Below are 114,751 nucleotides of genomic sequence, written 5' to 3' on the forward strand. Positions count from 1 at the left end.
GCATCAGGTTCCACGAACTTGACACCCATGCCTCGGGGTGTCGCGGCGTCTTCGGCGCCATAGCGATTGGTCCACACCACCTCGGCATCCAGGTCAATGGGATTCTTGAGCCCGGGAAACAAAAGGCTCATACGCAGACGGGCCTGCAACGGCGCAGGCTCCTCACACAGCACCAGCATGCCCACTTCATTGAAATGAAAGGAACGGCCCATTCCCTTTCGAGATTCATGAACAAAGATCACCTGACACGGTTTGGGGCGATCCTTTTCGCCTTGGTCCTGCACGAGGCCGTTTCCAAACATGGGTCTTTCTCGCGAGAACGCTCGAGGCGTTCCGGCAGGCACCACTCCTAGCGGTCTATATCACCGCAGGGTGGCCTGAAACCGATCCAAGACCTGTGCCGTTATGCGCTCATGCACGGCATTGACCTCTTCATCGGTAAGGTTGCGATCCGCGGCACGATACACCACCCGGTATCCCACCCCCTTTTGATGCTCGGCCAGAGGCTTGCCGCGGTAGAGATCAAAAATGGAGACGGATTCCATGAGCGGCTCCGGCAGGGATCGAATGAAGGCCAAGGGATCGGCCACAGGCAGGCTGGCATCCACGATGAGGGCCATATCCCGAACCACGGAAGGAAACTTGGGCAGCGCAGTAAAGCCGGGATGCGGATTTTTCAGGGCAAACAGGGCTTCAAAATCCAGTTCGAAGTAGTAAGCTTCTCGCTTGAGGTCAAAGGCTTCCTGCACATCGGGGTGAATGCGCCCAAGCGAGCCCACTCCTCGACCCTTCACTTCCAGGGTTGCGCAGCATCGCGTATCCCCGTAAGGGGGCAGTGCATTCCGCGTAAAGCTGTACTGAGATTCCTCCAGATGCAGCGCCGCAAGGATCTCTTCCACCACCCCCTTGACATCCGTGTAGTCCACGGCGTCTTCGGCCCCGTAAATCGGTTGAGAATCTCGGCGTCCAACCACAATACCGGCCAAGTGATGGTCTTCCCGAGGCAGCAATTCGCCTTGTTGAGGCAGAAAGACTTTGCTCAGTTCAAAGAGCCGAACATCGAGGTTGCCGCGATCCAGGTTGAGGCGAGTCGCCTGCAGCAGTCCCGGAAGCAAGGTGGTGCGCATGACGGCCTGTTCCTCGCTCAGGGGATTGAGCAGCCGCACCGGCTGCAGCCTCGCATCGTCCTCGGCCAGCCGCAGGGATCGCAGCGCTTTTTCCGACGTGAAGGAAAAAGTGAGCACTTCGTAGTAGCCGGCGGCTTCCAGAAGTCTTTTGAGTTCCCCGCGGGTCTGGGCATGAGGGTCCACGGGATCGCTGTAAAGAGGCACCTGCGCATGGGTCACCGGAACCTTGTCGTATCCCGTCAAGCGGGCCACTTCCTCGGCCAGATCCACTTCTCGGGTCACATCCGGCCGAAAGGATGGCGGAAGGACCTGCAAGGTTTCGGCATCCACAGGTGTCACGTCCATTTCCAGCGACCGAAGCACGTCAGCCATCTGTTGCGCGGAAAGGTTCATGCCGAGAAAGCGATTCACCTTGGAGACACGCAGACGAATGCGGGGCCGCGGCACGGGCACCGGATAGGCATCCAGGCGACCCTGCGCAATGGACCCTCCGGCAAGCTCCAACATGAGTTGCGCTGCGCGGTCGGCGGCCCGTAGGACTCCTTCGGGATCCACGCCGCGTTCAAAACGGTAGCTGGACTCCGTTCGCAACCCCAGTTTTCGACTGCTTCGTCGAATGCATTCCGGTTGAAAATACGCGCTTTCGATGAGAACCCGCGTGGTGGATTCGGTAATTCCCGACTCCAGTCCGCCCATGATCCCCGCAATGGCCACAGGGCCTTGCCCATCGCAGATGAGCAGCGTATCGTCAAAGAGGGTCCGTTCCACGCCGTCCAGCGTGATGAATTTTTCTCCGGCCACGGCGCGGCGCACCACGATGCGCCCTTCTCGCAGCCGGTCGTAATCAAAGGCGTGCAAAGGCTGCCCCAGTTCCAGCAGCACGTAGTTGGTCACATCCACGATGTTGTTGATGGAACGAATCCCGGCGAATTCCAGTCGACGCCTCATCCATGAAGGGGACGCTCCGACGGTGACCCCTTCGATGAGGCGCGCCGCATAGCGAGGGCACCCCATGGGGTCTTCCAAGGTCACGGAAGCCAGGGTCTCGATGCGTGGACCCGTTTCCTTCACATCAATGATGGGATAGCGCACGGAGGTGCCGCAGATGGCCGCCACTTCGCGAGCGATGCCCACCATGGACAAGCAGTCGCCTCGGTTGGGGGTGATGGACACATCCAGTCGCACATCGTTCAGATCCAAAACTTCCGCCAGTGAAAGACCCACCTGGGTGTCCTCGGGTAAAACCCATATGCCGGAAGCGTCGTCGCCCAGCTGCAGTTCCTTTTGAGAACACAGCATGCCCCGAGACAGTTCGCCGCGAATGGTCGCTTCTTGAATCTCCATACCCGACGGCAACACCGTTCCGGGCAAGGCCAGAGGAACATGTTGCCCTACCGCCACGTTGGGCGCCCCACACACCACGCGCCGTTCCTCGCGGCCATCCTGGACGCGACAAATCTTGAGCCTGTCGGCTTTGGGGTGCGCTTCCACGGCGGTGATGCGCCCCACCACCACCGTTTCCAGGTAGGCGTACGGCTTTTCCACGGCTTCCACTTCGAGCCCCACCATGGTGAGCCGCTCCGCCAGTTGTTCCATGTCCATGGTGGGGGTCACGTAATCGCGAAGCCACGCACCGCTGACAATCATGGATTATCCCCTTTGCATGAACCTATGAGGGTCGGGCCGTTGCGGTCTCGCGAAGTCAAAGGGCACGACCGTGCGCTGTCGTGCCCTTTGTGTGTTCCGTCCAGCCCGCCGACCTCGTGTGCTTGTCATCCCCTCAGAACTGGCGCAGGAATCTCAGATCGTTTTCAAAAAAGAGCCTGAGGTCGTTGATGCCGTATTTGAGCATGGCAATGCGCTCAATGCCCATACCAAAGGCAAACCCGCTGACTTCATCGGGATCGTAGCCCACCATCTTAAATACTTCCGGATCCACCATGCCTGAGCCGAGGATTTCCAGCCAGCCGCTGTGGGAGCACACCCGGCATCCCGCCCCTTTGCATATGACACACTGAATGTCCACTTCGGCGCTGGGTTCCGTAAAAGGAAAAAAACTCGGCCGAAACCGAAGGCCCACATGAGGGCCGAACATCTGATGCACAAAGACCGTGAGGACCCCCTTGAGGTCGCCGAATGAGACGCCCTGGCCCACCATGAGACCCTCCACCTGATGGAACATGGGAGAGTGGGTCACGTCGGAATCGCACCGGTAAGCCTTTCCCGGCGCGATGATCTTGATGGGCGGCTTCTTGCGTTCCATGGTACGCACCTGAAGCGGTGACGTGTGGGTCCGCAGCACCACGTCCTCGGAAACGTAAAACGTGTCTTGCATGTCCCGAGCCGGGTGGTCCTTGGGAATGTTCAAGGCTTCAAAGTTGTAATAGTCGAGCTCGACCTCGGGCCCTTCCACCGTTTCAAAGCCCAGCCGATTAAAGATGGTGGCAATTTCCATGGCCGTCTGCGTGATGGGGTGCAACCGTCCTCGAAGCGGGCGCCGGCCGGGCGCCGTGATGTCCAGAAGATCCCCTTCGCGAGCCGCCCGTTCCTTGGCCCGTTGCATGGCTTCATCCAGAATCGTCTCCAAGCGGGCCTTGACCTCATTGAGAACTTTTCCCACAGCGGGGCGCCGGTCGGGGTCCACGCGACCGAGGGTCTTAAACAGGGCCGTCAGTTCCCCTTTGCGTCCCAAATAACGCACGCGCAGCGCCTCCAGCGCCTTGAGGTCATCTGCGCAGGCAGCCACGGCCTGTTCCGCCTGATCAAGCAGGGCTCGTGCTGTGGCTTCCATGGGCTCTACGCCGCTTCTTTGGCCAGGGCCACCAGTTTGGCAAAGGCATTGGGATCATGCACGGCGAGACTCGCAAGAATCTTGCGGTCCAAAGCCACCTGAGCCTTTTTCAGTCCGTTCATGAAACGCCCGTAGCTCATGCCGTGCTGACGGGCGGCGGCATTGATGCGCATGATCCACAGGCTTCGAAAATCGCGCTTTCGAGCTTTTCGATCCCGATAGGCATAGACCAAGGCCCGTTGTACCGTTTCCTTGGCCGTGCGCAGCAGCTTGCTTCGGCCTCCTCGATACCCCTTGGCCATATGGAGAATCTTCTTGCGCCGCTGGCGCGACTTGACCGCTTTTTTCACTCGAGGCATGGTACCGGCTCCTTCAGTCTCTTTTCGTGCGCGCCGTGCAAAAGACGGCGTGTGGGTTCTCGGCGTGTTCTAGGCATAGGGAAGCATGCGCGAGACAGCCCTGAAATTCGCGCAGTCCACAAGGGTAGATTGGCGCAGGGCTCGTTTTCGCTTCGCCGTTTTCTTAGTCAGGATATGGCTCTTGCCCGCCTTGGCTCGCGCAAATAGACCGCCGCCCGTGCGATGAAAGCGCTTGGCGGCTCCACGTTTGGTTTTCAGCTTGGGCATGAATTCCTCCAGAATTCGTTCATCGGTGGTCACAACACATCGCGTTCGTCACACGTCCCACGTACCGAGGCCTTCCGGCAATCGAAACGTGTAATCTATTGACAGCCCCTAAAGGTGTCAAGCGTTTTGTCCGACGGCACCGGACCTTAATGGCGCTCAAAGGCCTCAAGACTTGGGGGCAAGGATCATGACCAGATTGCGCCCTTCCATCTTGGGCGGCACTTCCACCACCACCTCGTCCTTAAGTTCATCTAGCACCCTTTGCAGTACCATCTCGCCTCGATCCTTGAAGGCGATTTCGCGGCCTCGAAAGATCACCGTCACCTTGGCTTTGTCTTTTTGTGCCAAAAAGCGACGAATATGGCGCAGCTTGGTCTGAATGTCATGTTCGTCCGTCTTGGGCCTGAGCTTGATTTCTTTAACCTGAATAACGGTTTGCTTCTTTTTGGCTTCTTGCGAACGCTTGCTCTGCTGGTAGCGGAACTTTCCGTAATCCATGATCTTGCAGACCGGAGGGTCGGCATTGGGAGCCACCTCCACCAGGTCCAGACCTTCTTCTCGAGCTGCGTTCAGAGCCTCATCCAAGGGCAGAATGCCCAACTGGTTTCCGTCCGCACCAATGACGCGCACATGTCGCGCGCGGATTTTTTCATTGATGTTTCCTTGTTCCCTTTTCAGAGTCCGGTCCTCCCTTCGTTTAAGGTTACGCTCGACACCGCGGCCACCTTACACCGCGCCTAAACCAATCCGTCCACCGGAACCTTCCAGGCATTCCTTTTGCAAAAGATCGATCACCGCCTCAGGGCGCATGAGTTCCAACTGCTGCCCGTCCCTTTTTCTCGGGCGCACCGCTTGGGCTTCCACCTCGCTGTCGCCGATGACCAGCATGTAAGGGACCTTTTGCAGCTGCGCTTCTCGAATCTTGAAGCTCAGCTTTTCACTGCGTTCGTCGATTTCCACTCGCACCCCCGCTTCCTTGAGCCGCTCATACACGGTGCGGGCAAAGGGAAGCTGTTTGTCCGTGACCGTCACAATCACGGCCTGGACCGGAGCCAGCCACGTGGGAAAGGCGCCGGCATAATGCTCGATGAGCACTCCCAGAAACCGTTCAATGGCCCCAAGAATCACGCGGTGCAGCATGACCGGGCGGTGCCGTTGGCCGTCCGGGCCCACGTAGGTGAGGTCAAAGCGTTCAGGCAGCGTAAAATCGCATTGAATGGTGGCGCATTGCCATTTGCGTTCTAATGCATCCCGAAGCTTCACATCGATCTTAGGCCCGTAAAAGGCCCCTTCCCCTTCGCAGATGTGATAGGGAATTCCCTTATCTTCCAGAGCCGCCATGAGCGCTCTGGTGGCTCGCTCCCAATCTTCATCGGTACCGATGGACTTTTCAGGCCGCGTGCTGATTTCCATCTCGTAGGAAAACCCGAAGAGTCCCATGACCTCGATGACAAAATCCACAATGCCTTGAATTTCCGAGTGCAACTGTTCGGGCGTGCATAAAATGTGCGCATCATCCTGCGTGAACTGGCGCACGCGCAACAGTCCGTGAAGCACCCCGGACTTTTCGTGGCGATGCACCGTGCCCAGTTCAAAGTAGCGAATGGGCAAATCCCGGTAACTGCGCACCCTGGACTTGTAGATGAGCATGTGCGAGAGGCAGTTCATCGGCTTGATCCCGTAGGATTGGCCCTCGATTTCCGTAAAGTACATGTTTTCTCGATAATTGTCGAAGTGGCCCGACCGCTTCCATAAATCGGTTTTGAGAAGCGTCGGTCCCATGACGATTTGGTACCCTCGACGCAGATGCTCTTTCTTTTCAAAGGTTTCCAGAATATGCCGCAAGATGGCTCCCTTGGGATGGTAGATGACCATGCCGGCGCCCACTTCGTCGGAAAAACTGAAAAGATCCAGTTCCCTTCCCAGTCGACGATGATCCCGGCGCTGGGCTTCGGCCAGGAAGTCCAAATATTTTTTAAGCCCTTTTTTATCGGGAAAAACGGTGCCATAGATCCGCTGGAGCATGGGATTGCGTTCATCCCCGCGCCAGTAGGCTCCGGCTAAGGAGAGCAATTTGTACGCCTTCACATAGCTGGTGTCGGGAATGTGGGGGCCTCGGCACAAGTCCACAAACGTTCCCTGGCGGTACACGGACACGATGGGTTCCGTGAGTTCTTCCAGGAGCTGCACCTTGTAGATTTCTCCGCGTTCTCGAAACAGCTCGATGGCCTTTTCTCGAGGCATTTCCTGGCGCTCAAAAGGCAGTGCCGCCGCAATGATTTCCGCCATTTTGGCTTCAATCTTTTCCAAATCCTCAGGGCTGAAGGATTGGGACGAGTCAAAATCGTAGTAAAAGCCACTTTCAGTGGCCGGCCCGATGGCGATCTTCGTTCCGGGAAACAATTCCTGGACCGCCTGCGCCATGATGTGGGACGTGCTGTGGCGAAGAATTTCCAAACCTTCCGGAGTCTCCGCCGCGAGAGGTTCCAGGATGCCTTCCTCTTCAATGGGCGCTCGAAGATCCAGCAGTTTGCCGTTCAGTCGAGCCGCCACCCAAGCGTTCTTGGTTTTTTTCCACTGGGCCAGAGCATCCTTGACGGCCGCTCCTTTGGGCAGTTCCACGAATGTTCCATCCGAAAAGGTCACACGAACGCTTTCTGCCTGTTCCGCCATGGCTGTTTTCTTCCTCTTCTCCCACATCACCCTTTGAGGGCTGAGGGCTGCGCATCGGGCCGTATTCATAAAAAAAGCATCAGCCGCCTCAAGACGGACCTGATGCTTTACACTCCATTCAACCTGTCTGGGCGCTGGAAGGGAAAACCCGTACCGCGTGCTGTTCCACCCGCGAGCCTTAAACCATCCTTTGATGCGTTAGTCTGAGTCCAATCTTGGTTTTGTGAACCTTGCCAAGAGGTTCCTTATGGTAGGCACGGGCGGGATTGAACCGCCGACTTCTACCGCGTCAAGGTAGCGCTCTCCCACTGAGCTACGTGCCTACAAAGTTGAGCTACCTATTAGCCAATTCGTCCCAACTGTGTCAAGGGAAATGCTGCACACACTCATGGGCGTTACGCCAATTCGTCCGTTCCGGCGGGTCGGCCTTTGTCCCAGAGGCGAATGCCTACAAGTGTGTAATGCAGTCCACTCACCACGGTAATGAGTCCGGTGGCGACATAGAGCAGCCTGCGCAGATCCACGGACCAGGCCATCAAAGGCTGCGACAGTGTCACCAAAACAGTCAGGATTTGGGCCAGCGTCGTCAACTTGCTCACAAGGCTCGGACGAATTTCCAAAGGAATTTGAAAGAACCAAAAGGTCACGACCCCGGTGAGAATGAGAAGGTCCCGGCTGACGGCCACGATTACCAAGGCATTGGGCACAAGGTGCAAATGCCCCAACAAAATGAAGCTGCTCACCAGAAGAATCTTGTCCGCCAACGGGTCCAAATAGGCCCCCAGTTGACTCTTCTGATGAAACACTCGCGCAATAAAGCCGTCCAGGCCGTCGGTGATTCCGGCCAAGAAAAAGACCGCAAGAGCACCCGTGAGCCTCTCGCTCAGCAATAGCCAGACAAGCAGGGGGGTGAGCAAAATACGCAGGAGCGTCAAAATGTTGGGTATGGTCATGGAGTTTTCGATTCCTGGGCCGGCGCTATTTCGGATTCCACGGCAAGGGACTCCACCGCAAAGGTGACCATGCGGGCCGAAGGGTCCATTCCTTCCACGCGCAGAACCATGGTCGGGCCAACCCGCAGACCGTCCAGAACCATCACTGCTTCAGGATTGACGTTCTTGGTTCGCACCTTGACGCCATTGGTTTCCAAAACCATCGAATCTACGGCAAATGCCTTGGACCTTTCTAAAAGCTTTTCTTCCATGGCCAACCATGCCGCATAGGAAGCATCGCCTTTAACAGCAATTTCCCAAACGCCCTCCTGAAGATTCGGCGTGGCCGTCCCAAGCGCCGTGGACGCCGGTTTAGCGAAGACGCGCCCCGGGAGGCTCCCTTGGGTGAACATCGCTTCCATTTTGGAAACCGTCATCTCCGCTAAAAGGAGCAGACCTTCCATGAAGTCCTCCCCAAAAGCCGAAACCTGTTCTTCCACGGTCCCCATCACCCGCCCCGACACTACGTCCATCACCTTGAGCCAAACCGCCAAGGCATTCCCCGTTTTCTGCCCCGTCCCCACCACCAGGTGAGACGCTCCTTGCCGGCGAGCTTCTTCCATCCACGGTTGAATCTGTTCCTCCGTCAAAGGAAGCTCCCTGGGCATCTCGGCGGGAAATTCCATCTGCCATCCATAGTCCGAGGCTTCGTCGGCCACCCACTGGCCCAGGCCGCCTTCTGCCGAAAACGTGTCCTTGGAAACCCCAGACCACAATCCATTCCAGTTTTCCGCCACCACCCACAGAATCCGCTTTTGAAGCGACTTCTGGCGGGCCGGGCCTAAGGCCGCGTCCTCGCTCTTGAAGGGCGCCGCCGGGCCGGATTCTTCACGGAATGCCGCCTCTTTTGAGGCGCTTTGACCGCCTTCTTTGGCAGAAAGTGGGACTTGATCGATCATGCCCAATTTTTCGAGATCCGCGCGCAGCGTTTCCAAGGCCACGCCCACGGACCCTTGCACGCGGTAGAGATCCCCGTCCACATATTCATCGAGAATTTTAAAACTCTGCGCGTACCGTTCCGCTTGAGACAAAACGTCCTTTCGAATCTCTTGGCTCTTTTGCGACAGCTCCTGCCCCGAAACCAGGGTGCCGACGGCTTGCCACACCGCTTGGCGAAGAAGATCTTCCAGCGCCTGAGCGCGGGACTGGGCGCGATTGTTCGGTTGCAAAGGGGCAGCCCCTTGCGCCACGAAGCTCTGGGACCCTTCGTGTGCGGCCCATGCCCACGGCTCGGTCCCGCAGCCAAACCCCACCAGGAGACTGAAAAGCCCAAGAACCCATCGGCTGCCAAGAAGTCTGATCATGGGTCCCTCACCCCGTGTGCGCCCCACTCCCTGGAAACACCACTAAATGTCTTCTCCTCCAAACATCCTCTCTTTCCCCCACAGTGCGTTCATTGCTATCATAAGCTGATTCATAACTCAAAGTTCAAAGTGGCGGGGTGTGATGCCATGAGCATGGATCGATGTAGGGTCTTTGGGGTGTGGATGGAGCCGCGAAACATCCATTTGCTCACCTCCATCATCGAAGCCTACGAAGGACTGGGCGTGGTCACCACGGAAGATCCTCGCCTGGCTCACGTGCGCATTGCGGTAGCTCCGGGCTGTGAAGCGGAACTCATGACGGTCCTCGATCATGAAAAACAACGCCTGGGCATTCGATCCTTTGCGCAAAGCGTTCCTTGAAATCGTCAACGGGTTGGACTAAGACGAAAGGGGCGGTGAAAATGGCCGGAGGTGCTCAAAGTTTTTGCCGGCACGAAACGTTTGATGCCAAAGAGGCAACATGTCATGAGTGAGAGTCTTTCTCGGCCCGCAAACCAAGCCTCAAGCAGTCCAGGGGAACCTCGACCCTTCGCGGCCCAAGCCCGCACCTACCAAGAAGGTGAGCTCATTGTGGTGCAGGATGAGCCTCTTCAGGGTTTTTTTGTTATTCTTGACGGCCATGTGCGAATTTCCAGAGAGGATCGAAGAGTCCGCGTGTTGAAACAAAAGGACGTTTTCGGCATGGAGGCGATGGTCCATCGGGGAAAGTGCCCTTACAGTGCCAGAGCGATGACACCATGCCGTGTCTTGTTCTATGAGATGGAAGCCTTTGACGACTTTTTGTACGCGCGTCCTCAAGCCGTTCGAGACCTGGTGCGGTCGCTGCTTCGGCAACTCACAGACACCTCCCTCGCCGTCAGTGGAGAAGAATCGTTTGTTCTTTCCAGTGAAGTGGAAGTTCGCCATTACCGGGATGGGGAAACCATCATCTCGGAAGGGGAAGAGAGCGATGAATTTTACCGCTTGATTTCGTCGACCACGGGCCTTCGCGTCACGCTTCGAGGAATAGAAATCGGCCGCATCGATCAGCCGGGGGAATTTTTCGGGGAAATGGCCTGCCTTCTCAAGGCCCCTCGCCAAGCCACGGTCACGAGCATGGGCGATAGCCTTGTGCAGGTCTATCGGCCTCAGCGGTTGGAGTCCATCGTCGGTGAAGATCCTCAACTGGCCATGAAGCTGATCGGTACGCTCGCTCGACGGCTTTCTTCCGCCAATATCCGATTGACCGAAAAGGAGATCAAGTCGAGAGAATGGAAGGACTTTGTGTAGCTCAGTCCGCTCAGCCGCTGGGGCTCTACGTCCACACCTTCGGCTGCCAGATGAATACCTACGACTCTCTTCGCGTGCAACGGCTGCTCGCCCAAGACGGCTATGCGCTCACTACCAATGCAACCGATGCGGATGTGATTTTCATCAACACCTGTTCCGTGCGGGAAAAAGCTGAACAAAAGGTCTTTTCCCTTTTGGGGCGGCTGCGGCGTCTGAAATCGCGCAAGCCTTCTTTGGTCATTGTGGTTGGTGGCTGTGTGGCCCAACAACTGGGAAGCACCCTTTTGGAACGCTTTCCTCACGTTGACGTGGTGGTGGGCACCCGCGCTTTGGGATCTCTTCCCCACATTCTTCGTTCCGTTCGGCGCGGCGCTTCACGGGTTGCGCATGTGCCAGACCAGGATGAAGAAGGCTGGCGGGAACTGTTCGGGCAAACTGAGGCGTGGGTCACGGACGTGGTGGCCCCGGTGACGGTCATGCAGGGTTGTGACAACTTTTGCACCTATTGCATTGTGCCTTATGTGCGCGGCCGGGAACGCAGCCGTCCCAGTCGCGAAATTCTTCGAGAGGTGCAATTGCTGGTGGAAAAAGGAGCCCGAGAAGTCCTTCTTTTAGGTCAAAATGTCAACAGCTACGGTAAGGGACTGGAGGAAAAAACGCGCTTTTCCGATCTTCTGCGCCTTCTTGCACGAGAAACCGATGTGGTTCGCCTCCGCTTCACCACGTCCCATCCCAAAGACCTGACCGACGACTTGATTCAGTGCTTTGTGGATCTTTCTCCGCTCTGCCCCCACATTCACCTGCCCTTTCAGTCCGGTTCCGACCGCATACTCAAGAGAATGCATCGAGGCTACAGCGCGGAAGAGTATTTCAGGAAAGTGGAACGCCTTCGAGCCGCCTGCCCAGAGATCAGCATTTCCGCCGATGTCATGGTAGGGTTTCCCGGAGAAACTCGAGAAGATTTTGAACGAACACTGGATCTGCTGCGCACCGTGGAATTCGATTCCCTCTTCTCCTTTCGCTATTCGGATCGACCCCATACGGCGGCCCGCCTCTTCCCCGATAAGGTGAGTGAGGAAGAAAAGGCGCACCGCCTCACCGAACTGCAGGCGCTTCAGGCAGCCATCACCCTGAAGAAGAATCTCATGGAAGTTGGCCAAGTCCGCGAAGTGCTGGTGGAATCCACCAGCAAATCTGGACAAGGACAGATGAGCGGGCGAACGCCTCACAACCGCATTGTCAATTTTGAAGGCTCGCAGGCATTGAAAGGCCGGCTAATCCCGGTCACAATTACAGAAGCCTATGCGCATTCGCTCAAAGGACGGCCGGTTTTCCCGCTTGAGGATTTGAGTGGCCAAAGGCCCTGAGGATCGGAAAGCCCTGAGGTCGGCACAGCACCGCCCCTGCTTGTTGCACAAAAGGAGATATCATGTATCGATTGATGAAGGTCGCCGGTTTGGTCATGGACCCGCAGACCAATACGCCCATCGTCATCTTGAACGACCCCCAAGGGGACCACCACCTGCCCATTTGGATTGGTCTGCTGGAAGCCACCTCGATCGCCACGGAACTGGAAAAGATCAAGTTTCCGCGCCCCATGACCCATGATCTGGTGAAAAACCTTTTGGACCACCTGCATGTGCAGGTGGAAAAGATCGAGGTTTGCGACCTGAGGGAAAACACCTACTATGCCTTGATCTATTTGCGGACCGAAATGGGCGTGAGTCCCATCGATTCGAGGCCCAGTGACGCCATTGCCATCGCCTTGCGCACCAATGCCCCCATTTACGTCAAAGAGGATGTGTTGCGGCGTTCCCAAAAGGTGACGGAAAAGAAGACCCACCCCGTGTTTCGGCAGGAAGACAAGCACAATCTGGAAGATCTGCTGGAAAAGCTCAACCCAGAAGATTTCGGCAAATACAAGATGTGAGCCATCACGATGCCTGCTGAGCGCCATGCCACCATGATCGATGGGGAGACTCTGGCGGATCTCATCGCCGTGGCCCGCGGCAGAAAACCCGCCGAACTGTGCCTGAAAAACGCGCGCCTCATTAATGTGTGGACCGGGGACGTGCTGTGCCGGGATCTCGCCGTGCATCGAGGCCGGTTTGCGGGCTGGGGAACATACCAAGGCCTGCAGGAAATGGCGCTCAACGGGGCCTATGTCGCCCCGGGATTCATCGACGCGCACCTTCACTTGGAAAGCACTTTGTTGTGTGCCGAGGAGTTTGCCGCCGCCGTGGTCCCTCACGGCACCACGGCCGTGGTGCTGGATCCTCACGAAATCGCCAACGTCTTAGGGCTTCGCGGTGTGCGCGCCTTGATGCAGTCCTGTGAAGGGCTTCCTGTGGATTTTTTCTTCACGCTTCCCAGTTGTGTGCCAGCAGCATCTCTGGACCCTTCCGGAGCGGTGCTTCGCGGATCCGATCTGCAGACGCTGCGCGGTCATGCCAGAGTGCTTGGCTTGGCAGAAATGATGAATTTTCCCGGCGTGCTGGCCATGGATGCCGAGGTGTTGGATAAGATCGTGCTTTTTCAGGACACGTCTATGGACGGCCACTGCCCTGGACTTCAGGGCCTGGACCTCAACGCCTATATCGCCTGCGGCCTGCATTCCGACCACGAAACGACGGCCCTTGAGGAAGCTCGAGAAAAACTGGCCAAGGGCCTCGCCCTCATGATTCGAGAAGGCAGCCAGTCCAAGGACCTGGCCGCGCTGTTGGATGCCGTGACGGACACCACATGGCCCCGCTGCCTGTTCGTTTCCGACGATCGCCATCCCACAGATCTTCTTCGCGAAGGGCACATGGATGCCATTGTGAACCGTGCGATGGCTTTGGGCATGGATCCCGTGCGGGCCTTGACTTTGGCGTCATGGAACCCGGCTCAGCTTTTCGGGCTTCGACGCCGAGGCGCCCTGGCGCCTGGGTACATGGCCGATTTTTCCGTGAGCCCAACCCTCAGGCCTTGGAATCCCGTGATGGTTTTCAAAGACGGGCGTCTCGTGGCCCGCGACGGGCGTCTGTGTACACCCATAGCCACACGGAAAGACCAGCTGATGAAAACACTTGAAAGCCCTATGGCCGTCCAGCATGTGGACCCACACCGGTTTCGCGTTCCCGCTGCAGGAAGAGAGCTGCGCGTCATCGGCCTGCGAGAAGGTTCCTTGATCACGGATCATTTGATTCTTCCCGCCACGGTTCAAGACGGGTGGGCCGTCTGTGATCCTTCGCGGGATCTATTGAAAATGGTCGTCTTTAACCGCTACGCCGATCCCGATGCATTCAATCAACCGGCGGTGGGATTTGTGCAGGGCTTTGGATTGAAAGAAGGGGCTTTGGCCAGCACGGTGGCCCACGATGCACATCATCTCGTGGCCGTCGGCGCCAGCGATGACGCTATTGGATATGCCGTGCGGGCCGTGGTGGAAAGCCGAGGGGGGTTGAGCGTCAGTGATTCCAAGGGAATCATCGCTCACATGCCCCTACCCCTTGCCGGGCTCATGAGCGTGGAGCCTTTGGATCGGGTGTGCGGGGCGCTGGAAGAAGTCACCCGAGCGGCCCACGCCCTCGGTTCGACCCTGCAGCATCCTTTCATGGCCCTGTCTTTTCTTGCCTTGCCGGTCATTCCGGCCCTCAAGATGAGTTCGCGAGGTCTGGTGGATGTGGAACGGTTTGAAATTGTACCTCTATTTGTGTGAGCCCGACGCCAAGTCCAGTCGGTTCGCGGGAGGGCTCCAATAGAAGTGCGACGAGGGAAACCGATTGCTTCGAGCGGGGCAGTTCTGTTATGAGGATTCAAGCTGGCGGCTCACCGCTCATGGGAAATTTTCCAACAACTGACCGTAAGAGGAGGCCATCATGTCCGTCTTGACCTGTCGATCCTTTGATGACGTGGTGAATTTCGCCATTAAGAAAGAAGAACTGGCCATGGATTTCTACCAGAAGTGCGCCGATAAGGCTAAGAACCCCGGTATCAAAGAATTCTTTCTTGAAATGGTCGAGGAAGAAAAGAAACATCGCGAGCTGCTTAAGGGACTTGATCCCGCCGGGTTGGAAAGCTTCAAACTGGACACGGTCCAGGATCTCAAAATCAGCGATTATCTCATGGACGTCCCTTTTCGAGATGACATGACGTACCAGGAAGCACTCACGCTGGCCATGAAAAAGGAAGAAAAGGCTCACGCCTTTTACAGTGCCTGGAAAGAAAAGTGCATGCACGAAAAGACGGCCAAGATTTTTGAGATGCTTGCGCAGGAAGAGATCAAACACAAGCGCAAGATCGAAGAAATCTATGACGACCAGATCCTCACTTGGGATTGATGGCGGCTTGAACGGCTCATTTCACGAGAGAACCCGCCGGCTTCTCAAGCGGGTTCTTTCTTTTTTGGCGCTTCGAGAAACCCATGCATCCAACCGCAAAAGGTTACTTTGCCGCCTCGGCGGCGTGTCTGATCTGGGGAGGTTCCTTTGTGGCCACCAAGGTGGCCCTGCTCAGTTTCACGCCCCACATGCTGCTCGCACTGCGCTTTGCCATGGCGTGCGCCATTCTGGTGCCCGCATTCCTGGTTTTCCAAAGGGAGGCTCTGCGCCTGCGGGATCTTGGGCTCTTTTGCCTTTTGGGCCTCATGGAACCGGGTTTGTATTTTTTGTGCGAAACCCGAGGTCTGCAGTACACGAGCGCTTCCGTGGCGTCGCTCATTATCGGGTCCATTCCCGTATTCGTGATGCTTTTGGCTTCCATTTTTCTCAAGGAACCCTTGCACGCCAGGACCGGCCTGGGCACGGCCATGACCCTGGTGGGCATCGCCTTTCTCGTGCACAAGGACATGGCCGCCGCCCCGGTGGGCCCATCCCCTCTCAAGGGCAATCTGCTTATCGTGGGGGCAGCTCTGTGTGCTTCGGTCTATACCATCGTCAGCCGGTCCCTGAGCGCTCGATATCGCCCCATGACCTTGACGACCATTCAGGCGACCTTTGCCACGGTGTTTTTCACTCTGTTGGCCGTGGCAGACGGATCTCTCACCGTGATGGGTCCTTTGTCGGCATCAGCCCTGAGCAGTCTGGTCTTTCTCGGCCTGCTGGCCACGCTGGGGGCGTTTTGGCTATACAACTTTTCCTTGAGCGTCCTCCCGGCATCCCAGGTAGCCGTTCTGATCAACCTCATTCCTCTGGTGACCGTGCTGAGCGCGCGCGTGTTCCTGAACGAGACCTTGTCCTGGGCTCAGCTGATCGGCGCGCTTCTCATTCTGGCGGGTGTGCGCGTGAGCACCACCTCCACCCAAGGGTCGTGGCTCTATAGCGACTCTAAGATCCTGCAGATTCTGCGATCAAAGGGCCGGAGTGCATACGGGAGTTTTCCCCTTGCGGCGTCGCAGCAACACATAGACGGCTCCAGCCCCACCATCCCACGTTCTCGCACTGGCAAAGGCAAGTACTAGCCTTTTGAGAGGGGCTCGCGTCAGCCAGCCCACCAGTTCCCGCTTCAAAATGGGTTCTTTGCCCTTGGAATTGAGTCCACGGCCACAGATGACCAGCACGCAGCGCAGACCTCGGGTGTGGCTGCGCACAATGAAATCCGTCAGGGCCTTTTGCGCTTCCGGCCGTGTGAGCCCGTGCAGGTCCACGTGGGCCTGATAGCTGAAGTCGCCGTTGCGCAGACTCTTGACAATGTTCGGCGCCAGGCCGATTACCGCGCCGTCCATGTATTCATCGGAAAAATGCACGGAAAACCGACTTTCTCCGCTCACCAATTCGGCCAAGTGCGCCAGAACTCCCGCATCCTCGTGCCTGGCAAACTTTGGAAAACTGCGCGTGGGGGCTTTGGGGGCAATACGCTGCCTATGGCCTTCGGGTAAAGGGGTCACGTCGGCCATAGCCTTCAAGAAAAGACTCGATTCCGTCTCGGGCGACTCCGTCGCCACAGCGTCCCTGGACGGCGTATTGGAAAGACTTTCCTGGCTGTTCCCCCGTTTTCTCTTGGGTTTCACATATTGATTCAAGCAGGAGAAAGGAGTATAGAAGCCGTGCTCTTTGACGGGCGGCGAACTGTCGTGAACTGACGGTGCGCTCTTTTTTCTTCTTCTTCGAGTCATGACCGCACTCCATGGGTTTAATCCTCTCACTAGAGGGGCTGAAGCCGGGATATCTTTTCATGCGTCCTTACATCCTCATTGATTCGGACCAAAGACTGCAAGAGACGATCTCGACGGTTCTCACATGCTCTCGCATTGCCGTGGACACGGAATCCAACGGCTACTACGCCTACTACGAACGGGTCTGCCTAATTCAGCTGTCCACGGAACAGGACGACTACATCATTGACATGCTAAACATCGCCCACCCGGAGTGTTTGTCAAACATTTTTGAAAATTCGAGCATAGAAAAAATTTTTCATGCCGCATCCAACGATATCGGAGCTCTTAAAAGGGATTTTCAGTTCACCTTCCGCCATGTCTTTGATACAGCCATCGCATGCAAACTGCTTGGCCAAAAGCGCCTCGGCCTCTCCCATGTCTTGGAAGCCCACTTTCAGGTGCAGCTGGACAAGAAATGGCAGCGCTGCGACTGGGGCGCGCGCCCCTTGAACGATTCCCAACTCCACTACGCGCGCCTGGACACCCATTACCTCATTCCCTTGCGGAATAAACTCCATGAAGCCCTGGTGCGGCGCGGATTGTGGCCACAGGCCCAAGAAGCCTTTGCCAAAGTGTGCGCCCAGGCGCCCCCTCGAGAACGGTTTCCCGCCAACGGCTATGAGCGGCTTTCAGGCACGCGTACCCTTTCTCGACGCGCCAAAGCCGTCCTTCGCGATCTCTACACCTATCGAGATCAGATGGCCAGACGGCTGGATCGAGCCCCGTTTCGGGTGCTTTCCAACGAAGCCCTCATTCGGCTGGCGCAACGCCTGCCCAAGACCCCGGAGGAACTGCGTGCCATCAAGGGACTGCCGCAAACCTTTAAGACCGGCACCCAGGCTCGGCAACTTTTGACCGTGATTCTTGATGCTCTAGAAGCGCACAAGAGCGCCAAAGCACGAAGCATGTCTTCGTGACAACGGTCCGCCGCATGATACGGCACGTTTTTCACGGCCGCATTCGTTAAATATTTAAAGACTTATGGAGTGAGCCATGCTTCTTGATGCTCGCATCACCTTGCAAGACTGTTTCAAAACCTTTCGGCATGACCAGGAAAAGGCCAGGAATCCTCAAGACACGGTACGGTGGGTTCGCCAGCGCTTGGAAAATCTGCAAATGGATATTCTGGCCAAGACCCTGCGCATTGACTCCGGGCGGCTAGACATTCCCGTCTACCTTAGCCTGTGCGGTTCCGATGCCTCGCCTCTGACCGGCACCAAAAAACAGATGGGCAAAGGAGCGACGCCGGCCCAGGCTGAAGCCAGCGCCCTTATGGAACTCATGGAACGGTTCAGCTTTTTTTCCTTCATCCATGCCCAAAGGTTCCTGAGGGCTTCCATGAAAACCCTGCACGGCCCCTTTACGCCACCTGAGCGGCTTCTTCAGGCTGTCCATGATCAGGCGACTCCTCTCACTCGTGTGCGCACTTTTCTCGAAACCTGCCCTCTGCGCTGGGTTCCCGCCCGAAACTTTACGGAGGAGCAGGATGAATGGGTCCCCATCGATTGGTTCTATCTCATCAACGAATACAACGGCCCCGCGGCAGGAAACACTCTGGAAGAGGCCTTATTGCAGGGCTTGTGCGAAGTAGTGGAACGGCATGTGGGGTCGGTGATATCCCATGAGCGCCGCGTCACACCCGCTATTGATCTTCAGAGTGTCCAGGATGAGGCAGCCGTGGAATTGCTGCAAAAGTTTCAGCGGTGCGGCATTCGTCTGTTCGTTCACGATTTTTCCTTGGACACGGGCATTCCCACAGTGGGGGTTTTGGCCTATGATCCCAAAACATTTCCCCAACGCAGTGAAATCATCTTTACCGCCGGCACCACGTCCCATCCCGCAAAATCCCTGTGCCGCGCTCTAACAGAAGTGGCTCAGCTGGCCGGAGATTTTGAAAACCGCACCACTTACAGGCCCACTTTGCCCAAGTACGCCTCCCTTCAAGAAGCCAGATATCTTATGGAATCCGACCGCACGGTGCCCCTGAAAGCCCTGCCCGATGTGAGTCACGATAACCTTCGGGTGGAAATTGAGCAGGCCGTGCAGAGCTTATCCCGGCTGGGCTTGCCCGTCCTGGCGGTCAATGTGACCCATGAAGCTCTGCAGATTCCCTGCGTGTACGTGATCATTCCTGGAGCGCACTTCTTGGAGCACACGCGCCAGACGGATTTTGCGCAACACATGGCCCGAACGATCCTTCGAAGCCTTGAACCCAAAGAGGCGCTGTCACACCTGCGCCGTCTCGCAGAACTTTTTGGGCCGCGCTTCGACCTCACCTTTTTTACGGCCCATGCCCTGGAACGATTGGAACAGTTTGAAGAAGCTCTGGCTCTCTTTCAACGCTCCCTCACCGAGAAGCCCGACCCGAAGGAAGTCGCCAGCATCCATGTCCATATCGCTTCGTGCCACAAGGAACTCGGCCGCTACGAGAAGGCGCTGGACGCTTTGAACGAAGCGGAAAAATGGAATCCCACGCTTAAGGAGATTTACAATCTCAAAGGGTTTTGTTTCTATCGACTCAAGAAACACATGCAGGCTATTGAAGCCTTTGAAAAAGCCATCGACATCGACCCGGGATCCGCCATCGATTACGCCAACATCGGATCCAACTTAAGAGAGCTGGGGCATTTTCAGGAAGCTCTGCGCCTGTACGAAATGGCTTTGGAACTGGATCCCACCCTGGATTTTGCCCGAGACAATGTGCACCGATTGCGTGCAAAGCTTGCCGTCGAAGTTCAATAACAAAGGCGATGCCCTGCCAAGGGCCGTGAATTTGTGTGCAACCCAATGGGCTGGGTCGCTGCGAGATTCTCGTGGTTTCTTTTCTAACGAACATGCTGCCGAAAGGGCAGCGGCTTCGAGAGCACTTCCACGGGCTTTTCGGGAACCGTGCGGACCACAAGCCGGTCTTTGAGCAGTTCCTGGGCGAGTGCTCGCACGTCGTGTGCCGTCACCGAACGCACCAGGTCCGGGTATCGCAGGGCATAGTCGTATCCTAAGCCGAGCACTTCGTTGACCGCGGCGCTTCGCGCTTGGGCTTCCAAACTTTCCAATTCCAGCACGTGCATGGTGATGACCATGTCCTTGGCCCGCTGCAACTCTTCTTCAGAAATGGGTTCCCGCATGATGCGGTCCAAATGTTCGTGTATAATGGATTCCACCTGCCGTGCGTTTTTCAGCGTGGTTTGCGTGATCACGCCGAAGTATCCCGCACGATACCCACTGAAGGGAAAAGCGTGCACCACATACACCAGGTCCTTGTCGCCACCGCGTAAGGCGCTGTGCAACCGCCCGCCGGGATACCCAATGCCGGACAATACGGCATCCAGAACATCCAGAACCACAACACGAGGATCATGAAGATCGAGCCCTCGAGCACCCACAAAAAGCCCCAGGGACGTCTTGTCGCTGGTTTTTTCCACCACGCGCATTTCTTCAACAGCCAAAGTCTCCGCATCCACCGCGGGCATGGCAAAAGGTCCGGTGGAAGGCCATGGCCCAAAAGCCTTTTTGATCAGCGGAATCACTTGATCCGTCCGAAAATCCCCGTAGATTGCCAAAACCGCCCGCTGCGGTACGACCATTTTGGCGTAGAAACGTTGCAAAATGTCCCGGGTGATGCCCTGGACGGAAGCTTCCGTCCCGAGAATATCGTGGCGATAGGGATGGTTTTGAAAATAGTTTTTCTTAAACAGGCGCATCAGTTCCGTTTGCCAGTTTTCATCCTGCTTCTTGATGGCCAGGAGCGTTTCCTGCTTTTTTTTCTCCACTTCCGTCGAAGGAAACACGGGATGGAGAACCACATCCGACATGACATCCACGGCCAGGGCAAGGTCTTCCTTCAGCACCTTGGCGGCCACGAAGTAGGTGTTGTATTGGGATCCACTGGCAAGGCTTCCCCCTACCGATTCCAAGGCCTGGGCAATTTCCAGCTTGCTGCGCTTTTGGGTTCCGGCCGTGAGCAAAGAGGCCGTCATGGCGGCATAGCCTTCTTCTTCGGGGCTTTCCAGAAGCACGCCCCCAATACCGTAGAGTTGCAGTGTAACGAAGGGAAATCGGTGATCTTCCTTGAGAATCACGCGAAGACCGTTGTCCAACCTGATGCGCTGGGCGGCCGAGGGAATGGCCGCCGTGGCGGCCGCACTGCTGGCCTCCGTTGCCGCCTCGGTTCCGCTCGACGCACCCTGCGGGACGACGGCGGCAACCGTCATGGCGGATTCCACCAAATAACGGCGCGCCACACGGAGCACGTCTTCCTTGCGCACGCGCCGAATCCTTTCTGCATACCGGTCCTCGAAGTAGGGATCGCCCGTGTCCAGGTAGGACGAACCCAACGAGGCGGCCATTTTTTCGGTGGTTTCCTTGCCAAAGACGTGGGAGGCGATCACTTTCTTTTTGGCCTTTTCCAATTCCGTCTCACTTACCCCGCCCTCCTGCACTTTACGAATCTCGTCCTTGAGCCCCTCAAGGACCTCGGGCCAATGCTGCGGGGCAAGGGTCATGGACACCACGAACTGACCAGGCACAAAGGCCGGCGTCCAATTGAAGGCTTGCACATAAAGCACGCTTTGGTCCCGCTCCTTGAGCCTCTGGTACAAGCGGCTCGTGCGACCTTCGCCCAAAACAATGGCCAGTACATCCAAAGCGTAAAGGTCATCGTGACTCAAGGCCACCGAACGAAATCCCACCATGGCTTGCACCATGCGCGCCAGGGGGAGGCTTTTTTCCGCCCATCGGGATCCCGTGGGAGGGGGTTCCAGCGGCAGGACGTTCAAGTTCCAGCGAGTGCGCCCTGCGTGCGCCGTCTTTTCTCCCACAAAAGCGATCACTTCTTGAGGATCCACGCGCCCGGCCACTGCCAGCACCATGTTTTGGGGCTGGTATCGGGACGAGTAGTACTGAATCAGGTCTTCGCGGGTGGTTTGCACGAAAAGGTCTTCATACCCGATGACCGGATGCCTGGCAGGATGCACGGCGTAGGCCGTTTTCATGAAGAGCTTCCAAAGCTCTCTTTGCGGGTTGTTTTCCCCCATCTTGAATTCTTGCTGAATGACGGCCTTTTCGCGGGCTACCTGCGACGCGTCCACCGTGCATTCGGTCACGTAAGACAAAAGCAAATCCAGAGCGTCGCGCCAGTGAGGCGCTCCGGTGGTGATGTAATAGACCGTTCGATCGTGGCTCGTATAAGCGTTGGTCGCCCCTCCGAGCTTCTCCAAGCGGTCTCGAGCCTCTTCCTCCGTAAACGACGCGGTGGACCCCCCGGACACCACATGTTCCAAATAATGGGACAGACCGGCACCCATTTTGTCGCCTTCGTAAATGGATCCGGCTCGAACAAAGACCTTGGCCGCCACCACATCGGTGTCGTCACGAGGGCGAATCAGCACGGTTAGGCCGTTGCGCAAGACGACAAAGACGTCTTTGTCCTTCGATGGAAGCCTTTGTTCCACAAAGGATTCCGGCGTCGATGACGCCACGACCGTGTGGGGAGACGTCCATACCCCCAGGCCCAAAAGCCACAGTGCGAACAGAAAGCGCATTCCAAGAGCGGAACATCTTTGGGCGATTGGATGAACACTTTTTTCCCAGCACCATGGGCCTTTGAGGCGCCCTTCAGCACGCCATGGCGTCGCGGCTCGTATCCATGACGCCCCGGAGACCATGTCTTTTCGGCCCGGCACGTCGGAGCCTCGGGGGCAGCCACAGGGCCCAACCATGCTCTTTTCGGGCGCGCGTGTCACGGTTTTGTTTTCAAATTCCCTTCTCTCGTGGACGTCCGTTTGTTCGGAATCCCGGGCGTCTCGCACGTTGGTCCTGCGGGGTAAATCTTCACGGTTTGTAGTCATAAGCCCTGCGGACCCGTCTCTCGATGGATTGCTTAAAAATTGCCGCCTCACGTCACACCTCTGCGCATGCGGGCCGGTCATGGAGTCATGGATGGAACAGGGATCATGGGGTTGCAAGAGTCCACGAAGGCAGGCGGGCATTTTTTCAAGGACTATGGCCCTTGATCGAGTTATCCATCGCTGTTTTGCAGCTCTTCAAGGATCCAGCGAATCTTTGCCTCGTCTCGCATATCTTCGGGTTTTTCCTGCTCGATGCGCAAAAGGTCTTCCAGTTCTAAACGCCTTCTTTCACGAAACCCGGAAACGTCCTTTCGAAAATGGCGTTGAGCCATTTGCGCCGATTTTTCGTATTCTTTTTCCCAGTCATTCATGTTCAGTTTCTACCTCTCAGCCGATTTTTTCAGAGGCACAATGCGCTTTCGCATGAAAACCCTCTGTCTTTTCCGCGGCGTTTATGAACGGGCCCTGGCTATGAAGTCAAGGTTCTTCTCACCACTCCACGCCTTGGCCTTAAAAAAGGGGTTTTAAAAACATGTGGCATGCTCTGGAGCAAGGCCCAAAAGGCAATGCGGTGCCGATCGCGTCTTTCCCCTTTATGTTGCATAAACGGAGGCGGCCTTTGAAGACCTTCAAAAAAGACCTTCGGGCTGCCATCGAGGCGCCCCCAGCACACCACTGCCTCGTCGATGTGCGCCGTTTGGCACACCTTAAGGCTGAACCTCAGAAGTTCTTCTTCGGGGTCGGTTTGGAAAACCGCAACCCACGGGAGCCATAGCGGCTCATCCACACCGTTCCATATCCCGGTTCTTCGGGCCACCACCATGCTGCAGGCCACCCAGACCTCATCCCGCCATCGGTAAGGCGCCCAATCCATGACCATCCATGGGTCTTTGAGCGATGCCGCGGCGGCATGCCACTCCCGCCACGATTTCACCAAGACAACGGGATCCTTGTGGGAATGAGGTCCCGCCACACGAAAGGGAAGCGAAAATCGCAAAGGAACGTCGCGCTTTACTTTTTTCCCATATCCTACGCGCGCTTGCACCCTGGGAAGGTTCAGAAACGCAGCGAGGATCCATTGCTGCGGGCGCCACCGCTGATACCGATAGGTCGCTGCGGAAGGAAAGCATCGGCATCCGCCCGCTTCCAGGACATCGGCGAACCGCACGGTGGGAAAAAGCACGCAACGGGCTTCTCGAAGCAGCCGCCTTTCCTCTGTGGAATAGTCTCCCAGAGTCGGCCTCACACCCAGGGTCAAGACTCGGGAATCGTCCCTGAGGAAAGGAGCCAGAGCCACAAAGGACACTTGCTGCAGATTGTCGTCCGCCACGGAGTTCTCTCACCTTTTCTCCACGGCACGTGGCGCCGCTCACGGCGGCCCTCATTCTCCAAAAATTGCCGAACCTAAGCGTGCACGGCTGCCGAGCCATGGGATCAAGAACTCGTCGCTGTTGCGTTTCGGCACGATGCCCTCAGTTACCACTGAGAAGCACGTCGGGGTGGACGCCGTAATTGTAGCTGCGCATACGGAAATAATTTTCGAAAAGACCGATCTTTTTATCCACGTAATCATAGATTTTGACACGCCGACCGTTGGACTCGACCGCCGAGCCGTCGCCAGCGTTGGCGCCGGATTGCATCAGAAGCGCACGCAGAGCCTGAGTCACATTTTTTTTGAAAAAGAGCGGCACGGCCAAGAACAGCGCCTCCATGGTCACGTGCCGATAGCAGCGCAAAAGGTCTTCGGCTTTCATGAGCACCACGGCAGGGCCTTGGGGAAAGCCATTCAGGCACGCGCAGACCTTATCGCCGTTTGCCTCGCCCTCCTCATCCGAGTCCCCTTCAGCTTCGTCTTCCCATTGGCACTCGGGAATAACCGCTTCGATGCCCCTCTGGCGCAACGCAGCCTGGAGCACGGCGTTGTGATCGTCGCCCCCGGAAACCACCACGAGAGGGCCTTCGGCGGCCTCCAATTCTACTTCAATGTCATTGGCGATGATGCGCGTCCGCTCTTCGTCGTTTATCAGAGCCTGCAGCATGGGGTCATAGTCTTCACGAGTCTGGTATGGATAATCAAAGCCGGTGGCCCGGGCCACGACCTGGGCTCGAAGAATCCCCCTGCCTTCCCGCGCGTCCTGTTCATTGATCGTGTAGACCACGTCGCCCAAGTACAAATACACAAACCGAGACAGCAGAGCGTAGCGCTGCGTGGCGTTGCACAGTCCGAGAAGGTAGCGACTGTCGAAGTTGGGAATGAGCTGCGTGAGCACCTTGGCAGGGCTCCGTTGACATTCGTCCAGCACCACAAACCCCACGTGGTTCTTGACCCTTCGCCACACCTTCATCATCTCCGCCGTGTGGGCCACCGTAATGCGATTCCCCATCTTGTGCAGGCCCTGCACAAACAACCCGATCTCTTCCAACGGAATCTGCAGGAAATTGACAATCTTGGTGAGCCATCCTTCCAAGAGGTCCATGCGAGGAATGAGCACCAAGGTGGGTTGTTTGCGCTGCGCAATGACATAGAGGGCTATGACGGTCTTGCCGCTCTTATAGCCTCCCAGAAGCGTCGCCGCGTCGCGCTCAAGAATCTCTTCGGCCGCTTGAAGCTGATATTCCTTCAACTGGCCGTGAAATTCCATGGGCACCGAATCCAACAGCCGTCGATTGTCAAAAATCTTGTACGGCTGCTGAAACTTGCGGCACAAATCCAAAAGCTGATCCAAAAAGCCACGCGGGGCCACATAGCTGGAGCCCATTTTGCGCAGGCAGTGAATCTGGGCGGGAATGCCCCCGATCCATTCCCCTCGCAAATGCCTCTGCTCATATTCCGGATTGGTAAAAACCAGCCGATCTTGTATCTTTCTTATGACCTGCGGAGATACATCGCCCACGGGAAAGCGAATCTGCTCGGCCACGTGAATTTTGAGAAGCTTAGCCGCCACGGGACTGTCCCCACCCTCATGAACGTTATGGTAGCCACGGTAACCCTGGTCAACATATCGGAACGAATGAATTTTTCTCATTTTGCAGCTCAGATCTCCTTGTGATGTCGACGGAATAACTGGAATTACATACCAAAAAGCTGTGAATTTGCAAGGCCAAGTCGCCGTGAGGAATTCATCGCTACCCCCGTCGTGAATTTTCACTTATTTTAGTCACGCTCAACGCGTGTGTCACCCATGACGGCTTTTCCTTTTGACGATTCTTTGCACGGAGGCATTTCATGACACATTCCGCACCGTCCGCACTGGAAGAACTGGTTTCTCTGGCCAAAGACTACGACGCCAAACGCCGCCAGTTGGACGACCTGGCCCACGACCTGGCCTTTGACCTGCTTCTCCGGCACCTTCTCGTCTTTTCTGAAAGGGCAACCGACCGGTTTCGCGCCGCCCAACAGGTGTTGTTTGATCACCTTTCAAAGACCGAAGTCGACCCGGAAGCCATGGAAGCCGCTCGAACTCTGTGCCGATGCTTCGATGAAATACTCCTTCTTTTCCACAAACTGGCAGACCATACATCAGGGGTCACATCTTGATTTATGCCATTGGAGTCAGCTCCTTAGGCCTCGAACAACCTTTGAGGCGCTGGACAGACAACTCCAGGCGTAGCCGCGGTGTAGGCTGCCAAACTTCATCGCGCCGTGTCCCACTTGGACAAAACCCGACGGGGCTCGTCTTCTTAGACGAGCGCCTAATTGGAAGGCGGCGGTTCCTTTTTGAGGAGCAAGTAAAATGTTCCAGGGGCCTTGAGGTGCCCCGCCACTCGCTCCGCACTCGCTCCTGTGCCGCAAAAGAGGTCCAGTCGGTGAAGTCCTCGAATGGCCCCTCCGCTGTCCTGGTGCACCACCCATCGAGAGAGGGGCTTGATCGCGAGGGTGGCGTTATCACGCGGGGCCGGCAACGTGCCCTCAAGAAAGCCCACAATAGCCTTGGGGTAAATTTCACCGTCCAAGGCAACGGATCGCCCCGCCGTGAGCGGCACGTTCAAACTTCCCACGGGGCCTTCGTCAACCCATCGAAAAAAGATGTAACTGGGATTGCGCCCGAGAAGTTCCGCCGTCCTTTCCGGGTGCGCGGCAAAGTATTGCCGCAGCCTCTGCATGGACATCTCTTCCTTGGGAATCGCGCCTTCCTCCATGAGCACCTTGCCCACGCTGACATAAGGATGGCCGTTGGATGCCGCATAACCCACGCGCTGCTGGGATCCGTCCTCAAACTGCAGCAGCCCAGAACCTTGAATATGCAAGGTAAACACGTCAAATGGATTACCCAGCCACGCCAGGGCAGTGCCTTTGGCCTTTAGGGCGCCGCCCCCGTCGATTTCCTTTCGGGAATAGTAGGGCACCAGCAGCCGCCCTTCAACCCGCCCCACCAGGGTTCGCACCCCGCTAGGATCCAACTTGACAAAAGGAAACCGCTCCAAAGCCACGCGAATCAAGTCCGGCGGCGGCTCGTAGATAGGATACCGGTAGTTTTCGTCCGGCTGCCTGCGCGCCATAAGAATGGGCTCAAAATAGCCGGTAATGAGCATTCCCGAGCTTTCTCTGGAAGCGGCCTTAGGGGTAAACCAGTCAAATTCCTGCGCCAGCGTGCGCTCATTCAGCCGCTTCTGCCGAAGGAGCTCAAGGAAAAGCAACACCGTATCCCGCACCTTTTCCTTGCTAACCGGGCGGCCGTTTATCTCCAAGGGACGATAATCGCGCACGCGATTCAGGTACACCAGAGACTGTTCCAGAGCCCTTTCCAGCCCTTGTCCTTGAAGATCGTCGGTCACACGAGGAATCTTTTTCGGCGAAACCTTCACGAAGCGCTCCGAGGGTTTGGGCCAAAGCTTGAAGAGGCCGCACCCCCCGAGCGCCACAAGTCCCATCAGCATCCACAGCAGCCCTGCACGAAGGCCTTTGGGCTTTCGCCCCCGGTTCAAGGCAGCCCTCGGCCATGTGCGGTGCACGGCTTGGCGGTCATGTTCCCATTTCCCACGAACGCAGGTATTTTTCCTGTTCATCGGTCAGCTGGTCGATGGCCACGCCCATGCTTTCCAGTTTGAGGCGCGCAATTTCCCGGTCAATGGCCTCGGGCACGCCGTAGACCTTATTTTCCAGCGTTTTGGCATGCTTGACCAAATGTTCCACGCACAAAGCCTGGTTGGCAAAGCTCATGTCCATGACACTGGAAGGATGCCCTTCCGCTGCTGCCAGATTCACCAGCCGCCCTTCCCCCACCACGTAGAGGCATCGGCCGTTGGCAAGTCGGTATTCGAGCAGGAATTCTCGCACCGGCCTCTTGGCCACCGCCATGGCCTCCAGAGCCTCCAGATCCAACTCCACGTTGAAATGGCCGGAATTGGCGACAATGGCGCCGTCCTTCATGACCTCAAAGTGTTCTCGGCGAATGACGTGAATGTCTCCGGTCAGTGTACAGAAAAAGTCTCCAATGCGGGCCGCTTCGGCCATGGGCATGACCTGGTAGCCGTCCATGACGGCTTCCAGGGCCCGCAGAGGATCCACTTCCGTGATGACCACTTTGGCGCCCATGCCAGCCGCTCGCATGGCCACGCCACGGCCGCACCATCCATAGCCGCTGACCACAAAAGTGGATCCCGCCAGCAGCCGGTTGGTGGCCCGAATGATGCCGTCAATGGTGCTCTGCCCCGTGCCGTAGCGGTTATCGAACAAGTGCTTGGTGTTGGCATCATTGACCGCAATGATGGGATACTGCAGAACTCCTTGCTGAGCCATGCTGCGCAGGCGAATCACCCCTGTGGTCGTCTCTTCGGTACCTCCGAGAATGCCACGCAACAATTCCTTTTTTTCCGAATGAAGCGTACTCACCAGGTCGGCCCCGTCGTCCATGGTGATGTTCGGTTCGTGGGCCAAGGCTTGGTGAATATGCCGGTAATAGGTGTCTTTATCTTCCCCCTTGATGGCAAAGACGGCAATACCGTCATGGACCGCAAGGGACGCCGCCACGTCGTCTTGGGTGCTTAAGGGATTGGATGCACACAAGCGCACCTCGGCCCCGCCGGCTTTCAGGGTTTGAGCCAGGGTTGCGGTTTCCGTAGTCACGTGCAGACAGGCTGACAGGCGCAGGCCTTGCAGCGGTTTTTCTTTGGCAAAACGTTCCCGAATGGAGCGCAGGACGGGCATGGATCGTGCCGCCCATTCGATGCGTAGCTGCCCTTTTTCCGCAAGAGCTTCATCTTTCACATGATATTCCATGGGTTCTCCTCGGTTTCTCCTCAGCTGGTCCAAAAACTTCTGTGTGCCCGTGATCTTATCGTTACGAAGCGCCGAAACGCCCTGCCCGTTCCACAAGCACATCCACCATATCGGTCTTTTCCCAAGTGAAATCCGGATCGTTTCGGCCAAAATGGCCGTAGCAGGAAGTCTTTTTGTAGATGGGGCGAAGCAGCTTGAGATGGCGAATCATGTTGGAGGGTTTAAAGCTGAAGACTTCCCGGACAATCTTGGCAATTTCGTCCGGGGGAACCTTGGACGTGCCAAAACTGTCCACCATCAAGGACACGGGTTCCGCCACCCCGATACTGTAGGCCACCTGGACTTCCACGCGGTCGCACAAACCGGCGGCCACGATGTTCTTGGCCACGTATCGAGCCATGTACGAGGCACTGCGGTCCACCTTGGAGGGGTCTTTTCCGGAAAAGCACCCACCGCCGTGACTGCCTTGGCCGCCGTAGGTGTCCACAATGATTTTTCGACCCGTCAAGCCGCAATCGCCCATGGGCCCTCCAATAACAAATCGGCCCGTGCTGTTGATGAAATAGCGGGTCTTGTCATCGAGCAACTCCGAAGGAAGGACTTTTTTGATGACTTCCTCGATGATCCCTTCCTGAATGGTTTTGTAGGTCACATTGGGCGAGTGTTGAGCTGCTACGACCACGGTGTCGATGCGCACGGGCTTATGGTCGATATATTCGATGGTCACCTGGCTCTTGCCGTCCGGGCGAAGCCAATCTAAGATGCCGTTCTTGCGCGCTTCCGCCAGCTTTCGCGTGATGCGATGGGCGTAGTAGATGGGCATGGGCATGAGCACAGGGGTTTCATTGCAGGCATAGCCAAACATGAGTCCCTGGTCTCCTGCGCCCTGTTCGTCAAAAAGGCCTTCGCCTTCGTTGACGCCCATGGCGATGTCGGGCGACTGCTTGTCAATGGAGGAAATGACCGCACAGGTTTCCCAATCAAAACCCATGGATGAATCATTATACCCGATGTCGCGAATGCATTCCCTGGCGATTTGAGGCAGGTCAACCGATGCGGAGGTGGTGATTTCCCCGGCGATGAAGGCCAAACCAGTGGTCACCAGAGTCTCGCACGCCACGCGGGCTGCCTTGTCTTCGGCAATAATGGCGTCGAGAATGGAATCGGAAATACGATCGGCCACCTTGTCAGGATGGCCTTCGGTTACCGACTCCGACGTGAAAAGAAATCGACTCATGGACATGGTTCTTCTCCCTCCCGTTGATGATTTGCAATTTGTGCCGGCGCCTCGCCTGGTGGGGTCGAGTGGCGCGCGGCACCGCTCCTGACCATTCCTTCCTGCGAGCTAACGAGCCCTCCCGAAATAACCAACTTGAAGGCGTCTTCCACGGAAATCTTCAGCGGAATAACGTCCGTGTCTGGAACCAGGAGGTAAAACCCCGAAGTGGGGTTAGGCGTCGTGGGCAAGAAAACATTAAGAACCCGCTGCTCTGTCATTTTCTGCACCTCGCCCCGCGCCACCCCCGTGACGAATCCCAAAGCATAAATCCCCTGTCGAGGGTATTGAATCAGGACCACCCGTTCAAAGCCTTCGCTTGTCTGCGTAAAAATGGCCACCATCAATTGCTTGACGGCCGAATAGATAGGGCGCACCAGGGGAATTTGGTAAACGATGCGTTCTCCAAAATCCATGATGCGGCTTCCCACGTAGTTTTTGACCAGCAACCCAATGATGAAAATAATAAGCACCACCACCACGATACCCAGTCCTGGAATGGGAAAGGGAATCAAGCGCTTCGGATTGTAAGGCTCGGGAAGCAGATTGAAAATTTTGTCCGAGTTTCGAAGAATGATGCTGATGACGTAAATGGTAAAAGAAAGTGGGACCACGGCAAGCAGTCCCGTAATGAAATAGCCTCGAATGCGATGTCTCAATCCTTTCAAGAGCGACAACTCTGCACCAGCTCCGGCTTCTTGGGTTTGTTGCGTTCATCCAAAAGGACCACGCGCGGCGTGTGCCTTCTGGCTTCTTCCTCTTCGTAATGGGCATAGGTGACGATAATGATGAAATCTCCCGGCGCCCCCATGCGAGCCGCCGCTCCGTTCAAACAGATATCCCCGCCCCCTCGAGGTCCCTCAATGGCGTAGGTCTCAAATCGCGCCCCCGTGCTCACGTTGTAGACCCTCACCTGTTCATAGGGCAGAATGTCGGCCAATTCCATAAGCTGCGCATCGATGGTCAGGCTTCCTTCGTAATGAAGGTTGGCATCGGTCACGCAGGCGCGATGCAACTTGGATTTCATCATGGTGCGACGCATGGCATGTCCTCCCGAAGGTATGGCCACGGGGCTTAAGGCTGAAGCACGGCGTTGTCGATGAGGCGCGCTTGCCCCACGTAGGCGGCCAGTGCCAGCACACCCGGGCGATCCAACGCGCCCATCTTTTCCAGGGTCTCGGCATCCCGCAACTCGGCATAGTCGATGCGAATGCTGGGCCCTTGCGCCAGAATCTTTCGAGCGGCCGAAACCAGGGCTGATCCGTCGCGCTCTCCAGCCTCAACCAGCCGAGAGGCCTCCGCCAAGGCTTGGGACAATAGGCGTGCTTGCTTGCGCTCGTCGGGCGACAGATACACGTTGCGGCTGCTCATAGCCAACCCGTCGGGTTCCCTCACGATGGGGTGCCCGACAATCTCCACGTCCATGGCCAAGTCTTGAACCATGCGTCGAATGGTCAGCAACTGCTGGTAGTCCTTTTCGCCAAAGACTGCCACATGGGGCTTGACAATGTGAAAAAGTTTGGCGACCACCGTGGTGACTCCGCGGAAATGCCCGGGGCGTTTGGCGCCGCACAAGGGACGCGTAACTTCCAGCACCTCCACGTAGGTTTGAAACCCTTGGGGGTACATGTTTTCGACCGAGGGGGCAAAGACCACGTCCACACCCAGCGATGCCATGAGGCCCAGATCTCGGTCCAGATCTCGAGGATAGCGTTCGAAATCTTCTCCCGGACCGAACTGAGTGGGGTTGACAAACACACTGACCACCACCCGGTCGCTTTTTTCCTTGGCGCAACGCATTAGAGCCAGATGGCCTTCGTGAAGGTAGCCCATGGTCGGCACGAACCCGATGACCCGTCCTTCACGACGCCACAGGTTCGCCTGCTGCTGCATCTCGCCAACGGTGTCGATGACGCGCATGGCTTCTCCTTTCTTCGGCTCTTACGGGCTGTTAACTAAAAAAGCCCTCGAGGCCGCTGCCTAGAAGGCTCAAAAAACAACCCTTGACCAATCAACACAACCCCTACGTTACCTGCATCCGTCTCGGTCCTCTGGGGATCCAAGCGGCGGTGCCGGCACCCTCATGGTGCCGCATCCTGCCTATCACGCTCATTACCGAATGTCAATAACCAGTGAGGGTCAGAAGTCCTTCCCTCCCCTGCAGCTTTATCCATCCCCCGCGCAGAGGCTCAGCACCCATGGTCCTTCACGCCGAAGGCTCGAGAGAAAAAAGCCGGGCAGCGGCGGCCGAACATCTCGAGTCAGCCCGTCCACTCAAGGGCCTGAAAAACCTCACTGCACGAATTCCGCGATGACGGAGTTTTTTTCTTTGAGCTTCTGGATGAGATGGTCCGCATGGCGGATCTTCGCCACAGCAGAACGAATAAGGTGAATCCCAAAGATCACCAAAACAAGACAGGCCAGGAGCAAAGGGGTCAGCAGCGGCCAGACCTGAATGACTCGATAGTGTTCGGAGGTGGCAATCAGAAAACTCACAAGACTTAAAGGCAGGGCAATCACAGCAATGCCCGTGCGCAGGAAGGCCAGGGAGGTTCTCTTTTCCGCCAGGAGCAATTGAATCTCATTGATCAGAAAAGCATCCACCTTGTGCTCGGGAGCACCGCCCTCGACAAGCGCCTTCATGGCATCATCCATTTTCGTCAAATGCTCGTCCTGCTTCATCCCCGTAAAAACCCAAACCGACAGCCCTTAGAGCAGCCATGCTCTCCCAACGTGCCTAATACGTTTCCACGATCATCGCACCCGAGATCAGGGAAATCCATCACCCCTCAAGAGTCCGGAGATAGTTTGTCGTTCCGGTCCATCGACCTTCGGGGTTCCGTGAGGTGACCCGCTACGGGCAACGTCCGCCGTGCTCGGGGCAGCTTTCATTTTCAGGCTTCCCCCTGGGCCAAAAAACGGGCGAGATGAGCAAAATCTTTCGGTGTCAAAACCTCCGCTCTCAAGGCCGGATCGATGCCCACCATGCGCAGGGCCGCGCGCAGACTTTCCGCACACAGCCCATGAAACCCGGCAAGGCTGTTGGCCAGGGTCTTTCGCCTCTTTTGAAACGCTGCGTTGACCAGGCGTCGAAGCATGAAAAAGTCGACGCCGCCGAGATCTGCTTCGGACTCTGGAAAATCGATGCGAATCACCAAAGAATCCACCTTTGGCGGCGGATAAAACTGACCGGGTGCGACAGCAAACAGCGCCTTCACGCGCCCATAAAGGCTCAGCAGCACCGACAGAACACCGTAGTCCTTGGACCCCGGAGAAGCGGCCAAACGCCGGCCCACCTCCTTTTGCACCATGAAAACCCCGTGATGAATGGCTCGGCGATGCTCCAAAAGCTGAAACATGAGGGGCGATGTGATCTGATACGGCAGATTGCCCACCAACACCAGTCGACGGCCGGATTCTTTCGCCACGCGCGTCCAGTCAAAACGAAGGACATCGATGCGGTGGACTCGAGCCCCATGACCGCGATGGCGCAGCGCTTCCTCCACGTAGTCGGCCAGTCCAGTGTCCAATTCCACCAGATGCAGCCTGGGGCACAAAGGCAGGAGATGGGCGGTGAGGATGCCCAGGCCAGGCCCAATTTCCACCACCACATCGTCCGGAGAAAGATGGGCCGCTGCAACGATCTTTTCAGCCGTTCGAGGCTGCGTCAGGAAATGCTGGCCTAGCCTTTTTTTGGGTCGTCCTCCGTGGCGTCTAAAGTATTCGTGCGGCGACAGAAAACCGTTCATGGGCCTAAGCCCCGTTTAGCCACCGCGAAACAGCGTCCAGCTGCAGCGGATCTCGCGCAAACCCTCGACGCTGCCACACGCGATAGCCGGCCATGGCAATCATGACCGCATTGTCGGTACAATACCGTATGGAGGGAATGTAAAGGTTCACTCTTCGGTACGCCGCTTCCTCTTGAAGCGTGGCCCGTAGCCGGCTGTTGGCGGCCACACCGCCCGCCACGGCAACATGGCGCACCTGAAAACGTTCCACGGCGGCCATGGTTTTTTCTACGAGCACACCGACCACGGCTTCCTGAAAACTGGCCGCCAGGTCTTCCAGCCGGTACGGCGTTGTAAAGCCTTCTGAAGGCAACCCGTGTTTCTTGACGAAATAGGCCACCGCCGTCTTGATGCCGCTGAAGCTAAAATCCAGGGAGCCCTTTTCGAGATGAGCCTTGGGAAAGGAAAACGCCGAGGGATTTCCGTTTTGCGCCAGCCGATCGATGACCACCCCACCTGGATATCCCAACCCCAACAATTTGGCGACCTTATCGTAGGCTTCCCCCGCCGCATCGTCGCGAGTACTTCCCACGCAACGGGCCGTGCCGTCCGCCCCAACGTAATACAGCGCTGTGTGCCCTCCGGAAACCACCAGACACACTAAAGGCTCGTCTGGCCGTTGGGCATTCACGAACGCGGCTTCCATGTGCCCTTCTAAGTGATTCACGGCAATGAGCGGTTTTTTCATGGCATAGGCCAACCCCTTGGCGGCGCTCAACCCCACCAGGAGGGCTCCGATGAGCCCCGGGCCTTGCGTCACCGCCAGAGCGTCCACATGCCGCAGGGCAACGCCCCCTGCACGCAAGGCTTCGTTGATCACCGGTAAAATATTTTCCACATGCTTTCGAGACGCCAGCTCGGGCACCACCCCGCCATAGGGGCTGTGCACCGCAATTTGGCTCGCTACCACGTCCGAGACGATGTGTCGGCCGTCTCGAACCAAGGCCGCCGCCGTCTCATCACAGGAAGTCTCCACACCAAGAATGAGCATTCCCGTTGTCACCACCTCAAGCCCCTAGGGTGCCTCACCGCGTAGGAACCGGCCCGCTTCGTCCACATCTTCTTGACTGCCCACGAATAAGGGCACGCGATCGTGCAAGGTTTGCGGCTCGATGTCCAAAATGCGCCGCACGCCGTCCGTGGCGGCACCTCCCGCCTGTTCGGCCACCATGGCCATGGGCGCCGCCTCAAACATAAGCCGCAGCTTTCCCGAAGGCTTTTTGGGATCCTTGCGGTCGGCGGGATACATGAAGATGCCACCCTTCAAAAGATTCCGATGGAAGTCGCTAACTAGTGATCCAATGTAACGCGACGTGTAAGGACGGCCCTTGGACACGTCGGGGGTCTTCAGATAATCCACGTAGCGGCGCACACCTTCGTCCCAGTAGTTATAGTTGCCTTCGTTGATACTGAAAATTTTTCCTCGTTTGGGCATGCGTATGTTCTCGTGGCTGAGGAAAAATTCTCCCAACGCTGGATGGAGCGTAAAGCCGTGGACGCCCTGTCCTGTGGTGTAAACAAGCATGGTGCTAGACCCGTAAATGAAATACCCGGCCGCCACCTGTTCCGTGCCCTTGCGTAGCACCTCTTCCAAGGTCACCGGACCGCCCTCGTGAAGGCGACGCCGAATGGAGAAAATCGTGCCCACACTCACGTTCACATCGATGTTGGAAGATCCATCCAGGGGATCCATTAGCAAAATATAGGGGCCGTGGGGAACAGTGGAGGGAATCTCGATAATATCCGCGTCCTCTTCCGAGGCCATGGCACATAACTGCTCAGACTGGCTCAATCGGCGAACCAGCACACGGTGGGCGTAATCGTCTAGCTTTTGCACCTGTTCACCGTAGACGTTGATGTCTCCCGTAAACCCGTAAATGTCGTTTAACCCCGCCTTGTTCAGTTCCCGATTGATGAGCTTTGCGGCCACCACCAACTCGTTAAAAAGGAGGGTAAAGGCGCCTGTCGCTTGAGGCGTCAAGCGCTGCTGGCGAAGAAGATGCTCGGTCACTGTAACGCCCACTTTTTTCCCTTGCATGCCCGCTGCCTCCCTTCTCAGGGTTTTTCGAAAAGCACCCCTTTCCGTTGCCCTCTTTCAGCCCCTCGGGCGTCCGCCCCCCGTCCGACCTTCACTCTTAAAAAACCACCGCCATGGCCGACCTTTCAAAGCACGTGCATTATAGCAGCGAAGCCGTACCGTACAAAGACGTCTTTACGTTATTCCTGGCTTGACATAACGAGGAAGTCGGCTTTAAAAGGCTATGAAACGGTGGCAATCGAAGACCGGACGATCGAGGATGGCGCCATGCCTCAAGAACTCGTGGATGGGTACGCACGACGCGTGGATTATTTGAGGCTTTCTGTCACGGATCGGTGCAACCTTCGGTGCACCTATTGCCTGCCTTCGGAAGGTTTTCACTTTCTTCCACACGAAGACATTTTGCGCTATGAGGAATTGCTGCGGCTGGTGGCGATCGCTTCGCGTCTTGGCATCTCCAAGGTGCGCGTCACCGGTGGAGAACCTCTCGTGCGCAAGGGCATTTTGGAGTTTTTGGGGCGCCTTTGCGCCTTTTCCCAAATTCGGGATGTGAGCCTCACCACCAACGGGGTGCTTTTGGAATCGCTGGTGGAGGGGCTCTGGGCTGCCGGCGTGCGGCGCCTCAATGTGAGTTTAGATACGCTGCAGCCGGCAAAATATGAGGCCATCACCGGGGTCGATGCCTTTTGGAAGGTGTGGCGGGGATTGAGCGCCGTGCTGGATCGTGGATTTACTCCCGTAAAGATCAACGTGGTCGCCATTCGAGGTGTCAACGACGATGAAATTGAGGCGCTGGCCGAACTGACCCGGTCTTATCCGTTTCATGTGCGTTTCATCGAGCTCATGCCTTTTCGGCTGGAAGCTTACGAAGAACGCTATCTTTCGGCCGACGTGATCCTGCAGCGCCTTCGCGCCATGGGAGCCCTTCTTCCGGCCCGTTCGGAAAACGGCAATGGACCCGCGCGGTATTATCAATTTCCCAACGCTCCGGGAAAGATCGGCTTGATCAGTCCCATGAGCCATCATTTCTGCCCGTCGTGCAATCGGCTGCGCATTACGGCCGAAGGGAGCCTGCGAACCTGCCTTTTTTCCGACCGTGACGTGGACCTTCGAGGTCCACTGCGCTGCGGGTGCAGCGATGAAGAAATCGCTGCGTTGATTCTCGAGGCCGTCCAAAAGAAACCGCAACGGCACCACGCCAACGACGCCCCCGTGGCGCACCGCAAGTGCCATTCGCGCCCCATGACTGCCATCGGCGGCTAGCCGCGCGTTGAGGAAGGGACCCGTCCACGCGGTATGCGCCGTAAAACCTCATGGGGTCTTGGACCGCCACGAAGAACATGGCCATGAACGCTTGATGCTCTTTCGGGCGAGTGAAACATTCTTGTCTACGACCGTGGCGTTTTCCTCACTGTGGAGGCCACGGCGAGGCGCGATGCTGGGTCGTGGCTTTCGCCGCCTCTATGGAAAAAAAAGAAGGAGGCGCACACCGAGCCATGCCGTTTCGCGGCGCGCGTAGCTTCCCTACTTCGCTTTTCGGACCACCTGTTCGATGGATCTCGCAGGAACCCTTTGTTCGTGTCCTGTCGCTGGAATGGACCGGAGTGGCTGGTGCGCCGTTGCAGGTGGCCATACAGGCCGCCTCGACGAAACCAGGGACAAAGCCTTGCGCTGAAGGGATCGCGTCCCGGCAAGGCATCGCTGGCCTTTGTAGGCCCCTTGGTGCAGCTGGTGCTCGCCGGTGCTTTAGGCCCCGAATCAGGAGGAATTGCCCAATCTCCCCTGCAGACCTTGCCAGGCCAAGCGGGCCGCTCCGTAAAGAGGCGCCAGGGAACCGAGGTGGGTCCGATAAATTCTGATTTTCGTGGGGTGGAGCATGCGCGGCGTGGTTTTGAGGGTCTCCATGAGGTGCGGGAAAAACAGATCCCAGGCCTCGCTCACCCCTCCCCCCACAATGGCCGTCTGAATACCGAGAAAGGTAAAAAGGTTTCCCAGCGCCAGACCCAAAGCCCAGCCCATGCGCCGAAACAGATCGAGGGCGTGCGGGTGTCCTGCCCGAGCGGCCTTGTCCACGTGTTCCGGTGTGAGAGATTGCGAGGCGATGGCTTCGCGGAGCCACGAAGGCATCGGGCTTCCTTCCTGAAAGGCCTGCGTCATGCCCCGGGTCAAAGCGGATCCCGAGGCGTGAGCTTCCAGACACCCCGTTTGCCCACAGGCGCAGGGCGGCCCGTGAGGGTCCACGATGACGTGGCCGATTTCTCCCACAAAACCTAAGCCATCGCCGAGCCACAGGGAACCGCCGGCCACGAGGCAGCCTCCGACTCCCGTGCCCAGCGTCACGCCGATCCAGTTGGCCGCGTGTCGGCCTTGTCCGGCCCAAAGTTCGCCAAGGCCGAACACATTGGCATCGTTTTCCATAAAGACGGGAATGCCCAAGGCATCTTTCAGGCGAGGCGCCAGGGGAAATCCCGCCATGTTGGGAAGATTCGGTGAAAAGACGACGCGCCCCTCTGGGATGTCAAGCTTTCCGGCAACGCCGAGCCCTACGGCCAGAACTCGGCCTTCGTCTGCCCGCCGCGCCTCCATGAGGTTTCGGCATGCTTGAACGAGGTTTTCCAACAGACTTTCCGGAGGACCGAGGGCTTGGGAGGGCAGACGTTCAAGGGCGTATTTTTCTCCCTTCTCATCAAAGAGGCCCATTTTGATGAAGGTTCCGCCGATATCGACCCCGATGCAGTATGCTTTCCCCATGGACGGTGTTCCCTTTGGAAACGTGCAGGCTATGGATTCTCGCCTTTCTTCGGCCCTCCGTGCACTCACAGGAACGCACAGCCATCCCGACGGCGACCCTGAAGCGAGGGGCGGTGCTTATCCGTTTTTTCTCGCTCGGTCGATCTCTCGATACATCTCCTCGATCACCGGGGCATAGCGTTTCAGAATGATCTTTCGTTTGAGTTTCAGGGTGGGCGTCATCTCGCCGTCTTCCAGGGAAAACTCTTTGGGGATGAGGGCAAAGCGAACAATCTTTTCGTGGGGGGCCAAGCTTTGCGTCAGATCGTCGATTTTCTGCCGGAAAAAGCCGATCATGGCCGGGTGTTTCACCAGTTCTTCTCGGGAAAGCCCTTGAAGGCCTTGTTCCGCCAGGAAACCCTTGAGGTTTTCGAAACTGGGCACCACCAGGGCCGTCACGCACTTTCGGCCTTCGCCCACCACGGCGATCTGTTCCACGGCCGGATCCGCGCCCACCAGGGTTTCAATCATCTGAGGCGCGATGTACTTGCCGCCGGATGTCTTGAAAAGATCCTTAAGACGATCGGTGATGACCAGCTCCCCATAGGCATCAAAGACTCCGGCATCCCCGGTGCGAAAATAGCCGTCTTCGGTGAAAACGGCGGCCGTCTCTTTGGGCTTGTTGTAATAGCCCTTCATCACATTGGGACCTCGGACGAGAATCTCCCTGGTCCGGGGATCGATGCGCACCTGCTGGCCAGGGAGCGGTCTGCCCACGGTGCCAAAGGAAAACCCTTTGGGTTCATGGCACGTGACCGTGGCCGTGGTTTCCGTCAGGCCATAGCCGCACACAATGATCACGCCGACACCGCAGAAAAAGCGTTCGATTTCCGCCGAAAGGGGCGCCCCGGCGCAGGGCATGAAGCGGACTTGCCCCCCGAAAATGGCCTTGAGCTTGGAAAGGACCATGGCGTCGGCCACGCGATGCTGAAGACGCAACCCCACGGGAATGCCCAGGCCGTCCTTTTGGCGCTGAAACACATGGTCGCCTACGCCAAGAGCCCATCGGAACAAGCGACGGCGCACAGGAGGCGCCGCCTCGACCTTTTCCTGCACGGCCCCGTAAATCTTTTCGAGAAGTCTTGGAACCGTGCACATGACCGTAGGGCGCACCTGCCCCATGGCTTCCACCACGAGCTTGGGATCGTCCAGGTAGGCGTTGGTCATGCCCTTGTGAAAAACGTAGTAGGTCCACGTCCTTTCAAAGACGTGGGACAAAGGAAGGAAACACAGGGACAAGTCCGATTCGCCGCACGGCAAGATGCGCTCTTCGTGGGACGTCATCTGATAGAGCACATTGGATTGGGCGAGCATGACCCCCTTGGGGTCGCCGGTGGTGCCGGACGTGTAGATGAGCGTGAGAAGATCTTCCGGACTGGCTTCGCTCAGCCGCCGAGACACCTCCTCGTCGTGGAGGCCTTCTCCCAAAGCCAGAAATGCGTCAAAGGTCATGACCTTATTCCAGGCTCCCTGGTCCTCCCCATCGTCCAGGCTCACCACGGCCTTGATGTGCGGTAGATCTTCCATCACCTGCAGGGCTCGGGTGAGCTGATCCCGAGAACCCACAAAGACTACCTTAGCCTCAGAGTCTTTGAGAATGTAGGCGGCCTGTTGGGCTGTGTTGGTGGGATAGATGGGCACGGAAACCGCTCGAACGTACTGACACCCCATGTCCGCCACGGTCCATCGAGGCTGATTGTGACTCCATATGGCCACTCGATCTTGGGCCTTTACGCCCAGGGCGATGAGGCTTCGTGCGGTCCTTCGAATCGCATCCTCAAAGGAGGCCCAGGTCATTTCCTGCCACTGTCCGTCTTGACGATACAGAAGGGCTCTTTTTTCGCCGCTCCTTTCCGCTCGCTCCCGAAAAAGATGAGAATAGGCTTTCACGGTCAACGTGTCTCTCCTTGCCGCTCGCGCGCGAGATTCAAGGCTCGCCCAGCGTGGCCCAACGCCGGGCTGCTGGGACTTCAGCCTTCAAACATTCAATCGAGCAAAACCCAAGGGCACATAGATGACATAATGGGAAGACAGCACATCAAACTGCAGGGTGGTTTCCCGTTCCACCAGAGAAAAGAGTTCCTGGAGATTTTCCATGGGCTTCAAAAGGGTAAGCAGGCGTTCGACGAGGCCATGGTGAAGATACAAGGGCAACAAAAAGCGGTCCACGGATCCCCGCCACACCACCTGCAAGGCGTTGCGTTCTTCCATGATGTCTTGGTAGATGCGGCGCAAAAGGTCAGAACGTAGCACAGGACACACGCCTCGCGTGACGCATTCCATGAGCCCTGCCAATCGGTAGACACGGCGCATAGCCTTTTCGTCGTTTCGATAGCGAAAAAGCGCCTGCACCGTGTCGTGGGTGCCCCCATCCAACTTCACATGGTTCGGCAGCCACTGAAGGTGCGCATGGCCGGGAACACGGCGGGATTCCAGCCGACGCGACTCGTATTTTACCGCTTCGCTTCGAGCGCACAGCCATGCTGGCCCTGATGCCCATTCTCCCCAGCGAAATTCCATAGGACGGGCACAAATCAAGGTGGACATCTTTTTTCTTTCCATGAGATCGATCAGTTCTGCCATGGTCCCGTCCAGCCCTTACATCTTCGAGGAGATTACGGTAAATAGGGCGTCAAGTCTTCCACGTATTTCGTGATGACCTTGAATCCACGATCACCAAGAATCTGCGCTGCCTTTTCCAGAGATGCCTGATTGACTCTCACAATCAGTTGCCAGAAGTCCTCGAAGCCTTTGAGAGGCAATGTCATGACGCTGCGAATGTTGATGCCGGCCTCTTGCATGGCGCGTCCCACTTCCGCAAGAATGCCGATGCGGTCCTTTGCAATGATAAACATGCGGCCGCTGTCTTCGCTCATGCCCAAAGCCTGCAACAGCACTTCCATGAGATCCGTGGACGTGATAATGCCCACCACTTTGTCGTTTTGAATGACGGGCAGCGCGCCGATACGATGTGCATGAAGAATGCTCGCCGCCCGTTCGATGGTCATGTCGGGAGTAGCCGTCAGGACCTTTTTGGTCATGATGGCTTCGACTTTGAGCTTCTGCAGCACATAGGTCAGTTCATAGACACTCAGGGTGCTTGCCGGGGACGCCCAGGCTTCCTTGAGGTCGCGGTCCGTGACAATGCCTAAAAGACGAGCCTTTCCATCAGTGACCGGCAGGTGCGAGATCTTCTTGGTATTCATGATTTCGCGCGCTTTGAGCACGGGTGTGTCCGGAGAAACGGTCACCAGATTTGTTTTCATGTGCCAACCCACGTACATGTCCGTCACCTCCCTTGTTCCAGCGGATCGAGAAAAGTTCAATCCCCCGCAGCACGGCGCATCCAGGGCTAAAATTATAATCTTTTTTGCACAAATGTTCTAATCTTTTGCATCATGCCTCGAAGCTGTGCAAGGGCGCGGCGTTCATGGGATCGATTTTTGGCCAGACGGGGCTTACTTTAGCGAAAAAGGGAAAGATTCAGGGCAACGGCGAGGCATTCCAAAGACCCATTTCGGCGAAAGGAGCACTCATGGCGCCACGGCATTCATCCAACGTCGACCTTTTCAAAGCCTTGCAGGAAGAGGTGGCCGCCTGGGAGGCGTCCCCTTACTATCTTGCGGAAGACGAACTCTTTGACTTGGAACGCTTTCTCAAAGACCGCGGGGCTGATGATCTATGTTTGCAGCTGGAACAAGTGTACGGAAGGCCGCTGAACATCTCTTTTTGGAAAACCCTGCTGCCTTACCACAAGCTTCGGCGACTGCGCCTGAAAATCAGGCAGGACGAAGCGGAACACGACCGCAAACGAGCGCTATATCTGGAATCCGTGAACGAAGCTCGGCGCACTCTTCGAGAACTCCTTGAAATGCTGGCCGAAGAAGAGAAAAAACCACGCCTTCACCTTGTTCGGCCTCCAGATTCCTCGGACGCTCCCTGAGGTCGCTGGGTCGCGTGCCATAGATAGATTGTCGAAGGTTGAAACGTTAGGACATTTCCGATCGATAGGCCGGCATGTGCGCTCCATCCAGGAACCGCACGCTGATGGTGTCCGTGCCTCGAGCCTTGAGAATGGCGCAGGTGACGTTTAAGGCGCAATGGGCGACACAGATCTTGTCGTTTCGGTTGAACTCTCCGTAACAGTCCATCTTGTCTTGAACTTCCGATGCCGTGAACACCTTTTCCATGAAGGACACTCCTTTTAGTTCACGAAGACATCACGGAAATACCCGAAATGTTCAATGACCGACCCGGCTCCCCGCACCACGGCGGTCAAAGGGTCGTCGGAAATGTTCACTTTGAGACCGGTTTCTTGTGCCACGAGGCGGTCCAACCCTTTGATCAGCGCCCCGCCACCTGCTAGCCAGATGCCGCTTTGAGCGATATCCGCAGCCAGTTCCGGCGGCGTCTTTTCAAAAGCGCGGCGCACCGATTCCACAATGGCCTGGATCGGCTCTTGAATGGCAAAGCGCACCTCTTCATCGGTAAGCGTAAAGTTCCTGGGAATGCCACTGACAAGATCTTTGCCGGGAACTTCTAGCTTCATGGGCTTTTCCAGGGGAACGGCCGAACCGATTTGGATCTTGATGTTTTCGGCCAGCACCTCGCTGATGATCATCTGCCTTTCCCGCTGCACGTAGCGCATGATGGCTTCATTGGCTTCATCCCCGGCCACGCGCACCGATTCGCTGTAGGCCACGGCGAACGAGGAAATGACGGCCACCTCGGTGGTACCGCCCCCAATATCTACCACCATGCTGCCGATGGGCTGATCCACGGGAAGACCCGTGCCGATGGCGGCCGCCATGGGTTCCTCCACCAAGTGCACGCGGCCCGCACCGGCTTGTTCCGCCGCCTCAATCACCGCTCTTTTTTCCACGGAGGTAATGCCGGTGGGAACGGCCACCACCAGTTTGGGTTTGACCAAGGGGCGCCGAGACAGCACGCGGGCAAGAAACGTCTTGATCATGACGCTGGTGACTTCGAAGTCGGCAATGACTCCGTCTTTGAGGGGGCGAATGGCCACGACCCTCTCGGAGGTTCTTCCCATCAGGCCCTTGGCTTCCTTACCGACGGCCACCACTCTGTAATTGTCTTTGTCTATGGCAACCACCGAGGGCTCATTGAGAACGATCCCCTTGCCTTTGAGGTAAATCAGGGTGTTGGCGGTGCCCAGGTCCATGGCCAGGTCTTTGGATAAAAAACCCAACAACCTTTGCAGCATCGATACCCTTTCTTCCGTATGGCGGTACCGTTTCCCTCCGTGGCAACGACTGGCCGGAGTCTAGTCATAAGGTTTGAGGAGGTCAATTTGAAATTTTGTCCGAAGCCGTCGCCCCTTCGGCCGATGCCTTGGAAGCCCCGTGAAGCGCTTCAAAGAGTCTTTGGCACGCCACCATCCACAGTTCGTCGTAGGTGACGCCGTCCTGGGGCATCTGAGCATGGCCCACAAAGGTTTTGAGCGCCAGTCTCTTTTTTTTCGGTCCGGGCAGTCCGCCACAGACTCGACGGAGGTGATCCGCCACCGCCAACAGATCCCGCAATTCCCCGCCAAGGGATAAGAGAGCGCAACGGTTCTGAGCCAAACGCCCCACGACGATGCCCGGCGGCACATGCCTTTTTAGGCTCTCCATGAGTGCTCTTTCCCACACATCCAGTTCCGAGGGAGGAATGACGGCCTGGGCGTACTGCCATGGTTCATACTGAAGGATCACCACCGAAAGAGGTTCGCTGTTCTGCAACGCAGCGTGCACCGCCTCCTTGACGTGGGTCGCAAAGGCCCAAGGGGTCAGAAAGCCGCTGGCCCCATCCTTACATGTCCATTCGGCGTAGGTGTGCTGATAGAGCCATCTTTCGTAAAACGCCTCAAAGATGCGAAAACTCTTTTCCACAGCTACGCGATCGTCCTGCGTCAGGCTCAGACGCTTCTTGCTGAGCAGGGCCAGTCCCAAGGGGCCCAGTTGTGGGGAGCCGCCGTTCAGCACCCACAGAGATCCCTGGTGAGGAAGGCGTTCCCCGGCAACGAACAAGAAATGATCCGAAGAATCGGGGTTGAGTGCGGGAATGAAAAGGGGTTTTGAAGCTTCCAGAGCCTCGATGACCAACCCTCGCGAATCCACCGGGACCGGGGTGTGCAGCAGCCTTTGGGGCACTTTGCCGGCCGCCCCGACGAACCGATAAAACCTTTCTGCACAACCTCGTTCCACCAGAAAGGCAAAATCCGCACGGACATAGGTGGCACAGCCTTGTGCCAGGGCTTGGGCCGCTTCGGTGCGGGATCGGGCCCTCGTCCATTCTTCGATCAGGTCATGCCAGAGGGTGAGAATGCGAGAAAAACTATCCCTTTCGTGCAGCCGCTGGTGTTGGTCCAGCAGCTGTTCCAGAATGCGAGCTGTTTCATGAATCCATTTCTGTTGCTTGTCATTGAACCCCCAGTGGCGCTTGGTATCCACATAAAGCAGCCCCTGCTCGCCGGCCACCGGGGTCACCAAAAGCCCCTTGATCCCCTCTTCCCCTTCTCGATAAAATGGAAGAGAACCTGAGAACTTTTCCACTTCCACCTTGCCTAGATGCACCGTATGTCCGACTTTGTGCACTTGGGACAAGAGGCCGCTGCCGTCCTTGGGCAAACTCAGGCTTCTTTGCAGGTGCTTGCTGAGGGACTGATACGTCACAAGGCGGAAACCGCTCTTTAGGGGATCCAAGACGAAAAACGCCACCGTATAGGCATCCAGCACGTTGCTTAGCCAGTTGACCACCGATTGGAATGTGGGCATCATCGCCGCGGCCCCCAAGGGTTGATCATGCGCGTGAGGCGTTGCAGGTTCAAGAAACCAATTTGTGTCGTCACGGATTGCATAGTGGAGGAAACCTTCCTTTCCTGTCAATAAGGCAATGCTCATGGGCAAGATCAAAGTGCTTTCAGATCAGTTGTGCAATCAGATCGCCGCCGGCGAAGTGGTGGAAAGGCCGGCTGCCGTGGTCAAGGAACTGGTGGAAAACAGTGTGGACGCCGCATCCCAGCGCATTCGCGTGCTAATGCACAAAGGAGGCCGAAGCCTCGTGCGCGTGGTGGACGATGGAGAGGGCATGAGCCCCGAGGATGCGCTTCTGGCCTTGGAAAGGCATGCCACCAGCAAGATCGCTTCGGTCGATGACCTGCAAAACATTCGATCCATGGGATTTCGAGGCGAGGCACTACCCAGCATCGCCGCGGTCAGCCGCCTGGAACTGGTCACACGGGAAAAGGAATCCGTCCTGGGGGTTCGTATCTTAGTGGAAGGCGGAGCCATACGCACGGTGGAAGAAGTGGGCTGCCCTGCAGGGACCAGCATTACGGTGCGCGATCTTTTTTTCAATATGCCGGCTCGAAGGAAATTTCTGCGCGCCGTGGACACCGAAGCCGCGCACATCTCCGATATGTTCCTACGACTGGCTCTGGCCCACCCCGAATTGTCCTGGCAGCTGGTGCATCAGGACCGTAAGGTGCACGACTTTCCCAAAGCTTCCTCGCTACAAGATCGCGCGTATCAAGTGTTCGGTCCTCCCCTGGCCAAGACCCTTCTACCCGTGGACTTTCAGGCGGAACACGTGGCGGTCCGAGGACTCATGGGCCCTCCCGAACTGCAACGGGCCAACACACGAAGCCTCTATCTGTTTGTGAACAAAAGGCCTGTCAAAGACACCCTTTTGATTCATGCCGTGCTCACCGCCTACGAGACCCTATTGCCCAAGGGGTCCTACCCCTTTGGCATCCTTTTTGTCGACGTGATTCCTCGCCTGGTGGATGTGAACGTGCATCCCACCAAAAGGGAGGTGCGCTTTCGAGATCCGTCGCTGGTGATGGATCTGGTTCGGCAGGCCTTGACCCAGGCTTTAGCTTCGGCCATGCACGCGTCCTGGTCTCGTACCTTTTACGTTTCTGCATCATCCTTGAATCCTTCGGGAAAACCTACCGCCGCTCGCGAAGGCCAATCTGCTCTGCCCACTTCGCAGGAGGCGCACCGTCACGAAGTGGAGCGATCGCCCGAAGGCTCCGAACCGGTGCAGCTCGCCTGGCTACATCAGCCTTTGGAACCCACTTCAGCCCAGGATCCGTCCCTAGCGGCATCGTCTTCCCACGCTTCCGCCCTTTTGGGCTTTTCGTCCCTTAAGATTCTGGGACAGCTGGCCTCAAGCTACATTCTTTTGGAAGCTCCGGACGGCCTCATTCTCATCGACCAGCACGCCGCCCATGAACGCATCTGCTATGAACGCCTTCGCCAAAGAAGCCCATCGCCCGGATCCCAGCGTTTGGCGCCACCGCAGGTTTTGGACCTTCCCCCCGTGGAAGCAGATGCGCTGAAGCGATGGCTCCCAGACCTGCAGAGGCTGGGCTTTGAGGTGGAGCCGTTCGGTGGGGGATCTTTTGTCATTCACGCCATGCCGTCCGTGCTCAAGACCGTGGATCCTGGCCTTCTCCTAAGGCGCCTGGTGGAAAAAACTCCCGCGGAAGACCGCACGCCACGACTGGAACTCCTGGAGCACTTGGCCCACACGGCCGCGTGCCATTCTTCGGTTCGTGCGGGACAAAGGCTCACCATGGAAGCCATACGCCACCTGCTGGCCGAACTGGATGCTCTGGAACTTTCCGCCACCTGCCCCCACGGGAGGCCTTTGTGGTGGAAAATCACCCTGGACCAAATTCAGCGCTTCTTCCATCGATCATGACCCCATACCCCAACACTCCCCTCAACCCTTCCCTGCCCATTGTCCTTCTCGCCGGGCCGACCGCCGTGGGAAAAACGGCCCTGTCGCTGGATCTGGCCGAACGCCTGGAGACGGAGATTGTCAACGCCGATTCCATGCAGGTCTATCGATTCATGGATATCGGCACCGCCAAGCCCTCAGCTCAAGAACGGGCTCGAGTCCGCCACCATTTGCTGGACGTGGTCAATCCCGACGAACCCTACGATGCCGCCATCTTTGCCGATCAGGCGCGCGCCGTCATTGAGGCGCTGCACGCTCAGGGTAAAATTCCTCTGGTGGTGGGCGGCACCGGCCTTTACATGAAGGCCCTCACGCGAGGCCTCTGCCCCGGTCCGCCGGCCGATCCCGAGCTTCGACGGGAGCTACTGAAGGACATGGAACGCCACGGAGTTGCGTGGCTTCATGCGGAACTGTCCCGCGTGGACCCTGCCTGTGCCGCTCGCATTCACCCCAACGACCGCCAGCGCCTTCTACGGGCTCTGGAAGTGTATCGCCGCACCGGTGTCCCCCTTTCACACTGGCAAAATACCCACGGCTTTCGGCAGTCATTGTATGCCACCATCAAGATCGCCCTCTTTCGAGACCGCAAGGATCTTTACGGTCGTATTGATCGGCGCGTGCTTCAGATGGTGGACCAGGGCCTTGTGGAAGAGGTGCGCCGCCTGCTGCGCATGGGCTATCCATGCTCCCTTAAGCCCATGCAATCCTTGGGATACCGGCACATATGCCAGGTCCTGGCCGCAGAGACAACCCTTGAAGAAGCTATCAGAACCATGCAAAGGGACACGCGCCGTTATGCCAAGCGCCAGATCACCTGGTTTCGAGGGGATTCGGAGTTTCGCTGGTTTCATGCCGAGGCGCGCCAAGAAATTTTTGATGCCGTTTTGTCGGCGCTGCAAGAAAGCGAGCGGGTTTACGGGGTGAGCAAAATGGGCTAGCATGCCGCGGCTCTGGGTCTATGGATGAGGCAAGACATTGATCAAAACGACCGTGGAAAACCATGAGCGATTACCTGGCTTTCAAAAAAGGCATTGAACTACGGGAACAAACCCTGCGCCACGCCGTGGAAAAACTGGCCCAGGAGAAGCTAGTGGACGCGCATCAAAGCGAACTCTGGCTCGCACACCTGGACCTGGTTCGTTCCGCTCTGCAGGAGTCTTTGGTGCGCATCGCCGTGGCGGGCTCGGTAAAATCGGGAAAAAGTACGCTGATCAACGCCCTTTTGGGTGACGACTTGCTAAAGAGGGGCGCAGGGATCATCACCTCCTTCATCACCCGCATTCGATCCACGGACGTTCGAGGCGGCTGGATTGAATTCAAGAGCTGGGACGAGATTCATCAAGAAATCAACGCCGCGGTGGCCATGCTGCCACTCGGCGAAAACGAGGCACTGTCCAAGAAAACCTGGGATCTCAGGAAAAGCAGTCATCGAGAAGCTCTGCACAAAAAATTGGCTGCCGCCCAACGAGAACTGCAGTCGCACCGAGGGGCACTTAACGCCCATTTCATTCTGCTTCATGCCTACTTGGACGGTTTCTCCAAAGTGCGGGATCTCGTTCGAGATCGACCGCAAAGGCTCGTCTTTGACGAGACTTCTGTCAATCGGCATCAGGATTTTGTGGGTGTGGAATCTCACGCCGTTTATTTGAAGGATGTGGAAATCCATTGTCCCGCGCCCTGGATTGGAAACCATGTGGAAATTGCCGACTGCCAGGGAAGCGATTCGCCCAATCCACTGCATTTTGCCCTGCTGCAACAGTATCTTCTTAAGAGCCATCTCATTGTCTACGTGGTGAGTAGCCGCACCGGCCTTCGAGAAGCTGACCTAAAGCTTCTGGATTTTATCAAAACCCTGCGCATGACTCCTCAGACCCTTTTCGTGCTCAACCTGGACCTGGACACCCATCATGGCACCAAGGATATCGAGGCCTCTGTGGAGCGCTTCGCCAAGGAACTGCGTTGGACAATCCCGAGTCCTCAGGTTTTTGCTTTTTCCAGCCTCTATCACCTCCTGGCAACCGATCCACCTCAAGCCTCTTCCCGAGATGCCCTTCGCCTGCAGATGTGGCGTGAAGACGCCTCGGCCACAACCGCTCTCGCTTTAGGCTTTGACGACTTCAAGAGGGAACTGGCCGAGCGCGTGGGCGGTCAGCGCCGCCGCGTCCTTTTCAGCACGGGGCTTGGCCGCCTGGCCATGGTCGCTCAAACCTTGACGGAAACCTGCCGCACCAGTGGGCAACTGCTGAGCCAGAACCTTCAGCATCTGGAAGAGGCGGCTGCCCATCTGCAGCGCCGGCAGGAAGAACTGGTCGGCACGCTGAGCACTCTGGAAAACGCCATCGGCGGGTTGAGAGAGAACCTCAAGACTGAGTTGGACAAGGCCGTGGCGGCTTTTTTTGACCTCAGTTCAGGTCAGCTGGTACAGGAAACCCTGCGTATGGTGGACAGCTATCCCGTGGACCCTGCCCATGCCAAAGATCTGGCAAATCCGCGCAAAATTCTTCAACAGCTCCACCGCTTTTACATGGAATTTCGGCAATCCCTTTCGGTCTTTCTAGTGGACCGCGTCCATGTGGAAACGGTGCGATTCGCTAAGGAACAGGAAGAGCACCTCCAAAGGCGCCTGCAGGACGCAACCCAAGCCTTTTGGTCGCTTTTTTTAAGCGCCTTGGAAGATTACCATCGCGCTTTAGAGTCTCTGGGGGTTCCGGTGCAGCCTATGGGAGCGCCTCCCGATGCGGAATGGAGCCAATGGAAGAGTATCACGCCGCCCTCTTTCAGCGGTTTTGTGGAAGATAACGCGTTGGGCCGCGGCGTGCTTCTCATGAAGTTCGGCTTGGGACGTCTCAACCGTTTCCTCATGAGTTTAAAAAACCGCCTTGGAAGAAAAGCTCACCCCGAAAGCTCGGAGCATCCAGGGGACACGTTTCTGGAAGCAGTGGAGGTGGTCAAGGCGGAAAGTCGGGCCGAACTCATTTATGCCTTTCGCGATTACCGTCAAAATTTTCGTTACCAATACCTGCACAGGCTTCTGGACGCCGCCCTGGCCCAACTTCTCGAAGCTTTTCAAGCCCGGGCGCGCATGGCCCTCATGGATTTTCGACAGCTTCTGCAGCACGGCCGCATGGAAGAGGACAAGCGCCATCGAGCCATGAAGCTTTTGAAAGAAACAGCCCATGTGGCCGAAAATCAGCTGCTGGACATTGAGGAACTGCGGCAGGCGCTCAGTCTGGAATGGCTGGATCAGGAGGCAACGGCCAATCGCCGGGAAGGGAAGCTGTCAGGCTGAGTTCACAATTCGTGACGGGATGAGAAAGTCTCAGTTTCCAAGCATGGAGAAGCAGGCGGGAAGCCGCGGCGGCCGCCTGAGACCCACCATAACGGCGATCTCCGAGAATGGGTAGACCTTCGTGGGCCAAATGCAGCCGAATCTGGTGCGTGCGCCCGGTGACGGGCACGGCGTGCACAAGGCTTTGACCGCAACCTCGATAGACCACCGCCACAAAGGTTTCGGCAAACTTTCCCGGTCGATTCGGCCACACCACATACCGCCCCGGTTCTCGCCCGATGCCGACGCGTATCGTTTTGGTGTCCCAATTAGGAATTCCTAACACCCAGGCGAGGTAGGTCTTTTCCACGCGATGTTCTGCAAAGGCGCGGCCGAGGGCTTTGTTGGCCTGGGGGGATACGGTCATCACCAGCACGCCGCTGGTTTCTCGATCCAGCCTGTGATGCAATCCCACGTAGGGTTGCGTTACCCCTTCGCGTGCAAGAAAGCGTTTGGTAGCTTCAAAGACATTGTTGTAGGCGTCTGAAGGCATGGGCTGCGTGGGAATGCCGGCTTCCTTGTTGTAGACGAAAAGCCAGGCATCCCGATAAAGAATGCGGGCGGCGTCCAGCTCGTAGAACCGGCGCACGCCCATCCATGGCCAGTAAATGCGAACTTCTTCTCCGGCCCTGAGCACCCGATTCGGGTCGCGCACCACCTTGCCGGCCACATGCACGGCGCCAAAGGCCACCAGCTCCTGCGCCTCCTTGGCTTCCATAAAGCATTCGATCTGGACCCAATCTTTCACGCGCCACCCGTCCTGGTTGGGAAGGACGACGGCCTTCCAAAAACTTGGACCCTGAGTCTTGACCATGGAAACCGCTAAAGGCTCTCTTCACCCGCGTCGTCCACGGAGGTCTCGTCGGATTCCCTATTGGAAGCCGCTTCCTCTTCCATGGCTTCCTCCACAAGGGCATCCACATCCTCATCGAAATCGTCGCCCATCTCCTGGCTCATGGCCTTCATGAACTTGGCCATGCTCTTGGGGTCATTCTCATCCAAGGCGCCGAACTTGGAAGGGTCTGCGAGACGCTCCAAGCGCGTTTCTTCAGACAAGCGCACCCGAACGCGCGATGGGAGGCGCCGAAGTACTTCGGAGTTGCAATGCCGGCATTGGGGGTACACCTCTTCGGAAATGCGAAACGTGATGATTTCGTTTTTCTTTCCGCACCGAAGGCACAGGTATTCATAAATCGGCATCGGTGTCCTCCCTGCCCTAGGGCCCGCACGAGGCGAAACGTTTGGAAGAGGCGCTTCACAAACCGTGGCGCCTCTTCCAAACCGTGGCATTTTCTTGTCTACATCAGATCTTCGCAAGTTAATTGGTGGGCGGTATCCGTCAACGGCTCACAGTGGAGCTCATAGGCTTCTTCAAGATAGGGTGGAACCACGAAAAGCTTTTCCACCATGGGGACGCTGAGGTATCGCAGCGGCATGTCCATGGAGCGAGCCCGTTCAACCACGGCGCTTACGGACCACTGTGGGTTTTTACTGGCCACAATGTGGGCGTCCGGTCGATGAAAGCTGTGCAGGCTGTACGAGCACGGTTGTACCACAGGGAAGACCTGTTTGAGCGTATTGACGATGCGCGCGTGCGCCACCAACTTTTGCGGGCTGATACATTCCCCTTGAACGGAAACACAGCCCATAGGCGTCAGGCACTTCGCCACCCTGTCGTAAAATTCCTTGGTGAACAAAAGGGCCGCAGGGCTGTCCTCAATGGGATCACTGAGATCCAGCACTGCCACGTCGAACTTTTCCGTCGTGTTTTCCACAAAGGCCCTTCCGTCGCCGATGATCAGCTGAACCCTCGGATCGTCAAAAGCCCCCTGATGCCATTGAGGAAGCAGGCGGCGGCAAATCTCCACCAGTTCCCCGTCAATCTCCACCATGACGATGCGTCGCACATCTGGGTGTCGACACACTTCCCGTAATGTCGCCCCCTCGCCACCGCCAATGATGAGCACACTTTGAGGTGCCGGATGGCTCCACATGGCAGGATGCACGAGCACCTCATGATAAATGAACTCATCCAGCTGCGCGGACTGCACCACCCCGTCGAGAGCAAGGACGCGGCCGTGCATCTCCGTCTCCACAATATCAATCTGCTGGTAGCGGGACCGTCCGTGATAAAGAACCGCACGACAGGCGTAAAATGTTTCCTCGCCACTGCTTTGCAGTTCGCGAAACCACAAACGGCGCTGATGCTTTTCCATCACGGCTTGTGTCTCAATCGATCCGCCGGCAGATTCAACACCCCTCGTTTGATCTCCATGACAGAGAAGTTGTCTGCCTTGAAGGCCTTTTGCAAATATGCCAACGACGCATCGGAGTCGATCAGCTCGCCACACGTGAAAATGTCCAAAGCACAATAGCCGTATTCCGGCCATGTGTGAATGGTAAAGTGGGATTCGGCGATCACGACCACGCCGCTCACCCCGTGAGGCGAAAACTGATGAAAAATGGGTTGAACAATGGTGGCTTTGGAGATGGCGACGGCCTCTACCAAGATTTTCTCTACTTGAGAGACATCGTTGATGAGGTCAAAGTCGCAGTCATAGAGCTCTACGATGAGGTGTTTTCCTAGTGATTTCATCTTCTTTTTCGTTTCCTCACGTCATGGAAATCCCTTTTTTGAGGGTTAACAAAACAAAAAACCTCCTATTCATGGGAGGGGAACCGCACTCGGCTATGAACCGCATGCTTCCAACCAAACGCCACAAACGGAGGCGCGTTAAACGCGCACAATATACACGGAAAATTTTCTATTGCAACCGAAATGTGCACGCTTTTGTGTTCACAAGGTTACCGCAGCGCCCTCCTCCACACGGGCCAACCTCGCCGGCACACCATGGGAACATGTTGGATCCAGGAAAGGGAGCCCATTCTTGGGACCGTGCTCGGGCCTACGGGAAGAATGGCGGCCTCTTTCCGGGGAGCGCGCGGGCTGAGTGCTTGCAATCATGTTGACAAGACGGCGATGGGGCTGCAAGTATCCTCGTACCCATGAAACGTATACATCCCACTCGACCATGACCCCATCATGTCATGAGGAGGAACGAGATGCCCACCATTCGCATATTTGACACCACGCTGCGCGACGGGGAAAAATCACCCGGCACCATGCTCACCGTTCCTGAAAAGCTTCGCCTGGCCGTTGAATTGGCGAGACTGGGCGTGGATGTCCTCGAAGCCGGCTTTCCTGCGGCCTCCGAAGGGCAATTTGAAGCTGTCCAAAAAATCGCCCAATCGGTATCCGGCCCCACCATTGCCGCATTGGCTCGAGCCACAAACGCCACGGACTTCGATGTGGCCATGCGCGCCTTGGCCTCCTGTGCACGGCCACGCCTACACACCTTTGTGCCCGTTTCGCCATTTTATCGAAAGCACTTTCTCAAAAAAGACTTTCAGGAAACCTTGGATCTGGGATGCAAGGCCGTGCAATTGGCCAAGGAACGGTGCGACGATGTGGAATTTACCCTGGTGGACGCCTTTCGCGCCCCCCCGGAGGATGTGGTCACCATGGCCAAGGCGGTCGCCGACGCCGGGGCGACGGTGATCAACATCGCCGATACGGTGGGCTATGCCATTCCTTCTGACATCGAGGCGCTCTTTCGATCCATCAAGGCCGCCTTGGGTGAGCCTTCCCCGGTGGTTCTCAGCATCCACTGCCACAATGACCTGGGACTGGCCGTGGCCAATTCTCTGGCGGCCCTGGCCGCAGGAGCCGGCCAGGTCCATGTGACCGTCAACGGCATCGGAGAACGCGCCGGCAACACCGCTTTGGAGGAGTTAGCAGCCGCCCTGAAGGTCCGGCAAGACCATTTCGGTATTGACCTTTCGCTGGATTCCACCCTTATCGGGCCCACGTGCCGACTCGTCAGACGTCTGACGGGCATCAATGTGCAAGCACACAAGCCGGTGGTGGGAGCTAACGCCTTTGTCTGCGAGGCCACTGTGCCGCAGCTGGGCGAGGCCTCGGCGCAACCTCCCTACCAGATCATGGATCCGCAGCAGTTTGGGCTAACCCGAGCCGCCGAACCTGTGGCCAAAGACATGGCGATGGATGCCTTTCAAGCGCAACTTCGCCGCTTAGGTGTGCTTGTGGACGAAAAGGACCTTGAGGCATGCTTCGAGGCTTATCGACAATTGGCCGAGCACAAGGAAGATCTCCATGTGTCGGATCTGGAAAATCTTTTGGATGAAACCCTCTTGGCTCCGCCGCAGAGGTATAAGCTGCTGTATTTGAATGTTTCCGCAGGATCCATTTCCGTGCCCCATGCCACGGTGCAATTAGAGATAGACGGGCAGATGTGCCAAGACGCCGGGTTCGGTCAAGGGCCTGTGGATGCCACTTTCAAGACCATTTGCAAGATGACCCATCGGTTTCCCAAGCTGGTGCGCTACGAAGTCCATGCAGTCACTTCCGGAACCGACGCTCTTGGTGAAGTGCATGTGCAATTGGAAGAAGACGCCCAGACGGTCCAGGGCCGCGGGGTGGCCACGGATATCGTCCTGGGCAGCGCCAAGGCCTTCATCAACGCCTTGAACAAGTTGGAACAAAAGTCCAAAGAACCTTCGGTGTCAGAATTCACCGAATGGGAAAGCTGGCAACCTCGCCTATGAATCTTTTCGCCACGTCAGCGGGACCTTGATCGCGCAAAGCCACTGCCCCGGCCCACTCGGAAAGGTCATCTTCCGAGTGGGGCGCCGGGTGTCCAGCAGGCCCGTTGGGCTCACCCAAAAGCCCACAAAAAAAAAATGGCCGTGACGACCCACAACATCCAAGATGGTCCCCCCTTGAATGGAGTTTGTTGAACTGCTAAGAGTGTGTGCGGCTTCAATGGATGTGTGAAAATTCGGCCACGCCGCCCCGTGAAGCGCAGATCGCTGGCCACTTTGTTGGGAGGACTTCCCGTGAAGTGTAGGGAGATCGAAGGATTTGTGAAGTTTCTTTTGCCGGGAGTTTTCTTTTGGCTGCTTGGATACGTGTGGTTCTTCGCATCTCCGGCTCCGGCATGGAGTGCGGCGGAATTATCCTGGACCGCCAACGCCACATCGGGCGTTCTCTTGGATGTGACCAATGGAGAAACCCTTTGGGAACAAAACCCTGACGATGCGATTGCGCCGGCGTCTTTCACCAAGCTTCTCACTCTTTATCTGGTCTTTGAAGCCCTGGAAAAAGGCGATGTCACATTGAATGATCCCGTCCACATCAGCAAGGCGGCGTGGCGGACGGGCGGCTCTAAGATGTTCGTGGAAGTGGGAAACAAGATCGCGCTGGAAGAGCTGATAAAGGGCATTGCCGTGGTGTCCGGAAACGACGCCTGTGTGGCTGTGGCGGAACACCTCTACGGATCCGTGGAGGCTTTTGTTGCCGCCATGAACCAAAAAGCCAAAGAACTGGGAATGCACCACAGTCACTTTGCGAATCCTCACGGCCTGCCGGCCCAAGGTCAGGTGACCACGGCTCGCGACATGGCCACACTGGCCATGTCCTATCTGCGCCGGTTTCCACAGAGCCTTCGGTTCCATTCCATGACCGAGTACACCTATCATGACATCACGCAGCCCAACCGAAACCGGCTGTTGCTCAAAGACAGCTCCGTGGACGGGCTTAAGACGGGCTATGTGTCTGAAGCCGGCTACCACCTCATGGCTACAGCGCAACGCCACGGGCTTCGCCTTTTGGCCGTGGTCATGGGCGCGCCCAGCCCGGCCGTAAGAGAAAAAGAAGCTCTGGCCCTGCTAAATCTCGGATATCGCCTCTTTGCTTTCATTCCTCCACCCAGTCCGGATCAAGCAGCCACGGTGATCAGAGTGTGGAAGGGCGCCGCTTCCCAAGTTTCCCTTTTTTTCAAGGAAACCAACCCAGTGGTGGTGAGAAAAGAAAAAGCACAGAACGTTCACTGGGTCCTGGACGTACCTTCGTCGGTCATGGCTCCCATTCATAAGGGACAAACCCTAGGACGCGCCGACCTGAAAGCGGGCGACGCCACCTTGGCTTCCCTGGACTTGGTGAGCAACACCGACATCGCACGGGCTAACCTTTTCGTTCGCCTCTGGCACTCCATTCTGTTGCTCGGCGATGACCCGTGGCAGCGCGTGTGGAACCCCCTGGCTTACACCTCGAGCGCCATTGTCGCCTGCGGTGTCGCTTTGCTGGTCTTCATGCGGCTGAAGAGCCGCAGGAGCAGAAAACGGACTTTCTTCGGCTAATGTGGGCGGCGGGCCACGCCGCCCTTTAGGGAGAGGGTTTGCCCTTTTTCGACGTGCGAGACGACCCGATCTCGCAAGCGTCCGACATTCAGGTACGCACGCCCAGTTTGGGCAGAATCCACTTATTGAGCACGACCCAGGCGACGAGGATGCCGCCTAGCCACAGGAAGTCCTTATCCATGGGCTTGACTCCTTACGGAAATTCCACACCGTGGAGCGTCTTGTCTTCGGCCGATAGCCTACCGGCCCTGGGCTAACCCGCTCAACTGAAGCCGCCCGTTCCACACCCGGTGCCCAAGACGCTGGAAAGCGATCCCTTGCTGGCGAAAGAAGACAAGAGCTTTTTTACATCCACCGCTCCGCACTTGGGACAGGCCAGCGACTCTTCATCCTTGGCGGACCAGATGAAACTCTCGAACTCGTTTCCGCATTGCTCACAGAGGTACTCGTAAATGGGCATGATAGCATCCTCCCCAATAAATCACCTTGTGACGCGAACTGAAAGCGCCAGTACAATTTAAGTATCTCGAGAACGAATGCAACCCCTGCGATGTGTCCGGGAATGCTTTTGTTGGAGACCGCCCGCGCAACGGCCATGGAAAGCTCCGTACCGTCGCAGCCCAAAGGCTGCGGGCAGCCACCAGGACCGTCTTGACAACTCTGTGGGCGAAGACCAGCCATCGAAGCGATCGCCGCTTTGGCGGATGTTGTTTGTCAGCGTTCTTCATCCCCGGCGAGGGGCCATTGACCTCGTTCCAGCAAGACATCCTTTAGAACGGCCAAGGCGGCATTCACGGCCGGAAACCCCGCATACACCCCGACCTGAAAAATGGTTTCTGCGAGATGGCGCGGCTTGACGCCCACATTTAAAGCGCCGTGCAGATGAATGCGCAGTTCCTCTCCCTTTTGCAAGGCTGCCAGAGCCGCCACCGCCACCATTTGACGCTCCGGCAGGGAAAGCACCGTTCGCGAATACATGTTGCCGGTGATGAAAAGGGAAAGGTCTCGAGCCAGCCCCGGGTCAAACTCCTTCCAGAGTTCATAGGGCACTTTGAGGCGCACCGGACCCGAAAACAGCTTGGCCGCCGTTTGCTTGGTTTGCTCCACCAAAGTTTTTTCCAACACGCCATGACCTCCTTCTTGACACGCGAGTTCCCAAGAAACCCGACCCGTGCGTTGACAATTCCATAGCCTGCTTTTACTTTAGCGCCGATTTTAAAGAATTTGGCAGAGGAGGAGAAGACGCTATGGATAACTGTGAAGGCAAATCATGTTCAACGTGCGAAAGCCGCAAGAAGCATTCCAAAGACGAGATACTGGCCTGCAAGCTGGCGCGGATTCAGAACAAAATCATCGTCATGAGCGGCAAGGGGGGCGTGGGCAAAAGCAGCGTGGCGGTCTATATCGCCTTGGCCTTGTCCCAAAAAGGTTATCAGGTGGGGTTGATGGACATCGATCTTCATGGGCCGAGCATTCCCAAGATGTTGGGGCTCCATGGATTGCTTCGAGTCTCCCAGGATCAGGAAATTCTTCCCCATGAATACAGCCCCAACTTGAAGGTGGTCTCCATCGAATCCTTGTTGGAAGACTCAGATTCCGCCGTCATCTGGCGAGGCCCCCTAAAGCACGGCGTCATTCAGCAGTTCATCAGCGATTGCACCTGGAATGATTTGGATTTCCTTGTAGTGGACTGTCCTCCCGGCACAGGGGACGAGCCCTTGAGCATTGCGCGCTTGATTCCAGATGCCAAGGCGGTGATCGTCACGACGCCACAGGAAGTCGCTCTGGCCGATGTACGAAAATCCATTAATTTCTGTAAGAAAGTTCAGTTGGACATTGCGGGTTTGGTGGAGAACATGTCCGGGCTCTATTGCCCTCACTGTCAACAGTTCATTCCCATCTTCAGCACGGGTGGAGGCCAAAAAACCTCCGAGACGATGGGAATTGCGTTCCTGGGATCCCTGCCCTTTGATCCAGCTGTCGTCGCGGGAGGGGACCAGGGTAAACCCGTCATGGAAGACCCCAACGCCTCTTCACCGTTCATCAAGGCGGTCGTCGACATGGTGAATCGGCTCATCGAGCGCTTTCCTTCGGCGGAGAGCGTCCAGGCGCACAGCCAATCCGTGCATTGACACCGTGTTGGAGGATGCTTCATCGCGAAAACGCCGAACACGGCTCGTTACCTTTTGGCGGGACCGCGTTTTCAGGGATTGAACGTTGAAGGGATGATCGAAAGGTCATCCCACAAAATGCCATTGAGGATGGCCGTAGGGGCCGTCATGGTTCTGTGAAGGTTTCACGAAGGCATGCCGCAATGCCCATGACCGACTGAGCCAAAAGCTTTCCATCGAAGGGATGCAGGCCTAGATGAAATTCCGGAAGGTCCGGCGCCGTGGCCATGAGTTCCGGCAACCGCGAAGCCCTAGGCACCAGGAGCGCTCCCAAGGGGCGTCCCCAACGGCTGTGCAGTAGCCGCTCATGGAGGCCGTCGCCCGGAGGATCTGTAAAGAGGGTTAGCAAGGTTGCCTGCCAGAACAGGCATTTTCGAAGCCTGTTTTCCGACGGTGCGGTGCCGTTCACGAACCGTTGAAGGAAGTGCTTGAGATAGGTCGTGGCGGGATGGCGCCGCCACAGTGATGTACGAATGCGGCGAAGAATTCGACGAAAGCCGTCCCATGGGGCCACAAGGGGAATCCAGTGGGCTTCCAACTGGCTTTCCAGCCAAAAGTGGCAGGAACTGGCCTTGAGTCGATAGTAACGACAGGGCCAAAAGGGTGGCATGCTGTAATGGTTCACCAGCCCATGCCAAAAGGCATCGGCCAGAAAGTGGCTCATCATGCCCATAAGCCACCAGCGCGCCGGGGCGCTCGTGAACGGAACCTGGCCCAGTAGTTGTTGGCATGCGCGAGCACCCGGTTCACCCTGCAGGCGATGAAGGCGCCGTCCCATGCGGGAAAGCCGCATGTGGGGCAGATCGTAAAAGAGGGTGTCCGGCATGATAGATCCCAAGAGGTAGGACTCTTCGTCCCCACGTGACCAACCGCCCTGAAACGCCATACGGGCAGATTCTCTGGCCAGCAGCATGTGGAAACGTTCCTTGGGCATAAGGGCTTTCCTTGAAAGCGGCAATGCGGCGACTGCTCCCAAACTCCAAGGCTCAGTGGGCTTGGTGCCTGTACGACTGGGCCAATTCCGCCTTTGCCACGAGCATTCTCGCGGTGCTGTTTCCCGTCTATTTCGCCAAAGTGATCATGCCCTCGAAAGGCATGGCCCTTCATCTGGGATTCCTGCGGTGGCACACGCAGGCCTCTTCCCTCTGGGGCTATACCGTCTCCACGTCTCTTTTCTGCGTCGCCGTCATCGCGCCTTGGATCGGGCGATGGGCGGACCTTCAGGGAAAACGCCGGCCTCTGTTTCTGCTGCTGGCTTTCTGCGGCGCCGCATCCACAACGCTTCTGGCATTCACGGGCCACGGCACCGTGTGGCGCGCCCTTGCCTGTTTCATTGTGGCCTACGCCTGTTTTTCGGCCAGTGAGATTTTCTACAACGCGTTTCTGCCCCACATCGCTTCCCCATCCCAGCACGATTGGCTTTCCGGGTTAGGGTACGCTTACGGTTATGTGGGGGGCGGCCTACTCCTGGCGCTTCACTTGATTTGGCTGCATGAACCTCGATGGATCGGCTTGGAAACCACACACCAAGTTGTCCGATTTGCCTTCTTCACCGTCGGCGTGTGGTGGGCCTTCTTCACCCTTCCCTGCCTTCTATGGCTGCCTTCCCAGACCTCTCGCCCTCGGGACACGGCATCAACTCAATGGATGCCCTTTCCCGTGGCGCTTTGGAAGGACTTGTGGGCTCGGCCACGCGTGGCGGCCATGGTTGTGGCCTATTTTTTCTACAACAACGGCATCCAAACCGTTATCACCATGGCGTCTGTCTATGGAGCCACAGAGCTGGGGCTCTCGACAACATCCTTGACCGGCGCGTTTCTCATGACACAGTGGATCGCTTTTCCCGGCGCCACGCTTTTATCCGCTGCCGCGGAAAGGTTCGGCACGCGCCGCGTGCTGTTCATCAGCCTGGCCGTCTGGTGCTGCGTGGTCGTTTTTGCTTACGGCATGCATTCGCCATGGCATTTTTGGATCCTCGCGGCCATCGTAGGCTTTATCCTGGGAGGCAGCCAATCGCTCAGTCGATCCCTTTTCAGTCGCCTCATTCCTGGAGAAAAAAGTGCCGAATTTTTCGGTTTTTTTGCCATCGGTGGTAAATTTTCCGCAATCCTCGGGCCCCTTGTCTTTGGGATCCTTCGCGATGTTTTCGGAACACCCCGCCCCGCTATTCTGTCACTTGTGGCATTCTTTCTCATCGGGGCCGCCATGCTGGCGACCGTCAAAGACGATCCCTAGCTCTTGTTCCGGCGAATGAATTCCTCGATGGCTCGAGGAATGAGCTTTCTGACAAAAGCGCCCTGGTCCCCTTCGAAGGTTTTTTGGTATTCGGCGTACAGAGGATGGGAGGCGAGGATGGGGGGGGTGGCTTGCATGGCAGGCACTTTCCCCTGCGCGGCTTGGTCCACGAGATCCACGATGGGCGTGTCCACACGAGGATCCGGTTCCACCCACCCAAGCCTTCGCATGCATTCAAAGCGAATCTGGTCCACCAGAAACAAGGTGACATCGATGGTCAAAATTTTCTGGGCCGGCGAGAGCTGCTCCAACTCTACGTCCGATTCTCCGGTGAGAATTCTCAACACGAGGGATTGCAGCAGCCGAGTGCATTGCTCCCCGGGTTGAATCAGGACGGCCAACACGGCGTCCGGAAGGTCTCGAACCGACGTGTGCTCATCAAAGAGGCAATGAAAGCGCCTTTCCCAAGGATAAAAGGCGCGACGGGCTCGCAGACGGCGGCGTTTTTCCTCCAAAGCAATCACATCGCCCACGCCCCACTCCTTTGTTTTCAAGCGGCTTGCCGCGCCGCTGAGTCAAAGACAGCCGGCCCCTTCCCGTGGAATGCGGCCCTCCTGATCCTCCCGGTCTTCAGGTCTCCTAACGGGACGGATGGCTAGAAGACTTCGGCCCCAAACCGGTACACTTCCACATTCCCATCCCGCCAGCATTCCGGCGAAAGGCCGGCCTTCTTGCACGTCCAGTTCAAAAATTCTTCCTTACCCCACGCGTGCTCCACGGCCACCTGAGGCAGCAACAATCCGTTGTGATAGCCTTTGCGAATGACGAGGCCGTGCCGACCCACGGTGAACTGCAGGGGATCCTTGAGCCGCTCCAGGGGACTCAGGGCGGAAATCTCCAACTGCAACGCATCCACCTCCGCCGCGCGAACCGGAGGAAACCTGGGATCTGCAAACGCCGCCTGCACGGCCGCTTCTTTAACCGTTCGCCACAGCGGCATGTGCGGCTCCACATACCCAATGCATCCTCGAAGCGCGCCCTGTTTGCGCAGCGTCACAAAAGCCCCGCGCTTCTCCCAAAGCTTGGAAGCCGTCCCCTCATAGACGGGTTCTGCCTCTAGCCCGAGCTTCCAACGGATGGCCTGCCACGCCACGGTGCGCAGGACACTCTTTTCCTGCTCTGACAACCCCTCTTCAACCGAGCTCTCAGGGGGTTCGGAGGATGGCGCTTCTTTGACGGCCTTTCCCGGATTATCGACGATGGCAGCCGCCATGTAGCCCACCACACCTCGAACATCTCCCGTCACATCCCCTGAATTGGCGTAGTGCAGCACCCGGGCTTTGGTGGCTCCCAGCTCGCGAGCCGCCAAAAGCGTCGTGACCAGAGGACCACCGCCACAAGCTTCGCATTCTCTTCGGCGCAACGCTTCAAAAAGCCCCTCAGGATCGTATCCATCCACTTTTTCGATGACCCGCGCATCTAGCTTTTTGGCGTCTTGGTAAGTGTAGTAGTGCGAAAGGTCGGTGCTGGCCACCAACAAGACCTCATCATCACCGATGGCTTTGGCCACGGCCTGGGCAAGGCGCCGGCATCCGTCCAGGTCGACATCCCCGATGAGCACGGGAATCATCTGAAAGGCACCCAGGACCACCTGCAAAAAGGGCAACTGGATTTCCAGGGAATGCTCCTGAGCGTGGGCTTGAGGCACGTGAGAAAACAGATCCTGATACGCCATGAGCCTTTTGGTGAACACTCGGTCCACCGAAACCACACCCAGAGGTGTTCGATAACCGGCCACATCATCCACGCTGGCTCCATTGAAATAGGCCCGATGACTAGGCGCCATGATAAGAACCTTCTTGACGGGCCTTCCCTCCAGCAGCTTGTAGGCATAGGCCGCCACCGGCCCGGAATACATGTAGCCGGCATGGGGGGCCACCAATCCGACCAAACGTCCGGAAAGAGAAGCAGCCGACGCCTTGGCCAGGTATTCCAGAATGACCGTGCGAAGTTTTTCCGGATTTCCGGGATACCACGTTCCGGCAATAACGGATTCACGTATTCTCTCAGATCCCATGCTCTTCCCCCCAATGGATGTTGCGATGGCGTCTTGCATCCTGGGCACTACACCTTATAATAATGCCCCTTTTGATGAAAGTCTTTTGACGATCTCTGTCCCCTACAAAGGAGCCAAGCGCCACGTTCATGAAACCCGTCCGCGCCTTCCTGGACAACATCGCCGTGGTCCTGCACCGCCCGCATTTTCCCGAAAACATCGGGGCTGCGGCTCGAGCAGCAAAAAACATGGGGATTCGACGCCTCATCGTCGTTGATCCGCTGGACTGCGACCTCACTCGCATCCTCAAAATGGCCACCCATGCCGCCGAAGACGTGGTGGCCACCATGGAAATCTATGACAATCTGCGCGAGGCCCTGGGGTCATTTCAATATATCATCGGCACGACAGCGAGAACAGGTTCCCAACGGCGCACCATCATGGACCCTCGGGACATAGCCCGCCGGGTGGTGAGCATCAGCCGCACCAACAAAACGGCACTGCTTTTTGGGCCTGAAAATCGAGGGCTGGCCAACCGGGAACTGAAATACTGCCACGCTCTGGTGACCATTCCCACATCCCAGGAATTCGCCTCGCTGAACCTGGCTCAAGCCGTCATGATCATGACCTATGAAATTTTTCGAGCCGCCGAGCAACCGCCTGAGAGCTTTACACCCAAATTGGCCACCAGCTTTGAACTGGAAGCCATGTACGACCATCTTCAAGAAACTTTGGCCAAGATTCACTTCGTGAATCCCGAAAATCCTGAGTACTGGATGAGAAGCCTGCGCCGGTTTTTCAGCCGGATTGGATTGCAAGCGCGCGAAGTCAAGATCATTCGAGGTATCTGCAGGCAGATCGAATGGTACGGTGAAAAGATGGCTTTCGAGGCGGTGCGCCAAGTCCGTGCACAGGACAAAGGCATTGACTCAATCTCTTGCCTTGACTAGAGTGGCTAGGGTTTGCTGCGTTTCTCACTCCCATGGCGACAGAGCTTGAAACATGGAGGATGGTCATGCAGGGTGCGAGCGATCAACGCATTGTGGTTTCGGGAATCAACCGCAGTCTCTTGTTTAAGGGTGCCGCAACCCTGGCCGTGATCTTCGTGGTGGGATCACTCGTGCTGTTCGCCACACCGTCCCATTACTATTTTCGGGCGGAGCGGGGCGGGCTTGGGCTCTGCGAGGGTCGATTGTGGGGTCTGGTGGGTTCCGCGGTGCCGGGTTACGAATTCATTCCCGTCTCCGCAGACGCCGCTCGATCCCTGGTCGGAAAACCTTTTGCCAGCGCGGAAGAAGCCCTAAACACCCTTCGACCCATTGTGGAACAGGCGGCGCGAGAAGGCATGGCTGCTGTAGCTCCTGGAGAAAAACAACTGGCTCAGCTGTACAAGACGGTGCTTCCCAACCTTCAGGGCGCGAAGCTTCTTGGGATTCAAGGCTACGACGCCCGCGTGGAAGCTCTGGAAAAATGGATGGCCGTCGTCACAGGACAGTCGCACACGCCCACCAGTCACTGAGTCTTTCGACGTGCTTCTTCCTCTGAGAGCGCCTCTAGCCCGGCGCCGCTTCAAGCGGCCCGGGCTGTTTTTTTCACCATTCATGCGAACGCGCCGTGAACACCCCCAACAACTTTCCATAAGGGCCTCTGGCTGGGATGCACAGCGCTTTTTCGCCGATCCTTGACAAAAATATCCAGTACGTAAAAATACAATTATCCTTTTAGTGACTTTGGAACAAGAGGCTGCGCTTCGGTTTGACCTTGAGGCAGTCGGTTCGAAAGGTCACTGGGCAACCGCTAGGAAGGACAAGAGATGGAAAACGAGCCGATCATCGAGCTGATCCGTCGCGAGCTTCCGGGAATTCTGCAACGCCATCCCGAGGTGCGGGATTGGGTGCTTCGACTCACGCGAGACCAGTACGCAGACAAAGAGGAGACAGAGAGCCGTTTTGATCGGCTGCTGGAAGAATTGCGCCGGGATCGGGAGGAAAATGCACGCAAATGGGATGAGCAAAACCGCAGATGGGAAGAACAAAACCGGGAACTGAACCGCAAGTGGGAAGAACAAAACCGTAGGTGGGAAGAACACAACCGGGAACTGAATCGCAAGTGGGAAGAACAAAATCGAAAATGGAATGAACAAAACCGCAGATGGGAAGAGCAGGCTCGCATGTGGGATGAACAAAACCGCAGGTGGGAAGAGCAGGCTCGCATGTGGGAGGAGCAAAACCGTAGGTGGGAAGAACAAAACCGGGAACTGAATCGCAAGTGGGAAGAACAAAACCGCAGGTGGGAAGAACAGGCTCGCATGTGGGAGGAGCAAAACCGTAGGTGGGAAGAACAAAACCGGGAACTGAACCGCAAGTGGGAAGAACAAAATCGAAAATGGGATGAACAAAACCGCAGGTGGGAAGAGCAGGCCCGCATGTGGGATGAGCAAAACCGCAGGTGGGAAGAGCAGGCTCGCATGTGGGATGAACAAAACCGCAGGTGGGAAGAGCAGAACCGTAAATGGGACACCAACCAGAAGACCATCAACGAGATCTTGGAAACCCTGAAAGCTCAGGCACAAAAGCATGAAAGCAGCATCGGTGCTCTGGGAGCTCGGTGGGGATTAACCTCGGAAGCTTCCTTTCGAAATGGGCTCAGGGCCATCTTGGAGAAATCTTTCGGCGTCCAGGTGCGCAGCGTGACCGAATACGATGAGAGAGGAGAGGTTTTCGAACACCCCGACCAGGTGGAGCTGGATGTCGTTGTTCATGACGACGTGTTGATTCTTTGCGAAATCAAGTCTTCCATGAGCAAATCGGACATGTATGCCTTTGAAAGAAAGGTGCGTTTTTATGAGAAGCGCCACCAGCGGAAAGCCTCACGCAAACTCGTCATCTCACCCATGGTAGACGACCGGGCCAGACAGGTGGCCCAGAGACTGGGCATCGAGGTCTACAGTTACGCCAACGATGTGAAGCCCGGTAAGCCGAGCGAATAATCTTGCAGCCGGGGAGCTGCCCTGAACTTTTCTCTGTAAACCCCTTGGCTCAGCCATCACTTCAGGCCGCACAGCGAGCGCTGGCGGCGCACACGCGGTTTCGACCTGTGCGTTTGGCGAGATAGAGGGCCTCATCGGCAGATTGAATGAGCGCGTCCGGAACCGTGGGCCCATGGGCCGTGGCCACGCCGGCGCTCAGCGTCACAGAGACGGCAACCTGGCCATCAACGATGGGGTGACGGGAGACGGCCGCCCGAATCCTTTCGGCCACGTTCACGGCAATGCCCGTGTCGGCGTGGGGAAGCACCACAAGAAATTCCTCTCCACCAAAACGACCCACCACATCGTAAGAACGAATCACACTCCGCATGCGCGCCACCGTTTCTTTCAGTACATGATCGCCCACGAGGTGCCCGTAGGTGTCGTTGATCTTTTTGAAGTGGTCGATATCCATCATGAGGAGACTCAAGGGCTGGTTTGCCCTTACCGCTCGATCCAGCTCTTCCACGAGCCTCTGGTATGCCGCACCTCGGTTATACGTTCCCGTCAATGGATCGCGGGTGGCCTGAATTCGCAAAGCCTCACGGGCAGCCACCAATTCTTCGTGAAGGGCAATGATGCGGCGCCCGATGCCGACACGCACCTGAAGTTCACTGGGATCAAAGGGTTTGATCATGTAGTCGTCAGCGCCGGCTTCCAGGCCGGAAACGATCTCCTTTCGGCTCGTTTTGGCCGTCAGGAGAATCATGTAGAGGTAGCGGTCCGTGGGCACCTCTTCCCGGACCTTGCGGCAGATGTCCACCCCATCCATGCCGGGCATGATCCAATCCAATACGGCCAGCCTCGGTGAATCCTCGCCCTGAAGGACATTCCACGCCGCGTCTCCCGACGCTGCCGTCACCACCTCATAGCCCCATTTGGTGAGCATAGCAGCCACCATTTTACGTGTCGTGGTATCGTCGTCCGCTACTAAAACCTTCATCGCCTTTTTCCCCCGGTCAAAAACTTACGGCGTCCGACGGCGCCCCCACATCACAGACCGCCATGGTTAATCGATCGGCCTGCTCCTTGACCACGGCACACAATGGCAAAAGGTCGACAGGATTTTCAGGGGCTGCGGCCTGTTCCAAAGCCCGCGCCGCTTCGCTGAGGCGATGGGCCGAGATATTGGCGGCCGCTCCCTTGAGGCTGTGAGCCAGCCGTTTCGTCTCGGCTATATCACCTTTTTCCAAAGCCTCGTCGATTTCTTTGAGGCGCTGTGGAAGTTCCGCCACGAATTCCGAAAGGATTTCCCACGACAGATCCATGTCCCCTCCAAGGCGGTCCACCAGTTCGTCCCAATGAAAGACGTCTTGATCTGCTGCAGCCAGTCCAGCAGATGGCGACGTGCAAGCGGCAGCTTCCTCGTGCACCTGGGCGTCACGTTCGGCTCGGTGCATCTGTCGTTCAATGGCTCCCTGCAGATCTTCCAGGCGAAGGGGTTTGGGAACATAATCATCCATGCCCGCCTGGAGGCACATCTGCCGGTCGCCCGGAAGGGCGTGGGCCGTCATGGCTATGATGGGGACGCGGGGATTCTTAACCCTGGCCAGACCCTTTCGAATCATGCGCGTCGCTTCCAGTCCATCCAGGACAGGCATTTGCACATCCATGAACACCAAGTCGTAGGTCTGCTGACGAAGCGCTTCAAGGGCTTCCTGGCCGTTGCTCACCACATCAACAGTACACCCCAATTTGCCCAGACACCCTGCGGCGACCTTCTGATTGACCGGATTGTCTTCCGCCAAAAGCACGCGAAGGGCTGGCGCGTCTTTGTCCAGACTTAAACACGTCACCCCTCGCACCTGGGATTGAACCACTTGGGCCAGATCGAGACATGCCAAGAGCGCGTTGTAAAGCTTGGAGTACCGGACAGGCTTGGTCAGGACTGCCCGAAACAGGTCCTCTGTCTTGACTCGCTCCCCCATGGCCGGTGTGACCACGGACGTGAGCAGGACGCATGGGGTGCGAGAAAGGTCCGAATCGGCGCGCATATGTCGCACCACCATCTCCCCGTCCATTTCAGGCATTTGCATGTCCAGAACGACAATGTCAAAAGGCATGCCATTTCTGTGAGCCGCTCGAAGCTTTTCCAACGCCGTCGGACCATCGGCCGCTTCATCATAGCCATAGCCCCACACTCGAAGCATTTCGCTGACAACAAACCGGTTGGTGGCATTGTCATCCACCACCAAAACACGCGTGCTTTGCACGCGCTGCAGCACCGCTTCGTCGATTCGAAGCTTTTCTTCCTCCGCGGCCCTCTCGCCCACTTCCAGCACAGCCGTGAACCAGAACGTGGATCCTTTTCCTACTTCGCTGTCCACGCCCATGACCCCGCCCATCATTTCCACGAGCTTTTTAGAAATGGTCAGTCCCAGGCCCGTGCCACCGTATTTTCGCGTGATGGAGGCATCCGCCTGGGAGAAGGACTGAAAGATCGCCTCGATTCGATCTTTGGGAATGCCGATTCCCGTATCTCGAACAGCGAACCGCAGCGACACCTTGCCCTGCTGGGGTTCGCTCTCCGTTCGCGTTACGCTGAGAACAACTTCTCCTTTCTCGGTGAATTTGAGCGCGTTGCCCACCAGGTTCAGCAGGATTTGGCGCAGCCTGGCCGCGTCTCCTCGAAGGTAACGGGGCACGGCGGCATCCACCAGGCAGGCCAATTCCAGCCCTTTTTCATGCGCCTTAATCGCCAAGGTTTCCGCCACCCCTTCCACGGTGTCTCGAAGATCAAAATCCACGTGCTCCAGTTCCATTTTGCCCGCTTCGATCTTGGAAAAATCCAAAATATCGTTGAGCAGGGAGAGCAAAGCTTCGCCACTTTTTTGAATGATGTCCACGTAGTCCCTCTGCAGGGGGGTCAGAGGCGTGTCTTGTAGCAACCGGTTCATGCCCAGAATGCCGTTCATTGGCGTTCGGATTTCATGGCTCATGTTGGCGAGAAAGAGGCTCTTGGCTTGGTTGGCCACTTCCGCTTCCAGCGCAAGGCGGTTCGCCTGCGTGATGGCTTCTTCCAGCTCTTTGTTGCTCTTTTCCAAAGCTTCCAGTGTGAGGCGTACCTCGTGTTCCCGAGCCGCCACCGTATCCGCCATTTGCTTCATGGCACCCACCACGCGGTCCAGTTCGGCCACACCGCACGGTTCCAATCGGTCTACGGCATCCACATGACCATCGGCCACGTACGCCAAGGCTCGAGAAAAGCGCTCCAGAGGTGTTCCAACAACCCGTTCCACCTGCCTTCGGGCGAGCGCCATGACGACGGCCGTGGAAAGACACAATAAGGCCACGGCCAACCCCGATGCCTGAGCCACCGGGCTCAGGAAACGCCACAGCGGCGTGGCCACACAAAAAATCCAACCACGTTCGGCCATGAAGGCCGCCGTGGCCATATGCCACGAGGAATCCAGTGTGACCAGAGCCGCGTGGGTTTTTCTGTCCGAGATCACCCGATTCACCACCGAAACATGCCCCAGATTGATCTGCTGAGACACCAGATCGTGATTCGGGTGCGCCAAAAGATTTCCGTAGCCGTCTACGACAAAGGCGATGTTCCCCGCACCCGCCCCATCCAACAAGGATTCCACGTAGGTTTGTATCTTCGAAAGATTCAGTTCGCCCATCACAAAGCCCAAAGAGCCGTGCCTCACGGCGAGGGAAACCGTGACTTTTCCTGTTTCCTGAGACACATACGGGTCGGAAACCGCCTCGAGCTTCCCAGGATCCTTGAGCAAAGTCGGTAGAAACCCCGAAAAATCCATGCCTTCAACACCGGAAGGATAACTGGCGAGCACGATGCCTTGGCCGTCGGTAACGATCAAGCGATCAAAATACGGCACGGCCTGATGGATCTTTTCAAGAATCGACGGGCGACCCTCGGTGGCCCACACATCTGTGGAAGCCAAGATGTGCAGCGTCGATGAAGCATGATGGACGTACCACTGAAGGGACGTCATCAAAGGGCGAATCACCTGACGGTGATGGTTGCGCACCGTCTGGATTTGCTGATAGCCCACAAGCAAAGTGCCCAAGAACACTGCCGTGAAACCCAAGGCAAAAATCTTGGGTCCCATGTGGGATCGCACCACTGAGGCCAAAGGTGCACTTTTCATCGAGTCTCTCCAATGTGAGACAGCACGTGAAAACGCCCTTGAGCAACCCTTTCCATCACACATGGAAGATGACGATCTCCAAAAGGGGTCAGACGCAACGGTCCGGTTGGTCCAACGATGTCGTGAACTTGAGTCAGAGCCGTGGGCAAAGGAAGGTGACCGGATAGGGAGCGCTCCAGAGCGCCTCTCAGGAGCAGCACGGCTTCGTAACTGAAGACGGCAGCGTGGTTCGGGTCTTTGCCGAACCGATGCCGATAGGCTTTGACGAAGTCTTTCATCTGCAAAGAAGACGTTTCAGGATCCACATTCACAGCGCTCACCAGCTCCACGCCTTCCACCGTGCGCCCGCCGTAGACCACGAGTTCTGGCGATCGGGCCCAAAATGAGGTGAACACGGCCGCCCTGATGCCTTTCTTGGCCAACCACTGGCACAGGTAAGCGGTGTCCTTGGCGGAGGCAACCACCAGAATCGCCTCAGAGCCGGCATGCTCTAGGGGCTGAAGCATCGGTTTCCATACGCTGGGCCTGGAAGATCGAAACGCGTGCTGCGCCAGCACAATGCCCCCTCTTCGGCGAAAAGCCTCGGCAAAACCCTCCGCATACGCTCTGGCAAAGGCTTCATTGTCCGCATCCCAGACAATGACCACGGTGCGCGCATGCCGGTTCAACAGAATATGCTTGGCCAGGGCTTCCACCTGGACGGCGTCCGAAGGGGCCATGCGAAACAGAGCATCGGCTCGATCATCCAGAACTTGGGAAGACGCCGTGGGGCTGAGGCACACGGCATTGGCCTGCTCCAGGGTCGGAAGTACTGCCAAAACCTGGGTACTGGTCATGGGCCCAAGAAAAACGCGAAGACCTTGCGACAGCAGCCGCTGGACCGAGGCCAAGGCGCCCGAAACAGTGCCCTGATCGTTGGCAAGAATGAGTTCCAGGGACCTTCCCTGCACGCCTCCCGAGGCGTTGACGGCTTCCACGGCGAGCATGGCGCCGTTGCGCCCATGAATTCCAAGGTCCGAAAACCGCCCCGTCAAAGGACCGACAAAACCCACGCGCACCGGATCCTTGAAAGAGCAGCCCTTGAGGGGTCCCCATGAGACCAGAAAACACAGGAGAATTCCCATGCTTTTCATGGACCTCATGCGTCGCGTTGCCTTTCCAGAGGCTTCAGGCACGCCAAAACCTCGCATTCCTCCATCAACTTCCTATGTTTTTTCGCCATGAACTGTTTTGGCAATCGGCGACTTCTCCACAAAGCTTTAAAATTTTTTGCCCGACAGGGCCGAGAGGAAATTCCCATGGACACCGTTTCAAGCGCTCGATGCACACGCGCTCCCGGACAGAGCGTCGCCGCGATAGTCCGGTCAAAGGGCCACGTTCTCACGCTCCTGGTCCTGGGGCACGGAGAAAGACGGTTCGTTCAGGAACATGGGGCAAGGGCCATCGCACCCTCAGCAGGCGCAGCCGTCAAAATCAGGGGCTGGAACGCCGCGGAGAGCCGATGTTTCGATCAGGATAGAAAGGTACAGGAGCTCAGGGCGTCCAAAGTGCGCAGGCACGATCGTTGATCGGCGCCTAGATGCTCTTGGTGCAAGCCCCGGCTGAGGTCCCACCATAGGGTCGGAATCCACCAATCCTTAAATCCCATGCGCAGGGCTTGGGCAATGTCCACCAGAAGACATAGTTTTTCCAAAGCTATGCCACGGGCTTTCAGAATGCGGCGCAATTCCGTGCGCACGGCCTTCGTCAAGGCGCGGTGCACCTCGGGCAGATCCTGGGGCACCCCCCAAGAGGCCAGGGACCTGTGGAGGAATTCCAGGCGACCCAAAAAGGTTTGGCGTCGAAAGGTCCCTTCGGCTCCATTTTCGCGAAAATGGGCTTCACTGGTATCTTCTTCGGTAAGCACCGGCTCCAGGACATCGAGAATCTGCCGCTCTACGATTCGGCGCACGGAGTCCTTGATGTCTGCAGGTAAGGGGATGCCCCATTCGCGCAGGGACCACAGAAGCGATTGATGCGCATTGAAAAACCGCTTTTGAAATTCTGTGTAAAAATCCAGATGATCCTCGGCCAGTTTGTAGGCGATGCCCATGCGTACATCTTCGGGAACGTCTTTGAGGGAATACGCTTCGGCCTCCGGCATTTCATCCACGCAGCGCAGCAAAGAGGCCACCCCTTCCACGGCGGATGATTGCAGGTTTTGAACCAAGGGGTCAAAGGCCGTTTCGTCTTTCACGGGTTTCACGGAAACCCGCACATCCAACCCACCTAAAAGCACGGCCGCGTAAGCACATCGCGTTGTCCTTTCTGTTCGCTCATCTTCCACGTCCATAATGCCCACCTGGCACGGCATGGGATACTCACAAAGAAAGCGCTCCAGCAGCGGCCGAAAGACAAACACATGAAGGCGCTTCCTGGAAGGCCTTTTCAGGGCCAGCGCTTCCATGGCCGCTCCGGCGCAGACGATCCCAGGCGACACCCGTTTCGGCACCACCAGTCGGTTGTACACGTTGGCTCCATGCCCTATTTCAGGAAGATTGCTGGGCGCCTTTTCTAGGACCTTCAAGAAGATGTCTTCCAGAGGGGAAGCCCCGGTAAGGCGCGCCAGTTCCATGGCGCGACAGGCATGGGCAAGAATGATCTGAGTTTCTACGCCGCTGACGTCGTCAAAGAACCATCCGCAGGACGTGTACATGGCCATGGCTTCCCGTTGCATTTCCATCAACTCAAGCACCTGCCGTCTGTCCTCGGGCTCCAGGGGTTTGATCTGATGTCTTTGAAAGAAAGACTCCTTTTCCGCAGCGCCCTTGAGAAGAATGTGGATATAGTCGTTTCGCGCGGCCCACGGATCCCGAAGCTTTGTGGCCGCTTCCTTTTCAAAATGAAGGGCCAGAGCGTCCCGAACCGTATCCAGAGCTTCCCTCAGGGGCTCGCGCCACTTCTGGTGCCAATCGGGATGGGCGCCGCTGTGGCAACCGCAATCCATGCGCCATCGTCCCACACCGTGGGCGCAACTCCACGCCGTCTCCGACACGATCTCCACCTCGGCCCTGACGGGAAACCGATCCAAAAAGGCCGCATAATTCACCACTTCGGTGGTGGAATCCTTTTCCAGGACATCAAAGGCTGCGGCCAAGGCCATGTCCCCAAACTTGAAATGATGTCCGTAGGATTCGCCGTCGGTGGCTGCATGAACCAGCCACGGCTCCCCCGGCAAGGCTTGCGAGTCGGCAAACGCCCCACGAAGCGCCGCGAGAAGCCATGAACTATGTTCCAGAAGGCGTTCAAAGGCAATGCCACGGGCAATCTTGTCGTTATAAAAGAACAGATACAGCCACTTGCCGTTGGTGCACCGATATCGGTACGCCCGCCCATAAGGAATGGAGCCGTCTCGGACGTCTCGCCACACCGTGGATTCCCCTTCCATGAAACGCCATCGGGCCGCTTGATGGGGGGCCAGGATGGTGAACCGTATGCCGGCATCCGCCAGCACCGCCAGGGTTTCATGGTCCACGGCCGTTTCCGGAAGCCACAACCCGTCGGGATTTCGGCCGTAGCGGTGACGAAATTCGGCAATCCCCCAGGCAATTTGGGTTTCCTTGTCACGTCGGTTGGCCAAAGGCAAAATGATGTGATGATAGGCTTGAGCCAGAGCGTTTCCCCAGCCGCCCAAGCGCTTAGCGCTGCGCCGGTCCGCTTCGAGAAGCCTTTGCATCACCCAGGGATCCTGCCTCTCCAACCAGGCCATCAATGTGGGGCCGAAATCAAAGCTCAGCCATTCGTAATTGTTGCGCAGAGCCAGTATGCGGTTTTCGTGGTCCATGATGCGAGCGGCCGCGTTGGGACGGTAGCATTCGTTGGTGATGCGACGGTTCCAGTCATGGTCGGGATCGGCACTGGGTTCTCGCGGCACGGCGTTCAGCCATGGGTTTTCTCGAGGCGGTTGATAGAAATGGCCATGTAGGCAGACACCTCGCCACCCATCCTGAGGCTTTGCCGTCATGAAAATCCTCCTTCACCTGGTTCTTCATTTTTCCGGCGGCTTAGGTGCAAGGCCGCCTGATACGCATCCCGGCGACGAACCCGGTAGATTTTTTGCACCTTTTCCACGGCATTTTTGACCGAATCGCCGTGGTCCAGGTAGGCCTCAAGCGCATGTTTCCATGAGGCGTCCTGCAGTACCTCGCCATTCGATGCTACAGGCGCGCCTTCCACCACCAGCGTCACTTCACCTCGAGTGCCTTCCCTGTAAACATCCAGGGCCTGGGAAACGGTTCCTCGAAACACTTCCTCGTGCACCTTGGTGAGTTCTCGAGCAACGGCCACGCGAAGATCTCCCCACTGATCCAGAATATCCTCTAGGGTGCGCACCAAGCGCCGGGGCGACTCGTAGAGAACTCGCGTCATGGATAGGTTCGCATACTTCACAAAGAACTGCGTGCGATGCGCGCCCCTTGACGGAGGAAAGCCCAGAAAGGCAAAGGGCTGGGAATCCAGTCCGGAGACGATCAAGGCCGCAATGGCCGCACAAGGCCCAGGAATCGGGATCACTTGAAGGTCGTGACGCAGCGTTTCCTGAATCAGGGCCACGCCGGGATCTGAAATGCCCGGTGTGCCGGCGTCCGTCACCAGGGCCACCTGAGCCCCTTTTTTCAAAAGAGACACAATCCTCGACAGCCCTTCTGCCGATGTGTGGGCATGGCAACTGAGCAGCGGCACGCGAATCTGATGCGCGCTCAAGAGCTTCCGCGTATGCCGCGTGTCTTCAGCCACCACATGGTCCACGGAGCGCAAAACTTCCAGGGCCCTCAGGGTGATGTCCTGAAGGTTTCCGATGGGCGTCGCCACCACGTACAGGGTTCCCGCGCCATGGTTCGCCAAAGTTCCCGTTTTTTCCTTCACCTGACGATTCATGGCCCATCACCCCAGCCCCTGCGCATCAAACGCTCCGGGAATCCACCGAATTCGCGCGTGTTCGCCATACCACTGCACGGCCACCACATCAAAGCGCACCGGCACGCCCATCAAACCCCGGCATTTCAGATACCACAGGGCCACGCGCACCACGCGCTTTTTCTTGGTTCCGCTGATGGATTCTTCTGCCATACCCCAGCGAGCGCTTCGATGGGAACGGATTTCCACAAAAACATACGTCCCTCCGTCCCGAGCCACAAGATCCACTTCGCCTAAAGGGCAGCGCACGTTTCTTTCGAGGATTTCCAGGCCGTGCTCTTGAAGATATGCCGAAGCCAGCGTCTCACTGTCACGGCCGGTTCGAACCCGTTGGTGGTCCATAGGCGGCATCCTCGGCACAACACACGCCGTGAAACGATCGCCGATGAATGGGACATGGTCCGAATCGCCGAAGCGCTCTCAGATGTTCCCGCGTGGGATAGCCCTTGTGACGAGCAAATCCATAGAAGGGATATTGTTCGTGGTAGGTCAGCATGAGTTGATCGCGATGCACCTTAGCGACAATGGATGCCGCCGCGATGCTGAGGCTGAGAGCATCCCCTTTAATGATGCTTCGTTGGGGAATGGAAAGGGGCAAAGTGTAGGGACCGTCGATGAGTACAAAATCGGGAGTGACGTCCAAACTGCGAATGGCCCGAACCATGGCCTTCAAGGAGGCTCGCAAGATATTGGTCCGGTCGATTTCTTCGGCATCGACCAAGCCCACACCGACCGAAACGGCCGCTTGCCTAATCGTTTTGGCCAATTCTTCACGGCGGGCGGGCGGCACTCGTTTGGAATCCACCACGCCGGGAAGATCCATTCCTTCGGGAAGAATGACCGCAGCGGCCACCACTGGGCCGGCCAGTGGTCCGCGCCCCACTTCGTCCACGCCGGCCAAAAGACGAAAACCCCGCCGGCGAAATTTGAAATCAAAAGCAAGCCCATCCACCGGCGGGGTTTCAAACAAAGTCCTTTGCATGCGCGAACTATCCGGGGCAGCCGCTTATGAAAACGTGCGGACTGAGGTTTGCGCGCTTGAAAACGGTTACCGCCGTTCCTTGATTCGAGCCGCCTTGCCCAAACGTTCCCTCAGGTAGTAAAGCCGGGAGCGGCGTACGCGGCCCTTGCGCACCACCTCAATCTTATCGATCCTCGGCGAATGAATGGGAAAGATTCGCTCCACGCCGATGCCGTAAGACACCTTGCGCACCGTAAAGGTCTCTCCCAAGCCGCCTCGATGCCGACGAATGACCACACCTTCAAAGACCTGAATGCGTTCCTTGTCGCCTTCTCGAATCTTGACGTGCACCTTCACCGTGTCGCCCACGCGAAACTGCGGAATATCCACGCGCATATAGTCGCGCTCAAGACTCTGAATCACATTCAACCCCATTACCGTCCTCCAATCGTCTACCCCATTGCCGATCCATATTTGACGCAGGTCGTTGCACCGTGCGTCGGCGTCACGCCGCCAACTGCGGATGGCTTACATACTCCAAAAAGGCCTCACACGCAAACACCAAAATACCGAGGGCCTCTATTTCCTGAAAAATCGATCCAGCAGAATGGCCGCGGCACATCGCACCGAAATATGGTTGTAATCCCCTCGACCTTCCACCGGGCGCAACGTTCCATGGCAGAGCCTCCAGACTTTTCCGGACAACCCCCATCCCGTTCCAAGCACCATCATGCCGGGTCGGCCGGTGGCTTCCAAAATCAGTCGAGCTTCCGAAGGCTCCACATCCGTTCCGCTTCCACGAGCCGACGTGGCCCAGAGAAACGGCGGCCGCCCCTGTTCCTCTTCCACATGGGCGATGGCCTCTTCCAAGGTGGACGCGACACGAAGTCGCCGAAGGGCGCGTTCTCGGTCCGGATGCAGTTGGCCTCCAATCCCGTGCAGCCAGTGATGGATCAGCCGATGCACCAATTTCTGCTGATCCTTGAGCGGCGTGACCACGTAACAGGCCGGAAGTTCATAGGTACAGGCGAGCCGGGCCAGGTCGTGCAAATCCAGATTGGTCACGGCGGCGACAATTTCTTCCCCGCGCCGATTGATCACCGGGGCATGCACCAAAGCCAGGTAAAGCGCCGGACCCTTAACCGTCTTGGGGTCGCTCATGAAGCGTCATCCCCTTCGCGCAGCAGTGCCAGGTCCTGTTCCGTCAGCTGCAGTCGCGCAAACAGATCCGGTCGTCTTTGCCGCGTTCTCAAAAGAGCTTGTTTACGGCGCCAGCGGGCTATACGACGGTGATCCCCGGACAAGAGTACCTCCGGCACCTTGAGCCCTCGAAATTCCTGAGGCCTGGTGTACTGGGGATATTCCAAGACGGGTTCTCGAAAGGACTCCGCCTCTGCGGAGGCTTCGTTGCCCAGAACACCGGGAAGCAGTCGGGACACGGCGTCAATCACCACCATGGCAGCCAGTTCGCCTCCCGTGAGGATAAAATCCCCAATGGACACCTCCTCATCCACGAAATACTGCCCCACCCGTTCATCCACGCCTTCATAACGGCCACACACCAGCACCAGGCGTTCCAAGAGGCTGTATCGGCGAGCGGCGGCTTGGTCAAAAAGGGCGCCCTGGGGCGTCAGCAGCACCACATGAGCCGGCGGGCCCTGAGCCGCGATGGCTTCCAGAGCGCGCACGATGGGTTCGGGCTTCATGACCATCCCTTCGCCCCCGCCGAAAGGTCGGTCATCGGTCATCTGATGCCGGTCCGTGGCATAATCCCTCAGGTTGTGCACGCGAACGGTCACAAGTCCTCTCGCCCGCGCCTTGCCCACAATACTCTCCCCAAGCGGCCCGCCCTCGAACATGCCGGGAAAAATGGTCAGGATGTCAAAGATCATTCGAATAAACCTTCAGGGGGATCCACCACCATGACCCCTCGGGACACGTCGATGGCGTGGACGATCTCCGCTACGGCGGGCACCAAAGCCTCACGGCCCGAATCCGTCTCCACCACATAGAGATCGTGGGCTCGGGTTTCGAGGATGCCCACCACTCGGCCCAAAACCACTCCATCTGGTGTGAGCACCCGCAAACCCATCAGTTGGTGGTGGTAGTACTCGCCAGCCTCGAGCGGCGCCAGATCTTCCTCTGGAACCCCCACTTCCAGTCCCACGAAGCACCGAGCCGCCTCAACGTCTTCCACGCCTTCTAAGCGAACCAGCCATTTCCCCTCCAAGGGCCTCTTTTCCACGAGACGCAGCGGCCGAGGAACCCCGCTCGTAGGGGCTTGCACAAAGAGCCATTGGCCACATTGGCGTCGACTCAGCGTTTCGCCATAGGGAGCGATCACAAGGGCGCCGCGAATTCCATGCGTCTTCACGATCTGTCCTACGGCGACCCAGCGCTGACCGCTCATACGACCTATTCGATGATTTCTAAAACCGCCCGTTTTCGAATCTTTGTGGACGCGGCACTGAGAATCGTCCGCATGGCGCGGGCCGTGCGACCTTGCTTGCCGATGACTTTGCCCAAATCTTCCTTGGCTACTCGCAATTCGATGACGGAGGTTTGTTCCCCTTCGATTTCCGAAACGCGCACGTGTTCAGGATTATCCACTAACGCCCGCGCCATGTACTCAATGAGTTCCTTCAGCATGGTCCACCCTCCGTTTTCTCAGCACCGCCTATCCTCAGGCCCCTCAGGACGCCTGTGTCGCTCCAAGATTCGCATGCTTGCGAATAAGGCTCATGACCGTCCTCGTGGGTTCCACACCCTGTTCGAGCCAATAGCGCAGACGCTCCGTATTGAAGGTGACCGTTTCCGGTTGGGTCAAGGGATTGTAGGTTCCAACGCGCTCAATGAACCGACCATCACGAGGGGCTTCCGAATGGGCCACCACAATGGAATAAAAGGGTTTCTTTTTCCTGCCCCGACGAGCTAAACGAATACGAACCGGCATAATGGTCTTCTACCTCCTGTTTTTCGTCACTTTACCTCATGGCCCACACGGGCTCAAAACAAATTCTTGCCCTATACACCAGAAGGCTCGGCTCACAAAGAGAAAAATGCCTTCACTTTCTTTTTCTTGACCTTCTTTGCCGGCTTGCCGCCCCCCATCACCTGCCTCATCATGCGCCGAGCATCCTCATAGCTGCGCAACAACTGGTTCACTTCCTGAACACTGGTGCCGCTGCCCATGGCGATGCGCCGTTTGCGGCTCGCGTTGATGATGGAGGCGTCGCGACGCTCCTCCTTGGTCATGGAATTGATGATGGCCTCCGTGCGCACCAGAGCCTTTTCGTCAATCTGCATCTTCTTGAGTTCCTTGAGCATGCCCATGCCGGGAAGCATCTTGAGAATGGACTCCAGGGAACCCAGCTTCTTGATCTGGCGTAGCTGCCGACGAAAATCATCGAGGCTAAAAGAGTTGTCTTGAAACTTTCGCGCCAAATCCAACGCCTCTTTTTCGTCAAAGGCTTCCTGGGCTTTTTCAATGATGCTCAGCACATCGCCCATCCCAAGAATTCGGGAACTCATGCGGTCGGGATGAAAAACTTCTAAAGCGTCCAGCTTTTCGCCAACCCCCACGAACTTGATGGGACAGCCGGTCACGGCCTTGATAGACAAGGCCGCACCACCTCGAGCATCGCCGTCCAGCTTAGTGAGGATGACGCCGGTCAATCCCACGGCGTCATGAAAGGCTCCGGCCACCTGCACCGCGTCCTGGCCGGTCATGGCGTCGGCGACTAAGAGGATTTCCTTGGGGTGCAGAATGTTTTTAAGGCGCTTGAGCTCATCCATGAGCTCCGTATCAATGTGCAGTCGGCCGGCTGTGTCCACGAGCATCACGTCACTTTGGCTTTCTTTGGCAAAAGCCGCGGCCGATGCGGCAATCTCTTCGGGCTTGTCTCGAGAGGACGCCGCATAGACGGGAATGTTCAACTGGCGACCCAAGGTAATGAGCTGATCGATGGCTGCGGGACGATACACGTCGGCGGGAATGAGGCAGGGTTTGCGCCCGCTTTTGGACAGGTGCCTGGCCAGCTTTCCCGCCGTGGTGGTTTTTCCCGAACCCTGGAGTCCCACCAGCATGATCCCTTGAGGCGGCTTGCCGGACAGATCCAAGGGCATGGCGGTGCCGCCCATGAGCTCGGTGAGGGATTCATGGACAATCTTGATGACCTGCTGGCCGGGTGTGAGGCTTCGCATGACCTCCTGTCCCACGGCCCTTTCGGCAACCTTGGCAATAAAATCCTTGGCCACCTTGTAGTGCACATCCGCTTCCAAAAGGGCAAGGCGTACTTCCCGCAGGGCATCTTGAATGTTTTGTTCCGTGAGTTTGCCGTAGCCCTTGAGGTGGCGAAAAACCTTTTGCAATTTGGTGCTCAGGCTGTCAAACATGGTCGCATCCGTTTCTGCGGCTTGAACTGCGGATTTCTTCGCTTTTTTCCAATACTCGAGCATGCTATATTCTAACTGTGTTTGTGTCAAGAAACGAGAAATCTAGAAGATTTAAACCTCGTCTGACCATTCCTAAGCGTGGCCCATGAAAAGCGTCCCAAGGACGGGTACACGGCGACAATGCGCGTTCTGCGAAAGGCATCGACAGCGTTTCATCCACACGTGGAGGACAGGAGGTCGGCCATGGCGGTGATCACCATCAGTAAGGAATACGCTTCCCAGAGCGAGGAATTTGCCAAAAAGCTGGCAGACCGTTTGGGCTACAGCATACTCGACCGACAGATCGTAGCCGAGGCGGCCAAGAAACTGCGCATTTCCCCCAGCGAAGCCCAAAGCTTTCACAAGGAGCGGGAATCCAAGCTGCTGCGCCTCATCGACCGCTACACCTCCAGCGTTGTGCAAAAGGTGGTCGACCGCTCCTACGGCCGGCTGGATGACAAGAGCTATCACGACGTGACCGTGAAGCTGGTGCAAAAGGCAGCCGCCGAAGACAACGTCATCATTTTCGGCTGGGGAGCGCAGTGCATTCTCGCCGATCATCCCAAAGCCATTCATCTGCGCGTGGTCAAGACCCTGGAAGACCGCATTCGCTGGCTTTGCGACAACATGGAAATGGATGAGCGTTCGGCTCGAGACCTCATCGAGCGGGAAGAAAGGGAATCGGCAGAATACGTGGAGCACTATTTCAACCGAGCCTGGGATGATGCCCATTTGTATCATGCGGTTTTGAACCTCAGCCGCATTCCTCTGGACGACGCCGTGGAGTGGGTGGCCCAATGGATCGAGAACACCACTGCCTCCTGAACCCAAGGTCGTTTGGAGCACGGTGCCTCACAAGGCGAGCCTTGATTGGGCTCGCTGTTGGTTTTCTCCTGGGCTTTCCGGGCTGGAAGCCGGTGCCGGCTTGGTCGCAAGAAACCGTTCGGCGCCCTATTCTCGCGGGCACCTGGTATCCCGCCGACGCCAAGGAACTGCGTTCCACCATTGACGCGTATTTACAACGAGCCCGCCTTGCCGAAAATGTGCCTCCAGACGCCCACCTGCTCGGCATCGTGGCACCCCATGCCGGCCTCATGTACAGCGGACCCGTGGCCGCCTACGCCTATCGTGTGGTGCAAGAACACCCCGTGGATGCCGTCGTCGTGTTGGCTCCAAGCCACCGCGTGGGCTTTGAGGGTGTGTCCGTGTTTCGCGAGGGCTCCATGGCCACGCCATTAGGGCACGTGCCTGTGCATGCCGACCTCATCAAGGCGATTCAAAAAAGGTGCCCCGACGTTCACGACTATCCCCCGGCACACGCCAGGGAACATGCTGTGGAAATTCAGCTGCCCTTTCTGCAGGCGGTGCTCCCTTTCTTTCGCCTGGTCCCTCTCGTCTTTGGGTACCCCTCCTGGGAGACGTGTGAACGGCTCGCGCAAGCGCTTCGTGACCTGTCCACATCTTTTCGGTTCCTCGTGGTGGCCAGCACCGACCTATCCCACGAACACACCGACGAAGAGGCTCGGCGCATGGACGCGCGGGTCCTAGAACACCTTCGGCACATGCAAGCGCGGGAACTCTGGCAAGATTTGCGGTCTGGAATGTGTGAAGCGTGCGGGGCTGCCCCTCTGGTCACACTTATGCTCTACGCCCAGAAAATGGGCGCCAAAAAGGTAAGCCTTTTGCGTTACGCCACGTCTGCCGATGTGACCGGGGAAAAGAGCCGGGTTGTGGGCTATGCCGCCGCGGCCCTATGGCACGACGCCGCCCACCAGGCTCAATCCCCCGCTCAGGGGTCTATGACGCCATCGCCTCCTGCACTGGGGGTGAAAGAAAAAGCCATGCTGATGGCTCTGGCTCGAGAAACCCTGGAAGCCAAACTCTTTGGCAAAAATCCACCAAATATCGATCTTTCAAAACTGCCCCCGGCTTTGCAGGAACCTCGTGGAGCCTTTGTTACGTTGAAACGCCGTGGGCAACTGAGAGGATGCATCGGCCAAATCGAGGCGCGATGGCCCCTGGCGCACACCGTTGCACGCATGGCCTTGGCCGCCGCCTTTCATGATCCGCGCTTTCCCTCCATGACTCCCGACGAATGGAAAGACGTGCAGCTGGAAATCTCCGTACTGTCCCCCCTGGTGCCGCTTCGGGATCCATTGCAGGTTCAGGTGGGAACCCATGGGCTCTACATTCGCAGGGACACGCAGGCCGGTCTTTTGCTTCCCCAGGTTCCTGTGGAACAAGGCTGGGATCGGGAAACTTTTCTTCGGCAAACGTGCCGAAAAGCCGGGTTATCCTCCGAAGCCTGGAAAGATTCGGGGACGGAACTTTTTGTGTTCACGGCCGAAGTCATCCATGAAAAGTAGCGGGGGTTTTCCACTGCCGCGGCCGCGGCGCCTTTGGCCGTCAACGTGGATCGGATTCTTGAAAGGTACCGAACATGGACCGTCGAACCTTTTGTAGCACCCTCCTTCGAGGCACCGCATGGGCGGCGCTCTTGTGGTGCACCGAGGCCCTTCAAAGGCCTTCTCGGGCTTCGGCCCTTTCCTTTCAAAAGGGTTTCATGCAGCCCAAGGCGTCGCCCTATTTCACGCCCTTGGGAGACGGCCGCATTCGATGCACGCTCTGCCCTCGAGAATGCGAAGTGGACCCTGGGGAAAGAGGCTACTGCGAGGTGCGGGAAAATCGAGACGGAGTCTATTATTCACTCGTCTATGGCAACCCGTGTGCCGTCCATGTGGATCCCGTGGAAAAGAAGCCTTTTTTCCATGTGCTTCCGGGAACTCGATCCTTTTCTCTGGCCACGGCCGGATGCAACCTGGATTGCAAGTTTTGCCAGAACTGGGAGATTTCTCAGGCGCGTCCCGAAAACACACTGAACGCAGCCCTGGCTCCAAAAGACGTGGTGGCTCTGGCCTTGCAGTCTCGATGCGATTCCATTGCTTCCACGTACGTGGAGCCCACCATCTTTCTCGAATATATGAAAGACATTGGAGTGCAGGCTTCTCAAGCGGGAATTCTCAATGTCATGCATTCCAACGGCTTCGTCAATTCCAAGCCCCTGAACGATCTCATACCATACCTGCACGCCGCCTGCATCGACCTCAAATCCATCCGGGACGATTACTATCGGGACATGACCGAAGGTTCTTTGGAACCCGTCCTAAGAACCCTCAAAGAACTCAAGCATCATAAGGTCCATACAGAATTGGTGACCCTTTTGGTGCCCGGCCGCAACGATTCGGAAAAAGAGCTTAGGGACCTGAGCCGTTGGGTTCTGAACGCTCTGGGTGAAGACACGCCTGTGCATTTCAGTCGGTTTTATCCCAGGTACAAGCTGCAAAGCCTGCCACCCACTCCCGTGGCCACCCTTGAAAGGGCTAGGGACATCGCCATGCGAGAAGGATTGCGCTACGTCTACCTTGGCAATGTGCCCGGTCATCCCGGCGAACACACCTACTGCCCCAAATGTGGCACGGTGGTCATCGAAAGAACCGGTTACGCCGTTCGCCTGCGAGCCTTTGACCAAGGACACTGCACTCAATGCGGTACCAGCCTTCCGGGCCTTTGGACCAATCCTCTCAAACCCATCGAAGGATGATCACGGTGAGGCCAAGAACAAGAAAGAGCAAAAAAGCGTAAAGCTGAAAAACGGCCTGCGCCCCAAAAGCCGGCAGAAGAAAGAGCGGCGTCGCGGCCGCGGCCACGGCGGCCCCAAGCATGTCGGCGCCGTAGAGAAAACCACCCTCAGCGCTTCTAGCAACCCCCACCCTTTCGGCCACCAGGCAGCCCAAGGCAAAATGAGCTCCGCCCGCTATGCCTCCCAAGCACGCCAGGACGGCGTACACCGAAAGAACCAGCCACTGGGGCCAGAGCTGACTCAGCGCCAGAAATTCGGGCGAAACCCACGCATAAATGCTCAAAGCGACGGCAGCCAGGCCGTGCACCAAGAAAAAGGGCCAGACCACCCTTTCCCGTGCCTTTTGATAACGGTGCACGAGAAAAGCTCCTGTAGAAAGGCCGGCCATGCATGCAGTGACCAGCACGGTCAGGTGGGCGTAGAGGGCTCCGGCCGCAATCTGATAAAGAAACAGAAGCAGGATCTGAAAAGCCATCTGGGCGGCCCCCATGCTGCCGACGGCCACGGCCACCGCAGTCAGGGCCATGAAAGAGCGGCGCAGCAGCGCCATGCCCCCAAAGACCAAGGTCACGACGCACACGCCAACAAATCCCGCCTTCAGTGAAATGGGGGACCGGAACAAGGGTTCCACGAGCTTGTTCAAGTCGGGAAAAAACGGTGTCGCCCACAAGACGGAGGCGGCAAGAAAGCCCACGGGGTCCAGGTCGCGGTTCCAGCGCGTCGTCTTTTCTGAAGCCGCCAGGGATCTAAAGTACGCCAACCGCATTGGGTCCAATAGGTTTTCCAGACGATCCGGACGCACATAAACCGGACTCATGCGGTGCGCTTGGGCGCGGTCGGACAAAACCTTAAAGTCCTCCGTCAGAACACCGGTTTGCAAGGAGCCCAGCACTCGAAGGCGCGCGCCTGGATAAATAACCCACTGAGGAAAAACCGATTGAAAGGTGAGCATCGTGGCACGAAAGTAGGCAGCCTGAGCGGCCCCGAGCATGTCTTCGGCTCCCGAAACATGAAAACTCACGATCCCACCCGGGGCCAAAACCCTTGTGAGCGATTGAAAGAATTCCCTTGTGAAAAATCGATTGGCGCCAAGCGAAAGAGGGTCTCCCACATTCAGAAACACCACATCGTATGCCGTGCTGGTCGTTTCCACATAGCGGCGAACATCTGCCTTGAGCACACTCACGCGAAGGCCTTCGCCCTGAAGACGATGGTCCCCCGAGCCGTCCAAAACCCAATGCGGGTCATGGGATCGTGCCTCCGGGAGGTTTTCTCCCTCAGGTTTTTTTTTAGAATGTTCCCTTCTTAACCGAACAAAAATTTCAACCGTCATGTCCGGATCCACCACATCGATGCGCTTGACAGAGGCATACCGGGTCGCTTCCACGAGATCTTCAGGACTCACCGCCCCCAGAATCAGGACCCGCTGCGGCCACGAATGCTGAAGCAAGGTCAAGTGCACGGCCTCTTCGGCGCTCTGCGGGTCGGGATAGGAAAAGAGCCACACGCCGTCGGCCATGATGGATTCCTGGAGTCCGTCCCGTCGAAGGACCAAATTGCGGTACGGGGTGTCTTTCACGGCCACCACGTGAGAACCCCACTGCCATCGGCGGCTGGAATCTTCCAAAAGCCCCAAGCCGCCCACGGCAGCGGCCACTGTCAAGGTCACCAGAAACCTCCATAGCGGGTTTCGCTCGCGGCCGGCCATCAAAGCGCCAACCCCCAACGTCGTGAGCGCCGCCCCGAGAAAGACGGCCCCATACAGGAGTGGGCCGCAAAAAAACAAAAAGACGTAGAGCCACACCCCTCCAAGGGCGGCTCCGAGGCTTTCAAAAGCATACAGGCAAAAGGTAGCGGGATGTCGGCCCTCATTGCCGGTCGAGGCGTAAAGAGCCCAGGCTGTTCCGAAAAATACGCCGAAAAGGCCGCACACGGGAGCCGTCAAAAGGGCCGTGATGAGCACCATGCGATCAAAGGAAACCATCTCACCGAGCCGCAATCCGTAGAGCGCCCGGGAGGCTCGTATCCATAGGACGGTGGCGGGAATCAGCACGCCGTAGAGCGAAACGAGAAGGCCCAGAAGATTCGAACGATGGAGCTTGTCGCGGAACAGGCGGCTCGACAGGCGCCCTCCCACAAAGCTTCCCAAGCCGGTCCAGACCATCCAAAAGAACAGCACCACCCCGACGGTCAATTCACTGCCATAAAAGATCGCCATACATTCCCGCAGCACCAAGACTTGGGTTGCCGTGGCGGCACAACCTTCCGCCACCATGGACACTACGATAAAGGGCGTTTGGTGAAAAATATGGCGAATCTTGACGCCGGTCATGGCTTTGCCACAAGGGCGGCTGGAAAGTGGTTGCCTTTAGTCGGCGACGAGGACACCAGGGTGTAACCTGCAGAGCGCACCGCGGAGAGCAGGGATTCGGCGTGCGCAAAACCTCTTGTTTCCAGTTCCAAAGTCACCAAGGTGACGTGAATGGGCAGATGCGGCACGTGACGATTGTGAGCAATATGCAGCACGTTGGCGCCTTCGGACGCGATAACCGCAAGTAATCCGGCAAGGGCTCCGGGCACGTCCGGCAATTCCACCGTCAGGCGCGCCATGCGCCCGCCTTTGACCAGCCCCTTGGTCAAAATACGCCCCAGAAGAGGGCTATCCACGTTGCCACCGCTCACCACCAGAACGATCTTTGCCCCCGAAGGCCATTGGAAACGGCCCATGAGCAGCGCCCCCAAAGGCACGGCGCCGGCCCCTTCGGCCAACACCTTCTTCCTTTCCAGAAGCAGCAGGATGGCTTCGGCAATGTGTTCCTCATCCACCAAGACCACCCGAGAGACGCTGTTGCGAATCGTTTCAAAGGGCTCATGCCCCAATTCCTTGACCGTGATGCCGTCGGCGATGGATTGGCTTCCTTCGACGCGCAGCACACGACCTTCGCGCAGGGCTTGCCAGGCCGAAGGGCACACCTCGGCTTGCACACCGATGATTTCCGTTGCGGGTCGCACAGCCTTGACCGCGGATGCCATGCCGGCGATGAGTCCTCCGCCGCCGATGGGAACCAAAATGGCATGAGCGTCGGGACAATCCTCCAGAATTTCCAAACCGATGGTCCCCTGGCCCGCGATGATGTCGGGATCGTCATAGGGGTGTATGAAAGTATAGCCTTGTTCACAAAATTCTTTGGCCTTTTCCAGGCTCTCCGCCAGCGTGCGGCCATGAAGCAGAACACGACCTCCATAAGACCGCGTGGCTTCCTGTTTGGTGAGTGACGCCCATTCGGGCATCACGATCAGAGCCGGCACACCGGCGTGGCGTGCCGCCAAGGCGACCCCTTGAGCATGATTTCCCGCGGATGCCGCCACGACACCCTGCGGTCCAAGATTCTCGCGGCGCAGCAAGATTTTGTAGGTTGCACCACGGATTTTAAAGGATCCTGTTTTTTGCAAATTCTCCAGCTTCAAATACACCTCGGCATCAAAGAGGCGACTGAAAGTGGGCGAATACACCAGAGGCGTTCTGAGAATGCGACCGCGCAGCATCTGAGCCGCTCGCTGAATAGCATCCAGGCGGATCCCCATGGCTCAGCTCCTTTCCAGCTGGGGGTTCGAAAACATCTTTTTCCCCTCATTTTCGGTTTCATCGTGTGATAGGTCCCTGCAACGCCATTGGACGAGGCGGCTCGCGCCGTTCTTTAATGGCGCGCTCTCAGGCAAATTCCTCGCGGCGGCCACGGTTTTGGGAGTTTCCGATCGCAGAGGTAGGCGATGCGCCGTCCATGGTTCCCCGTGCGGCGAGCAGAGCGCACCAGGTAAAGCTTCCCGAGGGAGGAACCCCGAAAAAAGTCAGGTCGCCTTGCCGACGCTCCAAAACAAGGAACCCTTGTTGATGTAGAAACGACTCCAAAAGAGGTGCCTGCAGATCCTGAAAGCCGGAAGCCACGAGCGCTCCACCTTCGGCCACGCAATCCACGATGTTATCAAACAAGGCTTCCCAACACGCCCACGGCACATTGGCCACCACGGTGTGAAACGTGCCGCCGATGGCCTCGATGGAGCCGTGCACCCAATTCACCCGTTCCTGTAGGCCGTTGGCTTCGCTGTTTTCTCGAGATCGCCCAATGGCTTCACGGGCAACATCCACCCCTACACACCATCGAGCTCCCAGCTTGGCGGCCACCAACGCCAAAATCCCTGTTCCACATCCCACGTCCAAAACGCGGGCTTCGTCGAAAAAAAGCCGCCCCCTCCAGATCCAGAAGATTTCTAAACACAGGCGCGTCGTCACATGAAAGGGATGAAAGGCATGCTGGGTCCGCACGCGAAGCCACGCTCTTTTGGGTTCCCACGGCAAGAAAGGACTGACATATACGGAAGGGAGATTTTGCACGTCCAGTTTCATGGTCGCCAACACCCTGGCACGCGCTGTGGCGATGATGAAGGATCCCAGACCATGGTTCCCACCCTCATTGGGATCTCCCATTTTGGCCCATGGCGCACCAGCGGCGCACCACGCATTGGTCGCATTTGGGGTGTCGTGGAAGGCATGTGGTTTGGCCGTGCTTGACCAGAAGTTCGTTGACGTGAAGAAACCAGCCTGTGGGAACGAGTCGTTCCAGGGCCTTTTGGGTTTCTTCCGGCTTGCGGGTGGTGACGAGGCCTAGCCTGTTGCTGATGCGATGCACATGCACATCCACGGGAATCGCCGGCCTGTGAAAGCCATAGACCAGAACACAGGCCGCCGTTTTGGGTCCAACCCCCGGGAGAGCCATCAAATCGGCAGCATTGTCCGGAACTTGGCCGCCATGCCGAGCGACCAGGCATTGGGCCACTTCCTTGAGTCGACGCGCCTTGGTCTTGTAGTAATTGACGGGGCGCACCAAGGAGGCGATGCTTTCCTCGGGCGCTTCGGCCAGATCCCTGGCTGTTTTGTAGCGTTCCAGCACCGAGCGGGTCGCCTCGTCTGTCCTGGCATCACGCGTGCGATGCGAAAGAAGAGTGCCCACGAGCACCCGAAAAGGATCACCGTTCGTGTGCCAGTTCCAGGGATGCAAGCCGTACGCATCGGCCAACGCCTGAAACAATGCCGAAAGCTTCTCGTCAAGGGTTTCGGTATTTTGTGCATCCTTTGACATGACGACCCACCTCACGATGCCCTAAAAAAGCCCATGCACTTGATGAAAGAAGCGGGACCAAGCCCTTCAGTCTATAGCAATTTTCTTAGCAAGGAGACGATAATTTTCTTGTGTCTTGTGTCGGTCTCGGTTAGAAGGGTTCTGTGGTTGGCGGGATACAAGGTGTTTTCCCGCGTTTTATGGTTGTGTGTACGTGCAGTTGCGGTCGGTTTCCGGGGCCCGCGGACGTTCGGTCTTCCCCCTTCCGGATAGGACCACCTCCAGGGAGCCGCCGAACGAGACCCGACGAGGCGTACCAGAACAGAGAGGAGTTTTGGAACGATGGAAGGCCGAGTCAAGTGGTTCAATGAGAAGAAGGGTTATGGCTTTATCGAGACCGAAAATCAGGGGGATGTCTTCGTCCACTACACGGGCATTCAGGGGGAAGGGTTTCGCACTCTGACCGATGGAGAGGCGGTGAGTTTTGACATCACCGAAACGCCCAAAGGGCCCCAGGCGATCAATGTTCGAAGAATCTAGAACATCTCACCCATAGCCTTTATGGCACACCCCAAGGGATTCCCCCTGGGGTGTTTTTTTATTGAAAGGAAAGCCCATGACAAGCATAGCACGCAGTGTACAAAATGTTTTGATGGCGACTGCACTGATCAGCCTTTTGGGGGCTGGCGTGGCCTTGAGCGCCGAGTCCACCACGGATACGGACAAAAAACCCGCCGCCACCGTAAACGGCAAGGTCATCACTCGAGCCCAATTCGACCGGCAAATGAACGGAGTACGCCAACGGCTTTTGCAGTCGGGGCAGCTTTTGAGTGACGTGGAACTTCGGGATATAAAAACGCGAGTCCTGGAAAGTCTCATTGACCGGGAACTGCTGTACCAAGAAAGCCAAAAGCGCGGGATTAAGGGGGATGCCAAGGCGGTGGACAGCCAGTTGGCCCAGTTCAAGCAGCGGTTTGAAAGCCCCCAGGCCTATGAACAGGCTCTCAAAAGCATGAATCTCACGGAGAACACCATCCGCCAAGAACTGCTCAAAAACAGTGCCATTGATCAACTGGTCCAGTATCGAATCACCAAGGGAATCACCGTTTCCGACGAAGAAACCAAGGCTTTTTACAAAGACCGGCACGAACTGTTTGAAAAACCGGAACGGGTGCACGCGCGTCACATTTTGGTGAGCGTCAAGCCCGATGCGACAGCGGAGGACAAGAAGGCGGCGCGGAAAAAGATCGACGATCTGAAGGCTCGCCTTAGCAAAGGGGAGGATTTTGCCACATTGGCCGAATCCCAATCGGATTGTCCCAGCAAAGAGCGCGGTGGAGACCTTGGCTTTTTTGCCCGCGGACAGATGGTCAAGCCTTTTGAGGAGGCCGCTTTTGCGCTTGAGCCCGGTGCTGTCAGCGACGTGGTGGAAACGGACTTCGGCTATCACCTCATTCAGGTCGTGGAAAAGAAACCTCAGGAAACCATGTCTTACGAAGAGGCGCAACCGGCCATCAGCGAACATTTGCAGAAGCAAAAGGCCCAGCAGAAGGTCGAGGAGTTCTTGACCCAAGCCAAAAAAGACGCCAAAATCACGCGAACCGCCGTGGATGAACTGTAGCCGGCGGCCATGGACAGTTTCGCTGCTCAGGATGAAGCGCCCATGAAACATGCCCATGGGCGCGAGGATTCACGCACTCTGTGGTTTTGGCCATCCATGGAGGGACAATCCATGAGCGACGAAATGGAATGCATGTGTCAGGAATGCGGTATCTCTTCGTATTTTCGTGCCCTGGACCTAAGCTATGAGAGCGCTCCCGGGTTTTCGGGAAAGCCTCTCATCAACAACCTCTTTTGCCCCCAGTGCGGCGGCGTTCTTTTTCTTGTGGGCCGTATCGACGAAGAACCTCGGTACAAAACCGGGTAAAGAACAGGGCGGCTGGGCGAAAAAGGGTTTCAACGCCTCCCGTGGAGGGGTTCAAACCAGGCACGGGGGCGTCTTGAACGGCAGCACTCGGGCGTCTAGCACGAGCATCCGCAACTGCAATCGGACGGACACGGAGCATCGGAGATTTCCACGAGCTCCACATCGAAATTGAGCGCCTTGCCGGCAAGAAAATGGTTGAGATCCAAGGTGACCGTGGTGTCTGTGACATCCGTCACGGTGGCATACACGGTTTGGTTGTCGCTGGTGGTCAGTGAGAGAACTTGGCCGACGGGCGGATTGAAATCGGGCGGTAGTTCCGAGCGTTCAAACACCTTGGCCAACCGTTCATCCCTTTCTCCATAGGCTTCTTCGGCAGGGATACGGAACGACTTCTTTTCATGAACGGCCATTCCCAACAGCGCGTTTTCAAATCCAGGAATCACATGGCCGGAGCCCACTTGAAAGTGAAGCGGCTGGTTGCCTTCGCTGGAATCAAAGACCTGGCCGTCATCCAATCGCCCCGTGTAATGCACTTTGACAAAATCGCCTTTTTCCACTCGTTTCATTTGTCTCTCCTTAAGATTTCCATTGCACACATTTATTCTTTTCGTCCACCCTAGTAACCCTCTAGGGTGAAGTCAAGCAAGGAATGTGCTGCCGTGGATTGGCCGGCACCATGGACCAAAGGGGCACGCCGTGCGGTGCTCAAGAGCCGTCCAAAAGGCCGTTTTCAAGAGGTAAGAAAGGAATACACAGAGACACGAGAGCACTTTCATGAAGGCAGTGAAATACACAGGAATTCATCATTTGGCCCTGGTGACCCAGAACATGGACCAGACCATTCGATTCTGGAGGGATCTCTTGGGATTGCCCATGGTCGTCGCCATGGGGCGCCCGGGATATCGCCATTACTTTTTCGCTCTTTCCGAACACGATACGGTGGCCTTTTTTGAATGGCCCCAATCGGCCCCTGTTCCCGAAAAAGACCACGGCGTTCCCGTCAAGGGCCCCATCGCCTTTGACCACGTCTCCTTTGGCGTGGCCGATCGCCATGCGCTCTGGGATCTCAAAGCCCGTCTGGAAGCAGCCGGTTTTTGGGCTTCGGAAGTTATCGATCACGGCTTTATTCTTTCCCTGTATGCGTTCGATCCCAACGGAATTGCTATTGAATTCAGCTATGCCGTTCCCGATGTGGATGTGAGGCGGGCCCCGCGCCTTGTGGATCCGAATCCTTCGGCCGTGACCCTGGAAGGCCCGAACCCTCGTCCCGAAGCATGGCCATCTCCCCAACCCATTCCGGAAGAGGACCGACAGGTTTATCCGGGTGAAGGAGAAAAACTACGTGATCCCCAAAGCCTCTGGCAACCGCGCTGATCGATCCGGCATTCTTTCATGTGACCGAGTTCTTGACATGTCGGCGCCGTCGCCTTGAAATCGTGTCCGCGATGCGTTAGCTATGCTCACGTGAGCTGACGACCTTTCCAGTGTGAGCTCACAACCTCTGACGCCTGTTAAACCGAGAGGGAAGGACTATATCCGTGACGCAAAAGACTGGGGGACCCACGAGGAAGCGTTTTCTTGTTCAACCCGTCATGCTGCGAGTGGTGGTGGGGTTGATCCCTTGTCTGGTAGGAGCCGTCGTGTTTTTCGGGTTGCGCCCGCTTGTGGTGATAGGGGTCGTTCTTGCGACCGGGATTCTCGCGGAGGCGGCCTTTACGCTGCGTCAGGGCAAACCGGTCACGTCCGCGGTCCTGGTCTCCTGCCTTATCTATGCTCTCAGCCTTCCCCCGACCGTTCCCTTGTGGATTGCGGCGGTGGGCATCGCCTTCGGCATCGTTTTCGGGAAAATGGCCTTTGGAGGGTTCGGCTACAATATTTACAATCCCGCCATGGTGGGGCGGTGCTTTGTGTACATCAGTTTTCCGTTGGCACTGACGGCCGGCTGGGTGCACCCTTTTTCATCCTTAGGGCAAGGTCTAACGTCTTGGCTTCCTCCCGTGGACGCCGTCACCGCCGCCACGCCCCTTCGAGTGATTCATGAGGGCCAGTCTGTGCCCCTGCTTCCACTCATCTGGGGCAACATCTCAGGTTCCATGGGTGAAACCAGCGCCGTGCTCATCGCTCTTGGGGGCGCTTACATTCTTTACAAGAAGGCGGCCCCGTGGCGTCTGGCCATCGGATGTCTTCTGGGAGCTTTTTTGGCCTCATCCATATTCTACATCATGCGCATTCCAAGAATTCCCCATCCCCTGACTTTTATGATGGCCGGATCCCTTCTCTTTGGCGCCTTTTTCGTGGTCACGGAACCCATCAGCGGCCCCAAGACCAAACCCGCTCAGTGGATCTACGGCACGGCCATCGGAGCCCTCACCATCGTATTACGCCGATGGTCCAATTTTCCCGAAGGGATTATGTTTTCCGTTTTGTTCATGAACACGTTTGTCCCTCTTTTGGATCGTGCCGTGCAAAACGCTCAAAAGCGAAGAGCGTTAAAAGGAAATCCTTCATGAAAGGGCGCCTATTTTCCACCCTCTACATGTTTCTTTTGTCCCTCGTGTTCACCTCCGTGGTCAGCGGCCTGAACGTGATCCATCAAGACCGCATCCGCCTCAATGAAGAGCGCAAACGGCAAGCCCTGGTGCTTCACGTGCTCAACATCACCCTGGAACCTCACGCGACGGATCAGGACGTGTCCCGCACCTTTTCGCGCCGAGTGCGCGCAGCAACCTTAGGGGATCGGCCCCTGTATGTGGGACTCGATGCCGATGCCTCAACTGTCGTCGGCTATGCTTTTCCCGTGTCCGGGCCAGGGTTTTGGGGACCCATCGAAGCCATGGTTGCGGTAGATCCTCAAGGGCAAAGGATCTTGGGCATCGCTTTTTATCGGCACAGCGAAACACCGGGCCTTGGAGGACGCATCACGGAAAACTGGTTTCAAAGGCAGTTTCAAGGTCGTCCTCTGGACATGCCGGCTGCCGGCATGCGTTTCTTTTACTTCAAGCCACCGGGAACGGCCTCGGGTCCCTCAGAGTTGGACGCCATCACAGGGGCAACCGAAACGACAAAGCGCCTGGAAAAATTCTTGGACGAGGAACTGAAAAAGACCATCCCGCTTCTTTTGGAGCAAAAGAAATTGCAAAGGGTTTAGGGCAACGGGAAAAAAGGACGTGGAATATGGCCAAGATTCGAACACGGACCTTCTTTCGCAAGGGCGTATGGGAAGAAAACCCTGTCTTTCGACAAATCCTTGGGATTTGTTCTGCTCTGGCCGTCACCAACCTCATGACCAACACGCTGATCATGGGGTTGGGGTTGATTTTCGTGACGGCCATGTCCAGCGCCACCGTGTCGGCCCTGCGCAAGATCACTCCGGAACGCACCCGCATGATGGTCCAGGTCTTGATTATCGCCTCCTACGTGATGATGGTGGACATTTTTCTCAAGGCCTACCTCCCGGACATCAGTGAAGCCCTAGGGCCTTATGTGGGTTTGATCATCACCAACTGCATCATCATGGGGCGATGCGAAGGATTTGCCAGAAACAATCCCGTATGGCCGGCGTTTCTTGACGGTGTAGCTTCGGGTGTCGGATACGCTCTGGTGCTTCTTGTGATCGCCACGGTTCGAGAACTTCTAGGTTTTGGCACCCTTTTCGGCATGCACGTGATGCCTTCAGGGTGGGTTCCCTGGACCATTATGATTATGGCCCCGGCGGGTTTTTTCATGCTGGCCCTTTTTATCTGGGTTGCCTATGAGTTGGAATACAAGAAAACTCAGCCTTCACATGGGGACAAGTGATGGAAAATCCATTGAGCGCTCCTTTGATCTTCTTTGCCTCCATTTTCACCAACAACATTCTCTTGGCCAACTTTTTGGGCATGTGCTCTTTTCTGGCCATTTCCAGGGAAATTCCTTCGGCCGTGGGCCTCGGGCTAGCCGTGACCTTTGTCATGACGTGCACGACGGCGCTGAACTACCTTGTCTATCACTATCTGCTCGTGCCGTTTCAGCTGGTCCACTTTCGCTTCATTGCCTTTATCGTCGTCATCGCCGCCTTTGTGCAGTTGGTGGAAATGGTCATCGACCGTTATTCGCCACGCTTGTACGTGGTCCTGGGCGTCTTTTTGCCGCTTATCACGGTCAACTGCGCCATTCTCGGCGTCTGCCTGTTTATGGTTATTCGACAATACAACTTCGTACAGTCGGTGGCCTACGGTTTCGGAGGAGGACTCGGTTGGCTGCTGGCCATTGTGGCTCTGGCCGGCATTCGAGAAAAGCTTAAGAAAGCCCCGATTCCCAAGGCCTTGGAAGGGCCCGGCATCAGCCTCATTGTGGCCGGACTCATGGCCCTGTCCTTCATGGCCTTTAGCGGCATGATTTCCATGGGATGAGGCGCCCCCATGATGACCCTTGTGCTCGGATTGCTCTCGATTAGCGGCTTGTGTGCTGTCTTGGCCCTGCTTTTGGAAGCGGCCTACGCCGTCTTTGCCGACTACGGACCGTGTCGGATTACTATCAATGAAGGGGCCAAGGAATTCACGGTCAAGGGTGGTGGCCGCTTGCTAGGCACCCTGATGGACCAGGGCGTGTTCATTCCTTCCGCGTGCGGTGGCCGGGGCAGTTGCGGACTGTGCAAAGTGACCGTCCTGCAAGGCGGAGGGCCAATTCTGCCCACAGAAACCCCCTACATGAACGACGAGGAGTTGCGGCGCGGAACGCGATTGTCTTGTCAGGTCCGCCTTCGAGGTGACGTTCAGCTGCAAATTCCTGAAGCCTTTTTCTTGATCAAGGAATTTCGCACGCAGGTTGTGGGCTTGAAACCGCTGACACCTTCCATCAAGGAAGTGCATCTGAAGCTCATCGAACCTCAAGAGATCGTCTTTAAGCCCGGGCAGTTTATCCAATTCCAGGTTCCGGAATACGAAGGGTCCTCAGAACCGGTGTACCGCGCCTACTCCATCGCTTCCCCGGCGAGTCTTAAGACGGAAATCAAGCTGGTCATCACCCGCGTGGAACGAGGAATCGCCACCACCTACATTCACGACTTTCTTAAGGAAGGCGATGAAGTCCTCATCAATGGCCCTTATGGAGATTTCTACTTGCGCCATTCGAATCGCCCCATGGTCATGATCGGCACGGGTTCCGGGCTCGCTCCGCTTCTGTCCATTCTGTTCCAAATGGCTGACGAACATATCGACCGCCCCTGCACCCTCTATTTCGGTGTGCGCAGCCGCCAGGACCTTTTTTACCAGGAAGAGATTCATCAGTTGATGGGCATGCTGCCTCGCTTGCGCTACGTGCCGGTTCTGTCCCAGCCTCTCGCCGAAGATCATTGGGATGGGGAAACCGGCTACGTCACCGATGCGGTGGCTCGTGGTGTCAGCGACGGATCCCAACTGGAAGCGTATCTTTGCGGAAATCCATTGATGATCAATGCCGCCGTGAAACTGCTCACGGAAAGGGGGGTCAGCGAAGACCGCATCTTTTTCGACAAGTTCGGTTAATAGCCATGGAATGCGTGGAGTCATGGAAAGGGGGGTGTGCGGCCCATGGGAAAATATCCCGTCTATCAAAGCCCTCAACTGGATGAGGTGGAACAGCGCCTGCGGCACCTCGAGGCCCAGCACGGCTACCTGGCCGGCGACCCAAGGGCACTGGTCACCATTCTTACGGAAGATGAACGCACCGTCAAGGCCTTGGGCTTGTCGCACGAAGCCATTGCCCATCGCTTGCGCGTCCTGACCGAAGCCGCCAAGCAGGCCTTGGGTGGCCCCGTGGTGTTGGAAAATCTGTGGCGCGTGGTCGTGCAGGATTTTCGAGGACGCCTCCCCTGCCCATGGGGACATTCAGGGCTTTACCCAAAAACTCATGTGGTCGTGGAACGCTTGGACACAGGGGAAACCCTGCAGTGGACCGACCTCTCCATTCACCTCATTGAAGCCCACGGGTTTTACCAAGGTGTGGGCAGTCCCTATCGATTGGATCCGCAAAAAGTGGCTTCCATCTGCTCCATAACGCCGGAATGACGTCTGCGAAGCGCGCCCCAAAGCGGCGCATGATGCCGATTCGGCTTTTCCTTTACGTGACCCGGTGCGCTTGAACCTGCAAAAAATCACCGGCACGGAAAGGGCCTGGAAATGTCCGGATAAACATTTTCAGCGTTTCCAAGCCTTGATTTGGACACCTCGAACGGCCAGAGACGCTTCGTCCAAAGGCAGAGAAAACCCCTCGGAGACGTGCAACACCAGGGCCTTGTCCGAGCCTTCCGTCATGATCAGCGCATGGACGCCGGGCAGGGATTCCACCACAGCCATGCCGTCCTCGGGGCCTAAAACCAAAATCCCTGTGGCCAAGCCATCCGCAAAGGCGGCACTGTCGGCCATGACCGTGACACTGGCCGTTGCCCGTGCCGTGAAGCCGCTTCGAGGATCAACGATATGGCTGTAGCGTTTGCCATCCACGAGAAAGTAGCGTTCGTAGTCGCCCGAGGTGACCATGGCCTGGTCGGACATGGTCAGAACGGTCAGTAAGTCTTGGGAATTCCTAGGATGTTGCAGACCAACCCGCCACGGCTGTCCATCGGGCTTGGTGCCATAGGCCAAGATGTCCCCCCCCGCATTAACCAGAGCCGCGGCTATGCCACGGCCTTTGAGCACGTTCACGGCTTGATCGATGGCAAAGCCTTTGGCGATGCCGCCCAAGTCCAGAACCATGCCGGGTACGGAAAAGAAGACGCTTCGATCCTTTGATGACAGCACCACATGGTGATATCCAACGCGAGATAGAGCTTCCTGAATGGCCTGGGAGGAAGGCAGTTTTTTCTCATTCTTGTCAAAAGGCCACAAGTTCATCAGGGGGCCCACCGTGATGTCGAAAGCCCCTTGTGTGATCTGGGAAATATGCAAGGAGAGTTCGATCACCCGGTAAAGCTCAGGGGATACCGTCACAGGGTGACGGGACGCTTCTCGATTGACGCGGCTGAGCTCGCTGTCTTCTCGAAAGACGCTCATCATGGCCTCTAAGCGAGCCATTTCTTCAAAGGCGGCCTCGAGCGCTTCATAGGCTTGGTGTGCGTCCTGGGAAACGACAGCCATGCTGACCACCGTGCCCATTAAAGGTTTGGCCGTCTGATAGATTTCAGGACTTCTCCCACACGACACCACCAAGAATCCGAAAAAACCACAAAGGATAACGCCTATTCTGTGAAACATCATTTCATAACCTCTCGTCCTGTGCCCACGGCGAGGAAACGTTTCTTTCAAACCACGGCACGGGCCGGGATCACCCCGCCTTCTTTTCTTATGGATCCACGGGGGAAAATTCTGTACCCTGAGCCAAGGTGACTGGCCCTTCAGTAGGCTTGGCTGAGCCGATCGGATCGGCCCATGAGAAGACAAGCAGCGCAGCGGGCCGTAACTTCCATGTCATAGAAAGGAATGGATCCTCATGGCAATCAATGCTCTGGTGGCCGTTGGGACCGAGCGCGGTGTGGACACCTTTGATCGCGTGCTTGGGTTCTTGGAAAAGAGCTCGCCAAGTCGAATGGCTTTGGACGAAAACCCCATCGCTTTCAGCACGCTGGTGCACATGCGCACCGCTCCAGAACTTCACAGCGAAGCCTTTCTTCGGGATCAAAAGAAGCAAATTCTTCGGCGCGGCGGAGACGTCGGAGTGCTCGCCGGGCTGGCTTACGCCGTACATCGAAGGAATCTGCCTGTCCATTTCGCCGACGGGGCTTTGGGAGATATCTTGTCGTCCACCGGGGAGTTGATCGGCTCGTATCCCTATGTGGGCGATCTGAACTTTGCCGTGAACACGGACATGATGCGCACTCCCATGGAACTCATCAAGCAGCGCATTCCTCGGTACCCGGGCCATGATTTCGATTACGAACTCATTCACGCCTACCAGGTGGAGGCGTCCGATGCGCTCATGGACCGCGCCATTCCCATGCGCAATCGTTTCACCGCCATGGTCATCGACGCCATCATGGAAACCTACAAGGGATCTCTTCTCGTCTTCATTGGACAGAGAAAGCGATTTCGAAAAGAACTTTTTGAAGCCACAGAGGGGCTTGGCCAAGATGAGGTGGAAAATTTTGTCCCCCTTTTGGACCTCATTCATGCGAAAAACAAGTCCTTCGTGGACCTGACGGAAACCTAAACCTGGGCTTCCATGGCGGCACCAATCCTTTCGGAAAGATACTCGAAAACAGGCGACCTTTGTAGGTAACGGCAAAGCCCAGGGTACACTGCGCCAAGATCGCCGCCCAGAAGTTCCTGAAGGCGGTGCCATCCGGCGGGAATGTGCCTTAAAAAATCCCGTTTGCGCTTGACCATGCCCAGATAGGCAAACGCTGCAAGAAACTGAAAGCATCGACACAGGGCCACCGTCGCCAAGCGTTCGCGAAAGAGCGTGTAGGAGCCGCCAAGAAGGTCCTTCATGTGACGCCAGTAGAGCTGCACCAGCTCTTCCCTTAACCAAAGCGGCAGCATTGCGTAAGGGTCCAAAAGGAGCGCCGCCAGATCGTATTCCGGAGGCCCAAAGCGCATGCCCTGAAAATCGATGACCCACATTGACCCCTGAAATACCATCAGGTTACGGCTTTGAAAATCCCTGTGAAAGACAAGCCCGAAACGATCTTCTCCCGCCTTGAGAGCAAGCCTTTGGAAATCCATGTCCACTTCCAAAGGTGGCGGCTGGAGACCCATGAGCCCTTCCAGAAAGGCGTTTCGAAAATAGAGCAGTTCTCTTTCGTAAACAAAGTTCGCGTCGTAGTGGCTTCCGTCATGGCACCAGGTCGAAGAAAAACCTTTCCAGGCTCGGCGCTGGCATCGCACCAGAACTTTTACGGCTTCGCGATAGAGGGTTCTCAGCCGATTGCGGCATGGGCCTCTTTGCACGAGATCGTAAAGGTGCACCGATCCCAGGTCCTGAAAGACAAAGACGCCTTCGTGCACATCGGCGTGCAGCATGCCAGGAACCGGAACGCCAATCCTGTGCAGGTGTCTTCCGATGTGCCAGACGGCGTCGTTTTCATCGATGGGTTCCTTCCGTCGAGGGCTCACCAGGACGACATAGCTACCATGCGCCTGACGCAGCCGATAGAAAAGACGATCGGAACCGTCCCCCGCCAGAAGCCGAAGGCCCTTGCCGTCAAGACGGTAACCCCATTGAAGGAGCCGTCTTTCCAGGGCAGCCATGTTCACGCCGCCATCTTCTGGAACACTTCCCGGGACGGAATGAATTTCCGCACCTCCTGTAGACATCAAGACCCCTTAAAGGACGAAACACCCTGGGAAAGAATCCTCCTCGGCGCCTTGCCGTCTCACGTTCCTTGTTCCACGAGAACCCGAAACGCTGGTGCTCCCTAGACCCCTCACCCCGGACCCATGAAATGCCCTACGGAATGCCGAATCGGCGAAGGCGTGTCCAGGGTTTGGCCCAGCGGGACCGGGGCAGCGGAAGGTAAGAAGATGGTGTTGCGATGCCTTCCGGACACCACGGCCCCATCGGCAACCACGCAGTTTTCCAGCACCGTTTCAGGCTCGATGCGACAACCTTTCCAAAGGATCACATGATCAAGAACGCAGCCTCTCTCCACGATGCTGGCCTCACCCACCACCACCGCACCACGCAGCCGTGCCGAAGACGCCACGGTCGCCGACGGGTGCACCCACACGCCAGAATCGGAAATACCCAGAAAACAGGCCCCATCGTTGGGGAGTCGATCATAGGCCGTGTGCAGATTCCAGTAGCTTTCCAAAGATCCCATATCGGTCCACCATAGATGCTCTCGACAGACGGCTGCCGGAGGTGTTCCGCGGGCGATCCAGTCCTCGTAAAGGTCGATGATATGATAAGGCTTTCCAGGGTCCATGGAGCGCAGCGCGGACGGCTCAACGACGTGAATGCCCGAAAAGGTCCATAACCCACTTTGGCCCGCCATGGTCGAGGGGGAAAAACCGGTCACCATGGTGCCTTCTGCGTTGACACGAACCGTATCGAACCGATGGGAGCGGCACAGGAGCATGGTCGCGGGGGCGCCTTGGGTTCGATGCTTTTCCACAAGACTTTGCAAAGACACCTTTGCCGCCACATCGGCGTTGACGACCACCAGGGGAGCGTCATCGAGCATCTCCAGGGCATTGCGCACGCCTCCTCCTGTGCCCAGGATGTCTCGTTCCACAAGAACCTGCACGGGGATCGGCCATGAATGCGACGCGAAGTAGTCTAGGATCTTGTGAGACATGTGATGGGCATTGACCACGACACGCCGAAAGCCTTCCTCTGCCGCTTGCCTAATCCAGCGTTCCAGAAGCGGCTTGCCCCACACGGGGCATAGGGCCTTGGGCCGAACGTAAGTCAAAGGTCGAAGGCGGGTGCCATGGCCTGCGGCAAGAATCATGAGATGCATTCAAGAGCCCTTTTCGCACGCTGTCGGGCAATGTCTTGACAGCGAGGTGTTCTTGATCGAAAGTAAACTTTTGGCATCCGGTAGGCCGAGCGCGATGATCGTCGGCCGCCGCGCCCCATGGTACGGGGACTTCAAGGATCCTTCAAACAAAATCCATGACACTTTCACAGTCACTCGACAACGACACCGGGCAGCACCTGTTTTTGGGATTTGAAGGAACCGAATGGACGGCGTCGCTTCAAGAATGGCTGCACGCCTTGCGCCCTGGTGGGTTGGTGCTTTTTCGTCGCAACGTCGTCGACACCGATCAGATCACGGCCTTGATTCGTGAAGCCAACGCCTGGGCCAAAAAGGCTTTGGGACGGCCCCTTGTGTGGGCCGTGGACGAAGAAGGCGGCTCGGTGCAGCGCCTTGCCGCCCTCTTGGGTCCGGCGCCTTCGGCTCTTGAACTGGCAAAGGCCGGGGACGAGGCGCTTCGCTCGCACGTTGTGCACACGGCCCGAGGGCTTCATCGCTTAGGCATCCATCTAAACCTGGCTCCGGTGCTCGATGTGGTGGCCTCGTCAAAGGACCACTTTCTCAAATCCCGATCCTTGGGACACGCCTTCGAGGAAGTAGCGCGGCTCGGATCCCTCTGGATTCGCTGCCTGCAAGACCATGGCGTCGCCGCGACGGCAAAGCATTTTCCGGGACTGGGCACGGCACGTCTGGATCCCCACGACCAACTTCCACGAGTGGAGGCGCAGGCGGCAGCCAAAGCGCGCCAGGACCTGATCCCTTTTTACCGAGCCGTACAAACTGGGGTCCGCGCCGTAATGACGTCCCATGCGGTGTATGCATTTTGGGATCCGGACTGGCCCGGAACACTTTCCTGGAAAATCAATCGCGGACTGTTACGAGACCGATGGCACTTTCAAGGCGTGCTTCTTTCCGACGATTTGGACATGAAGGCCATCGGTGGGCGTTATGAACCGGAAACCATTGTGCGCCACAGCCTTCTGGCCACAGTGGATGGGTTTTTGGTTTGCCAGGAGGCGCACAGCGCGGAAGTCTTCGCCAGGGCCCTCTACGACGGCATTCGACGTCATCGAGATTTGCAAGAAGCCCATCGGCGGTCCTTGAATCGGCTTCAAGCCTTGACACCATCTTTGTTTTGACATTCTCTTGGGTCTATTCTAGCTTGAAAACTCCCAATTCACACAATGAGGTGACGCGCATGAATTTCAACATCGATCAATTTACTCGCATGCGCCGTCTGCCGCCTTATGTGTTCGCGCAAGTCAATGCGCTGAAGATGGAAAGGCGAAGAGCCGGCGAAGACATTATCGATCTCGGCATGGGTAACCCGGACGTGCCGACCCCGCAACACATCGTGGACAAGCTGGTGGAAGCGGCCCAAAAGCCTCACAACCACCGTTACTCGGCGTCCCGAGGCATCACGAAGCTGCGCCATGCCATCGCGGACTGGTACAAGCGTCGTTATGACGTGGATGTGGATCCTGAGACGGAGGCGGTGGTGACCATTGGGGCAAAGGAAGGGCTTTCCCATCTCGTGCTGGCCCTGATCAACCCCGGCGATGTGGTCTTTTCTCCCAATCCGACGTATCCCATCCATCCCTATTCGGTGATCATCGCGGGCGGAGACCTGCGCTCCATTCCCATCGGGCCGGACCGGGACTTCTTTGAAGACCTTCAAATCGCCGCCAAGCAAACGTGGCCGCGCCCCAAAATGCTCATCATTTCCTTTCCACACAACCCCACGACGGCCGTGGTGGATTTGTCCTTTTTTGAAAAAGTGGTGGCTTTCGCCAAGGACCACCACCTCATGGTCATTCACGACCTGGCCTATGCAGACCTCGTCTTTGACGGCTATGCGGCTCCGAGCATTTTGCAGGTTCCGGACGCCAAGGACGTGGCGGTGGAGTTCTTTTCCATGTCCAAAAGTTACAGCATGGCCGGATGGCGTGTCGGTTTTTGCGTGGGCAACCGGGAAATGGTCGGAGCTCTAACTCGGATCAAGAGTTATCTGGACTACGGCATCTTTCAGCCCATTCAAATCGCCGCCATCATCGCGCTCAATGGGGATCAAAGCTGCGTTCAGCACATCGTAAACATTTACCGCTCTCGACGAGATGTGCTGGTGGATGGATTGCGACGCATCGGCTGGCACATATCCAAACCCAAAGGCACCATGTTTGCGTGGGCCCCCATACCCGACCGGTTTCGAGCCATGGGGTCCGTGGAATTTTCCAAATTCCTCATCGAAAAAGCCAAAGTGGCCGTGTCTCCTGGTCTAGGATTCGGAGAGTACGGAGACGACCACGTGCGGTTTGCCCTTGTGGAAAACGAAATGCGCATCAAACAGGCCATTCGTGGCATTCGCAAAGCCTTTCAAGACGCGTGAGGCGCCTGGCTATCGAGGAGCGCTGAAAGATGATGGATTCCATACGCATCGGTCTCATCGGTTGGGGCACCGTCGGATGCGGCATGTTGCAGACATTGAGGGAAAATGCCAAAGAAATTCAAGCGCGCGTGGGGGTTCGCATGGACGTGGTTCGTGTGGCCGATCTCGACCTGGACAGCCCCAGGCCGGTGTCCGTCGATCCCCACCTTCTGACCCGTTCGGCGCAGGACATTTTGGACGACCCCTCCATTCATATTGTGGTGGAACTCATTGGCGGCCTAGAACCCGCCCGATCGTTCATCATGAAAGCCCTGGAAAAGGGCAAGCATGTGGTGACGGCCAACAAGGCTTTGCTGGCCCATCACGGCAACGAAATCTTTGCTCAGGCCGCCAAGTGCGGGCGATCCGTGGGTTTTGAAGCCTCTGTCGCCGGCGGCATTCCGTTACTTAAAGCCATTCGAGAGGGACTCAGCGCCAACCGACTGGATACGCTTTTTGGCATATTGAACGGCACGGCCAACTACATTCTCACGCGCATGACGGAAGATGGCCTGCCGTTTGCGCAGGCTCTGGCTGAAGCCCAACGCCACGGCTATGCCGAAGCGGACCCTTCCCTCGATGTTGACGGCATCGACACCGCCCACAAGCTGGCCATTGCCAGCGCTATGAGTTTTGGCACATCCATCCGATTGGACAAGGTTTATGTGGAAGGCATTCGAGACATTGATTTACTGGATGTGCAGTTCGCGTCGGAATTCGGATACCGCCTCAAACTCCTGGCCATAGCCCGAAATACGAACGGTCTCGTGGAGCTTCGCGTGCATCCCACGCTGATTCCCGAACGCCATGTGCTGGCGAGCGTGCGCGGAGCCTACAACGCCGTTCACATTCACGGCAATGCCGTCGGCAACATCATGCTCTACGGACTAGGTGCCGGCATGCTGCCCACAGGCAGCGCCGTGGTGGCCGATCTTGTGGACCTGGCTCGGGACATGACTCTGGGAATTGTTCATCGCGTACCCCCTTTGGGTTTTCTTCCAGAATACAGCTCGGAAATGCCCGTCAAACCCATGGACGACGTGGTCACCCGCTATTACTTTCGGTTTTCCGCCGTGGATCGACCGGGGGTTTTGTCAAAAATCTCCGGCGTTCTCGGGGCCAATCAGATCAGTATTGCCGCCGTGATTCAAAAAGGTCGGGAGGTGGAAGGGGCCGTGCCCATCGTCATGCTGACCCACGAAGCCGTGGAAAAGGATGTGCGCCGATCCTTGGAAGCCATAGATCGCTTGGACATCGTGCGCGGACCCACGAAACTGCTTCGCATTGAAGACAGAACGGACAACGCTGTTGCCAGCGCCTAAGGCCGAACGTTCATGAAAACGAAATACGTGATTCTGGTCGGAGACGGAATGGGTGACTATCCGCTGGCTTCCCTTGAAGGTCGCACACCGTTGGAAGTCTCCCATACACCGGCCATGACGCATCTTGCTCGAATCGGCGAAATCGGCACGGTGCAGACCATCCCTGAAGGCATGGAACCGGGAAGCGATATCGCCAACATGGCTCTACTCGGCTACGACCCGGCTGTGTATCACACCGGTCGAGCACCCCTGGAAGCAGCCAGCCTGGGCGTGCATCTCGGCCCTGCGGACGTGGCGTTTCGCTGTAACCTGGTGACCTTGAAACAAGACGATGAGGGCACGGAACGCATGGAAGACTATTCGGCCGGTCATATCTCTACGGCCGAAGCCCACGAAATCATTGGCGCGTTACAAGAAGCCTGCGAAGGGTTGCCTCTGAAGCTTTATGCCGGTGTGAGTTATCGCCATGTGCTGGTCTGGTCAGGCGGCCCCACGGATCTGCTCACCACACCGCCCCACGACATTCTTGGAGAACCCACGGCTGGCTACAAGAGAGTCTATGACACAACGGATGTTCTGAGAATCTTCACTCAGCGGTGCCGAGACATGCTTGCTCAGCATCCCGTTAATCGGCGTCGTCGGGACGTGGGTCTAAAACAAGCCAATGCCGTGTGGCTCTGGGGACAGGGAAAAGCGCCGTCCATGCCCTCCCTTCAGGATCTGTTCGGACTTCGCGGCGTTGTCATTTCCGCCGTGGACCTTCTCAAAGGCCTGGGCATTTATGCAGGACTGGAACCGGTGCACGTTCCGGGAGCCACGGGATATCTTGACACGAACTATGCCGGCAAGGTGGATGCGGCCTTAAAGGCGCTTCAGGATATGGACTTCGCTTTCGTTCACGTGGAAGCGCCCGACGAAGCCAGCCACGAAGGAAGCCTGACCAAGAAGGTGCAAGCCATTGAAGACTTCGATGCCAAAGTCGTGGGTCCCATGGTGCAAGGCCTGGCGGCTTACGCTCGATGTCATGTGCTTGTGGCCGGCGATCATCTGACGCCCTTGAGTGTTCGCACACATGTACCGGATCCCTCCCTATACGCCTTGTTTAAGGGAAACGTTGCCACGGCGCTTGCTGAGGATGAAAAGATCGTTTTTTGCGAAACCGCAGCTCGAGAATCCAGGCGGCACATGGAAAGCGCCGTCGCGCTCTTCCATCGTTTTGTGAACGCGCACCATGGATCCTAAAAACCTGTTGGAAAAAAAGGTGGGTGAATCACGCATGACAACCCAGAGCACGCGAGCCCGCCTGCGCGTCCTCTACGGTGACACGGACGCCATGGGACAGGCCTACTACGGCCAGTACATGCGCTGGTTCGAAGCGGGGCGTGCCGAATGGTTCCGACACCAGGGCACCACGTACCGCCGTCTGGAAGAGCAAGGCATTTTCCTACCGGTCATCGAAGCCCACTGCCGGTACATGCGTCCTGCCTTTTACGACGACGTCCTGGAAGTGGAAACGTTCTTTCATTTTCCCGGTCCGGCCAGACTCCGCTTTGACTACCGCATCCATCGACACGATCCCCCGCAACTCTTGGCTCAAGGTTACACGGTCCACGTGTGCGTCAACCGAGAAAGAAAACCGCTCAAGCCCCCCGCCTGGCTTCGAGACCTGCTTTCTTCCAAAGCTGTCGATCCCGCAGACCCCTCAGCGGAATGAGACCATGATCATCTATCCCGCCATCGACCTCAAGGAAGGACAATGTGTTCGGCTCAAGCAAGGGGACATGGCTCGAGCCACCATTTACGGAACGGACCCCGTGGCCATCGCTCGCCATTGGGAAGCCCAGGGAGCGCAATGGCTTCATGTGGTGGATCTGGACGGTGCCTTTGCCAAGACCCCCAAAAATCGAGACGTTATCGGCGCCATTGTTAAGGCGGTCTCCATTCCCGTGCAGTTGGGAGGAGGGCTGCGAAGCATGGAAACACTGCAGCACTACATCGACCTTGGCGTGCGCCGCCTCATTCTGGGCACATGGGCCCTTCGGGATCCTAAAGTGGTGGAAACGGCCTGCCAACGGTTTCCGGGACGCATCGCCCTGGGCATCGATGCCCGCCATGGGTATGTGGCGGTGGAAGGATGGACGGAAACGACCCAGGTGGATGCCGTGGCCTTTGCCCAACGCTTTGACCAGGTGGGACTAAGTGCCATCATTTACACGGACATTCAAAGGGACGGCATGCAATCTGGGGTCAACGTGGTAGCGACGCGACGACTCTGCGCTGCCCTCACCACGCCCGTGATCGCCTCTGGCGGCGTCGCCTCCTGGGACGACATACAGGCCTTGCTTCCCCTCGTCCCCTTGGGGCTTGACGGCGTCATTAGCGGCAAGGCGCTCTACACCGGAACGCTAAATCTTCAGGAAGCCCTTCAACGCCTTAAATCTCTAAAGACCTCTTCGTAGGTCGCCGTGCCTATTTCACCACCCGGAGCCGCCGGTTTTATGGAACAACAGGGAACAGTCAAGGCTGAGCTCACAAGAACAGCCTTCTGTCTTTTCAAATACGCGTTCTATGGGCCCGGCACGAGAAAACCCAAGCCGAAAATTTCAGGAGGTTGAAAGGTGGAATTGTTGGAAAAGATCGAACAGGCTTTGAAAGACGCCATAAAAGGCCAAGACGAAGACAAGCGAAACACCATGCGCATGCTCCTCACCGCCATCAAGAACAAAGAAAAAGAGCTTCTGCGTCAACCGACGGAGTCGGAGATTCATCAACTTATTGCCAGGGCTATCAAGCAGCGCAAAGATTCCATCGAGCAGTTCCTGCGCGGCGGACGCAACGACTTGGCGGAAAAGGAAAAAAAGGAAATAGAAATTCTTCAATCTTTTTTGCCAAAACCCTTGGAAGCGGAAGCGCTCACCGCCCTCGTCGCGGAAGCAATTCGCGAAACGGGAGCCGCTTCACTCAAGGATGTGGGCAAGGTCATGAAAGTGCTCATGCCTCGAGTGGCGGGCCGGGCCGACGGCAAGACGGTGCAGGAAATGGTTCGAGCCCGTCTCGGCGCCTCGTGAAAGGACTCGCCCCGCTGATGGAAAATTCGATCACGCTTTTTCCCTGTTGATTGTCGTTTCATGATGGGATAAAAATTTAAAGTTTTGGGTCAGACATAAATCCCGAAACATGGCATCAACTCCTGCGGGGTGACCAGGATCGGTGACCACATCGGATGCGGCAACGCGAATCAAGCAGGCTGTAGACATTTTGGACCTCATCGGAAGCGTGGTTCCGCTGAGGCGCCTCGGCACTCGGTACGTAGGCCTGTGCCCTTTTCACAGGGAAAAAACGCCTTCCTTTCACGTGGATGTCGCGCATGGGCTCTTTTATTGCTTCGGCTGCGGAGCCGGAGGAGATGTCATCACCTTTGCCATGCGTCATTGGAACCTGACGTTCGCGGAAGCCGTCAAAGCGCTGGCCGGCCGCTATCATGTGCCACTGCCCGAAGAGGTTTTGGGTTCTTCCAAGAAAAAACCCGAGGACCTTTCGGCGATGGCTCAGGTGCTGGAGTTGGCCTGCGAGTTTTTTGTCCATCGACTGCGGCATCGGGAACAGGGGCGTGTGGCCAGAGAATACCTTGCGAGACGAGGGCTTTCACCCGAACTGGTGCAGGAGCACCGTCTCGGCTACGCCCCTCCTGGATGGAACCACCTGATACGACATCTTCAATCCAAGGGAATCGACCCGGAACTGGTGGTGCGATCAGGGCTCGCGGTACGGTCGGACAAAGGCACCGTTTACGATCGATTTCGTCACCGCCTCATCTTTCCCATCACCGCACCGAACGGCTCACTTGTGGCCTTTGGAGGCCGCAGTCTGGACGACACGGAACCCAAATATCTAAACAGTCCGGAAACGGCGCTCTACCACAAGGGCCGCACCCTGTACCAGTACGCCACCGCCATGGAGGCGTGCCGAGCCACACGACAGGTAATTCTCGTGGAAGGCTATATGGATCTTCTAGCCTTTCACGCTCGAGGTTTTCGCAGGGTCGTGGCCACCCTGGGCACGGCCCTGACGCCGCACCAAGTCCGGCTCTTGCAACGGCTGGCGGACGAAGTCATCCTGGTCTACGATGGGGATGCATCCGGCCAGAAGGCCATGCTTCGAGCCCTGCCACTCTTTCTACGCCAAGGACTGGCCGCCAGCTGCGTCACGTTGCCCCTAGGCATGGACCCAGATGACTACCTCAAGGCGCACGGCTTGGACGCCTTTACAGCCCTGCTGGGAACGCGGCGTGAATTGCTGCATTTCGCCGTCGACGCCATCGCCTCCACCTGGAATGGCACTTCTCAAGACAAGGTCCGTGTGGTCAAGGAATGCGCCGACCTTGTGAGCGACGTGCAGGATCCCGTGCTCCGTGAAGATATGGCCCGTCTTCTAGGAATGCGATTGTTTCTGTCGGAACACGCGGTGCTCCAGCATTTTTCACGCGTTCCCAAAACGGCTTCAATGCCCCGCACCCTCTCGGGCTCGAGGACGGCGGCCGCAAAGGCCACCTCCGTGCAGGTGCCATCTGCGGAAGAGACAATTCTTCGATTGATCATGCAGCATCCTACCCTCGCCGAACACGCTCAGAGCCTCGGGGTTCTGGAATACCTTGAGCCGTCTTCTGTGGCCACGATTCTGGAGGCTCTGCTTCGGCAAGGAACATGGAAGACCCTTGATGAGGGTTCATCGGTAGCCATGACGCTTCCCGACGAGCCAAGCAAGACCCTGTGGGCGCGCTTGATGATGGAAAAAGACGAAAACACTTTGGATGAAAACGCCGCGCGGCTCCTTTTGGAAGAAAGGATTCACAGCTTGCGCATTCGCCATGAGAGAAAAAATCTTGAGGAGATTCGAGCCGCACTGGTTGATGCGGATGGTTCGGGCGATCACCTCGCTCGAAAAAAACTCTTGGAGGAGTACCGAGCCCTTTGCGCGGCGCAAAGAAGGGGTTAAAGGTTAGAGAGCCCACCGAAGGAGCCAATGACCTATGACGGAAGAGTTCACGAAAACATCCGAAGAGACATCCCCTAAAAGGCCCGGTCTGGAGGATCTCAAAAAACTTATCAGCGCCGGCAAGGAAAAGGGATACTTGACCTATGACGAACTGAACGAAGTCCTTCCCGAAGAGCTGGTGACGCCGGAAAAGCTGGACGACATGATGATGATCTTCGATGAGATGAACATCGAGATCGTCGATTCAGATCAACAGGTCAAGGTGGTCAAAGAACGCTCCAGCGACGACAAAGTGGAAGAAGAGGACGGCGAAGAAGACGCCGTCGCCGATTTGGACGCGGAAAGCCGCGTGACCGATCCCGTCAAAATGTACTTGAGGGAAATGGGCCAGGTCTCGCTGCTCACTCGGGAAGGCGAAGTGGAAATCGCCAAGCGCATCGAAGCCGGTGAGAGAGAGGTTTTCAATGCGCTGATGGAATCGTCTCTGGGGGTTGAGGAAATCCTTTCCATCAAGGAAGATCTGGAAAACGGGCGAATCCGCATCCACGAGGTGCTCATCGCCACCGAAGAGGAAATGCCCGAAGAAGAAAAGGAACTGCTGCGCGCCAAGGTCATTAATATTCTGGAGCAGGTCAAGAGGCTGGATGCGGAAATTCGAGAAAAGCAAATGCGCCTGATTTCCGAGGAATTGCATCCCGGTGAGAAGGACCTTTTGACCTCGGAAGTGCAAGCTCAGAAAGAGCAGATTGTCAGCCTTCTCAAAAACCTTCAACTGGACAAGCACCAGATTGATCGCATCGTGACGAAGTTGCGTTCCTACCTGGAATCCATCGAACAGGCCGAAAAAGAGCTGGAACATTGCCTGTTGGTGACGGGAAAACCCTTGACCGAACTGCAGCGATGGCTGGACGAGAGGGATCAAGATGATAATGAACTGCGCCAGCACGCGGCACAACTGGGCATGGCCCGAGATGAGCTTGTGGAGCTGATTCGCCGAGGCGTACAAGCGCGGGAAAAGATCACCGATTTCGAAATGAAGGCCAAGATGGATTCCAAAAGTCTTCGGCTTATCCTGCGCAAAGTGGAAGATGGCATGGCTCGAGCCAAGCAAGCCAAGAGCGAGCTCATCGAGGCCAATTTGCGCCTTGTGGTTAGCATCGCCAAGAAATACACCAATCGCGGGCTGCAGTTCTTGGACCTCATTCAGGAAGGCAACATCGGCCTCATGAAAGCTGTGGACAAGTTCGAGTATCAACGGGGCTATAAGTTTAGCACCTATGCCACATGGTGGATTCGTCAGGCCATCACTCGAGCCATCGCCGATCAAGCGCGAACCATTCGCATTCCTGTCCACATGATCGAGACCATCAACAAACTGATTCGCACCTCCAGGTACCTGGTTCAGGAGTTGGGAAGGGAACCCACGCCGGAAGAGATCGCGGAGCGGATGGACTTTCCCGTGGACAAGGTGCGCAAAGTGCTTAAGATTGCCAAGGAACCCATCAGCCTAGAAACTCCCATCGGCGAGGAAGAAGACAGTCATCTTGGCGATTTCATAGAGGACCGTCGGGTCACGTCGCCTGTGGACGCGGTGATCAACCTCAACTTGAGTGAGCAGACGCGCAAGGTTCTGGCGACCCTGACGCCTCGCGAAGAAAAGGTTCTACGCATGCGTTTCGGTATCGGGGAAAAGTCCGATCACACTTTGGAAGAGGTCGGTCAGGATTTTCACGTCACGCGCGAGCGAATTCGTCAAATCGAGGCCAAGGCTCTAAGAAAGCTGCGCCACCCCAGCCGTCGGAAAGAACTCAAGAGCTTTATCGAGACATGAAAAGGGTCAGAGCTTGGGCTGCCCTCCCCGTCTTCTTCGCAAATGACCCCAAAGGGCGCGGGCCAAAGGCCCGCGCTCCCGAGAATAAATCCCTTTAGGCTGTCTCTTAGACGGGCCGCGGCGCGTTGAAAACGGCATGAGGGGCTTGGTCGGGGGTAGGCTTTATCGGTGCCTCCTGGTGCCCGATGCTCTCCTGGACAAAGGACCACCCAATCAAGGTGGCTCGACGGGCGACCCTTCCCATGTCGTGGAGGTGCGGCAGGATGCTCGGCTCGGGATAAAATGGTTGTGGCTCTTTGATCATCCGACTTTCTTGGAAAGAGCGCGCGCGGCAATAATGACGGGATCCCATAAAGGAGAAAAGGGTGGCGCGTACCCCAGGTCCAGTTCGCTCATGGCCTCGGCCGTCAAACCTCCCATGATGGCGGCCGCCACCACGTCGATACGTTTTGCCGATCCCGCTTCGCCGACAATTTGGCCTCCCAGGATCTTGCCCGTCTTTCTATCCGCCAGGAGCTTGACGCGGATGGGGCCGCTTCCCGGAAAATAACCCGCTTTAGTTCGACTTTCGATGGTCTCCGTAACGTAGTCCCAGCCCAGATCTTGCAACTCCCGCTCCTGAAGCCCCGTGCGTCCGATTTCGATGGAACAGATCTTGGTGACGGCCGTCCCGAGCACGCCACCCATGACGGCGTGGCCCCCGGCGATATTCGTTCCCGCCACACGTCCGTGTCGGTTTGCCACTGTTCCCAAAGCCACATAAAACGGACGGCTCGTGATGAAATGGGTGGATTCGGCACAGTCCCCGGCTCCCCATATGCCGTCCACTGCGCAGGCCATACGCGCATTCACTTTTAGGGCCCCGCGAATGCCCAGAGGAACACCGGCCTGTGCTGCCATTTCCGTGTTGGGCTGCACGCCCAGCCCCAGTACGACGATGCTCGCAGGATAGGTGCCTTTGTCCGTGACCACGGAGGTCACAGCGCCGCCTTTGGTCTCAAACCCCATCAGAGATTCCTCCAGGTGCAGTTGCACCCCCTTGGCCACAAGGGCCTCCGCTACGAGCGCGGCCATGTCTGGATCCAACGTCCCCATGACCTGAGGCGCTTTTTCGATCAGGCGCACCTTGAGGCCCAAGAGCAAAAAGGCTTCGGCCATCTCCAGCCCGATGTATCCGCCGCCCACCACCACGGCGCAGCGGGGCTTGAGGACGTCAACGGCCCTTCGCACCTGAAGGCCACTTTCCAGAGTGCTCACTCCAAAAACCCCTTGAGCCTCTCGGCCGGGCACCTCGGGTATAATGGGCCGAGCCCCCGTCGCAATGAGCAGGTCATCGTAGGGTTCCCGGAATAGCCGTCCCGAATCCCGATCCACTACCTCGATGCGCCGAGCCTTGGAATCAATGCCGATCACCTCATGGCCGATGTGGACCTGAATGTTTTGCTTTGCCCGAAACTCCTCCGGGGATCGGGCCACAAGCTTTTGATCGTCGTCGACAAGCCTGCCGACGTAGTAGGGAATGCCTCAGGCAGAGTACGAGGTGTGCGGGCCTTTTTCAAAAACCACAATGTCCAGGTTCGCATCGAGCCGCCTCGCCACCGATGCGGCACTCATGCCCGCCGCATCGCCTCCCACCACAACCATACGTTTTCGTTCTGCCATGCTTGCGCTCCTCATGATGCAGGCCACAGTTTAGGGGAATGGCCATGGTGATGCGTCTTTTGTGAACACTTTGCCTGAGACGGGCCGATTAATTCAAGAGGGAAAGTTTTTTTTGAAAGCGCAAAAAAGTCTTGGCTTTTGTCTGCGAACCTGATAGAAGCCCTCACGTTGATGAAAGCCCAGAGGGGGCTTTCAAAATTTCAGATTCTTGTACGCACGTTGTGGTCCGCTCTTTGGTTTTACCGAGTG

At 57.0% G+C, this 114,751-nt stretch carries 108 protein-coding genes and 1 tRNA gene (1 of these 109 only partly in view); 45 read left to right on the forward strand and 64 right to left on the reverse strand.

Annotated elements, in window-relative coordinates; genetic code table 11:
• From EDC27_RS03670 to EDC27_RS03715, 10 genes are all read right to left on the reverse strand, one after another.
• On the reverse strand, positions 1–302 hold the 5' portion of the coding sequence (locus EDC27_RS03670; protein WP_123289264.1) for a PilZ domain-containing protein. It extends 79 nt beyond the left edge of the window; 302 of the gene's 381 nt are visible here — the first part of the coding sequence; the start codon lies at positions 300–302; the stop codon falls past the left edge of the window.
• 60 nt (positions 303–362) lie between these two features.
• Positions 363–2,774, reverse strand: coding sequence for a phenylalanine--tRNA ligase subunit beta (pheT, locus tag EDC27_RS03675; protein WP_123289265.1), 2,412 nt, complete (start codon positions 2,772–2,774; stop codon positions 363–365).
• Between the two features lie 133 nt (positions 2,775–2,907).
• Positions 2,908–3,918: a phenylalanine--tRNA ligase subunit alpha gene (gene pheS, locus EDC27_RS03680; protein WP_123289266.1), complete on the reverse strand. Its 1,011-nt coding sequence runs from the start codon at positions 3,916–3,918 to the stop codon at positions 2,908–2,910.
• 5 nt (positions 3,919–3,923) lie between these two features.
• Positions 3,924–4,277 (reverse strand): 50S ribosomal protein L20, encoded by a 354-nt coding sequence (rplT, locus tag EDC27_RS03685; protein WP_123289267.1) that lies wholly within the window; start codon positions 4,275–4,277, stop codon positions 3,924–3,926.
• A gap of 69 nt (positions 4,278–4,346) precedes the next feature.
• Positions 4,347–4,544, reverse strand: coding sequence for a 50S ribosomal protein L35 (rpmI, locus tag EDC27_RS03690; RefSeq protein ID WP_123289666.1), 198 nt, complete (start codon positions 4,542–4,544; stop codon positions 4,347–4,349).
• A gap of 165 nt (positions 4,545–4,709) precedes the next feature.
• Entirely contained in the window at positions 4,710–5,222 is a 513-nt protein-coding gene (infC, locus tag EDC27_RS03695) for a translation initiation factor IF-3 (RefSeq protein ID WP_123289268.1), read from the reverse strand.
• A gap of 48 nt (positions 5,223–5,270) precedes the next feature.
• A complete protein-coding gene (gene thrS / locus EDC27_RS03700; RefSeq protein ID WP_123289269.1) occupies positions 5,271–7,217 on the reverse strand; it encodes a threonine--tRNA ligase in 1,947 nt (648 codons plus the stop codon).
• Positions 7,218–7,465: 248 nt separating this feature from the next.
• Positions 7,466–7,540, reverse strand: a tRNA-Val gene (locus EDC27_RS03705).
• A gap of 72 nt (positions 7,541–7,612) precedes the next feature.
• A complete protein-coding gene (locus EDC27_RS03710; RefSeq protein ID WP_123289270.1) occupies positions 7,613–8,170 on the reverse strand; it encodes a CDP-alcohol phosphatidyltransferase family protein in 558 nt (185 codons plus the stop codon).
• A complete protein-coding gene (locus EDC27_RS03715; RefSeq protein WP_123289271.1) occupies positions 8,167–9,513 on the reverse strand; it encodes a hypothetical protein in 1,347 nt (448 codons plus the stop codon). The genes EDC27_RS03710 and EDC27_RS03715 overlap by 4 nt, the downstream gene beginning before the upstream one ends.
• Positions 9,514–9,660: 147 nt before the next feature.
• On the opposite strand from EDC27_RS03715, the gene EDC27_RS03720 reads away from it, so the two are divergent.
• The 7 genes from EDC27_RS03720 to EDC27_RS03750 all read left to right on the forward strand — a co-directional run bounded on the left by EDC27_RS03720 (position 9,661) and on the right by EDC27_RS03750 (position 16,243).
• The gene (locus EDC27_RS03720) at positions 9,661–9,894 is read left to right on the forward strand and encodes a DUF4911 domain-containing protein (protein WP_211334766.1); all 234 of its coding nucleotides are present in this window, start codon (positions 9,661–9,663) and stop codon (positions 9,892–9,894) included.
• A 105-nt stretch (positions 9,895–9,999) separates the two neighbouring features.
• Positions 10,000–10,803 (forward strand): cyclic nucleotide-binding domain-containing protein, encoded by an 804-nt coding sequence (locus EDC27_RS03725; protein WP_170161562.1) that lies wholly within the window; start codon positions 10,000–10,002, stop codon positions 10,801–10,803.
• Positions 10,785–12,170 (forward strand): tRNA (N6-isopentenyl adenosine(37)-C2)-methylthiotransferase MiaB, encoded by a 1,386-nt coding sequence (gene miaB / locus EDC27_RS03730; protein ID WP_123289273.1) that lies wholly within the window; start codon positions 10,785–10,787, stop codon positions 12,168–12,170. Before EDC27_RS03725 ends, miaB begins: the two co-directional genes overlap by 19 nt.
• A 62-nt stretch (positions 12,171–12,232) precedes the next feature.
• The gene (locus EDC27_RS03735) at positions 12,233–12,733 is read left to right on the forward strand and encodes a bifunctional nuclease family protein (protein WP_123289274.1); all 501 of its coding nucleotides are present in this window, start codon (positions 12,233–12,235) and stop codon (positions 12,731–12,733) included.
• 9 nt (positions 12,734–12,742) lie between these two features.
• Positions 12,743–14,503 carry an adenine deaminase gene (ade, locus tag EDC27_RS03740; protein ID WP_123289275.1) on the forward strand — a complete coding sequence of 587 codons (1,761 nt, stop codon included), beginning with the start codon at positions 12,743–12,745 and terminating at the stop codon, positions 14,501–14,503.
• Positions 14,504–14,663: 160 nt separating this feature from the next.
• Positions 14,664–15,125 (forward strand): ferritin-like domain-containing protein, encoded by a 462-nt coding sequence (locus tag EDC27_RS03745; RefSeq protein WP_123289276.1) that lies wholly within the window; start codon positions 14,664–14,666, stop codon positions 15,123–15,125.
• Positions 15,126–15,208: 83 nt separating this feature from the next.
• On the forward strand, positions 15,209–16,243 hold the full coding sequence (locus tag EDC27_RS03750) for a DMT family transporter (protein WP_123289277.1): 1,035 nt from the start codon (positions 15,209–15,211) through the stop codon (positions 16,241–16,243).
• Here EDC27_RS03750 and EDC27_RS03755 read toward each other — a convergent pair.
• Positions 16,133–16,897, reverse strand: a complete 765-nt coding sequence (locus EDC27_RS03755; RefSeq protein WP_123289278.1) for a Smr/MutS family protein — start codon at positions 16,895–16,897, stop codon at positions 16,133–16,135. The two genes, EDC27_RS03750 and EDC27_RS03755, sit on opposite strands and share 111 nt — an antisense overlap.
• A 59-nt stretch (positions 16,898–16,956) precedes the next feature.
• Here EDC27_RS03755 and EDC27_RS03760 point away from each other — a divergent pair, with 59 nt between their 5' ends.
• Positions 16,957–17,856, forward strand: coding sequence for a ribonuclease D (locus EDC27_RS03760; RefSeq protein WP_170161563.1), 900 nt, complete (start codon positions 16,957–16,959; stop codon positions 17,854–17,856).
• A gap of 76 nt (positions 17,857–17,932) precedes the next feature.
• Positions 17,933–19,681 (forward strand): YcaO-like family protein, encoded by a 1,749-nt coding sequence (locus EDC27_RS03765; RefSeq protein WP_123289280.1) that lies wholly within the window; start codon positions 17,933–17,935, stop codon positions 19,679–19,681.
• Between the two features lie 83 nt (positions 19,682–19,764).
• Here the strand turns inward: EDC27_RS03765 and EDC27_RS03770 are convergent, their stop codons facing one another.
• The 4 genes from EDC27_RS03770 to EDC27_RS03785 form a co-directional block, all read right to left on the reverse strand.
• Positions 19,765–22,479 (reverse strand): M16 family metallopeptidase, encoded by a 2,715-nt coding sequence (locus EDC27_RS03770; protein WP_170161564.1) that lies wholly within the window; start codon positions 22,477–22,479, stop codon positions 19,765–19,767.
• Positions 22,480–22,955: 476 nt separating this feature from the next.
• Positions 22,956–23,156 (reverse strand): hypothetical protein, encoded by a 201-nt coding sequence (locus EDC27_RS03775; protein WP_123289282.1) that lies wholly within the window; start codon positions 23,154–23,156, stop codon positions 22,956–22,958.
• 98 nt (positions 23,157–23,254) lie between these two features.
• A complete protein-coding gene (locus EDC27_RS03780; RefSeq protein ID WP_123289283.1) occupies positions 23,255–24,115 on the reverse strand; it encodes a hypothetical protein in 861 nt (286 codons plus the stop codon).
• A 142-nt stretch (positions 24,116–24,257) separates the two neighbouring features.
• Entirely contained in the window at positions 24,258–25,811 is a 1,554-nt protein-coding gene (locus tag EDC27_RS03785; protein ID WP_123289284.1) for a DEAD/DEAH box helicase family protein, read from the reverse strand.
• Positions 25,812–26,011: 200 nt separating this feature from the next.
• On the opposite strand from EDC27_RS03785, the gene EDC27_RS03790 reads away from it, so the two are divergent.
• Positions 26,012–26,323, forward strand: coding sequence for a hypothetical protein (locus tag EDC27_RS03790; protein ID WP_123289285.1), 312 nt, complete (start codon positions 26,012–26,014; stop codon positions 26,321–26,323).
• A gap of 155 nt (positions 26,324–26,478) precedes the next feature.
• On the opposite strand, the gene mltA is transcribed toward EDC27_RS03790, so the two are convergent.
• The 10 genes from mltA to fbp form a co-directional block, all read right to left on the reverse strand.
• Positions 26,479–27,591: a murein transglycosylase A gene (mltA, locus tag EDC27_RS03795; protein ID WP_170161565.1), complete on the reverse strand. Its 1,113-nt coding sequence runs from the start codon at positions 27,589–27,591 to the stop codon at positions 26,479–26,481.
• Between the two features lie 157 nt (positions 27,592–27,748).
• Positions 27,749–29,005 (reverse strand): adenosylhomocysteinase, encoded by a 1,257-nt coding sequence (gene ahcY / locus EDC27_RS03800; protein ID WP_123289668.1) that lies wholly within the window; start codon positions 29,003–29,005, stop codon positions 27,749–27,751.
• Between the two features lie 61 nt (positions 29,006–29,066).
• Positions 29,067–30,248 carry a methionine adenosyltransferase gene (gene metK, locus EDC27_RS03805; protein WP_123289287.1) on the reverse strand — a complete coding sequence of 394 codons (1,182 nt, stop codon included), beginning with the start codon at positions 30,246–30,248 and terminating at the stop codon, positions 29,067–29,069.
• Entirely contained in the window at positions 30,239–30,949 is a 711-nt protein-coding gene (locus EDC27_RS03810; protein WP_211334768.1) for a DUF502 domain-containing protein, read from the reverse strand. The genes metK and EDC27_RS03810 overlap by 10 nt, the downstream gene beginning before the upstream one ends.
• The gene (panD, locus tag EDC27_RS03815; RefSeq protein WP_123289289.1) at positions 30,946–31,323 is read right to left on the reverse strand and encodes an aspartate 1-decarboxylase; all 378 of its coding nucleotides are present in this window, start codon (positions 31,321–31,323) and stop codon (positions 30,946–30,948) included. Before panD ends, EDC27_RS03810 begins: the two co-directional genes overlap by 4 nt.
• Before the next feature lie 32 nt (positions 31,324–31,355).
• A complete protein-coding gene (gene panC / locus EDC27_RS03820) occupies positions 31,356–32,201 on the reverse strand; it encodes a pantoate--beta-alanine ligase (RefSeq protein ID WP_123289290.1) in 846 nt (281 codons plus the stop codon).
• A gap of 372 nt (positions 32,202–32,573) precedes the next feature.
• On the reverse strand, positions 32,574–32,924 hold the full coding sequence (locus EDC27_RS03825; RefSeq protein WP_123289669.1) for a DUF202 domain-containing protein: 351 nt from the start codon (positions 32,922–32,924) through the stop codon (positions 32,574–32,576).
• A gap of 251 nt (positions 32,925–33,175) precedes the next feature.
• Positions 33,176–34,030, reverse strand: a complete 855-nt coding sequence (gene rsmA, locus EDC27_RS03830) for a 16S rRNA (adenine(1518)-N(6)/adenine(1519)-N(6))-dimethyltransferase RsmA (protein ID WP_123289291.1) — start codon at positions 34,028–34,030, stop codon at positions 33,176–33,178.
• Between the two features lie 4 nt (positions 34,031–34,034).
• Positions 34,035–35,060, reverse strand: coding sequence for a tRNA (adenosine(37)-N6)-threonylcarbamoyltransferase complex transferase subunit TsaD (tsaD, locus tag EDC27_RS03835; RefSeq protein WP_123289292.1), 1,026 nt, complete (start codon positions 35,058–35,060; stop codon positions 34,035–34,037).
• Positions 35,061–35,084: 24 nt separating this feature from the next.
• On the reverse strand, positions 35,085–36,107 hold the full coding sequence (fbp, locus tag EDC27_RS03840; protein WP_123289293.1) for a class 1 fructose-bisphosphatase: 1,023 nt from the start codon (positions 36,105–36,107) through the stop codon (positions 35,085–35,087).
• Between the two features lie 267 nt (positions 36,108–36,374).
• On the opposite strand from fbp, the gene moaA reads away from it, so the two are divergent.
• A complete protein-coding gene (gene moaA, locus EDC27_RS03845) occupies positions 36,375–37,370 on the forward strand; it encodes a GTP 3',8-cyclase MoaA (RefSeq protein ID WP_123289294.1) in 996 nt (331 codons plus the stop codon).
• A gap of 495 nt (positions 37,371–37,865) precedes the next feature.
• Here moaA and EDC27_RS03850 read toward each other — a convergent pair whose 3' ends face one another.
• The 4 genes from EDC27_RS03850 to EDC27_RS03865 form a co-directional block, all read right to left on the reverse strand.
• Positions 37,866–38,858: an ROK family protein gene (locus EDC27_RS03850; protein ID WP_123289295.1), complete on the reverse strand. Its 993-nt coding sequence runs from the start codon at positions 38,856–38,858 to the stop codon at positions 37,866–37,868.
• A 117-nt stretch (positions 38,859–38,975) separates the two neighbouring features.
• Complete coding sequence (locus tag EDC27_RS03855) at positions 38,976–40,787, reverse strand: AMP-dependent synthetase/ligase (protein WP_245994288.1); 1,812 nt, start codon at positions 40,785–40,787, stop codon at positions 38,976–38,978.
• A gap of 87 nt (positions 40,788–40,874) precedes the next feature.
• On the reverse strand, positions 40,875–41,480 hold the full coding sequence (locus EDC27_RS03860; protein WP_123289297.1) for a hypothetical protein: 606 nt from the start codon (positions 41,478–41,480) through the stop codon (positions 40,875–40,877).
• Positions 41,481–41,512: 32 nt separating this feature from the next.
• Positions 41,513–42,181, reverse strand: coding sequence for a CBS domain-containing protein (locus EDC27_RS03865; protein WP_123289298.1), 669 nt, complete (start codon positions 42,179–42,181; stop codon positions 41,513–41,515).
• A 251-nt stretch (positions 42,182–42,432) separates the two neighbouring features.
• Here EDC27_RS03865 and EDC27_RS03870 point away from each other — a divergent pair, with 251 nt between their 5' ends.
• Positions 42,433–42,840: a hypothetical protein gene (locus tag EDC27_RS03870; protein ID WP_148045676.1), complete on the forward strand. Its 408-nt coding sequence runs from the start codon at positions 42,433–42,435 to the stop codon at positions 42,838–42,840.
• Positions 42,841–42,886: 46 nt separating this feature from the next.
• Here the strand turns inward: EDC27_RS03870 and EDC27_RS03875 are convergent, their stop codons facing one another.
• The 3 genes from EDC27_RS03875 to EDC27_RS03885 all read right to left on the reverse strand — a co-directional run bounded on the left by EDC27_RS03875 (position 42,887) and on the right by EDC27_RS03885 (position 45,679).
• Positions 42,887–43,087, reverse strand: coding sequence for a hypothetical protein (locus EDC27_RS03875; protein WP_123289300.1), 201 nt, complete (start codon positions 43,085–43,087; stop codon positions 42,887–42,889).
• Between the two features lie 14 nt (positions 43,088–43,101).
• Positions 43,102–44,124, reverse strand: coding sequence for a rod shape-determining protein (gene mreB, locus EDC27_RS03880; protein ID WP_123289301.1), 1,023 nt, complete (start codon positions 44,122–44,124; stop codon positions 43,102–43,104).
• 82 nt (positions 44,125–44,206) lie between these two features.
• Positions 44,207–45,679 (reverse strand): hypothetical protein, encoded by a 1,473-nt coding sequence (locus tag EDC27_RS03885; RefSeq protein WP_148045677.1) that lies wholly within the window; start codon positions 45,677–45,679, stop codon positions 44,207–44,209.
• A gap of 121 nt (positions 45,680–45,800) precedes the next feature.
• On the opposite strand from EDC27_RS03885, the gene mutL reads away from it, so the two are divergent.
• The 3 genes from mutL to EDC27_RS03900 all read left to right on the forward strand — a co-directional run bounded on the left by mutL (position 45,801) and on the right by EDC27_RS03900 (position 50,937).
• On the forward strand, positions 45,801–47,609 hold the full coding sequence (gene mutL, locus EDC27_RS03890) for a DNA mismatch repair endonuclease MutL (protein ID WP_170161567.1): 1,809 nt from the start codon (positions 45,801–45,803) through the stop codon (positions 47,607–47,609).
• Complete coding sequence (miaA, locus tag EDC27_RS03895) at positions 47,606–48,586, forward strand: tRNA (adenosine(37)-N6)-dimethylallyltransferase MiaA (protein ID WP_123289304.1); 981 nt, start codon at positions 47,606–47,608, stop codon at positions 48,584–48,586. The genes mutL and miaA overlap by 4 nt, the downstream gene beginning before the upstream one ends.
• Positions 48,587–48,648: 62 nt before the next feature.
• Complete coding sequence (locus EDC27_RS03900; protein ID WP_123289305.1) at positions 48,649–50,937, forward strand: dynamin family protein; 2,289 nt, start codon at positions 48,649–48,651, stop codon at positions 50,935–50,937.
• Here the strand turns inward: EDC27_RS03900 and EDC27_RS03905 are convergent.
• From EDC27_RS03905 to speD, 4 genes are all read right to left on the reverse strand, one after another.
• Positions 50,873–51,724, reverse strand: coding sequence for an RluA family pseudouridine synthase (locus EDC27_RS03905; RefSeq protein WP_170161568.1), 852 nt, complete (start codon positions 51,722–51,724; stop codon positions 50,873–50,875). The genes EDC27_RS03900 and EDC27_RS03905 overlap by 65 nt on opposite strands.
• A gap of 74 nt (positions 51,725–51,798) precedes the next feature.
• Positions 51,799–52,176 (reverse strand): FmdB family zinc ribbon protein, encoded by a 378-nt coding sequence (locus tag EDC27_RS03910; RefSeq protein ID WP_123289307.1) that lies wholly within the window; start codon positions 52,174–52,176, stop codon positions 51,799–51,801.
• 98 nt (positions 52,177–52,274) lie between these two features.
• Positions 52,275–53,192 carry a polyamine aminopropyltransferase gene (gene speE / locus EDC27_RS03915; protein WP_123289308.1) on the reverse strand — a complete coding sequence of 306 codons (918 nt, stop codon included), beginning with the start codon at positions 53,190–53,192 and terminating at the stop codon, positions 52,275–52,277.
• Positions 53,192–53,572, reverse strand: a complete 381-nt coding sequence (gene speD / locus EDC27_RS03920) for an adenosylmethionine decarboxylase (protein ID WP_123289309.1) — start codon at positions 53,570–53,572, stop codon at positions 53,192–53,194. The genes speE and speD overlap by 1 nt, the downstream gene beginning before the upstream one ends.
• A gap of 467 nt (positions 53,573–54,039) precedes the next feature.
• On the opposite strand from speD, the gene EDC27_RS03925 reads away from it, so the two are divergent.
• The gene (locus EDC27_RS03925; protein ID WP_170161569.1) at positions 54,040–55,602 is read left to right on the forward strand and encodes a 2-isopropylmalate synthase; all 1,563 of its coding nucleotides are present in this window, start codon (positions 54,040–54,042) and stop codon (positions 55,600–55,602) included.
• Positions 55,603–55,893: 291 nt separating this feature from the next.
• Positions 55,894–57,195: a D-alanyl-D-alanine carboxypeptidase family protein gene (locus EDC27_RS03930; RefSeq protein WP_170161570.1), complete on the forward strand. Its 1,302-nt coding sequence runs from the start codon at positions 55,894–55,896 to the stop codon at positions 57,193–57,195.
• Between the two features lie 262 nt (positions 57,196–57,457).
• On the opposite strand, the gene EDC27_RS03935 is transcribed toward EDC27_RS03930, so the two are convergent.
• Both EDC27_RS03935 and EDC27_RS03940 read right to left on the reverse strand, forming a co-directional pair.
• The gene (locus EDC27_RS03935; protein WP_123289312.1) at positions 57,458–57,655 is read right to left on the reverse strand and encodes an FmdB family zinc ribbon protein; all 198 of its coding nucleotides are present in this window, start codon (positions 57,653–57,655) and stop codon (positions 57,458–57,460) included.
• Between the two features lie 254 nt (positions 57,656–57,909).
• Positions 57,910–58,320 (reverse strand): carboxymuconolactone decarboxylase family protein, encoded by a 411-nt coding sequence (locus EDC27_RS03940; protein WP_123289313.1) that lies wholly within the window; start codon positions 58,318–58,320, stop codon positions 57,910–57,912.
• A gap of 122 nt (positions 58,321–58,442) precedes the next feature.
• On the opposite strand from EDC27_RS03940, the gene EDC27_RS03945 reads away from it, so the two are divergent.
• The gene (locus tag EDC27_RS03945) at positions 58,443–59,327 is read left to right on the forward strand and encodes an Mrp/NBP35 family ATP-binding protein (protein ID WP_123289314.1); all 885 of its coding nucleotides are present in this window, start codon (positions 58,443–58,445) and stop codon (positions 59,325–59,327) included.
• A gap of 145 nt (positions 59,328–59,472) precedes the next feature.
• Here the strand turns inward: EDC27_RS03945 and EDC27_RS03950 are convergent, their stop codons facing one another.
• On the reverse strand, positions 59,473–60,300 hold the full coding sequence (locus tag EDC27_RS03950) for a zinc dependent phospholipase C family protein (RefSeq protein ID WP_123289315.1): 828 nt from the start codon (positions 60,298–60,300) through the stop codon (positions 59,473–59,475).
• Positions 60,301–60,311: 11 nt separating this feature from the next.
• On the opposite strand from EDC27_RS03950, the gene EDC27_RS03955 reads away from it, so the two are divergent.
• Positions 60,312–61,601 (forward strand): MFS transporter, encoded by a 1,290-nt coding sequence (locus EDC27_RS03955; RefSeq protein ID WP_148045679.1) that lies wholly within the window; start codon positions 60,312–60,314, stop codon positions 61,599–61,601.
• On the opposite strand, the gene EDC27_RS03960 is transcribed toward EDC27_RS03955, so the two are convergent.
• Together EDC27_RS03960 and amrB (EDC27_RS03965) are read right to left on the reverse strand one after the other, a co-directional pair.
• Positions 61,598–62,134, reverse strand: a complete 537-nt coding sequence (locus EDC27_RS03960) for a hypothetical protein (RefSeq protein ID WP_123289317.1) — start codon at positions 62,132–62,134, stop codon at positions 61,598–61,600. The two genes, EDC27_RS03955 and EDC27_RS03960, sit on opposite strands and share 4 nt — an antisense overlap.
• Positions 62,135–62,256: 122 nt before the next feature.
• Positions 62,257–63,678: an AmmeMemoRadiSam system protein B gene (gene amrB, locus EDC27_RS03965; protein WP_148045680.1), complete on the reverse strand. Its 1,422-nt coding sequence runs from the start codon at positions 63,676–63,678 to the stop codon at positions 62,257–62,259.
• Positions 63,679–63,806: 128 nt separating this feature from the next.
• Here amrB (EDC27_RS03965) and EDC27_RS03970 point away from each other — a divergent pair, with 128 nt between their 5' ends.
• The 3 genes from EDC27_RS03970 (at position 63,807) to EDC27_RS03980 (ending at position 66,646) form a co-directional block, all read left to right on the forward strand.
• Complete coding sequence (locus tag EDC27_RS03970) at positions 63,807–64,607, forward strand: RNA methyltransferase (RefSeq protein WP_123289319.1); 801 nt, start codon at positions 63,807–63,809, stop codon at positions 64,605–64,607.
• A gap of 65 nt (positions 64,608–64,672) precedes the next feature.
• Positions 64,673–65,176, forward strand: a complete 504-nt coding sequence (locus tag EDC27_RS03975) for a hypothetical protein (protein ID WP_123289320.1) — start codon at positions 64,673–64,675, stop codon at positions 65,174–65,176.
• Positions 65,177–65,470: 294 nt separating this feature from the next.
• Positions 65,471–66,646, forward strand: coding sequence for a PD-(D/E)XK nuclease family protein (locus EDC27_RS03980; protein ID WP_123289321.1), 1,176 nt, complete (start codon positions 65,471–65,473; stop codon positions 66,644–66,646).
• A gap of 61 nt (positions 66,647–66,707) precedes the next feature.
• On the opposite strand, the gene EDC27_RS03985 is transcribed toward EDC27_RS03980, so the two are convergent.
• The 14 genes from EDC27_RS03985 to ffh all read right to left on the reverse strand — a co-directional run bounded on the left by EDC27_RS03985 (position 66,708) and on the right by ffh (position 81,109).
• A complete protein-coding gene (locus EDC27_RS03985; protein ID WP_123289322.1) occupies positions 66,708–67,628 on the reverse strand; it encodes a diguanylate cyclase in 921 nt (306 codons plus the stop codon).
• Between the two features lie 16 nt (positions 67,629–67,644).
• Positions 67,645–70,800, reverse strand: a complete 3,156-nt coding sequence (locus tag EDC27_RS03990) for a hybrid sensor histidine kinase/response regulator (protein WP_170161571.1) — start codon at positions 70,798–70,800, stop codon at positions 67,645–67,647.
• Positions 70,797–71,942 (reverse strand): ABC transporter substrate-binding protein, encoded by a 1,146-nt coding sequence (locus EDC27_RS03995; RefSeq protein WP_170161572.1) that lies wholly within the window; start codon positions 71,940–71,942, stop codon positions 70,797–70,799. The genes EDC27_RS03990 and EDC27_RS03995 overlap by 4 nt, the downstream gene beginning before the upstream one ends.
• A gap of 368 nt (positions 71,943–72,310) precedes the next feature.
• A complete protein-coding gene (locus EDC27_RS04000) occupies positions 72,311–74,803 on the reverse strand; it encodes a DUF3536 domain-containing protein (protein WP_123289325.1) in 2,493 nt (830 codons plus the stop codon).
• A complete protein-coding gene (rsmI, locus tag EDC27_RS04005) occupies positions 74,800–75,714 on the reverse strand; it encodes a 16S rRNA (cytidine(1402)-2'-O)-methyltransferase (RefSeq protein ID WP_123289326.1) in 915 nt (304 codons plus the stop codon). The genes EDC27_RS04000 and rsmI overlap by 4 nt, the downstream gene beginning before the upstream one ends.
• 6 nt (positions 75,715–75,720) lie before the next feature.
• Positions 75,721–76,095 carry a YraN family protein gene (locus EDC27_RS04010; RefSeq protein WP_123289327.1) on the reverse strand — a complete coding sequence of 125 codons (375 nt, stop codon included), beginning with the start codon at positions 76,093–76,095 and terminating at the stop codon, positions 75,721–75,723.
• Positions 76,064–76,735, reverse strand: coding sequence for a ribonuclease HII (locus tag EDC27_RS04015; RefSeq protein WP_123289328.1), 672 nt, complete (start codon positions 76,733–76,735; stop codon positions 76,064–76,066). Before EDC27_RS04015 ends, EDC27_RS04010 begins: the two co-directional genes overlap by 32 nt.
• A 66-nt stretch (positions 76,736–76,801) precedes the next feature.
• On the reverse strand, positions 76,802–77,149 hold the full coding sequence (gene rplS / locus EDC27_RS04020) for a 50S ribosomal protein L19 (RefSeq protein WP_123289329.1): 348 nt from the start codon (positions 77,147–77,149) through the stop codon (positions 76,802–76,804).
• Positions 77,150–77,293: 144 nt separating this feature from the next.
• Complete coding sequence (locus tag EDC27_RS04025) at positions 77,294–77,875, reverse strand: RNA methyltransferase (protein ID WP_123289330.1); 582 nt, start codon at positions 77,873–77,875, stop codon at positions 77,294–77,296.
• The gene (gene trmD, locus EDC27_RS04030) at positions 77,872–78,606 is read right to left on the reverse strand and encodes a tRNA (guanosine(37)-N1)-methyltransferase TrmD (RefSeq protein WP_123289331.1); all 735 of its coding nucleotides are present in this window, start codon (positions 78,604–78,606) and stop codon (positions 77,872–77,874) included. The genes EDC27_RS04025 and trmD overlap by 4 nt, the downstream gene beginning before the upstream one ends.
• A complete protein-coding gene (gene rimM, locus EDC27_RS04035) occupies positions 78,603–79,124 on the reverse strand; it encodes a ribosome maturation factor RimM (RefSeq protein WP_123289332.1) in 522 nt (173 codons plus the stop codon). Before rimM ends, trmD begins: the two co-directional genes overlap by 4 nt.
• Before the next feature lie 5 nt (positions 79,125–79,129).
• On the reverse strand, positions 79,130–79,363 hold the full coding sequence (locus EDC27_RS04040) for a KH domain-containing protein (RefSeq protein ID WP_123289333.1): 234 nt from the start codon (positions 79,361–79,363) through the stop codon (positions 79,130–79,132).
• A gap of 43 nt (positions 79,364–79,406) precedes the next feature.
• Positions 79,407–79,667, reverse strand: a complete 261-nt coding sequence (gene rpsP, locus EDC27_RS04045; protein WP_123289334.1) for a 30S ribosomal protein S16 — start codon at positions 79,665–79,667, stop codon at positions 79,407–79,409.
• Positions 79,668–79,759: 92 nt separating this feature from the next.
• Positions 79,760–81,109 carry a signal recognition particle protein gene (gene ffh / locus EDC27_RS04050; RefSeq protein ID WP_123289335.1) on the reverse strand — a complete coding sequence of 450 codons (1,350 nt, stop codon included), beginning with the start codon at positions 81,107–81,109 and terminating at the stop codon, positions 79,760–79,762.
• Between the two features lie 243 nt (positions 81,110–81,352).
• Between ffh and EDC27_RS04055 the strand changes: the two genes are divergently transcribed.
• From EDC27_RS04055 to amrS, 3 genes are all read left to right on the forward strand, one after another.
• Positions 81,353–81,973 carry a cytidylate kinase-like family protein gene (locus EDC27_RS04055; RefSeq protein ID WP_170161574.1) on the forward strand — a complete coding sequence of 207 codons (621 nt, stop codon included), beginning with the start codon at positions 81,353–81,355 and terminating at the stop codon, positions 81,971–81,973.
• A 41-nt stretch (positions 81,974–82,014) separates the two neighbouring features.
• Complete coding sequence (gene amrB / locus EDC27_RS04060) at positions 82,015–83,514, forward strand: AmmeMemoRadiSam system protein B (RefSeq protein WP_170161575.1); 1,500 nt, start codon at positions 82,015–82,017, stop codon at positions 83,512–83,514.
• A 74-nt stretch (positions 83,515–83,588) separates the two neighbouring features.
• Positions 83,589–84,749 carry an AmmeMemoRadiSam system radical SAM enzyme gene (gene amrS, locus EDC27_RS04065; protein ID WP_123289338.1) on the forward strand — a complete coding sequence of 387 codons (1,161 nt, stop codon included), beginning with the start codon at positions 83,589–83,591 and terminating at the stop codon, positions 84,747–84,749.
• Here amrS and EDC27_RS04070 read toward each other — a convergent pair.
• The 4 genes from EDC27_RS04070 to EDC27_RS04085 form a co-directional block, all read right to left on the reverse strand.
• Positions 84,730–87,120, reverse strand: a complete 2,391-nt coding sequence (locus EDC27_RS04070) for a spermine/spermidine synthase domain-containing protein (RefSeq protein ID WP_123289339.1) — start codon at positions 87,118–87,120, stop codon at positions 84,730–84,732. The genes amrS and EDC27_RS04070 overlap by 20 nt on opposite strands.
• Positions 87,117–88,373: a threonine ammonia-lyase gene (gene ilvA / locus EDC27_RS04075; protein WP_123289340.1), complete on the reverse strand. Its 1,257-nt coding sequence runs from the start codon at positions 88,371–88,373 to the stop codon at positions 87,117–87,119. The genes EDC27_RS04070 and ilvA overlap by 4 nt, the downstream gene beginning before the upstream one ends.
• 127 nt (positions 88,374–88,500) lie before the next feature.
• Complete coding sequence (locus tag EDC27_RS04080; protein ID WP_170161576.1) at positions 88,501–89,193, reverse strand: 50S ribosomal protein L11 methyltransferase; 693 nt, start codon at positions 89,191–89,193, stop codon at positions 88,501–88,503.
• Between the two features lie 64 nt (positions 89,194–89,257).
• Positions 89,258–89,926, reverse strand: a complete 669-nt coding sequence (locus tag EDC27_RS04085; protein ID WP_123289342.1) for an endonuclease III domain-containing protein — start codon at positions 89,924–89,926, stop codon at positions 89,258–89,260.
• A gap of 321 nt (positions 89,927–90,247) precedes the next feature.
• On the opposite strand from EDC27_RS04085, the gene EDC27_RS04090 reads away from it, so the two are divergent.
• From EDC27_RS04090 to EDC27_RS04100, 3 genes are all read left to right on the forward strand, one after another.
• Positions 90,248–90,445, forward strand: coding sequence for a cold-shock protein (locus tag EDC27_RS04090; RefSeq protein WP_123289343.1), 198 nt, complete (start codon positions 90,248–90,250; stop codon positions 90,443–90,445).
• 76 nt (positions 90,446–90,521) lie between these two features.
• A complete protein-coding gene (locus EDC27_RS04095) occupies positions 90,522–91,526 on the forward strand; it encodes a peptidylprolyl isomerase (RefSeq protein ID WP_123289344.1) in 1,005 nt (334 codons plus the stop codon).
• A gap of 111 nt (positions 91,527–91,637) precedes the next feature.
• Positions 91,638–91,832: a hypothetical protein gene (locus EDC27_RS04100; protein WP_148045681.1), complete on the forward strand. Its 195-nt coding sequence runs from the start codon at positions 91,638–91,640 to the stop codon at positions 91,830–91,832.
• A 95-nt stretch (positions 91,833–91,927) separates the two neighbouring features.
• Here EDC27_RS04100 and EDC27_RS04105 read toward each other — a convergent pair whose 3' ends face one another.
• Positions 91,928–92,398 (reverse strand): FKBP-type peptidyl-prolyl cis-trans isomerase, encoded by a 471-nt coding sequence (locus EDC27_RS04105; protein ID WP_123289346.1) that lies wholly within the window; start codon positions 92,396–92,398, stop codon positions 91,928–91,930.
• Positions 92,399–92,606: 208 nt separating this feature from the next.
• Here EDC27_RS04105 and EDC27_RS04110 point away from each other — a divergent pair, with 208 nt between their 5' ends.
• The 7 genes from EDC27_RS04110 to EDC27_RS04140 all read left to right on the forward strand — a co-directional run bounded on the left by EDC27_RS04110 (position 92,607) and on the right by EDC27_RS04140 (position 97,858).
• Complete coding sequence (locus EDC27_RS04110; protein WP_123289347.1) at positions 92,607–93,206, forward strand: VOC family protein; 600 nt, start codon at positions 92,607–92,609, stop codon at positions 93,204–93,206.
• Between the two features lie 164 nt (positions 93,207–93,370).
• Entirely contained in the window at positions 93,371–94,342 is a 972-nt protein-coding gene (locus EDC27_RS04115) for an RnfABCDGE type electron transport complex subunit D (protein WP_123289348.1), read from the forward strand.
• Positions 94,339–94,980 (forward strand): FMN-binding protein, encoded by a 642-nt coding sequence (locus tag EDC27_RS04120; protein WP_170161577.1) that lies wholly within the window; start codon positions 94,339–94,341, stop codon positions 94,978–94,980. The genes EDC27_RS04115 and EDC27_RS04120 overlap by 4 nt, the downstream gene beginning before the upstream one ends.
• A 26-nt stretch (positions 94,981–95,006) precedes the next feature.
• Positions 95,007–95,630 (forward strand): electron transport complex subunit RsxE, encoded by a 624-nt coding sequence (gene rsxE, locus EDC27_RS04125; RefSeq protein WP_123289349.1) that lies wholly within the window; start codon positions 95,007–95,009, stop codon positions 95,628–95,630.
• The gene (locus EDC27_RS04130) at positions 95,630–96,223 is read left to right on the forward strand and encodes an NADH:ubiquinone reductase (Na(+)-transporting) subunit E (protein WP_123289350.1); all 594 of its coding nucleotides are present in this window, start codon (positions 95,630–95,632) and stop codon (positions 96,221–96,223) included. The genes rsxE and EDC27_RS04130 overlap by 1 nt, the downstream gene beginning before the upstream one ends.
• Positions 96,224–96,232: 9 nt before the next feature.
• Complete coding sequence (locus EDC27_RS04135; RefSeq protein ID WP_123289351.1) at positions 96,233–97,336, forward strand: NADH:ubiquinone reductase (Na(+)-transporting) subunit F; 1,104 nt, start codon at positions 96,233–96,235, stop codon at positions 97,334–97,336.
• Positions 97,337–97,381: 45 nt separating this feature from the next.
• Positions 97,382–97,858 (forward strand): hypothetical protein, encoded by a 477-nt coding sequence (locus tag EDC27_RS04140; RefSeq protein WP_123289352.1) that lies wholly within the window; start codon positions 97,382–97,384, stop codon positions 97,856–97,858.
• 129 nt (positions 97,859–97,987) lie between these two features.
• Here EDC27_RS04140 and EDC27_RS04145 read toward each other — a convergent pair whose 3' ends face one another.
• A complete protein-coding gene (locus tag EDC27_RS04145; protein ID WP_123289353.1) occupies positions 97,988–99,046 on the reverse strand; it encodes an FAD:protein FMN transferase in 1,059 nt (352 codons plus the stop codon).
• Between the two features lie 232 nt (positions 99,047–99,278).
• Here EDC27_RS04145 and EDC27_RS04150 point away from each other — a divergent pair, with 232 nt between their 5' ends.
• Complete coding sequence (locus EDC27_RS04150; RefSeq protein WP_123289354.1) at positions 99,279–99,995, forward strand: hypothetical protein; 717 nt, start codon at positions 99,279–99,281, stop codon at positions 99,993–99,995.
• Here the strand turns inward: EDC27_RS04150 and EDC27_RS04155 are convergent.
• Both EDC27_RS04155 and EDC27_RS04160 read right to left on the reverse strand, forming a co-directional pair.
• Positions 99,992–101,101, reverse strand: a complete 1,110-nt coding sequence (locus tag EDC27_RS04155) for an aminoglycoside phosphotransferase family protein (protein ID WP_123289355.1) — start codon at positions 101,099–101,101, stop codon at positions 99,992–99,994. The genes EDC27_RS04150 and EDC27_RS04155 overlap by 4 nt on opposite strands.
• 110 nt (positions 101,102–101,211) lie before the next feature.
• The gene (locus EDC27_RS04160; protein WP_123289356.1) at positions 101,212–102,249 is read right to left on the reverse strand and encodes a sugar phosphate nucleotidyltransferase; all 1,038 of its coding nucleotides are present in this window, start codon (positions 102,247–102,249) and stop codon (positions 101,212–101,214) included.
• 155 nt (positions 102,250–102,404) lie between these two features.
• Between EDC27_RS04160 and EDC27_RS04165 the strand changes: the two genes are divergently transcribed.
• The 9 genes from EDC27_RS04165 (at position 102,405) to rpoD (ending at position 112,840) form a co-directional block, all read left to right on the forward strand.
• A complete protein-coding gene (locus EDC27_RS04165) occupies positions 102,405–103,406 on the forward strand; it encodes a glycoside hydrolase family 3 N-terminal domain-containing protein (protein ID WP_123289357.1) in 1,002 nt (333 codons plus the stop codon).
• A gap of 59 nt (positions 103,407–103,465) precedes the next feature.
• Entirely contained in the window at positions 103,466–104,653 is a 1,188-nt protein-coding gene (gene alaC / locus EDC27_RS04170) for an alanine transaminase (protein ID WP_123289358.1), read from the forward strand.
• 29 nt (positions 104,654–104,682) lie between these two features.
• A complete protein-coding gene (locus tag EDC27_RS04175) occupies positions 104,683–106,014 on the forward strand; it encodes a homoserine dehydrogenase (RefSeq protein WP_245994248.1) in 1,332 nt (443 codons plus the stop codon).
• Positions 106,015–106,026: 12 nt separating this feature from the next.
• Positions 106,027–107,256 (forward strand): cofactor-independent phosphoglycerate mutase, encoded by a 1,230-nt coding sequence (locus EDC27_RS04180; RefSeq protein WP_123289359.1) that lies wholly within the window; start codon positions 106,027–106,029, stop codon positions 107,254–107,256.
• A 34-nt stretch (positions 107,257–107,290) separates the two neighbouring features.
• Positions 107,291–107,728 carry an acyl-CoA thioesterase gene (locus EDC27_RS04185; protein WP_123289672.1) on the forward strand — a complete coding sequence of 146 codons (438 nt, stop codon included), beginning with the start codon at positions 107,291–107,293 and terminating at the stop codon, positions 107,726–107,728.
• 4 nt (positions 107,729–107,732) lie between these two features.
• Positions 107,733–108,473: a 1-(5-phosphoribosyl)-5-[(5-phosphoribosylamino)methylideneamino]imidazole-4-carboxamide isomerase gene (hisA, locus tag EDC27_RS04190; RefSeq protein ID WP_123289360.1), complete on the forward strand. Its 741-nt coding sequence runs from the start codon at positions 107,733–107,735 to the stop codon at positions 108,471–108,473.
• Positions 108,474–108,632: 159 nt separating this feature from the next.
• The gene (locus EDC27_RS04195; protein WP_123289361.1) at positions 108,633–109,082 is read left to right on the forward strand and encodes a GatB/YqeY domain-containing protein; all 450 of its coding nucleotides are present in this window, start codon (positions 108,633–108,635) and stop codon (positions 109,080–109,082) included.
• A 142-nt stretch (positions 109,083–109,224) separates the two neighbouring features.
• Positions 109,225–111,009 carry a DNA primase gene (gene dnaG, locus EDC27_RS04200; RefSeq protein ID WP_123289362.1) on the forward strand — a complete coding sequence of 595 codons (1,785 nt, stop codon included), beginning with the start codon at positions 109,225–109,227 and terminating at the stop codon, positions 111,007–111,009.
• A 34-nt stretch (positions 111,010–111,043) separates the two neighbouring features.
• Positions 111,044–112,840, forward strand: a complete 1,797-nt coding sequence (gene rpoD / locus EDC27_RS04205) for an RNA polymerase sigma factor RpoD (RefSeq protein ID WP_123289363.1) — start codon at positions 111,044–111,046, stop codon at positions 112,838–112,840.
• A 300-nt stretch (positions 112,841–113,140) separates the two neighbouring features.
• Here rpoD and EDC27_RS04215 read toward each other — a convergent pair whose 3' ends face one another.
• Positions 113,141–114,502 carry an FAD-dependent oxidoreductase gene (locus EDC27_RS04215; protein WP_123289365.1) on the reverse strand — a complete coding sequence of 454 codons (1,362 nt, stop codon included), beginning with the start codon at positions 114,500–114,502 and terminating at the stop codon, positions 113,141–113,143.
• Positions 114,503–114,751 lie beyond the last annotated feature (249 nt).

It is taken from the genome of Desulfosoma caldarium, assembly GCF_003751385.1.
Lineage (GTDB): Bacteria > Desulfobacterota > Syntrophobacteria > Syntrophobacterales > DSM-9756 > Desulfosoma > Desulfosoma caldarium.

Excerpts from the sequence above, each read along its gene's own strand:
- pheT (WP_123289265.1), bottom strand. The coding sequence starts at position 2,774 with ATGATTGTCAGCGGTGCGTGGCTTCGCGATTACGTGACCCCCACCATG.
- pheS (WP_123289266.1), bottom strand. The coding sequence starts at position 3,918 with ATGGAAGCCACAGCACGAGCCCTGCTTGATCAGGCGGAACAGGCCGTG.
- rplT (WP_123289267.1), bottom strand. The coding sequence starts at position 4,277 with ATGCCTCGAGTGAAAAAAGCGGTCAAGTCGCGCCAGCGGCGCAAGAAG.
- rpmI (WP_123289666.1), bottom strand. The coding sequence starts at position 4,544 with ATGCCCAAGCTGAAAACCAAACGTGGAGCCGCCAAGCGCTTTCATCGC.
- thrS (WP_123289269.1), bottom strand. The coding sequence starts at position 7,217 with ATGGCGGAACAGGCAGAAAGCGTTCGTGTGACCTTTTCGGATGGAACA.
- EDC27_RS03710 (WP_123289270.1), bottom strand. The coding sequence starts at position 8,170 with ATGACCATACCCAACATTTTGACGCTCCTGCGTATTTTGCTCACCCCC.
- EDC27_RS03715 (WP_123289271.1), bottom strand. The coding sequence starts at position 9,513 with ATGATCAGACTTCTTGGCAGCCGATGGGTTCTTGGGCTTTTCAGTCTC.
- EDC27_RS03720 (WP_211334766.1), top strand. The coding sequence starts at position 9,661 with ATGAGCATGGATCGATGTAGGGTCTTTGGGGTGTGGATGGAGCCGCGA.
- EDC27_RS03725 (WP_170161562.1), top strand. The coding sequence starts at position 10,000 with ATGAGTGAGAGTCTTTCTCGGCCCGCAAACCAAGCCTCAAGCAGTCCA.
- miaB (WP_123289273.1), top strand. The coding sequence starts at position 10,785 with ATGGAAGGACTTTGTGTAGCTCAGTCCGCTCAGCCGCTGGGGCTCTAC.
- EDC27_RS03735 (WP_123289274.1), top strand. The coding sequence starts at position 12,233 with ATGTATCGATTGATGAAGGTCGCCGGTTTGGTCATGGACCCGCAGACC.
- ade (WP_123289275.1), top strand. The coding sequence starts at position 12,743 with ATGCCTGCTGAGCGCCATGCCACCATGATCGATGGGGAGACTCTGGCG.
- EDC27_RS03745 (WP_123289276.1), top strand. The coding sequence starts at position 14,664 with ATGTCCGTCTTGACCTGTCGATCCTTTGATGACGTGGTGAATTTCGCC.
- EDC27_RS03750 (WP_123289277.1), top strand. The coding sequence starts at position 15,209 with ATGCATCCAACCGCAAAAGGTTACTTTGCCGCCTCGGCGGCGTGTCTG.
- EDC27_RS03755 (WP_123289278.1), bottom strand. The coding sequence starts at position 16,897 with ATGACTCGAAGAAGAAGAAAAAAGAGCGCACCGTCAGTTCACGACAGT.
- EDC27_RS03760 (WP_170161563.1), top strand. The coding sequence starts at position 16,957 with ATGCGTCCTTACATCCTCATTGATTCGGACCAAAGACTGCAAGAGACG.
- EDC27_RS03765 (WP_123289280.1), top strand. The coding sequence starts at position 17,933 with ATGCTTCTTGATGCTCGCATCACCTTGCAAGACTGTTTCAAAACCTTT.
- EDC27_RS03770 (WP_170161564.1), bottom strand. The coding sequence starts at position 22,479 with ATGCGCTTTCTGTTCGCACTGTGGCTTTTGGGCCTGGGGGTATGGACG.
- EDC27_RS03775 (WP_123289282.1), bottom strand. The coding sequence starts at position 23,156 with ATGAATGACTGGGAAAAAGAATACGAAAAATCGGCGCAAATGGCTCAA.
- EDC27_RS03785 (WP_123289284.1), bottom strand. The coding sequence starts at position 25,811 with ATGAGAAAAATTCATTCGTTCCGATATGTTGACCAGGGTTACCGTGGC.
- EDC27_RS03790 (WP_123289285.1), top strand. The coding sequence starts at position 26,012 with ATGACACATTCCGCACCGTCCGCACTGGAAGAACTGGTTTCTCTGGCC.
- ahcY (WP_123289668.1), bottom strand. The coding sequence starts at position 29,005 with ATGGAATATCATGTGAAAGATGAAGCTCTTGCGGAAAAAGGGCAGCTA.
- metK (WP_123289287.1), bottom strand. The coding sequence starts at position 30,248 with ATGTCCATGAGTCGATTTCTTTTCACGTCGGAGTCGGTAACCGAAGGC.
- panD (WP_123289289.1), bottom strand. The coding sequence starts at position 31,323 with ATGCGTCGCACCATGATGAAATCCAAGTTGCATCGCGCCTGCGTGACC.
- panC (WP_123289290.1), bottom strand. The coding sequence starts at position 32,201 with ATGCGCGTCATCGACACCGTTGGCGAGATGCAGCAGCAGGCGAACCTG.
- EDC27_RS03825 (WP_123289669.1), bottom strand. The coding sequence starts at position 32,924 with ATGAAGGCGCTTGTCGAGGGCGGTGCTCCCGAGCACAAGGTGGATGCT.
- rsmA (WP_123289291.1), bottom strand. The coding sequence starts at position 34,030 with ATGAACGGTTTTCTGTCGCCGCACGAATACTTTAGACGCCACGGAGGA.
- tsaD (WP_123289292.1), bottom strand. The coding sequence starts at position 35,060 with ATGCTCATTCTTGGTGTGGAGACTTCCTGTGATGAGACGGCGGCGGCC.
- fbp (WP_123289293.1), bottom strand. The coding sequence starts at position 36,107 with ATGCAAGGGAAAAAAGTGGGCGTTACAGTGACCGAGCATCTTCTTCGC.
- moaA (WP_123289294.1), top strand. The coding sequence starts at position 36,375 with ATGCCTCAAGAACTCGTGGATGGGTACGCACGACGCGTGGATTATTTG.
- EDC27_RS03850 (WP_123289295.1), bottom strand. The coding sequence starts at position 38,858 with ATGGGGAAAGCATACTGCATCGGGGTCGATATCGGCGGAACCTTCATC.
- EDC27_RS03860 (WP_123289297.1), bottom strand. The coding sequence starts at position 41,480 with ATGGCAGAACTGATCGATCTCATGGAAAGAAAAAAGATGTCCACCTTG.
- EDC27_RS03865 (WP_123289298.1), bottom strand. The coding sequence starts at position 42,181 with ATGTACGTGGGTTGGCACATGAAAACAAATCTGGTGACCGTTTCTCCG.
- EDC27_RS03870 (WP_148045676.1), top strand. The coding sequence starts at position 42,433 with ATGGCGCCACGGCATTCATCCAACGTCGACCTTTTCAAAGCCTTGCAG.
- EDC27_RS03875 (WP_123289300.1), bottom strand. The coding sequence starts at position 43,087 with ATGGAAAAGGTGTTCACGGCATCGGAAGTTCAAGACAAGATGGACTGT.
- mreB (WP_123289301.1), bottom strand. The coding sequence starts at position 44,124 with ATGCTGCAAAGGTTGTTGGGTTTTTTATCCAAAGACCTGGCCATGGAC.
- EDC27_RS03885 (WP_148045677.1), bottom strand. The coding sequence starts at position 45,679 with ATGATGCCCACATTCCAATCGGTGGTCAACTGGCTAAGCAACGTGCTG.
- mutL (WP_170161567.1), top strand. The coding sequence starts at position 45,801 with ATGGGCAAGATCAAAGTGCTTTCAGATCAGTTGTGCAATCAGATCGCC.
- miaA (WP_123289304.1), top strand. The coding sequence starts at position 47,606 with ATGACCCCATACCCCAACACTCCCCTCAACCCTTCCCTGCCCATTGTC.
- EDC27_RS03900 (WP_123289305.1), top strand. The coding sequence starts at position 48,649 with ATGAGCGATTACCTGGCTTTCAAAAAAGGCATTGAACTACGGGAACAA.
- EDC27_RS03910 (WP_123289307.1), bottom strand. The coding sequence starts at position 52,176 with ATGCCGATTTATGAATACCTGTGCCTTCGGTGCGGAAAGAAAAACGAA.
- speE (WP_123289308.1), bottom strand. The coding sequence starts at position 53,192 with ATGGAAAAGCATCAGCGCCGTTTGTGGTTTCGCGAACTGCAAAGCAGT.
- speD (WP_123289309.1), bottom strand. The coding sequence starts at position 53,572 with ATGAAATCACTAGGAAAACACCTCATCGTAGAGCTCTATGACTGCGAC.
- EDC27_RS03925 (WP_170161569.1), top strand. The coding sequence starts at position 54,040 with ATGCCCACCATTCGCATATTTGACACCACGCTGCGCGACGGGGAAAAA.
- EDC27_RS03935 (WP_123289312.1), bottom strand. The coding sequence starts at position 57,655 with ATGCCCATTTACGAGTACCTCTGTGAGCAATGCGGAAACGAGTTCGAG.
- EDC27_RS03945 (WP_123289314.1), top strand. The coding sequence starts at position 58,443 with ATGGATAACTGTGAAGGCAAATCATGTTCAACGTGCGAAAGCCGCAAG.
- EDC27_RS03950 (WP_123289315.1), bottom strand. The coding sequence starts at position 60,300 with ATGCCCAAGGAACGTTTCCACATGCTGCTGGCCAGAGAATCTGCCCGT.
- amrB (WP_148045680.1), bottom strand. The coding sequence starts at position 63,678 with ATGGGATCTGAGAGAATACGTGAATCCGTTATTGCCGGAACGTGGTAT.
- EDC27_RS03970 (WP_123289319.1), top strand. The coding sequence starts at position 63,807 with ATGAAACCCGTCCGCGCCTTCCTGGACAACATCGCCGTGGTCCTGCAC.
- EDC27_RS03975 (WP_123289320.1), top strand. The coding sequence starts at position 64,673 with ATGCAGGGTGCGAGCGATCAACGCATTGTGGTTTCGGGAATCAACCGC.
- EDC27_RS03980 (WP_123289321.1), top strand. The coding sequence starts at position 65,471 with ATGGAAAACGAGCCGATCATCGAGCTGATCCGTCGCGAGCTTCCGGGA.
- EDC27_RS03985 (WP_123289322.1), bottom strand. The coding sequence starts at position 67,628 with ATGAAGGTTTTAGTAGCGGACGACGATACCACGACACGTAAAATGGTG.
- EDC27_RS03990 (WP_170161571.1), bottom strand. The coding sequence starts at position 70,800 with ATGAAAAGTGCACCTTTGGCCTCAGTGGTGCGATCCCACATGGGACCC.
- EDC27_RS03995 (WP_170161572.1), bottom strand. The coding sequence starts at position 71,942 with ATGAGGTCCATGAAAAGCATGGGAATTCTCCTGTGTTTTCTGGTCTCA.
- EDC27_RS04000 (WP_123289325.1), bottom strand. The coding sequence starts at position 74,803 with ATGACGGCAAAGCCTCAGGATGGGTGGCGAGGTGTCTGCCTACATGGC.
- rsmI (WP_123289326.1), bottom strand. The coding sequence starts at position 75,714 with ATGAATCGTCAGGTGAAGGAAAAAACGGGAACTTTGGCGAACCATGGC.
- EDC27_RS04010 (WP_123289327.1), bottom strand. The coding sequence starts at position 76,095 with ATGGACCACCAACGGGTTCGAACCGGCCGTGACAGTGAGACGCTGGCT.
- EDC27_RS04015 (WP_123289328.1), bottom strand. The coding sequence starts at position 76,735 with ATGCAAAGGACTTTGTTTGAAACCCCGCCGGTGGATGGGCTTGCTTTT.
- rplS (WP_123289329.1), bottom strand. The coding sequence starts at position 77,149 with ATGGGGTTGAATGTGATTCAGAGTCTTGAGCGCGACTATATGCGCGTG.
- EDC27_RS04025 (WP_123289330.1), bottom strand. The coding sequence starts at position 77,875 with ATGAGCGACCCCAAGACGGTTAAGGGTCCGGCGCTTTACCTGGCTTTG.
- trmD (WP_123289331.1), bottom strand. The coding sequence starts at position 78,606 with ATGATCTTTGACATCCTGACCATTTTTCCCGGCATGTTCGAGGGCGGG.
- rimM (WP_123289332.1), bottom strand. The coding sequence starts at position 79,124 with ATGAGCGGTCAGCGCTGGGTCGCCGTAGGACAGATCGTGAAGACGCAT.
- EDC27_RS04040 (WP_123289333.1), bottom strand. The coding sequence starts at position 79,363 with ATGCTGAAGGAACTCATTGAGTACATGGCGCGGGCGTTAGTGGATAAT.
- rpsP (WP_123289334.1), bottom strand. The coding sequence starts at position 79,667 with ATGCCGGTTCGTATTCGTTTAGCTCGTCGGGGCAGGAAAAAGAAACCC.
- ffh (WP_123289335.1), bottom strand. The coding sequence starts at position 81,109 with ATGTTTGACAGCCTGAGCACCAAATTGCAAAAGGTTTTTCGCCACCTC.
- EDC27_RS04055 (WP_170161574.1), top strand. The coding sequence starts at position 81,353 with ATGGCGGTGATCACCATCAGTAAGGAATACGCTTCCCAGAGCGAGGAA.
- amrS (WP_123289338.1), top strand. The coding sequence starts at position 83,589 with ATGGACCGTCGAACCTTTTGTAGCACCCTCCTTCGAGGCACCGCATGG.
- EDC27_RS04070 (WP_123289339.1), bottom strand. The coding sequence starts at position 87,120 with ATGACCGGCGTCAAGATTCGCCATATTTTTCACCAAACGCCCTTTATC.
- ilvA (WP_123289340.1), bottom strand. The coding sequence starts at position 88,373 with ATGGGGATCCGCCTGGATGCTATTCAGCGAGCGGCTCAGATGCTGCGC.
- EDC27_RS04080 (WP_170161576.1), bottom strand. The coding sequence starts at position 89,193 with ATGAAACTGGACGTGCAAAATCTCCCTTCCGTATATGTCAGTCCTTTC.
- EDC27_RS04085 (WP_123289342.1), bottom strand. The coding sequence starts at position 89,926 with ATGTCAAAGGATGCACAAAATACCGAAACCCTTGACGAGAAGCTTTCG.
- EDC27_RS04090 (WP_123289343.1), top strand. The coding sequence starts at position 90,248 with ATGGAAGGCCGAGTCAAGTGGTTCAATGAGAAGAAGGGTTATGGCTTT.
- EDC27_RS04095 (WP_123289344.1), top strand. The coding sequence starts at position 90,522 with ATGACAAGCATAGCACGCAGTGTACAAAATGTTTTGATGGCGACTGCA.
- EDC27_RS04100 (WP_148045681.1), top strand. The coding sequence starts at position 91,638 with ATGAGCGACGAAATGGAATGCATGTGTCAGGAATGCGGTATCTCTTCG.
- EDC27_RS04105 (WP_123289346.1), bottom strand. The coding sequence starts at position 92,398 with ATGAAACGAGTGGAAAAAGGCGATTTTGTCAAAGTGCATTACACGGGG.
- EDC27_RS04110 (WP_123289347.1), top strand. The coding sequence starts at position 92,607 with ATGAAGGCAGTGAAATACACAGGAATTCATCATTTGGCCCTGGTGACC.
- EDC27_RS04120 (WP_170161577.1), top strand. The coding sequence starts at position 94,339 with ATGAAAGGGCGCCTATTTTCCACCCTCTACATGTTTCTTTTGTCCCTC.
- rsxE (WP_123289349.1), top strand. The coding sequence starts at position 95,007 with ATGGCCAAGATTCGAACACGGACCTTCTTTCGCAAGGGCGTATGGGAA.
- EDC27_RS04130 (WP_123289350.1), top strand. The coding sequence starts at position 95,630 with ATGGAAAATCCATTGAGCGCTCCTTTGATCTTCTTTGCCTCCATTTTC.
- EDC27_RS04135 (WP_123289351.1), top strand. The coding sequence starts at position 96,233 with ATGATGACCCTTGTGCTCGGATTGCTCTCGATTAGCGGCTTGTGTGCT.
- EDC27_RS04140 (WP_123289352.1), top strand. The coding sequence starts at position 97,382 with ATGGGAAAATATCCCGTCTATCAAAGCCCTCAACTGGATGAGGTGGAA.
- EDC27_RS04145 (WP_123289353.1), bottom strand. The coding sequence starts at position 99,046 with ATGATGTTTCACAGAATAGGCGTTATCCTTTGTGGTTTTTTCGGATTC.
- EDC27_RS04150 (WP_123289354.1), top strand. The coding sequence starts at position 99,279 with ATGGCAATCAATGCTCTGGTGGCCGTTGGGACCGAGCGCGGTGTGGAC.
- EDC27_RS04155 (WP_123289355.1), bottom strand. The coding sequence starts at position 101,101 with ATGTCTACAGGAGGTGCGGAAATTCATTCCGTCCCGGGAAGTGTTCCA.
- EDC27_RS04160 (WP_123289356.1), bottom strand. The coding sequence starts at position 102,249 with ATGCATCTCATGATTCTTGCCGCAGGCCATGGCACCCGCCTTCGACCT.
- EDC27_RS04165 (WP_123289357.1), top strand. The coding sequence starts at position 102,405 with ATGACACTTTCACAGTCACTCGACAACGACACCGGGCAGCACCTGTTT.
- alaC (WP_123289358.1), top strand. The coding sequence starts at position 103,466 with ATGAATTTCAACATCGATCAATTTACTCGCATGCGCCGTCTGCCGCCT.
- EDC27_RS04175 (WP_245994248.1), top strand. The coding sequence starts at position 104,683 with ATGATGGATTCCATACGCATCGGTCTCATCGGTTGGGGCACCGTCGGA.
- EDC27_RS04180 (WP_123289359.1), top strand. The coding sequence starts at position 106,027 with ATGAAAACGAAATACGTGATTCTGGTCGGAGACGGAATGGGTGACTAT.
- EDC27_RS04185 (WP_123289672.1), top strand. The coding sequence starts at position 107,291 with ATGACAACCCAGAGCACGCGAGCCCGCCTGCGCGTCCTCTACGGTGAC.
- hisA (WP_123289360.1), top strand. The coding sequence starts at position 107,733 with ATGATCATCTATCCCGCCATCGACCTCAAGGAAGGACAATGTGTTCGG.
- rpoD (WP_123289363.1), top strand. The coding sequence starts at position 111,044 with ATGACGGAAGAGTTCACGAAAACATCCGAAGAGACATCCCCTAAAAGG.